The 115,343-nt window shown below is 72.0% G+C and carries 91 protein-coding genes and 1 pseudogene (2 of these 92 running past the window's edge); 52 read left to right on the forward strand and 40 right to left on the reverse strand.

Going from position 1 to position 115,343, the window contains the following annotated elements; genetic code table 11:
- From sucB to ACJX2R_RS16570, 4 genes are all read left to right on the forward strand, one after another.
- Positions 1–472, forward strand: the end of a protein-coding gene (sucB, locus tag ACJX2R_RS16555; protein ID WP_413100718.1) for a 2-oxoglutarate dehydrogenase, E2 component, dihydrolipoamide succinyltransferase. Its footprint begins 1,286 nt before the window's first position; only the last 472 of its 1,758 coding nucleotides appear in the window; the start codon falls outside the window, past its left edge; it ends in the stop codon at positions 470–472.
- Between the two features lie 117 nt (positions 473–589).
- Positions 590–1,213 (forward strand): GntR family transcriptional regulator, encoded by a 624-nt coding sequence (locus ACJX2R_RS16560; RefSeq protein ID WP_413100719.1) that lies wholly within the window; start codon positions 590–592, stop codon positions 1,211–1,213.
- Between the two features lie 91 nt (positions 1,214–1,304).
- Positions 1,305–3,980 carry a pyruvate dehydrogenase (acetyl-transferring), homodimeric type gene (gene aceE / locus ACJX2R_RS16565; protein ID WP_413100720.1) on the forward strand — a complete coding sequence of 892 codons (2,676 nt, stop codon included), beginning with the start codon at positions 1,305–1,307 and terminating at the stop codon, positions 3,978–3,980.
- A 278-nt stretch (positions 3,981–4,258) separates the two neighbouring features.
- Positions 4,259–5,224, forward strand: a complete 966-nt coding sequence (locus ACJX2R_RS16570) for a helix-turn-helix transcriptional regulator (RefSeq protein WP_413100721.1) — start codon at positions 4,259–4,261, stop codon at positions 5,222–5,224.
- Positions 5,225–5,282: 58 nt separating this feature from the next.
- On the opposite strand, the gene ACJX2R_RS16575 is transcribed toward ACJX2R_RS16570, so the two are convergent.
- Positions 5,283–6,203 (reverse strand): SDR family oxidoreductase, encoded by a 921-nt coding sequence (locus tag ACJX2R_RS16575; protein ID WP_262701484.1) that lies wholly within the window; start codon positions 6,201–6,203, stop codon positions 5,283–5,285.
- A gap of 195 nt (positions 6,204–6,398) precedes the next feature.
- Between ACJX2R_RS16575 and ACJX2R_RS16580 the strand changes: the two genes are divergently transcribed.
- The 3 genes from ACJX2R_RS16580 (at position 6,399) to ACJX2R_RS16590 (ending at position 9,490) form a co-directional block, all read left to right on the forward strand.
- Positions 6,399–6,920 carry a DUF4240 domain-containing protein gene (locus ACJX2R_RS16580; protein WP_413105875.1) on the forward strand — a complete coding sequence of 174 codons (522 nt, stop codon included), beginning with the start codon at positions 6,399–6,401 and terminating at the stop codon, positions 6,918–6,920.
- Between the two features lie 75 nt (positions 6,921–6,995).
- Entirely contained in the window at positions 6,996–7,886 is an 891-nt protein-coding gene (locus ACJX2R_RS16585; RefSeq protein ID WP_413100722.1) for a TIGR01777 family oxidoreductase, read from the forward strand.
- A gap of 257 nt (positions 7,887–8,143) precedes the next feature.
- Complete coding sequence (locus tag ACJX2R_RS16590; RefSeq protein ID WP_413100723.1) at positions 8,144–9,490, forward strand: NAD(P)/FAD-dependent oxidoreductase; 1,347 nt, start codon at positions 8,144–8,146, stop codon at positions 9,488–9,490.
- Positions 9,491–9,562: 72 nt separating this feature from the next.
- On the opposite strand, the gene ACJX2R_RS16595 is transcribed toward ACJX2R_RS16590, so the two are convergent.
- Positions 9,563–10,447, reverse strand: a complete 885-nt coding sequence (locus ACJX2R_RS16595; protein WP_262701487.1) for an IclR family transcriptional regulator — start codon at positions 10,445–10,447, stop codon at positions 9,563–9,565.
- Between the two features lie 142 nt (positions 10,448–10,589).
- Between ACJX2R_RS16595 and ACJX2R_RS16600 the strand changes: the two genes are divergently transcribed.
- Both ACJX2R_RS16600 and ACJX2R_RS16605 read left to right on the forward strand, forming a co-directional pair.
- Positions 10,590–11,963, forward strand: coding sequence for a cytosine permease (locus tag ACJX2R_RS16600; protein WP_413100724.1), 1,374 nt, complete (start codon positions 10,590–10,592; stop codon positions 11,961–11,963).
- A complete protein-coding gene (locus tag ACJX2R_RS16605; protein ID WP_413100725.1) occupies positions 11,960–13,261 on the forward strand; it encodes a M20/M25/M40 family metallo-hydrolase in 1,302 nt (433 codons plus the stop codon). The genes ACJX2R_RS16600 and ACJX2R_RS16605 overlap by 4 nt, the downstream gene beginning before the upstream one ends.
- Here the strand turns inward: ACJX2R_RS16605 and ACJX2R_RS16610 are convergent.
- Positions 13,233–14,687, reverse strand: coding sequence for an MFS transporter (locus ACJX2R_RS16610; RefSeq protein ID WP_413100726.1), 1,455 nt, complete (start codon positions 14,685–14,687; stop codon positions 13,233–13,235). The genes ACJX2R_RS16605 and ACJX2R_RS16610 overlap by 29 nt on opposite strands.
- Positions 14,688–14,926: 239 nt before the next feature.
- Here ACJX2R_RS16610 and ACJX2R_RS16615 point away from each other — a divergent pair, with 239 nt between their 5' ends.
- Entirely contained in the window at positions 14,927–15,688 is a 762-nt protein-coding gene (locus ACJX2R_RS16615) for an ArsR/SmtB family transcription factor (protein ID WP_262706408.1), read from the forward strand.
- A gap of 47 nt (positions 15,689–15,735) precedes the next feature.
- Here the strand turns inward: ACJX2R_RS16615 and ACJX2R_RS16620 are convergent, their stop codons facing one another.
- Positions 15,736–17,418, reverse strand: coding sequence for a regulator (locus ACJX2R_RS16620; protein WP_413100727.1), 1,683 nt, complete (start codon positions 17,416–17,418; stop codon positions 15,736–15,738).
- A gap of 205 nt (positions 17,419–17,623) precedes the next feature.
- Here ACJX2R_RS16620 and lipB point away from each other — a divergent pair, with 205 nt between their 5' ends.
- The 4 genes from lipB to ACJX2R_RS16640 all read left to right on the forward strand — a co-directional run bounded on the left by lipB (position 17,624) and on the right by ACJX2R_RS16640 (position 20,767).
- Positions 17,624–18,448 (forward strand): lipoyl(octanoyl) transferase LipB, encoded by an 825-nt coding sequence (gene lipB / locus ACJX2R_RS16625; RefSeq protein WP_413100728.1) that lies wholly within the window; start codon positions 17,624–17,626, stop codon positions 18,446–18,448.
- Between the two features lie 225 nt (positions 18,449–18,673).
- The gene (lipA, locus tag ACJX2R_RS16630) at positions 18,674–19,624 is read left to right on the forward strand and encodes a lipoyl synthase (RefSeq protein WP_262706009.1); all 951 of its coding nucleotides are present in this window, start codon (positions 18,674–18,676) and stop codon (positions 19,622–19,624) included.
- Positions 19,625–19,878: 254 nt separating this feature from the next.
- Positions 19,879–20,076 (forward strand): hypothetical protein, encoded by a 198-nt coding sequence (locus tag ACJX2R_RS16635; RefSeq protein ID WP_020871972.1) that lies wholly within the window; start codon positions 19,879–19,881, stop codon positions 20,074–20,076.
- Positions 20,077–20,086: 10 nt separating this feature from the next.
- The gene (locus ACJX2R_RS16640) at positions 20,087–20,767 is read left to right on the forward strand and encodes a DUF4191 domain-containing protein (protein ID WP_138911032.1); all 681 of its coding nucleotides are present in this window, start codon (positions 20,087–20,089) and stop codon (positions 20,765–20,767) included.
- Positions 20,768–20,863: 96 nt separating this feature from the next.
- Here ACJX2R_RS16640 and ACJX2R_RS16645 read toward each other — a convergent pair whose 3' ends face one another.
- The gene (locus ACJX2R_RS16645; RefSeq protein WP_262706007.1) at positions 20,864–21,331 is read right to left on the reverse strand and encodes an RDD family protein; all 468 of its coding nucleotides are present in this window, start codon (positions 21,329–21,331) and stop codon (positions 20,864–20,866) included.
- 255 nt (positions 21,332–21,586) lie between these two features.
- On the opposite strand from ACJX2R_RS16645, the gene glnA reads away from it, so the two are divergent.
- Positions 21,587–22,996: a type I glutamate--ammonia ligase gene (glnA, locus tag ACJX2R_RS16650; RefSeq protein ID WP_262706006.1), complete on the forward strand. Its 1,410-nt coding sequence runs from the start codon at positions 21,587–21,589 to the stop codon at positions 22,994–22,996.
- Positions 22,997–23,076: 80 nt separating this feature from the next.
- Here the strand turns inward: glnA and ACJX2R_RS16655 are convergent, their stop codons facing one another.
- Entirely contained in the window at positions 23,077–23,934 is an 858-nt protein-coding gene (locus ACJX2R_RS16655; protein ID WP_413100729.1) for a hypothetical protein, read from the reverse strand.
- A gap of 296 nt (positions 23,935–24,230) precedes the next feature.
- Here ACJX2R_RS16655 and ACJX2R_RS16660 point away from each other — a divergent pair, with 296 nt between their 5' ends.
- Complete coding sequence (locus ACJX2R_RS16660; RefSeq protein ID WP_413100730.1) at positions 24,231–25,631, forward strand: hypothetical protein; 1,401 nt, start codon at positions 24,231–24,233, stop codon at positions 25,629–25,631.
- Between the two features lie 34 nt (positions 25,632–25,665).
- Positions 25,666–25,869: a hypothetical protein gene (locus tag ACJX2R_RS16665; protein ID WP_413100731.1), complete on the forward strand. Its 204-nt coding sequence runs from the start codon at positions 25,666–25,668 to the stop codon at positions 25,867–25,869.
- A 62-nt stretch (positions 25,870–25,931) separates the two neighbouring features.
- Here the strand turns inward: ACJX2R_RS16665 and ACJX2R_RS16670 are convergent, their stop codons facing one another.
- The 6 genes from ACJX2R_RS16670 to ACJX2R_RS16695 all read right to left on the reverse strand — a co-directional run bounded on the left by ACJX2R_RS16670 (position 25,932) and on the right by ACJX2R_RS16695 (position 32,139).
- On the reverse strand, positions 25,932–26,522 hold the full coding sequence (locus ACJX2R_RS16670) for an Ig-like domain-containing protein (protein ID WP_413100732.1): 591 nt from the start codon (positions 26,520–26,522) through the stop codon (positions 25,932–25,934).
- A 363-nt stretch (positions 26,523–26,885) separates the two neighbouring features.
- On the reverse strand, positions 26,886–28,247 hold the full coding sequence (locus ACJX2R_RS16675) for a hypothetical protein (RefSeq protein ID WP_413100733.1): 1,362 nt from the start codon (positions 28,245–28,247) through the stop codon (positions 26,886–26,888).
- Positions 28,248–28,370: 123 nt separating this feature from the next.
- A complete protein-coding gene (locus tag ACJX2R_RS16680) occupies positions 28,371–29,576 on the reverse strand; it encodes an Ig-like domain-containing protein (protein WP_413100734.1) in 1,206 nt (401 codons plus the stop codon).
- Between the two features lie 483 nt (positions 29,577–30,059).
- Positions 30,060–30,698, reverse strand: coding sequence for a LysE family translocator (locus tag ACJX2R_RS16685; protein WP_413100735.1), 639 nt, complete (start codon positions 30,696–30,698; stop codon positions 30,060–30,062).
- A gap of 131 nt (positions 30,699–30,829) precedes the next feature.
- Positions 30,830–31,339: an inorganic diphosphatase gene (locus tag ACJX2R_RS16690; protein ID WP_413100736.1), complete on the reverse strand. Its 510-nt coding sequence runs from the start codon at positions 31,337–31,339 to the stop codon at positions 30,830–30,832.
- A gap of 83 nt (positions 31,340–31,422) precedes the next feature.
- The gene (locus ACJX2R_RS16695) at positions 31,423–32,139 is read right to left on the reverse strand and encodes a TetR/AcrR family transcriptional regulator (protein WP_413100737.1); all 717 of its coding nucleotides are present in this window, start codon (positions 32,137–32,139) and stop codon (positions 31,423–31,425) included.
- Positions 32,140–32,258: 119 nt separating this feature from the next.
- Between ACJX2R_RS16695 and ACJX2R_RS16700 the strand changes: the two genes are divergently transcribed.
- A complete protein-coding gene (locus ACJX2R_RS16700; RefSeq protein ID WP_413100738.1) occupies positions 32,259–33,341 on the forward strand; it encodes a medium chain dehydrogenase/reductase family protein in 1,083 nt (360 codons plus the stop codon).
- A 44-nt stretch (positions 33,342–33,385) separates the two neighbouring features.
- Positions 33,386–34,018, forward strand: a complete 633-nt coding sequence (locus ACJX2R_RS16705) for a GntR family transcriptional regulator (protein ID WP_044576681.1) — start codon at positions 33,386–33,388, stop codon at positions 34,016–34,018.
- Positions 34,019–34,368: 350 nt separating this feature from the next.
- Here ACJX2R_RS16705 and ACJX2R_RS16710 read toward each other — a convergent pair whose 3' ends face one another.
- The 3 genes from ACJX2R_RS16710 to ACJX2R_RS16720 form a co-directional block, all read right to left on the reverse strand.
- Positions 34,369–34,764, reverse strand: coding sequence for a cupin domain-containing protein (locus tag ACJX2R_RS16710; RefSeq protein WP_413100739.1), 396 nt, complete (start codon positions 34,762–34,764; stop codon positions 34,369–34,371).
- The gene (locus tag ACJX2R_RS16715) at positions 34,761–35,570 is read right to left on the reverse strand and encodes a carbon-nitrogen hydrolase family protein (RefSeq protein WP_413100740.1); all 810 of its coding nucleotides are present in this window, start codon (positions 35,568–35,570) and stop codon (positions 34,761–34,763) included. Before ACJX2R_RS16715 ends, ACJX2R_RS16710 begins: the two co-directional genes overlap by 4 nt.
- A 238-nt stretch (positions 35,571–35,808) precedes the next feature.
- On the reverse strand, positions 35,809–37,164 hold the full coding sequence (locus ACJX2R_RS16720; RefSeq protein ID WP_413100741.1) for an MFS transporter: 1,356 nt from the start codon (positions 37,162–37,164) through the stop codon (positions 35,809–35,811).
- A gap of 284 nt (positions 37,165–37,448) precedes the next feature.
- On the opposite strand from ACJX2R_RS16720, the gene ACJX2R_RS16725 reads away from it, so the two are divergent.
- Positions 37,449–38,174, forward strand: a complete 726-nt coding sequence (locus tag ACJX2R_RS16725; protein ID WP_413100742.1) for a DUF2848 domain-containing protein — start codon at positions 37,449–37,451, stop codon at positions 38,172–38,174.
- 108 nt (positions 38,175–38,282) lie between these two features.
- Here ACJX2R_RS16725 and ACJX2R_RS16730 read toward each other — a convergent pair whose 3' ends face one another.
- Complete coding sequence (locus ACJX2R_RS16730; RefSeq protein ID WP_262705994.1) at positions 38,283–38,726, reverse strand: SPW repeat protein; 444 nt, start codon at positions 38,724–38,726, stop codon at positions 38,283–38,285.
- 146 nt (positions 38,727–38,872) lie between these two features.
- A complete protein-coding gene (locus tag ACJX2R_RS16735) occupies positions 38,873–39,244 on the reverse strand; it encodes a 5-carboxymethyl-2-hydroxymuconate Delta-isomerase (RefSeq protein ID WP_262705993.1) in 372 nt (123 codons plus the stop codon).
- A 133-nt stretch (positions 39,245–39,377) separates the two neighbouring features.
- Between ACJX2R_RS16735 and ACJX2R_RS16740 the strand changes: the two genes are divergently transcribed.
- Positions 39,378–39,509, forward strand: a complete 132-nt coding sequence (locus ACJX2R_RS16740) for a hypothetical protein (RefSeq protein ID WP_413100743.1) — start codon at positions 39,378–39,380, stop codon at positions 39,507–39,509.
- Positions 39,510–39,581: 72 nt separating this feature from the next.
- On the forward strand, positions 39,582–40,166 hold the full coding sequence (locus ACJX2R_RS16745; RefSeq protein ID WP_262705992.1) for a winged helix-turn-helix domain-containing protein: 585 nt from the start codon (positions 39,582–39,584) through the stop codon (positions 40,164–40,166).
- A 125-nt stretch (positions 40,167–40,291) separates the two neighbouring features.
- On the opposite strand, the gene ACJX2R_RS16750 is transcribed toward ACJX2R_RS16745, so the two are convergent.
- Complete coding sequence (locus ACJX2R_RS16750) at positions 40,292–42,499, reverse strand: MMPL family transporter (protein WP_413100744.1); 2,208 nt, start codon at positions 42,497–42,499, stop codon at positions 40,292–40,294.
- Positions 42,500–42,737: 238 nt separating this feature from the next.
- Between ACJX2R_RS16750 and ACJX2R_RS16755 the strand changes: the two genes are divergently transcribed.
- The 3 genes and pseudogenes from ACJX2R_RS16755 (at position 42,738) to ACJX2R_RS16765 (ending at position 46,816) form a co-directional block, all read left to right on the forward strand.
- Complete coding sequence (locus ACJX2R_RS16755; RefSeq protein WP_413100745.1) at positions 42,738–44,012, forward strand: sensor histidine kinase; 1,275 nt, start codon at positions 42,738–42,740, stop codon at positions 44,010–44,012.
- A gap of 187 nt (positions 44,013–44,199) precedes the next feature.
- Positions 44,200–45,627 (forward strand): hypothetical protein, encoded by a 1,428-nt coding sequence (locus ACJX2R_RS16760; RefSeq protein ID WP_413100746.1) that lies wholly within the window; start codon positions 44,200–44,202, stop codon positions 45,625–45,627.
- Positions 45,624–46,816, forward strand: a pseudogene (locus ACJX2R_RS16765) (ARPP-2 domain-containing protein). Before ACJX2R_RS16760 ends, ACJX2R_RS16765 begins: the two are co-directional and overlap by 4 nt.
- 28 nt (positions 46,817–46,844) lie before the next feature.
- Here ACJX2R_RS16765 and ACJX2R_RS16770 read toward each other — a convergent pair.
- Positions 46,845–48,242 carry a PT domain-containing protein gene (locus ACJX2R_RS16770; protein ID WP_413100747.1) on the reverse strand — a complete coding sequence of 466 codons (1,398 nt, stop codon included), beginning with the start codon at positions 48,240–48,242 and terminating at the stop codon, positions 46,845–46,847.
- A 181-nt stretch (positions 48,243–48,423) separates the two neighbouring features.
- Here ACJX2R_RS16770 and ACJX2R_RS16775 point away from each other — a divergent pair, with 181 nt between their 5' ends.
- The 3 genes from ACJX2R_RS16775 (at position 48,424) to ACJX2R_RS16785 (ending at position 55,112) form a co-directional block, all read left to right on the forward strand.
- The gene (locus ACJX2R_RS16775; protein ID WP_413100748.1) at positions 48,424–49,071 is read left to right on the forward strand and encodes a LuxR C-terminal-related transcriptional regulator; all 648 of its coding nucleotides are present in this window, start codon (positions 48,424–48,426) and stop codon (positions 49,069–49,071) included.
- Positions 49,072–49,230: 159 nt separating this feature from the next.
- The gene (locus ACJX2R_RS16780) at positions 49,231–52,365 is read left to right on the forward strand and encodes an alpha-N-acetylglucosaminidase TIM-barrel domain-containing protein (RefSeq protein ID WP_413100749.1); all 3,135 of its coding nucleotides are present in this window, start codon (positions 49,231–49,233) and stop codon (positions 52,363–52,365) included.
- Positions 52,366–53,171: 806 nt separating this feature from the next.
- Positions 53,172–55,112, forward strand: coding sequence for a hypothetical protein (locus ACJX2R_RS16785; protein ID WP_413100750.1), 1,941 nt, complete (start codon positions 53,172–53,174; stop codon positions 55,110–55,112).
- Between the two features lie 553 nt (positions 55,113–55,665).
- Here the strand turns inward: ACJX2R_RS16785 and pulA are convergent.
- The 6 genes from pulA to ACJX2R_RS16815 all read right to left on the reverse strand — a co-directional run bounded on the left by pulA (position 55,666) and on the right by ACJX2R_RS16815 (position 65,356).
- A complete protein-coding gene (gene pulA, locus ACJX2R_RS16790; protein ID WP_413100751.1) occupies positions 55,666–58,335 on the reverse strand; it encodes a pullulanase-type alpha-1,6-glucosidase in 2,670 nt (889 codons plus the stop codon).
- A gap of 291 nt (positions 58,336–58,626) precedes the next feature.
- A complete protein-coding gene (locus tag ACJX2R_RS16795; RefSeq protein ID WP_413100752.1) occupies positions 58,627–60,015 on the reverse strand; it encodes an alpha-amylase in 1,389 nt (462 codons plus the stop codon).
- A gap of 1,003 nt (positions 60,016–61,018) precedes the next feature.
- Complete coding sequence (locus tag ACJX2R_RS16800; RefSeq protein ID WP_413100753.1) at positions 61,019–62,077, reverse strand: LacI family DNA-binding transcriptional regulator; 1,059 nt, start codon at positions 62,075–62,077, stop codon at positions 61,019–61,021.
- A 134-nt stretch (positions 62,078–62,211) separates the two neighbouring features.
- A complete protein-coding gene (locus ACJX2R_RS16805; protein ID WP_262706176.1) occupies positions 62,212–63,042 on the reverse strand; it encodes a sugar ABC transporter permease in 831 nt (276 codons plus the stop codon).
- Positions 63,043–63,044: 2 nt separating this feature from the next.
- A complete protein-coding gene (locus ACJX2R_RS16810; RefSeq protein WP_413100754.1) occupies positions 63,045–64,067 on the reverse strand; it encodes a carbohydrate ABC transporter permease in 1,023 nt (340 codons plus the stop codon).
- Positions 64,068–64,078: 11 nt separating this feature from the next.
- Positions 64,079–65,356 (reverse strand): extracellular solute-binding protein, encoded by a 1,278-nt coding sequence (locus ACJX2R_RS16815; RefSeq protein WP_413100755.1) that lies wholly within the window; start codon positions 65,354–65,356, stop codon positions 64,079–64,081.
- Positions 65,357–65,662: 306 nt separating this feature from the next.
- Here ACJX2R_RS16815 and ACJX2R_RS16820 point away from each other — a divergent pair, with 306 nt between their 5' ends.
- The 11 genes from ACJX2R_RS16820 to ACJX2R_RS16870 all read left to right on the forward strand — a co-directional run bounded on the left by ACJX2R_RS16820 (position 65,663) and on the right by ACJX2R_RS16870 (position 77,790).
- Positions 65,663–67,333, forward strand: a complete 1,671-nt coding sequence (locus ACJX2R_RS16820; RefSeq protein ID WP_413100756.1) for a glycoside hydrolase family 13 protein — start codon at positions 65,663–65,665, stop codon at positions 67,331–67,333.
- Positions 67,334–67,358: 25 nt separating this feature from the next.
- On the forward strand, positions 67,359–68,411 hold the full coding sequence (locus ACJX2R_RS16825; RefSeq protein ID WP_413100757.1) for a LacI family DNA-binding transcriptional regulator: 1,053 nt from the start codon (positions 67,359–67,361) through the stop codon (positions 68,409–68,411).
- Positions 68,412–68,922: 511 nt separating this feature from the next.
- Positions 68,923–69,771, forward strand: coding sequence for a phosphatase PAP2 family protein (locus ACJX2R_RS16830; RefSeq protein WP_262706181.1), 849 nt, complete (start codon positions 68,923–68,925; stop codon positions 69,769–69,771).
- A gap of 142 nt (positions 69,772–69,913) precedes the next feature.
- Positions 69,914–70,816 (forward strand): HAD family hydrolase, encoded by a 903-nt coding sequence (locus ACJX2R_RS16835; protein WP_413100758.1) that lies wholly within the window; start codon positions 69,914–69,916, stop codon positions 70,814–70,816.
- 85 nt (positions 70,817–70,901) lie between these two features.
- Positions 70,902–72,062, forward strand: a complete 1,161-nt coding sequence (locus tag ACJX2R_RS16840) for a threonine synthase (protein WP_413100759.1) — start codon at positions 70,902–70,904, stop codon at positions 72,060–72,062.
- On the forward strand, positions 72,059–72,739 hold the full coding sequence (locus tag ACJX2R_RS16845; protein ID WP_413100760.1) for a transcriptional regulator: 681 nt from the start codon (positions 72,059–72,061) through the stop codon (positions 72,737–72,739). The genes ACJX2R_RS16840 and ACJX2R_RS16845 overlap by 4 nt, the downstream gene beginning before the upstream one ends.
- Positions 72,736–73,662 carry an aminoglycoside phosphotransferase family protein gene (locus tag ACJX2R_RS16850; RefSeq protein ID WP_413100761.1) on the forward strand — a complete coding sequence of 309 codons (927 nt, stop codon included), beginning with the start codon at positions 72,736–72,738 and terminating at the stop codon, positions 73,660–73,662. The genes ACJX2R_RS16845 and ACJX2R_RS16850 overlap by 4 nt, the downstream gene beginning before the upstream one ends.
- A 60-nt stretch (positions 73,663–73,722) precedes the next feature.
- Positions 73,723–74,427: an N-acyl homoserine lactonase family protein gene (locus ACJX2R_RS16855; protein ID WP_413100762.1), complete on the forward strand. Its 705-nt coding sequence runs from the start codon at positions 73,723–73,725 to the stop codon at positions 74,425–74,427.
- 602 nt (positions 74,428–75,029) lie between these two features.
- Positions 75,030–75,404 (forward strand): hypothetical protein, encoded by a 375-nt coding sequence (locus tag ACJX2R_RS16860; protein ID WP_413100763.1) that lies wholly within the window; start codon positions 75,030–75,032, stop codon positions 75,402–75,404.
- A gap of 83 nt (positions 75,405–75,487) precedes the next feature.
- Positions 75,488–76,597: a hypothetical protein gene (locus tag ACJX2R_RS16865; protein ID WP_413100764.1), complete on the forward strand. Its 1,110-nt coding sequence runs from the start codon at positions 75,488–75,490 to the stop codon at positions 76,595–76,597.
- Entirely contained in the window at positions 76,594–77,790 is a 1,197-nt protein-coding gene (locus ACJX2R_RS16870) for a hypothetical protein (protein WP_413100765.1), read from the forward strand. The genes ACJX2R_RS16865 and ACJX2R_RS16870 overlap by 4 nt, the downstream gene beginning before the upstream one ends.
- 233 nt (positions 77,791–78,023) lie before the next feature.
- Here ACJX2R_RS16870 and ACJX2R_RS16875 read toward each other — a convergent pair whose 3' ends face one another.
- Positions 78,024–81,245 (reverse strand): bifunctional [glutamine synthetase] adenylyltransferase/[glutamine synthetase]-adenylyl-L-tyrosine phosphorylase, encoded by a 3,222-nt coding sequence (locus tag ACJX2R_RS16875; protein ID WP_413100766.1) that lies wholly within the window; start codon positions 81,243–81,245, stop codon positions 78,024–78,026.
- A gap of 164 nt (positions 81,246–81,409) precedes the next feature.
- Positions 81,410–82,771 carry a glutamine synthetase family protein gene (locus ACJX2R_RS16880; protein ID WP_167501255.1) on the reverse strand — a complete coding sequence of 454 codons (1,362 nt, stop codon included), beginning with the start codon at positions 82,769–82,771 and terminating at the stop codon, positions 81,410–81,412.
- Positions 82,772–83,207: 436 nt separating this feature from the next.
- On the opposite strand from ACJX2R_RS16880, the gene ACJX2R_RS16885 reads away from it, so the two are divergent.
- Together ACJX2R_RS16885 and ACJX2R_RS16890 are read left to right on the forward strand one after the other, a co-directional pair.
- On the forward strand, positions 83,208–84,944 hold the full coding sequence (locus tag ACJX2R_RS16885) for a multicopper oxidase family protein (protein WP_413100767.1): 1,737 nt from the start codon (positions 83,208–83,210) through the stop codon (positions 84,942–84,944).
- 72 nt (positions 84,945–85,016) lie between these two features.
- Positions 85,017–86,771 (forward strand): NAD+ synthase, encoded by a 1,755-nt coding sequence (locus ACJX2R_RS16890; protein WP_413100768.1) that lies wholly within the window; start codon positions 85,017–85,019, stop codon positions 86,769–86,771.
- 81 nt (positions 86,772–86,852) lie between these two features.
- On the opposite strand, the gene ACJX2R_RS16895 is transcribed toward ACJX2R_RS16890, so the two are convergent.
- From ACJX2R_RS16895 to ACJX2R_RS16915, 5 genes are all read right to left on the reverse strand, one after another.
- Positions 86,853–87,641 carry an alpha/beta fold hydrolase gene (locus ACJX2R_RS16895; RefSeq protein WP_413100769.1) on the reverse strand — a complete coding sequence of 263 codons (789 nt, stop codon included), beginning with the start codon at positions 87,639–87,641 and terminating at the stop codon, positions 86,853–86,855.
- Between the two features lie 916 nt (positions 87,642–88,557).
- On the reverse strand, positions 88,558–89,763 hold the full coding sequence (locus ACJX2R_RS16900) for an MFS transporter (RefSeq protein WP_413100770.1): 1,206 nt from the start codon (positions 89,761–89,763) through the stop codon (positions 88,558–88,560).
- Positions 89,764–89,932: 169 nt separating this feature from the next.
- A complete protein-coding gene (locus ACJX2R_RS16905) occupies positions 89,933–90,958 on the reverse strand; it encodes an endonuclease/exonuclease/phosphatase family protein (RefSeq protein WP_262703327.1) in 1,026 nt (341 codons plus the stop codon).
- Positions 90,959–91,155: 197 nt separating this feature from the next.
- Complete coding sequence (locus ACJX2R_RS16910) at positions 91,156–91,764, reverse strand: TetR/AcrR family transcriptional regulator (RefSeq protein WP_413100771.1); 609 nt, start codon at positions 91,762–91,764, stop codon at positions 91,156–91,158.
- A complete protein-coding gene (locus tag ACJX2R_RS16915) occupies positions 91,761–93,386 on the reverse strand; it encodes an MFS transporter (protein ID WP_413100772.1) in 1,626 nt (541 codons plus the stop codon). The genes ACJX2R_RS16910 and ACJX2R_RS16915 overlap by 4 nt, the downstream gene beginning before the upstream one ends.
- 198 nt (positions 93,387–93,584) lie before the next feature.
- Here ACJX2R_RS16915 and panB point away from each other — a divergent pair, with 198 nt between their 5' ends.
- From panB to ACJX2R_RS16930, 3 genes are all read left to right on the forward strand, one after another.
- The gene (panB, locus tag ACJX2R_RS16920) at positions 93,585–94,445 is read left to right on the forward strand and encodes a 3-methyl-2-oxobutanoate hydroxymethyltransferase (protein ID WP_413100773.1); all 861 of its coding nucleotides are present in this window, start codon (positions 93,585–93,587) and stop codon (positions 94,443–94,445) included.
- A 146-nt stretch (positions 94,446–94,591) separates the two neighbouring features.
- Positions 94,592–95,605 (forward strand): ATP-binding cassette domain-containing protein, encoded by a 1,014-nt coding sequence (locus tag ACJX2R_RS16925; RefSeq protein WP_413100774.1) that lies wholly within the window; start codon positions 94,592–94,594, stop codon positions 95,603–95,605.
- Complete coding sequence (locus tag ACJX2R_RS16930) at positions 95,602–96,426, forward strand: ABC transporter permease (protein WP_262703322.1); 825 nt, start codon at positions 95,602–95,604, stop codon at positions 96,424–96,426. The genes ACJX2R_RS16925 and ACJX2R_RS16930 overlap by 4 nt, the downstream gene beginning before the upstream one ends.
- A 68-nt stretch (positions 96,427–96,494) precedes the next feature.
- On the opposite strand, the gene ACJX2R_RS16935 is transcribed toward ACJX2R_RS16930, so the two are convergent.
- A complete protein-coding gene (locus ACJX2R_RS16935; RefSeq protein ID WP_413100775.1) occupies positions 96,495–99,923 on the reverse strand; it encodes a BTAD domain-containing putative transcriptional regulator in 3,429 nt (1,142 codons plus the stop codon).
- Positions 99,924–100,171: 248 nt separating this feature from the next.
- On the opposite strand from ACJX2R_RS16935, the gene ACJX2R_RS16940 reads away from it, so the two are divergent.
- The gene (locus ACJX2R_RS16940) at positions 100,172–100,969 is read left to right on the forward strand and encodes a site-2 protease family protein (RefSeq protein WP_262703320.1); all 798 of its coding nucleotides are present in this window, start codon (positions 100,172–100,174) and stop codon (positions 100,967–100,969) included.
- 635 nt (positions 100,970–101,604) lie between these two features.
- Here ACJX2R_RS16940 and ACJX2R_RS16945 read toward each other — a convergent pair.
- The 6 genes from ACJX2R_RS16945 to ACJX2R_RS16970 all read right to left on the reverse strand — a co-directional run bounded on the left by ACJX2R_RS16945 (position 101,605) and on the right by ACJX2R_RS16970 (position 107,151).
- Complete coding sequence (locus ACJX2R_RS16945) at positions 101,605–101,814, reverse strand: hypothetical protein (protein WP_413100776.1); 210 nt, start codon at positions 101,812–101,814, stop codon at positions 101,605–101,607.
- A 130-nt stretch (positions 101,815–101,944) separates the two neighbouring features.
- Complete coding sequence (gene npdG / locus ACJX2R_RS16950; RefSeq protein ID WP_413100777.1) at positions 101,945–102,682, reverse strand: NADPH-dependent F420 reductase; 738 nt, start codon at positions 102,680–102,682, stop codon at positions 101,945–101,947.
- Positions 102,683–102,729: 47 nt separating this feature from the next.
- Positions 102,730–103,734: a carbohydrate ABC transporter permease gene (locus tag ACJX2R_RS16955; protein WP_413100778.1), complete on the reverse strand. Its 1,005-nt coding sequence runs from the start codon at positions 103,732–103,734 to the stop codon at positions 102,730–102,732.
- Entirely contained in the window at positions 103,731–104,663 is a 933-nt protein-coding gene (locus ACJX2R_RS16960; RefSeq protein WP_413100779.1) for a carbohydrate ABC transporter permease, read from the reverse strand. The genes ACJX2R_RS16955 and ACJX2R_RS16960 overlap by 4 nt, the downstream gene beginning before the upstream one ends.
- A gap of 5 nt (positions 104,664–104,668) precedes the next feature.
- Positions 104,669–106,027: an ABC transporter substrate-binding protein gene (locus ACJX2R_RS16965; RefSeq protein WP_413100780.1), complete on the reverse strand. Its 1,359-nt coding sequence runs from the start codon at positions 106,025–106,027 to the stop codon at positions 104,669–104,671.
- Positions 106,024–107,151 carry a sialidase family protein gene (locus ACJX2R_RS16970; RefSeq protein WP_413100781.1) on the reverse strand — a complete coding sequence of 376 codons (1,128 nt, stop codon included), beginning with the start codon at positions 107,149–107,151 and terminating at the stop codon, positions 106,024–106,026. The genes ACJX2R_RS16965 and ACJX2R_RS16970 overlap by 4 nt, the downstream gene beginning before the upstream one ends.
- 261 nt (positions 107,152–107,412) lie before the next feature.
- Here ACJX2R_RS16970 and ACJX2R_RS16975 point away from each other — a divergent pair, with 261 nt between their 5' ends.
- Both ACJX2R_RS16975 and ACJX2R_RS16980 read left to right on the forward strand, forming a co-directional pair.
- Positions 107,413–108,018, forward strand: coding sequence for a hypothetical protein (locus ACJX2R_RS16975; RefSeq protein WP_413100782.1), 606 nt, complete (start codon positions 107,413–107,415; stop codon positions 108,016–108,018).
- A gap of 255 nt (positions 108,019–108,273) precedes the next feature.
- Positions 108,274–109,602 (forward strand): MFS transporter, encoded by a 1,329-nt coding sequence (locus ACJX2R_RS16980; protein WP_413105876.1) that lies wholly within the window; start codon positions 108,274–108,276, stop codon positions 109,600–109,602.
- Positions 109,603–109,899: 297 nt separating this feature from the next.
- Here ACJX2R_RS16980 and ACJX2R_RS16985 read toward each other — a convergent pair whose 3' ends face one another.
- On the reverse strand, positions 109,900–110,124 hold the full coding sequence (locus tag ACJX2R_RS16985) for a hypothetical protein (RefSeq protein WP_413105877.1): 225 nt from the start codon (positions 110,122–110,124) through the stop codon (positions 109,900–109,902).
- A 72-nt stretch (positions 110,125–110,196) separates the two neighbouring features.
- On the opposite strand from ACJX2R_RS16985, the gene map reads away from it, so the two are divergent.
- The 5 genes from map to efeU form a co-directional block, all read left to right on the forward strand.
- Complete coding sequence (gene map, locus ACJX2R_RS16990) at positions 110,197–111,054, forward strand: type I methionyl aminopeptidase (RefSeq protein ID WP_413100783.1); 858 nt, start codon at positions 110,197–110,199, stop codon at positions 111,052–111,054.
- A 147-nt stretch (positions 111,055–111,201) separates the two neighbouring features.
- The gene (locus ACJX2R_RS16995) at positions 111,202–111,846 is read left to right on the forward strand and encodes a heme oxygenase (biliverdin-producing) (protein WP_413100784.1); all 645 of its coding nucleotides are present in this window, start codon (positions 111,202–111,204) and stop codon (positions 111,844–111,846) included.
- Positions 111,847–112,220: 374 nt separating this feature from the next.
- Entirely contained in the window at positions 112,221–113,354 is a 1,134-nt protein-coding gene (efeO, locus tag ACJX2R_RS17000; protein WP_413100785.1) for an iron uptake system protein EfeO, read from the forward strand.
- Positions 113,355–113,364: 10 nt separating this feature from the next.
- Positions 113,365–114,672, forward strand: coding sequence for an iron uptake transporter deferrochelatase/peroxidase subunit (gene efeB / locus ACJX2R_RS17005; RefSeq protein ID WP_413100786.1), 1,308 nt, complete (start codon positions 113,365–113,367; stop codon positions 114,670–114,672).
- A 48-nt stretch (positions 114,673–114,720) separates the two neighbouring features.
- A protein-coding gene (efeU, locus tag ACJX2R_RS17010) for an iron uptake transporter permease EfeU (protein WP_413100787.1) crosses the window boundary here: on the forward strand, positions 114,721–115,343 show its 5' portion. The gene runs 355 nt beyond the window's last position; the window shows 623 of its 978 coding nt (coding positions 1–623); it begins with the start codon at positions 114,721–114,723; the stop codon falls past the right edge of the window.

Below are 115,343 nucleotides of genomic sequence, written 5' to 3' on the forward strand. Positions count from 1 at the left end.
CGAGGACGACAACACCATCACGTACTTCGACGTGGAGAACGTCGGGATCGCGGTGGACGCCGAGAAGGGCCTGATGACCCCGGTCATCAAGAACGCCGGCGACCTCAACATCGCCGGTCTGTCCAAGAAGACGGCGGAGCTGGCGGGCAAGGTCCGCTCCAACAAGATCACCCCGGACGAGGTGTCCGGCGCCACCTTCACGATCAGCAACACCGGCTCGCGCGGTGCGCTGTTCGACACGATCATCGTGCCCCCGAACCAGGTCGCCATCCTGGGCATCGGGGCGACCGTCAAGCGCCCGGTGGTCATCGACCACCCGGAGCTGGGCGAGACCATCGCGGTGCGCGACATGACGTACGTGGCGCTCTCCTACGACCACCGCCTGGTGGACGGTGCCGACGCGGCCCGCTACCTGACGGCCGTCAAGGAGATCCTGGAGGCCGGCGAGTTCGAGGTGGACCTCGGGCTCTGATCCTCACCTCGGTTTCCCTGCCGCGCCCCGCACGGGCTTCCCGTGCGGGGCGCGGTTTTCATTACCGCACAGCCGGGATAATGGCAGCTGTTCACCGCTGGTTCTAAGGAGTCCCCCATGGCCGCGCCCGTCGTCCACTCGCTGCGCGAGCAGATCCGCGAGCACATCGTGGAGGGCATCGTCAGCGGTCGCTGGAAGCCGGGCGAGCGGATCGTGGAACGGCGGATCGCCACCGAGCTGGAGGTCAGCCAGACGCCCGTACGGGAGGCGCTGCGGGAGCTTGAGTCGCTGCGGCTGATCGAGTCGGCGCCGAACAAGGGCGTCCGGGTGCGGAATCTGACCGCCGCCGACCTGGAGGAGATCTATCCGGTGCGGGCCGGGCTCGAGCAGATGGCGGCGGAGCTGGCCGCGCCCGCGCTGGCCGAGGACAGCTCAGCGCTGGAGCCCGAGGTGCGGGCGCTGTACGAGGCGGACCGCATGGCCGACGGGGAGGCGCAGGTCCGGCACACCGTGGCGTTCCACCGGGAGCTGGTGCGGGCGTCGGGCAACAGCGTGCTGCTGCACACCTGGGAGTCGCTGGGCATCGAGATCTGGACGACGCTGTCGATCCGCTGGCTGGGCACCGTCCAGCAGTCGTACGCCGAGGAGCACCAGGCGGTGGTGGACGCCTTCAGACGGCGGGATCCGCGGGTCGGCGAACTGGTCAAGGAGCATGTCCTCGGCTGTGCACCGCGTGCCTAGTTTCGCGGCACGGAATGCCAATTTCGGCCTGCGGAGCACTTTTTCTTTGGCAGGGCTTTGATCGATCATCGATCAGTCTTACCGTTATTTCATGACCGATCTCGCACGCACGCAGCCGAGTGCGCTCGACCAGCTTCCCGACCGTGACCCCGAGGAGACCGCCGAATGGGGCGCCTCCCTGGACGCCGTCACCCGGGCCGCCGGGTCGCACCGCGCCTCGTACCTCATGCGCCGCACCCTGGAGCGCGCCGAGAGCGCCGGGCTCGCGCTGCCGCCCCTGCTGGAGTCGGACTACCTCAACACCATCCCGACCGCCGCCGAGCCCGCGTTCCCGGGCGACGAGGCCATGGAGCGCCGCATCACCGCCTGGAACCGGTGGAACGCGGCGGCGATGGTCACCCGCGGCAGCCGTGACGGCCTCGGCGGTCACATCGCCACCTTCGCCTCCGCCGCCTGGCTCTACGAGACGGGCTTCCAGCACTTCTTCCGCGGCAAGGAGGCGGACGGGTCCGGCGACCAGCTCTACATCCAGGGCCACGCCTCCCCCGGCATCTACGCCCGCGCCTTCCTCGACGGGCGGCTGACCGAGCACCACCTGGACCACTTCCGCCGCGAGGCGGGCGGCGACGGTCTGCCGTCCTATCCGCATCCGCGGCGGCTGCCGTGGCTGTGGGAGTTCCCCACCGTCTCGATGGGGCTCGGCCCGATCTCCGCGATCTACCAGGCCCGCTTCAACCGCTATCTGGCGGCGCGCGGCATCAAGGACACCGCGAACTCCCACGTATGGGCGTTCCTCGGCGACGGCGAGATGGACGAGCCGGAGTCGACGGCCGCGCTCGCCCTGGCCGGGCGCGAGGGCCTGGACAACCTCACCTTCGTCATCAACTGCAACCTCCAGCGCCTCGACGGCCCGGTGCGGGCCAACTTCAAGATCGTGCAGGAGCTGGAGGCCCAGTTCCGCGCGGCGGGCTGGAACGTGATCAAGTCGCTGTGGGGCTCCGCCTGGGACGAGCTGTTCGCGCTGGACACCTCGGGCGCGCTGGTCCGCCGGCTGCGCGAGGTCCCGGACGGCCAGTTCCAGACGTACGCGACCCGCGACGCGGCCTACATCCGCGAGCACTTCTTCGGTGCCGACCCGGAGCTGGCCCGGCTGGCCCAGGGGCTCACCGACGCCAAGCTCACCGAGTGCTTCCACACCTCGCGCGCGGGCCATGAGCCCCGCAAGGTGTACGCGGCGTACCGCGCGGCCGTGGAGCACAAGGGCGCCCCGACCGTCGTCCTCGCCCAGACCGTCAAGGGCTGGACGCTGGGCCCCGGCTTCGAGTCGCGCAACGCCAACCACCAGATGAAGAAGCTGACGGGCAAGGAGTTCCGCGCCATGCGGGACCTCCTCGAACTCCCCATCCCGGACAGCAAGCTGGACGACGCCCTCGTGCCGTACGTCCACCCCGGCCCCGACTCCCCCGAGGTGCGCTACCTCCAGGAGCGCCGCGCGGCCCTCGGCGGCCCGGCCCCGGCCCGCCGGGTCCACGCGGTGGCCCTGCCCGAGCCGTCCGCGAAGCCGTTCCAGGCGCTCGCCAAGGGCTCCGGCAGCCAGGAGATCGCCACCACCATGGCCTTCGTCCGGCTGGTCAAGGACCTGATGCGGGAGAAGGAGACCGGGAGGCGCTGGGTGCCGATCGTGCCGGACGAGGCACGGACCTTCGGCATGGAGTCGCTCTTCCCCACCGCCGGGATCTACTCCCCGCTCGGCCAGACCTACGACCCGGTCGACCGCGATCAGCTCCTGTACTACAAGGAGGCCGCGAACGGTCAGATCCTCAACGAGGGGATCACCGAGGCCGGTTCGATGGCCGACTTCACCGCCGCCGCGACGTCGTACGCGACCCACGGCGAGCCGATGATCCCCTTCTACATCTTCTACTCGATGTTCGGCTGGCAGCGCACCGCCGACCAGATGTGGGCGCTGGCCGACCAGCTCGGCCGCGGCTTCCTCATCGGCGCCACGGCGGGCCGTACGACGATGACCGGCGAGGGCCTCCAGCACGCCGACGGCCACTCCCCGCTGATCGCCTCCACCAACCCGGCGGCGCTCGCCTACGACCCGGCGTTCGCCTACGAGGTGGGCGCGATCGTGCGGGAGGGTCTGCGGCGGATGTACGGCCCCGAGGCCGAGGACGTCTTCTACTACCTGACGGTCTACAACGAGCCCAAGGTCCAGCCGGCGATGCCCGCGGGCGAAGGCGTCGAGGAGGGCATCCTCAAGGGCCTCTACCGCTACCAGGAGGCCACGGCCCCGGCCGAGGACTCCCCCCGCATCCAGCTCCTCGCCTCCGGCACCGCCGTCCACTGGACGCTGGAGGCCCAGAAACTCCTCGCCGACGACTGGGGCGTGGCCGCCGACGTGTGGTCCGCCACCTCCTGGAGCGAGCTGCGCCGCGACGCCCTGTCCTGTGACGCGGCGCAGCTCAAGGGCGAAGACCGGGTCCCGTACGTCACCCGTGCCCTGGCAGGCGCACCGGGCCCGGTCCTCGCCGTCAGCGACTGGATGCGCGCCGTCCCCGACCAGATCAGCCAGTGGGTCGAGCAGGACTGGTACTCGCTGGGCACGGACGGCTTCGGCCTCTCCGACACCCGCGAGGCCGCCCGCCGCCACTTCGGCGTGGACGCCCCGGCCATCGTGGTGGCCGCCCTGTCCCGCCTCGCCCGCCAGGGCGCGGTCCGCGCCACGGCCCCCAAGGAGGCCGCGGAGCGGTACGGCATCTGACGGCATCGGCTGCCAAGGGGCTGGGCCGCGCCCCAGCCCCTTGCCACACACCCGGCCGCCGCCCCGGCCACACACCCGGCCGCCGCCCCGGCCGCGGGCCCGGTGACGCCCGCGGCGGGATCCTCCCCTCCCCGCCCCTTCCCACAACTGGGGCTCCGCCCCAGCCCCCGGGACGCCCGCCACGCGGCGGAGTCCCCGTGACCCGACACGCAACGGCCCCGCCGCCGGGCCACCCCCCATGGTCCGCCGCTCGCCCGAGAGCACGGCATCATGGGGGCGTGCGTGCCGCCCGGCTCATCAAGATGGTGCTTCTGCTCCAGGCCCGGCCCTCGATCACGGGGGCCGAGCTGGCGCGGGAGCTGGAGGTTTCCGAGCGCACCGTGACGCGGGACGCGGCCGCGCTGTCCGAGGCGGGCATCCCGGTCTACGCGGACCGGGGCCGGGCCGGGGGCTATCGGCTCATCGGCGGCTACCGCACCCGGCTGACCGGGCTCGGGCGGACCGAGGCCGAGGCGCTGTTCCTCTCCGGTGTGCCCTCCGCGCTGCGCGAGATGGGCCTCGCGGACGCCGCCTCCGCCGCCCGGCTGAAGGTGTCCGCCGCGCTGCTCCCCGAGCTCCGGGACGCCTCCCACACGGTGGCCCAGCGGTTCCACCTCGACGCCCCGGGCTGGTGGCGCGAGCCGGAGGCGCCGGAGCTGCTGCCGGGCATCGCCGACGCGGTCTGGGACGATCTGCGGATCGCCGTCCGCTACCGGCGCCGGGACGCGGAGGTCCGGCGGGAGCTGGAACCGTACGGGCTCGTGCTCAAGGCGGGCGTCTGGTATCTCGCGGCCCGTACGGAGGGCGGCTTCCGGGTGTACCGGGTGGATCGTTTCGCCGCCGTCGAACCGACCGGCGCCCGCTTCACCCGGGACGAGGAGTTCGACCTGCCCGCCTTCTGGGAGGAGCGGGCCGAACAGTTCGCCCGCTCCATCCTGCGGGAGCGGGCCGTCGTACGGCTGACCCCGGCCGGGGCCCGGCGGCTGCCGCATGTCACGGACCGGGTGGCGGCCGAGGAGGCCGTACGCGAGGCCGGGGAGCCCGACGGACAGGGGCGGCTCACGGTCGCCCTGCCCGTCGAGTCGTACGAGGTCGCCCTCGCCCAGCTGCTCGGGCTCGGCCCGGACGCGGAGGTGCTGGGGCCGCCGGAGCTGCGGGCGCTCTTCACGGAGGCGGCGCGCCGTACGGCGGAGCTGTACCAGTGACGGCGCGGTTCGGTGACCGCGCGGTTCAGCGAGCGCGCGGTTCAGCGAGCGCGCGGTCTCACCGGTAGTCGGCCGCCGTGCCCTCCTTACCGCCGAAGACGACGTCCCGGAAGTAGCCGAAGGCGTCCGGCCGCGAGCCGTCCAGATCGGTGAAACCGTAGACCTTGGCCAGCTCCCCGCTGAAGACGGACTTGCCGTTCCACCGCGCCCGGTCCGGGTCGGCGGCGAGGGCGGCGACCGCGCGCCCGACGAAGTGCGGCGACTCCGCGATGGCGAAGTGCGGCTCCTTCTCCACCGCGTCCCGCCAGTTCCCCTCCGTCACCCCGAAGTGGTCCAGCATCTGCTCGGAGCGCAGAAAGCCCGGCGAGACGCTGACCGCCGTGCCGTCGAACTCCTTCAGCTCCTCCGCGAGCCCGAAGGCGGTGCGGATCGGGGCGTTCTTGGCGAGGTCGTAGAAGAGGTTCAGCCGGTACGTCCTGTTGAACTCCTCGCTTCCGTCGGTCACCTCGACCACCAGCCCGCCCGGGTTCCGGATCAGCAGCGGCAGCGCGTAGTAGCTGGTGATGAGGTGGGTCTCGACGCCGAGCCGGAGCATCCGCAGCCCGCCCGCCAGATTGGTCTCCCATGTCTTCTTGCCGAACTCGATCAGCGCCTCACCACCCCATACGTCATTGACCAGGACGTCCAGCCGGCCCTGTTCCCGGTCGATCCGCTCCACCAGCGCCCGGACCTGCTCGGGCTCGAGGTGGTCGGTCGGCACCGCGATGCCCGTGCCGCCGGCGGCCGTGATCAGCTCCGCCGTCTCCTCGATGGTCTCGGTGGCCCGCCCCACCTCGCTGATCCGGTCCCGGGTGGTGCGCCCCGTCGCGTAGACGGTGGCCCCGGCCGCCCCCAGCTCGACGGCCATCGCCCGGCCCGCGCCGCGCGTCGCCCCCGCGACGAGCGCGACCCGGCCCGCCAGTGCACCCTGTGTGCTCACGTTCGATACGTCCTCTCGGTGGAATGCCGTGTCGGGTGACGTGGTCGACCCGGGTCGGCCACCCGTCGGCCACCCGTCGGCCACGGGTCGACCTTCGCAGGGAAACCCGACATCCACTGTCCGGTATTGCGGGGCGGCCGCATCCGGCCCGTTCCGCGTGCGGGGGTGCGCGGCAGGGCCGATCCTGGTCCCGTGATGATGGACGAGACGGAGTTCTGGGGGCTGGTCGACAGCGCTCGGGAGGCCGCGGACGGCGACCCCGAGGACCAGTCCGACCTGCTCGTCGAGCAGCTGTCACGGCTCGACCCCGACGCGGTGCTGGACTTCGCCCGGCACTTCGAGGCCCGCTCCAACCGGGCGTACCGCTGGGATGTGTGGGGCGCCGCCTGGGTGCTGCTCGGCGGGGTCAGCGACGACGCCTTCGAGGCGTTCCGCTACTGGCTGATCGGCCAGGGCCGGGAGATCTTCGAGGGCGCGCTGCACGATCCGGACGCCCTCGCCGATCTGCTCGAGGACTTCGACGAGCAGGTGGACGGCGACTGCGAGGACCTGGGGTACGCGGCGGACGAGGCGTATGAGCGGCTGACCGGCGCGCCCCTGCCGGAGCTGGGGCTCCCGCCCACCCCCCGGGAACCGATCGGGGAGCCCCTCGACTTCGAGAGCGAGGCGGTGCTGGCGGAGCGGTTTCCGCGGCTGTGGGAGCGCTTCAGGCTCTGAGGTGACCACCCCGCGGTCGTGCCACGCCCGCCCGTTGTCCGGCATCCCTCCCTTGATCGAGGGCAGGATGGGGCCATGCGTATCGCGGTCACCGGTTCCTCCGGGCTCATCGGCACGGCACTCGTCCGCTCGCTGCGCGGGGACGGCCACCAGGTGGTGCGTCTGGTGCGGCGTCCGCCGCGTGCGGAGGACGAGGTGGGGTGGGACCCGCGGCGGGAGTGGGTGGACGCCTCCGGGCTGATGGGCTGTGAGGCCGTGGTCCACCTCGCGGGCGCGGGCGTCGGCGACCGGCGCTGGACCGACGCGTACAAGAAGGAGATCCGGGACAGCCGGGTGCTGGGCACCGCCGCCATCGCCGAGGCGATCGCCTCGCTGGACACCCCGCCGCGGGTGCTGGTGAGCGGGAGCGCGGTGGGGTTCTACGGTGACACCGGGGAGCGCGCGGTCGACGAGAGTGCGCCCCCCGGCCACGGTTTCCTTCCGGATCTCTGCCAGGACTGGGAGGAGGCGGCGACCGCGGCGCAGGAGGCGGGCGTCCGTACGGTCTTCGCCCGGACCGGTCTGGTGGTCTCCGCCGAGGGCGGGGCGTGGGGGAAGCTCTTCCCCCTGTTCAAGCTGGGGCTCGGCGGGCGGATGGGCAGCGGCCGGCAGTACTGGAGCTTCATCGCGCTGCGGGACCACATCGCCGCGCTGCGCCACATCCTCGACACGCCCGAGCTCAGCGGGCCGGTCAACCTCACCGCGCCGACGCCGGTGACCAACCGCGAGATCACGGCCGCCATGGGCCGGGTGCTGGGCCGCCCCACGCTCTTCTCGGTCCCCGCGCCCGCGCTGCGGATCGCCCTCGGCGAGATGTCCGGGGACGTCCTCGGGAGCGTCCGGGCCGTCCCTCGCCGCCTTCTGGACTCCGGCTTCACGTTCGCCTGCCCGCATGTGGAAGAGGCGATCAAGGCGGCGCTCGGATAAGGGAGTTGGGCGCTCCGCGCCCCCTCCCGCTCTCCCCCGCTCCCTCTCCTCCCCCGGCCGTGGACCGTTCGATGGCGGTGTGCGACTGGTGTGCGACCGGTGTGCGCCCGTGCCCGGTCGATGCGCGTCTGGCATCGACCGTTTTTGTCCGTACTGTCAAGACCGTCTCGCCGAGCCGACTCGCGGGACCCACGCATCCGGGCCGCCGGTCGGGGCAGCAGCCCCCGTGACGGACGCACCGACCTCGGGGAGGACACGTGCTCAAGCGCGCGCACCGCACGGACGTCGTCATCGTCGGCGCCGGGCTCGCGGGACTGGCCGCGGCCCATCGGCTGACCGGCGCGGGAGTCGCGGTCACGGTGCTCGAGGCCGCGCCCCACGTGGGCGGACGGATGACCACCGAGACCGTGGACGGCTTCCGGCTGGACCGCACCGGCCATCTGATGAACACCTCGTTCCCGGAGTTGCGGCGCACTCCGGGGCTCGGCGCCCTCGCCCTGCGCCCCTTCGCCCAGGGGGTGCTGGTCCACAGCGAGGGCCGTACGCACCGGGTGGACACGCCCCGGAGCATGAGGGGCGCATTCACCACGGCACGCGCCCTCGCGAACGCCGCCCGCGCGCCGCTCGGCAGCGGGCTCGATCAGGCCCGACTCGGTGCCGCGCTCGGCAGGCTCGCCGCCCTGCCCGCGGACCGCCTGCTCGCCCGCCCCGACCGGCCGGTCTCCGAGACCCTGGGGGGGCGGGGCCTACCTGCTCGTACGGTCGAGGGGGTACTGCGTCCGCTGCTCGTCTCACTGCTGAGCGACCCGGACCTCACCACCTCGAGCCGCTGCGCCGACCTCGCGCTGCGCGGTTACGCACGCGGCCGCCTCTGCCTCCCGGCGGGCGGCGCGTCCACCGTCCCCGAACTGCTCGCGGCCGCGCTGCCGCCGGGGACGGTCCGTACGGGCGTCCGGGCCGTATCGGCCTCCACCACGGCCGTGGCCACCGCCGAACACGGCGAGTTCGGCTGCCGTGCGGTGCTGGTGGCCACCGGGGCGCACGACGCGGCCGGGCTGCTGCCCGGGCTGCGGGTACCGGCCTTCCACCCGGTCACGGTGGTGCACCACACCGCCGACCGGCCGCCGCTGCGCGAGCCCGCGCTGATACTCGCCGCGGGCGGGCAGGGGCCGGTGGCCCACACCATGGTGACCAGCGAGGTGGACCCCTCGCGCACCGCGCCCGGCCGGGTGCTGATCACCTCCACGGTGCTGGGCGCCTCCGCCGCGCTGCCGACCGCCGAGCTCGACCGGGCCGTCCGGGCCCAACTGGCGTCGGTGTACGGAACGTCGACGGCGGCCTGGGACCTGCTGGCCGTCCACCACGACCCGTACGCCGTCCCGGCCATGCCCGCACCCCACGACCCACGCCGCCCGGTGCGACTGCTGTCCGGCCTGTACGTCTGCGGCGACCACCGCGACTCCAGCACGGTCCAGGGCGCCCTGGCCTCCGGCCGCCGAGCCGCCCACGCGATCCTCAGCGACTTCGGCGCCCCTCCGGGCTCCGGTTCCGGGGCGAGCTCGGGCACCGACTCCTCCGGATCCCTTCCGGCCGCAGCGGCCTGAGCTGGCGTCACCTCCCGTCCTGGCGGCCTGAGACAGCGTCGCCTCCGGCCGCGGTGGTGGCCTGAGGCGGCGTCACCTTCGCGGTGCCCGGCCCGCCCTCCTGGACGGCGTGGTGAGCCGGGCCTCCAGCAGCTGGGCGGCCTGCCGCAGCGCCTCCAGACGGTCCTGGGGACCGTCCGGGAAGCGCTCCCGCGCGCCGCCGAGGCTCAGGCTTCCGTACGGCTCACGGCCCAGGAAGACCGGTACCGCCACGGTCGCGATCCCCGTGTCGTACTCGCCGACCGTCCACGCGTAGCCCTGCGCCCGCACCTGGCGGAACTCCTCCTCCAGCCGGTCGGGATCGGTCACCGTGCGCTCGGTGAAGCGGGCCATGGGGCGGCCCCGGAACAGCAGGTGGCGCCGCTCGTCGGGGAGGAAGGCGTAGTACGACTTGGAGGTGGCGCCCGCGTGAGCCGGGTACAGCTCCCCGACCAGCGGGTAGTAGCGCAGCGGTCCCGACCGGCCCTCGACGGCCGCGATGCAGCGCATATGGAAGTTGTCCGGCACGCACAGCAGGACGTGGTCCCCCGTGCGGCGGCACAGCTCCTCAAGCACCGGCCGGGCCAGCAGCTCCAGGGTCCCCGAGCGGTCCCACAGCCGTCCGAGCCGCAGCGCCGCGGGGCCGATGTGATAGCGACGGGTGGCCGGGTCGGAAACGAGGAAGCCCCGTCCGGCCAGGGTCGCCAGCAGCCGCTGGGCGACCGAGGTGTCCCAGCCGAACTCCTCGGCGATCTCGGTCACGCCCCAGTCGGGGCGGGTCCGCTCGAAGGCGAGCAGCACCAGGAGCGCACGGTCCACCGTTTGCAGCAGTCCCGGCGGGGTGCGACGGTCCGCGTCCAGGTTTCGGGCCGCGCCCCGGGCACCACCTGGCCCGCTCTCCGGGGGCCCGACGCCCGCGTCCATCGGCCATCTCACCATTCAGACACCTCTTGCTAATAACGGGAAACCATTGCGCCGAACGGTACCCCAGTCGGACTCTGCTGGGACCTGCGGCGAGCGCCGCCCGGACTTCCACGACGAGGTGGAGTTCACCCTCGATTCCACCGCTTACGGAGTCCCGATGGCATCCGCCTCCTCCTCTCCCCCGAAGAGCCTCGGCAACGACGACCACTCGCTCTCCAGGGTCCCCCGCGACCAGCGGCTCGGCTTCTGGACCATGCTGCTCCAGTGGCTCGGGCAGTCGGGGTCGCTGTCGCAGTTCACCCTCGGCGCCACCATCGGTGTCGGCATGACCTTCGGCCAGGCGTTCCTCGCCTTCACCCTCGGCGCGGTCATCCTGGAGGTGGTCATCTTCGCGATCGGACTGGCCGGGATGCGCGAGGGTCTGGCGACCCCGCTGCTCACCCGCTGGATCGGTTTCGGCCGCAATGGCTCGGCGCTGGTCAGCTTTGTCATCGCGCTCAGTCTCATCGGCTGGTTCGGGGTCCAGAACACGATCTTCGCGACCAATGTCACCGCTCTGGCCGGCGGCTCCCCCAGGCTGTGGTCCGCGGTCGGGGGCCTGGCCATCACCGCTCTGGTGATCTTCGGCTTCCGGTCCATGGCCCTGCTCGCCAAGATCGCCACACCGCTCTTCTTCGGCCTGGTCGCCTGGTCCATCGTCGGCACCCTCAGCGACCATTCGCTGTCCCAACTGATCAGTTCCCCGGCGCCGGGGCCGCATATGCCGCTCGCGGTCGCCGCCACCGCCATCGCGGGGGGCTATATGACCGGTGCGATCGTCGCCCCCGAGATGACCCGCTACAACGCCAAGGGCTCCCACGTCTTCGTCCAGAGCGCGTCGTCGATGATCCTCTCCGAGTACATCGTCGGCATGACCGGGGTGCTCCTGGGCCACCTGGTCAAGAGCAGCGATGTCTCCCACATCGTGCTCTCCACCTCCGGTGCGGTCGGCGCGGTGGTGGTCATCCTGGCCACCGCGAAGATCAACGACTGGAACCTCTACGGCTCCTCGCTCGGCGTGGTCAACTTCTTCCAGGTCGTCTTCGGCAGGCGGCTGCACCGCGGTGTCGTCACGGTGGCCCTCGGGCTCGCGGGGACGGCCCTGTCGGCGGCCGGCGTCATGGAGCACTTCACCGATTTCCTCTCGACGCTCGGCATCGCCATCCCGCCCATCGGCGGGATCATCGTCGCCGAGTACTGGGTGGTGCGGCGGATGCGCCGCCCGCTGGACGAGACCCGCGCCGCCCAGACGCTGCCCGCGACCTCGCCGACCTGGGTGCCGATGTCGCTGGTCATCTGGGCCGCCGCGTTCTGTGTCGGCAAGTACGTGACCGTCGGCATCCCGGCCCTCAACTCGCTGGGCACCGCGTTCGTCCTGTACTGCGGCCTCGGTCTGCTCGGCTGGATCAAGCCGTACGGCACCTCCGCCCGCGAGGACGCGGACCAGGACCTCCCCACCCCCCGTCGGACGACTCCCGCAGGAGCGGCATGACCACCCCAGCCGAAGCCGAGGTCGTGGACCTCTGCGCCGAACTGATCCGCTTCGACACCTCCAACCCCACCAGCGATGAACGGGCCTGTGCCGAATGGGTCCAGGCCCAACTGGCCGAGGTCGGTATCGACTCGGAGCTGATCGAGAGCGTACGGGGCCGGGCGAACGTCATCGCCCGCATCGCCGGTACGGACCCCTCGCGCGGCGCCCTGCTCGTCCACGGCCATCTCGATGTGGTCCCCGCCGATCCGCGGGAGTGGCGGGTGCATCCGTTCGCCGGGGAGATCCGCGACGGCTATCTGTGGGGCCGGGGCGCGATCGACATGAAGGACACGGTGGCCGTCGTGCTGGCGACCGTCCGCCACTTCGCCCGCACCGGTCTGCGTCCGTCCCGCGACCTGGTCCTGGCCTTCCTCGCCGACGAGGAGGCCGGGGGCAGGTTCGGCGCCCACTGGCTGGTCGAGCACCGACCCGAACTGTTCGACGGCGTCACCGAGGCGATCGGCGAGGGCGGCGGCTTCTCCTTCGCACTCGACGACACCCGCCGGCTGTATCCGATCGAGAACGCCCAGCGCGGCATGGCCTGGATGGAGCTGACCGCCACCGGCCGGGCCGGGCACGGCTCCTCGCCGAACGATGAGAACGCGGTCACCGACCTCGCCGAGTCCCTCACCCGGATCGGCCGGCACACCTTTCCGGTCCGCCTCATCGAACCGGTCCGCGCGCTGCTCGCGGAGACGGCGCGGCTGTACGGGACGGAGTTCGACGACACGGACCAGTCGAGCATCGAGGCGAGCCTGGACAAGCTGGGCCCGGTCAAGGACTTCATCCAGGTGGTGCTCCGCAACTCGGCCAACCCCACGATGCTCAACGGCGGTTACCAGACCAATGTGATCCCGGGGCGGGCCACCGCCCGGGTCGATGGCCGGTTCCTGCCCGGCCATGAGCGGGAACTGCTCGACACGATCGACGCGCTGCTGCTGCCGTCCGTCACCCGCGCGTGGGTCAACCACGACATCGCCCTGGAGACTCCCTTCGAGGGCCCGCTGGTCGACGCCATGTGCGCGGCGGTGCGCGCCGAGGACCCGGACGGCCACCCCGTGCCGTACTGCAACCCCGGTGGCACCGACGCCAAGGCGTTCACCAAGCTCGGCATCCGCGCCTACGGCTTCAAGGGGTTGCGGCTGCCGCACGACCTCGACTACGGCCGCCTCTTCCACGGCGTCGACGAGCGCGTACCGCTCGAAGGGCTGCGCTTCGGCGTACGCGTCATGACGCGTCTGTGGCGGAGCTGCTGACCGGCGCGGTGCCGGCGGCGGGCCCTGACACCGCCGCCAGCACCGCGCCCCCCACGAAGCATCCGGCCGCGATCACGGCGGACAGCCGCATCCCGGCGTAGAAGGCGGAGTTCGCGGACGCCGCCGCGAGGGTTCCGAACAGGGCCACGCCGATGGCGCTGCCCAGTTGCCGCGCCGCGTTGAACGCGCCGGACGCCGCGCCGCGCACCTCGTGCGGCGCGGCCTCCATCGCCGCGATCGTCGCCGACGGCATGGTGAACGAGGTGCCGAACCCGGTCAGCAGCAGCGGCACGACCAGCAGCGCATACGGCGTATGCGGTCCCACCGCCGCCCAGCCGAGCAGCCCCACGGCCCCGGTCAACAGCCCGGCCACGGCCGGCACATGGGTGCCGACGCGCGCCGCGACCCGCCCGGACAGCGGCGAGGCGAGCGCGACCAGCGCCCCCATCGGCAGCAGCGCCAGACCGGTGGCGAGCGGGTCCCAGCCCCGGTGGCGCTGGAAGTAGAGGGTGGTGAGGAAGAGCAGCCCGTAGAAGCCGAGGTTGAGCAGCACCCCCACGGCCAGGGCGGCCGGGAACCGGAAACCGGTCAGCAGTCGCGGTGGCAGCGCGGGCGCCGCCGCACGCCGCTCCAGCCACAGGAACAGCGCCCCCGCGAGCGGCGCCGCCGCCAGCGCGCCGAGTACCAGCGGATCGGTCCAGCCGCGCCCGCCCGCCTCGTTCAGCCCGGCCGTCAGGGCGGCCACCGCGCCGACGCCGGTGAGCTGGGCGGCGAGGTCCAGCGGCGGACGCTCCGCGCGCGGGCGCGTGCCGGGCACATGGCGGACCGTGAGCCAGATGGCGAGCGCGCCCAGCGGGATGTTGACGACGAACACGGTCCGCCAGCCCACGCCCCACACCAGCACCCCGCCGAGCACCGGCCCGGCCGCGGCGGCGACCCCCGCGATCCCGCCCCACACCCCGAACGCCCTTGCCCGTGCGCCGGGTTCGGGATGCAGCGCCCCGAGCAGCGCGAGCGAGGCGGGCACCATGGTCGCCGCCCCGGCCCCCTGCGCCAGCCGCGCGCCGACCAGGAAGCCGGCGCCCGGCGCGAGCGCGCATGCGGCGGAGGCCACCGTGAACAGCCCGAGCCCGGCGAGGAACACCCGCCGATGGCCCAGCCGGTCCCCCAGCCCACCGCAGAGCAGCAACAGCCCGGCGAAGACGAGCGTGTACCCGTCCACGATCCACTGCAACGCCCCCTGCCCGGCCCCCAGCCCGGCCCCGATGCGGGGCACGGCCACATTGACGACGGTGACGTCGAGGATGACCAGGAAGTAGCCGAGGCAGATGGCGAGCAGCGGCCCCTTCCGCACGGCACCCGCCACGGGCGAGTCCGAGGATCGCGGAGGCCGGTGTGTGGAGCGGGTGGAGCGGTACGTCCTCATGCCTCCAGCCTCACCCCTGGTCCCTTCGGTGACGGCCGAATCGTGGTGCGCCCATGACACGCCCCTGCACCGGCCCGCCCCGCCACACTCCGGCCCACCCCGCACTCCGGCCCGCCCCGCCACACTCCGGCCCACCCCGCACTCCGGCCCGCCCCGCCACACTCCGGCCCACCCCGCACTCCGGCCCGCCCCGCCACACTTCGGCCCGCGCCGAAGCGACCCCGTCCTACGCTGGAGCCATGGCCACCACCACGGATGCCCGTGACGCCGACATCGCCCGCGCGGCCGCGGCGATCGCCGACCCGTCCCGCGCCCGCGTCCTGCGGGCGCTGCTGGAGGGGCGTGCGCTGCCCGCCAGCGTGCTGGCCGGTGAGGCCGGGGTCAGTGCTTCCACGGTGAGTGGACATCTGGCCAGGTTGCTGGAGGCCGGGGTGGTGCGGGTCGAGCGGCATGGGCGGCACCGGTACTACCGGCTGACCGGCCCCGCCGTCGGCGAGGCGCTCGAGGCGCTGGCCAGGATCGCCCCGCCGCTGCCCGTCACCTCGCTGCGGCAGAGCACCCACGCACACGCCCTGCGCCGGGCGCGCACCTGCTACGACCATGTCGCGGGCACCCTCGGCGTGGCCCTGATGGCGGCGCTGCTGGAGCGTGGGGTCCTGGAGGGCGGCGACGGGCGCTTCCACCCCGAGACGGCGGAGCGCGACCGGCTCTCCGCCCCGGGCAAGGACACCACGTACCGGCTGACGGCCCCGGGGCGCGCGGAGCTGGCCGCGTTCGGCGTGGACGCGGACGAGCTCGCCGGACGCCGCCAGCTGATCCGCTACTGCGTGGACTGGACCGAGCAGCGCCACCACCTCGCCGGGGCGCTGGGCGCCGCCCTGACGGACCGGCTCTTCGCGCTGGACTGGATCCGCCGTGGCAGCCGCCGCCGCGTGATCGACCTGACCGATGCCGGTCGCACCGGTCTGGAGCGCACCTTCGGCGTCGTGCTGGAAGCCTGAGCGGCGGCAGGCCCCCTACCCCAGCCGCGCCTCCTCCAGCCGCTGCCCTACCCCAGCGCCGCCACCCGCTCCCGATAGCCCCGTACCGGTGCCGCGTCGCGGTACGGCTCCAGGCGGCGCTCGAAGTCGCGTACGTACTCCGCCGCCCGCACCGACCGCATCTCCGACGCCTGCTGCGCCGCCTCCGCGCCCAGCTGGCACGCCTGCTCCAGCTCGCCGAGGCCCAGCCGCGCCGTCGCCAGCACCACCCGGCAGAACAGCCGGCTGCGCGCGAAACCGGCGCCGTGGAGCTGGAGGGAGCGCTCCGCGTGCTGGGCGGCGGCGCGGTACTGCTGAAGATCGCGGTGGCAGTGGCCGAATTCGTCCGCCAGCTGTGCCTCGTCGAACAGCCGCGCCCAGTACGGCACCTCGTCCCCCGGCCGGGCCGCCTCCAGCGACCGCTCGGCGCGGGCGAGCGAGGCGGTGCACGCGCGTACTTCGCCCAGCACCCCGTGGCCGCGCGCCTCGATCGCGTGCAGCAGCGACTGGAGCACCGGCGGGGCGCCGCCGCCGACCCCCTGCTGGGCCACCCGGGCCAGCTGTACGGCCTCCCGCCCATGGCCGAGGTAGACGGCCTGGCGGCTCATCGTGACCAGCACATAACTGCCGTACGTGCGGTCCCCGGCCGCCTGCGCCAGCCGCAGCGCCTGCACGAAGTAGCGCTGCGCCAGGCCGTGGGCGGCGATGTCGAACGAGGTCCACCCGGCCAGCCGGGTCAGATCGGCGATCGCGCCGAACAGCCGCCGCCCGGTCGCCTCGTTGTACGAGCCGCGCAGCATCGGCTCGCCCTCGTGCTCGAGATAGCGCACCAGGGCCTGCCGGGCGTGGCCGCCGCCGTACGTCTGGTCCAGCGCCGCGAACAGCTCCCCGACCGAGCGCAGGGCCGCGATGTCGCCGGAGGTCACCCGGTAGCCCGGGCCGCGCCGGTCGCGGTCGTGGCGCCGCTGGCGGGGCAGCGGCGCCCGGCCCTGAGGACCATGGGCGCCGTGCGGGCCATGAACGCCATGGGTGCCATGGGTGCCATGGGTGCCGTGGGGTCCCTGGGCGCCATGAGCGCCATGGGCGCTCTGACCGACCGCGCGCCCCATCGCCGCCCCCACCGGGCCGCCCACCCGGCCGCCCTGCGCGGGCAGCCGCCCGACCCCGGCCCCGGCCGCCCCGACGGTACCGGCGCCACCGGCCCCCGGCCCGGCCCCGGCGCCCACCCCCGCCGGAGCGGCCCCCGCCGGTGGATCGCCGCGCGCCACCCGGTCGTCGGGCCGTCCGATCAGCCAGTCGCGGCTGGGGACGACAAGACCCGCCGGGGTGAACGCGATCTTCCGCAGCTCCGCATGGCTCCCGGAGTCCTTGCGCCACAGCCCGCTGACGATGTCCACCGCCTCCTGCGGGGTGGCGGCGAACTCCAGCCCCGCGTAGACGGGCGCACACGCGTCCAGGCCCAGGTCCTGGGCGGTCAGCCGGCGTCCCAGCCGCCGGGTGAACACCTCGGCGATCAGCGCCGGGGTGGTGCCGCGTGGCTGCTGTCCGCGCAGCCACCGTGTCACCGATGTCTTGTCGTACCGCAGGTCCAGCCCGTGCTCCAGTCCGAGCTGGTCCACCCGCCGGGCGAGCCCGGCGTTGGAGAAGCCCGCCTCGGCGATGAGCGCGGCGAGCTGACGATTGGGAATGCGCTGCGGGGGTCGTTCCGTCATCAGCCTGCCGGTCTCCCTGATCGCTCTGTGGAACGGCGCGAATGTAACCGCCGCTCGAGGGCCGATCGCGGCCGTCCGGCTCCATTCATCCGATCGTGTGAGAACGAGCCGGGTGCGGACGTAAGGGGACACGGTCGTACAGTGGCGGGGGCGCCGCCGCGAGGCTCCGCCACCCCATCCGACGCGGGTCGAGAAGGAGCTTGCCGTGACCGCCGTGACCACGTCTTCCCCGGGGGCGGCCCCCGGTTCATCGGCGCTTACCTACGTCCACCTGGGCTTCGGCGCGGACGCCGTGGACTACGAGGAGGCGTGGCAGGAGCAGCGCCGGGTGCACGCCGCCCGCTTCGCGGACGAGATCCCCGACACCTGCCTGCTGCTGGAGCACCCCCCGGTCTACACGGCGGGGCGGCGCACGGCCGACAGCGAGCGCCCGCTGGACGGCACCCCGGTGGTGGACGTGGACCGCGGCGGCAAGATCACCTGGCATGGCCCGGGCCAGCTGGTCGGCTATCCGATCCTCAAGCTGCCGCGCCCGGTGGACGTCATCGCGCATGTCCGCCGCCTGGAGGACGCGCTGCTGCGCACCTGTGCGGAGTTCGGTCTGGAGACCACCCGGGTGGAGGGCCGCAGCGGGGTGTGGGTGCTGGGCGACCCGGTGGACCAGCGCCCCGCGCTCGGCGGGCTGAAGCTGGACTTCGACCCGCGGCTGGAGGACGAGGAGTTCGACGCACGGCTGAACGGTCCGGAGTACGCCCCGTCCAACGCCGGGCAGCGCCGCGAGGACCGCAAGCTGGCCGCCATCGGGGTGCGGATCGCCAAGGGTGTGACGATGCACGGCTTCTCGCTCAACTGCAATCCGGACAACACCTGGTTCGACCGGATCGTGCCGTGCGGCATCCGGGACGCGGGTGTGACCTCGCTCTCGGAGGAGCTGGGCCGGGATGTGCCGATCGCCGAGGTGCTGCCGGTGGTCGAGCGGCATCTGCGGGACGTCCTGGAGGCCTCCGTCCCGCTGCCGCGAGCGGTCTGACCCTACCGGGCCGCTCCCCGGATCGCTCCGGCCGTTCCGGGACGGCCCCCGCGGGAATCCGGGACGGCCCCCGCGGGAATGCGTCCTCAAAGCGTTCGGTTGCCCTGGACGTAAATCCTTACGAACCACGGGCGTACCCTGGTGACCGCCGACGATTGACAAGCCCGCCGGCAAACTCGCCACGCCGAGCCGCCAAGCAGAGTCGAGCAAAGAGGAGTGCCGGACGTGTCCGCAGTCGCACCCGACGGACGCAAGATGCTGCGCCTGGAGGTCCGGAACAGCCAGACCCCCATCGAGCGCAAGCCCGAGTGGATCAAGACCCGGGCGAAGATGGGTCCCGAGTACACCGAGCTGCACGGCCTGGTGAAGCGGGAGGGCCTGCACACCGTGTGCCAGGAGGCGGGCTGTCCGAACATCTATGAGTGCTGGGAGGACCGCGAGGCGACCTTCCTCATCGGCGGCGACCAGTGCACCCGGCGCTGCGACTTCTGCCAGATCGACACCGGCAAGCCGCAGGCGCTGGACCGCGACGAGCCGCGCCGGGTGGCCGAATCCGTACGCACCATGGAGCTGAAGTACGCGACCATCACCGGCGTCGCCCGTGACGACCTGGAGGACGGCGGCGCCTGGCTCTACGCGGAGACCGTGCGCCAGATCCACTCCCTGATGCCGGACACCGGTGTGGAGCTGCTGATCCCGGACTTCAACGCGGTCCCCGAGCAGCTCGCCGAGGTCTTCTCGGCCCGTCCCGAGGTGCTCGCGCACAACGTCGAGACGGTGCCGCGGATCTTCAAGCGGATCCGCCCCGGCTTCCGTTACGAGCGCTCGCTCGAGGTGATCACCAAGGCGCGCGAGGCCGGTCTGGTCACCAAGTCCAACCTGATCCTGGGGATGGGCGAGGAGCGCGAGGAGATCAGCCAGGCGCTCCAGGACCTCCATGACGCGGGCTGCGAGCTGATCACCATCACCCAGTACCTGCGGCCGTCCCCGCGGCACCACCCCGTGGAGCGCTGGGTCAAGCCCCATGAGTTCGTGGAGCTCAAGGAGGAGGCGGAGGAGATCGGCTACGCCGGTGTCATGTCCGGCCCGCTGGTCCGCTCCTCGTACCGGGCCGGCCGTCTCTACCAGCAGGCCATCGAGCGGCGCAATGTCGCGGTGACGTCTCAGGCTGTCTGACTCTCCGTCCTCGCTCCGCCGTCACGTTCCGTCGGCGGTAGGCCGTGTGAGCAACACGCTGTGTGATTGCGAGCACACACGGGTTCGAGGGCTTTGAGAACGTCGCAGGTCAAGGGCGGAATACGGGCCACAGCAGGGCTTCATCGGTGTTTGACCGGCCAGTCACGCACTGGTAACACCATTGGGTAACGATTGAGCCACGCACTGCTTATACGTTGTGCGTAGCGATCATCCGCCGCTTCCGAAGGGTATCCATGCCGGCTGCGCCCGTACGCCCGTCCGTCACCGACGCGCTCCTCGTCCTGGAAGGTCTGCTGCTGCGCGGCGGGCAGCGCACCGCCCGCCGCAACGCCTGGACGGCCGTGCTCGAGGACCGGCGCCGGGCCAAGGACCGGGACGAGGCCGAACACGTGCTGGAGGCCGTGTCCACCGGGGCTTCCCAGGCCACGTAAACTTCGCTGTATGGCGAGGAAGGAAACATCCGAGAACCCCGGGCGGCTGAAGCAGATCGCCCTGACCTACAAGATGACCAAGCGGGTCGACCCGAAGGTCACACTTGTCGTCGCCGGCGTGGGGATTGTCACCTTCGGTGTCCTTCTCGCGATCGGCTTCTGGATCGGCCACCCGATCTTCCTGGGCATCCTGGGCTTCGTCCTGGCCTTCCTCGCGATGGCGATCATTTTCGGCCGCCGTGCCGAGCGGGCCGCCTTCGGACAGATGGAGGGCCAGCCGGGCGCGGCGGCGGCGGTGCTGGAGAACGTGGGCCGCGGCTGGTCGGTGACCCCCGCGGTGGCGATGAACCGCAACCAGGACGTCATCCACCGCGCGGTGGGCAAGGCGGGCGTCGTGCTGGTCGCCGAGGGCAACCCGAACCGGCTCAAGGGCATGCTGGCCGCCGAGAAGAAGAAGATGGCGCGCATCGTCTCCGACGTCCCGGTCCACGATGTGATCGTCGGCTCCGGCGAGGGCCAAGTCGAGATCAAGAAGCTCCGCACCACACTGCTGAAGCTCCCCCGGGTGCTGCCGGGCGCGCAGGTCACCGTGGTGAACGACCGGCTGCGCGCGCTGGGCGACCTGATGAGCAACATGCCGATTCCGAAGGGCCCGATGCCCAAGGGGATGCGGATGCCGAAGGGGCGCTGAGCGCCTCCCTCACCGAAACGGATGCGAGACGGCGGCCGGGACTCTCTGTCCAGGCCGCCGTTTCGTGTGTAACGCGGTTGTATTCAATCCGCGGGCTCAGACCCTGATCTGCACCGCGCGGGAGAGCCGGTCGTGCAGCCCGCGGGTGTCGCGGTCCCAGACCACCGCCGGGATGACCAGCACCAGCAGCACACTGCGCAGCACGGCCCGCGGCAGGCTCAGCCGCACCCCGCCCTCGCCGACGACCCGCAGCTTCAGCAGCAGCTTGCCGGGGGTGGCGCCGACGGTGCCCACGGTGACCAGGCTGAGCGCCAGAAAGACCAGCAGCGCCCAGTTCCCGGCGACCTGGGCGTCACGGCCGGACAGCAGCGCGTAGGAGACGAGCAGGCACAGGCCCCAGTCGATGAAGAGCGCCCCGAAACGGCGTCCCAGCGGCGCGATGGAGCCCGGTCCGCTCTCGGGAAGACCGAGGCCCTGGCCCCGGTAGCCGAAGTCGACGCCCATCTCCTCGGCGGCCGCGCGGGGCCCGGAAAGCCACGATCCGATTGCTTGCCTCTTGTCCACCCGTCTACGTTACTGCGACCGCATACGTTCCCCCGGCCGGACCCCTTCCCAGCGGTTCCCGCGACCCCATACGGCGCCTTTTCCGAGGCCACAAGGGCCCCGCGGCCACCCTTGAGCCGGTTAACCTGGGTGAAACAAATGGGTCATGCCCGGGAAATCCCGTCTGCCTATGGTCGGCGAGAGCGCGCCACCGCACATGGAATCGCGCCACCGGACATATCCCCGTCCCACCGCGGCCGGGCTAGGAGGAGTTGGATGTTCCAGAACGCCGACGACGCTCGGAAGTTCATCTCGGACGAGGACGTGAAGTTCGTCGACGTCCGTTTCTGTGACCTTCCCGGCGTCATGCAGCACTTCACCGTACCGGCGGAGGCGTTCGACCCGCACGAGGAGCTGGCCTTCGACGGCTCGTCGATCCGCGGCTTCCAGGCGATCCACGAGTCGGACATGGCGCTGCGTGCCGACCTCTCCACGGCGCGTGTCGACCCGTTCCGCCGGGACAAGACCCTCAACATCAACTTCTTCATCCACGACCCGATCACGGGCGAGCAGTACAGCCGTGACCCGCGGAACATCGCCCGTAAGGCCGAGGCGTACCTCGCCTCCACCGGCATCGCGGACACCGCGTACTTCGGTCCGGAGGCGGAGTTCTACGTCTTCGACAGCGTCCGCTTCGAGACCAAGGCGAACGAGGCCTTCTACCACATCGACTCCGAGGCGGGCGCCTGGAACACCGGCGCGCTTCAGGACAACCGTGGCTACAAGGTCCGCTACAAGGGCGGCTACTTCCCGACCCCGCCGGTCGACCACTTCGCCGACCTGCGCGCCGAGATCAGCCTGGAGCTGAACAAGGCCGGCCTCCAGGTCGAGCGCCAGCACCACGAGGTGGGCACCGCCGGCCAGGCCGAGATCAACTACAAGTTCAACACGCTGCTGGCCGCGGCCGACGACCTGATGCTGTTCAAGTACATCGTCAAGAACGTGGCGTGGCAGAACGGCAAGACCGCGACCTTCATGCCGAAGCCGATCTTCGGTGACAACGGCTCGGGCATGCATGTCCACCAGTCGCTGTGGCAGGGCGGCTCCCCGCTCTTCTACGACGAGCAGGGCTACGCGGGCCTGTCGGACACCGCCCGCTACTACATCGGCGGCATCCTCAAGCACGCCCCGTCGCTGCTGGCCTTCACCAACCCGACGGTGAACTCCTACCACCGCCTGGTCCCGGGCTTCGAGGCGCCGGTCAACCTGGTGTACTCGCAGCGTAACCGCTCCGCCGCGATGCGTATCCCGATCACCGGCTCCAACCCGAAGGCCAAGCGCGTCGAGTTCCGCGCCCCGGACTCCTCCGGCAACCCGTACCTGGCCTTCTCCGCCCTGCTCCTCGCGGGTCTGGACGGCATCAAGAACAAGATCGAGCCGGCCGAGCCGATCGACAAGGACCTCTACGAGCTCGCCCCCGAGGAGCACGCGGGCGTCCCGCAGGTCCCGACCTCCCTCCCGGCCGTCCTCGACTCCCTCGAGGCCGATCACGAGTTCCTCCTCCAGGGCGGTGTCTTCACCTCCGACCTGATCGAGACCTGGATCGACTACAAGCGCACCAACGAGATCGCCCCGCTCCAGCTGCGTCCGCACCCGCACGAGTTCGAGCTCTACTTCGACGTGTGATCGACGCGCCTCAGCCGCGCTTCGGGGCCGCCCCCCATGAGGGGCGGCCCTGCCGCGTTTCCGGGACCGCGCGGAAGGAGTCACTCGGTCCGCAGCTCCGGGATCCGCCAGGTGATCCGGAACCGCTCGGCCGGGGGCAGGTCGGCGCGACCGACGGTTTGGACGTTCTGGATGAGATACCCGAACACCATGTGGTGTGCCTCCTCGGACACGTCGTTCCAGGTGTCCGGTGTCACCGTCATGACCTCGCGCACCAGGCCCATGTCCGACTCTGCCCGAAGCATCTCCGCCCGGTCGTCGCGGCTCATCGTCTCGTCGGCGCGCATCGCACGGATCGAGTCCTGGAGAAGGTTGGGTTCGGATCGCAACCGACGCAAGATCTCCTGGCAGCCGTACCGGAACACCTCGAACGCCTCGACGGTCTCGAAGCCCGGGTTCTCATAGCCGTAGGGCGCACCGCTCTCGGCTCCCACGTAGTCGCCCTTCAGAATGCGCAGCAGGGCGCGCAGGGCGAACTCAGCGCCGGACTCCTCGATGAGCCGCACGCCCGCCCGCACCCAGTCGTCCTCCGACATCAAGGGCTCATGCGGCGTCGCGAGCGAGGGATGGATCTCAATGGCGTTGAATGGGTTGAGCAGGATGCCGACGACCTGTTCGGCGGTCCACCGGCCGTCGTCGCCTCCCCAGCCGTTGAGATCGAGTTCCCGCGCCGACTTCAGCGTGCCGGACTCGCCCTCGGCGATGGCACGCCACAGCGGCAAGAACCGAGCCTCTTCCTCCTGCGGGTCCCGGGGCGGGCTGCACCGCTCGGCCAGCACGGCGACGATGGTGCGCAGGTTCTCCCAGCGCGGCACGCGTAACCCCTGAAGGGCGGTCCGGACGCCCTCATGGCTGAGCTTCCCCGGGAGATCGTCCCGGTCCTTGATGAGCGCGCTCACCTTCCGCGGGCTCAGCCTGCCCGTCGCCCGATGCAGTTCCTGTAGAGCCTCGACCAAATCCCGGTGCGCGCCGCTCGGTTGAGGGGATGACGTAGCGATCACTGTCTGGGGACCACCTTCCGGAACACGATGTCAAGTTTTGCCAACACCTTAGGAGTCGCCAGGTCGGCGGCGTGTCAGCTTTCGCCAATTCCCCAGTTGCCCCGTCAGACGGTGACTTCCCCCAGGTGGCTGCGAGGAGCATGGAAGTCGGCGTCGATGGGGGTCGGCGCCTTCTTCCGAGGAGTTGTCCACCTATGCACATCCCTGCCTACGCCCATGCCACGATCCGCGCCGCGCTGCCGGCCATACCCACTTCACGTCACGTGGGCCGTCTTGACTGCTGTCTCTGCGACGAGCCCTTCGACGATCGTCTGCCGGTCCCGCTCGGCCCGACCGAGACGTCCGGTCTGTTCGCATGCCGCCCCTGCCTGAGACGCCTGGTGGCGCGGGCACGCCGGTCGCGCGACGCAGCGCTCGCCCAGGACGCCGAGCGCGCCCAGTCGGAATCGGCCGCGTGGACGCGGGTGCTCGCACGGCATCTGGCCGGTCTCAAGGGCGTGCGCACGGCCGCCGAGGCCGTGGCCCGGCTCGCCGAGGAGGAGAAGCTCGAACCGCGCCGGATCGCCTGGCTCCTCGTCTCACTGGAGTCGGCGTACGCCTGGGCCACGAACGACGCCCTCGAGCCGCCGCCTTCCGCGAACCCTGAAGATACGTCCCTCAAGGACGCCGACTTCCGGCTCGCCCTGGAGATGATCTCGGCGCGGGAGGCAGTGGCGGAAAGGCTCGCCTACGGCTTGATCAACGAGGGCATACCCGCCGAGCCGGAGCTGTGCAAAGAGTTCGAGTGTCCGGAGGGCTGCTCCGACCGTCACCACAGCTCGCATATCGACTGCGGACCGGACGCCATCTTCGAGGACCTAGCGGAGCACGGTGTCGTCATCGATCACCAGGATCCGCCAGTGGCACACGGTGCGGCGGGGGCGGCACAGGAGACGGCCGGACCCGATATAGCCGAGATGACCGACCAGCTCGTCGCCGTCCTGGAGTACTTCGGCGTGGATGCGAACGACACGGAGCTTCTCGTCAGCGCGGCAGCGGTGGGTCTCGTTGCCGACGCGTGGCGCGACGGGCCGCTCGACGCAATTCACGCGGTCGACCGGGGGCCGAGTGACGGAGAGATGTTCGCGCAGAGTGTCGATCTGTACCGCAGGGCTCGAGTGGCGCTCATCGCCGCCGAGGAGCACGACCCCGAGGCACTGCTCGCCTTTCAGGCCGTCGCGTCAGACGTGGATCTTCCGTGGGCGGGCGGCTCGTGCTTCACGCTGCGTAACAGCGGTGAGCCCACGGACGAGTTCGTCCAGCAGCTCGACGACCGGGTCTGGTACACCTCGGAGACCATACGGAAGCGGGGCTGGCGGGCCGGGGTCCTGCACAGAGCCGCCTCGGCCGCGGTCAAGGCTCCCGCAAGCTTCGGCATGCCAGGCTGGCCCGCTACCGTCGCCTCGGCCATAGAACGTCTCGCCGCGCTGGACCGGTCGGACGCGCCCGAAGCCCTGGCCGACCTCACGGCGGTGGAGGACGCGCTGCGCGAAGCACCCGACCGGATGGGGGTGGACGCCCTCGACTGGCTCTGCACCCGGGGCGTCCTCGGATGAGGGCTCGAAGACGGCCGGAGGGCGACACACGCTCATGAAGTGGGACGACGTGACGTTGATCGTCCTCGCGTCCTGTGGCCTCGTCACCCTGCTCCTCGCACAGATCAACGACGTGCTGGACAAGGTGCCGCAGACCATCCGGGCTTGGCGACGGATTCAGCAGGAGTTGCGTGACGGAACGGAACCCGAGAGCCACGGGACCCCGCCGGAGGCCGGGGATCAACCGATGGTCGGCTGAGCCCCGCCACGGCCCCTCGGGCGGTGGCGGGGCTCAGTGCAGGTCCACCGGTCGTGGGCGGCCTATGCGGCGGGGTTGACGGTCTGGGTGTCGGTGCCGGAGGACGGCAGGAAGCTGGTGTCGCCGTTGTAGAGGGCGGCCACGGGGACGGTGCCGACGCCCAGGGTGTTGAGGGACAGCGTCGCGACGCCCCCCGACAGCGGCTGGACGAAGGCGCCGCCACCGATGCCGCCGACGATGAAGGTGACCGTCCCGGTCGGGACGCCCGCGCCGGGGGCGATCGGGGTGACGTTGGCGGTGAACGTCACCGACTCCCCTTGCGTGGACGGATCCGGCGACGAGGACACCGAGGTGGTGGTGGCCGACTGGACGACGACGATGACGTTGGCGCCGGTGGAGGGTGCGAAGTTGGCGTCACCGTTGTAGTTGCCGAGGACGGCGTGGGCACCGACGCTCAGGGTGGAGACGGTGACCGAGGTCGTCCCGCCCGACAGGGTCCCGGTCAGGGTGGGGCCACCGGTGACGACGAAGGTGACGTCGCCGGTGGGGGTTCCGATGCCGAGCGGGATCACGGTGGCGGTGAGCGTGACCGACTGTCCGAAGGTGGCGGGGTTGGGTGAGACCGTGACCAGGGTGATCGTGGGCGTAGCCATGGGTGGCCCTCCGAGTGGTGTGGGGTGGTGGGCCGTTACTCGCCACGCATGCGGGAACGGGGCGCGGCGGCGCATCGACGGTCAGGGGTGCGCGCATACGGCGGTCCACGCGGGGGCATCCCGCGTCGCCGTCCCCCGGCAGATGTGGAACCCACCGGTCTGTAGCACCAGTAGGCGCGCGACTCGCCGCCGGCCGCCAGAGTTGTGCCGCCCAATTACCCCGGATGGCGCAGCGCTCGGCGGCCTTCCCCGCGCAGATCATCCGGCCCGTGCGGCGCGCGCCAGCCGGGGTCAGGGCCCCGCGTACGCACCGCGCACGGGGCGGGGGACGTGGTGCCTCCGCGTCGGGTGGCGGCGCGGGGGTCAGCCGTCGCCGAAGCCACCGCCGAAACCGCCGTCGAAGCCACCGCCGTCACCGAAACCGCCGCCGAAACCGCCGTCGTCGAAGCCACCGCCGGAGTCGCCGCCGTCCCCGCCGTCGCCGAAGCCACCGTCGAACGCGCCGGTCCCGTAGTCGGGGCCGAGGGATCCGCCCAGCAGGGTGCCGACCAGCAGCCCGGGCAGCAGCATCGAGCCGTAGCCGCCGAAGTAGCCGCTCGCCCAGGGCCCGTAGGCCGGACCGGCGTCCCAGTACGGGCGGCGCCGGTCGCCGCCGACCGGGACGGTGCGGGCGTCCGGGTAGCGGCCGTCGTCGATGCGGGTGGCGTCCGCGGCGCAGGCGGGTACGGAGCGCTGGGCGCCGCCCGGGGGTGCCCAGGGGACGTCCCGGACCGAGGGGCCGTGGCGCGGGTCGAAGAAGCACGGTGGGCGCCGCTGGGGCAGCGGGCCGCCCTCGCCGCGGGCTTCGAGCACCGCCAGCGCGAAGCGGCCCTCCTCCAGCGCCTCGGTCACCGGCCGTACGTCCTCGGGCCGCCGGGCTGCGGCGGACCTGGCCTTCGCCTCCTCGTAGGCGTCCAGGGCGCGGCCGTAGTCGTCCGCCATCTCGGGGGTGGACGCCGGGTCGGCGGGGTCGAAGCGGGTCCCGCTGAGCCTCTCGCCGTACGCGGTGATGTCCTCCTCGACCGCGCCGCGCACCTGCTCCAGCTCGGCCCGTTCGCGCTCGCGGCGCTGCTTGCGGGTGCGCCGCAGCATGTACAGGCCGCTTCCACCGACGGCGGCCAGGACGATCAGCACCGCCACCGCGTCCCCCACCGACAAGGTGGAGCCCCGCGCGCCCTGGCCGCCGTCGCTCCCCTGGCCGGTCCGGTCGTGGATCGCGGTGGCCGTGTCGGTCACGAAGCCGTTCAGGACCGCGGCGAGGTCGTGCGGGTGCTGCCGCAGGTTCCGCTCCGCCAGCGCCCGCGAGGTGCGTCCGGGCAGCACGGAGGTGTCGGAGGCCGCCCCGAAGGAGGAGCCGAGTGCCACCACGTAGACGCCGGGGCGGTCGACGGCGGCGCGCAGCCGCCCGAAGACGCGCTCTCCGCCGTACGCGGGGTTGTCCGGCAGAACGGCCACGTAGACCGGCACATCCGCCGTGCGGATGTGTGCCACCAGGGCACGGGCCTGTCCGGGGCTCAGGGCGCCGGAGGCCCCGGGATCGACGTACACGGGGCTGCCGCGCAGCGCCTTGCCGATCTTGTTCACATCCGTTTCGGCATGGGCGCCCCCGGCGGTGAGTACCACCGCCGTCAGGGCGACGAGGACGGCCAGCAGGAGCGTGCCCCATCGTGGCGTCTTGCCGGACACACTTCGTGTTTACCCCCATACAGGGCACGTATGCGCCGGGAACCGGGATGTGTCCCTCGGCACCGCATGGCTGGGCCCCGCCACCGCCCCTCTCGGGCAGTGGCGGGACTCAGTGCTGTGCGATCAGGTCGTGACCGTGGCCTGGGCGCCGGTGACGACCTGTGTGTACTCGGCGACGCCCGAGGCTCCGAAGTTGGCGTCGCCCGAGTAGACCGCGCTGACGCTCCAGTCGCCTTCCGACAGGCCCAAGGTGAGGAAGGCGAATCCGAAGGCGTCCACGGGCACGTCGGTCTCGATGATGGCCGCACCGGTCATGGTGAAGGTGACCGTGCCCGTCGGGGTGCCGTCGCCGGGTGGGACGGCTTCCACGAAGGCGACGAAGTCGATCTCCGTGCCCTCCGGGGCCGGGTTGGGGTTGGAGCTGATCGAGGTCCTCGACACCGCCGGGTCCACCACCTGCGTCAGCGTCGCCGACGACGACGCGGCGAAGTTCGTGTCACCGCTGTAGTTGGCCGTCACGGTGTGCGAACCCGTGCCCAGGCCACTGGTGATGAACGTCGCCGTGCCGCCCGAAAGGGGCTGGGTGAACGAACCGCCCCCGCTACCGCTGATCACGAAGGTGACCGTGCCGGTCGGGACCCCGGTGGCGGGCGTGTTCGGCGTGACCGTGGCGGTGAACGTCACCGGCTGCCCGAACGCGGACGGGTTCACCGAGGACGTCAGCGTCGTGGTCGTGGCCGCGGGCCCGGGGGTGACCGTGTGGGTGTCGGTGCCGGTGGACGACAGGAAGTTGGTGTCGCCGCTGTAGATGGCGACCACGGTGTGGGTACCGCCGCCGAGGGTGCTGAGGGTGAGCGTGGCCACGCCGCCCGACACTGGCTGGGTGAACGTACCGCCCCCGCTGCCGCTGATGACGAAGGCGACCGAGCCGGTCGGGACGCCGGTGGCGGGCGCGACCGGGGTGACCGTTGCGGTGAACGTCACGGACTGCCCCAGCGTCGAGGGATCCGGCGCCGACGTCACCGATGTCGTCGTCGACGCCTGGATCACGACGACGGCCGTGGTGCCGGTGGACGGGGTGAAGTTGGCGTCGCCGTTGTAGGTGGCGGTGACGATGTGGGTGCCGACGCTCAGACCGCTCGCGACGACCGAGGTGGTCCCGCCGGAGAGCGTCCCGGTCAGGGTGGGACCGCCGCTGACCACGAAGGTGACGGTGCCCGTGGGCGTTCCGGCGCCGACGGGTATCACGGTGGCGGTGAGCGTGACCGACTGCCCGGACACGGCGGGGTTCGGTGCCGCCGTGACCAGGGTGATCGTGGGTGAAGCCATGATGGCCCTCCAAGTGGGTGGAGTGGTGGGCCGTTGCTCGCCACGCGGGGCCGTGACCGCGACGCGTGGCGGCGCATCAGGGGTTGGGGGGTGCGCTTACGGCGTTCGGCGGGGGATGCGCGCCTCGCCGTCCCCCGGAAGATGTGAAACCCACCGGTCCGTAGCACCAGTAGGCGCGCGACATGCCGCCAACACCATAGATACGCCCCCGAATTACCCCATACGGTGCAGCGCTCATCCCCTCCTCCAGCGCACCTCCCACCCCATGCCCGGCGCGCGTGCACGGCCTTCAACTGCCCGCGCACGCGGGGCACGTGGCGGGGCGGGGCACGTGGCGTGGCGTGGCCCGGTCTGCCGTAGGCGCGGGAGACGACGAGCCGCAGGGTGCCCGCAGACGTGCTCCGGCGGCCGTCGGCATGGGCCAGGGCGGCGGCGGGGCGGGGCCGAGGTCGGGTTCGCCGACCCTCCTGCTGCGCGGAGCGCTCAGTCCGCGCGGCCGGTGGCGGCGACCGTGGCGCCGAGGCCGATCATGGAGAGTCCGCCGACCCCGCCGACCATGGCGAGCCGCCGCGGGGAGCGGGCGAACCAGGTGCGGGCGGTGGCCGCGGCCAGGCCCCAGACGCTGTCGGAGACCACGGCGATGGCGTTGAAGACCAGCCCGAGCAGCAGCATCTGCGGCACGACATGTCCCTGCTCGCGGTCGACGAACTGGGGCAGTACGGCGGCGAAGAACACGATCGTCTTCGGGTTGGCCACACCGACCGCGAACCCCTCCCACAGCGTCCGCAGGCCCCCGTGGGCGGGGCCGTCGCCGGTAAAGGCGGCCTGGAGCGAGCGGCGCTGCCGCACCGCCTTGACCCCCAGGTACACCAGATACGCGGCGCCCACCAGCTTCAGCGCGGTGAAGACGAGGACCGAGCGCTCCACCACCGATCCGACGCCCAGCGCCACGGCCACGACCAGCGCATACGCCCCGAGCGTATTGCCGACGACCGTGGTCAGCGCGGCGCGGCGGCCCTGGGCCAGTGCCCGGCCGACCACGAAGAGCACGCTCGGACCGGGGATCACGATCAGCAGGAAGGACATGGCCGCGAAGGCGAGCAGTCGGTCGATGGACACCATGAAGCGCATCGAAGCACGCGAACGGCGCCCGGCTCCAGCGCTTTTCCCGGTCGCGTGACGCACCGGACGCGCCCCACGATCCGCGGCGGATGGCGGCGGTCCGGCTCAAGGGCCGGCGCCGCAGATCCCGCTCAGGGGCTCTGGAACCGGCCGGTTTCGGCCGCGCGGGCGCGGGAGGAGGCTATCTCGGCATAGGCCCGGTCGCGGCCCTCCCAGTGGGAGCCCTCGACGGACTTGCCGGGCTCGAGGTCCTTGTAGACCTCGAAGAAGTGGGTGATCTCCTTGCGGTCGAATTCGGGGACGTCGTCGATGTCCTGCACGCCGACATAGCGCGGGTCATGGGCCGGAACGCAGAGGATCTTCTCGTCCGGGCCCTGCTCGTCGCGCATGCAGTACATGCCGATGGCACGGCAGAGGATCACACAGCCGGGGAAGGTCGGCTCGGCGACGGTGACGAGGGCGTCCAGCGGATCGCCGTCCCGGCCGAGGGTGTGGTCGACATAGCCGTAGTCGGCCGGGTACTTCGTCGAGGTGAACAGCATCCGGTCCAGCCGGATCCGGCCGGTCTCATGGTCCATCTCGTACTTGTTGCGGGACCCCTCCGGGATCTCCACGACCACATCGAACTCACCCTGCTCCATCGCGGCCTCCGCTCCCCGTCGCGCTCCGGTGTCCCTCCAGTGTGCGCCGGGCCCGCCGGGCGGGCAGCTCGGACCGGGACACCTCAGCCGCCCCGCACCAGGGCGTCGATCTCGGCCTCGAAGAGGACCGACGGATCGAAGCCCATGCCCGTGAACTGGCCTTGCACATCAAGGCTGATCACGCCGTGGAGCCGGGTCCAGGTGCGCAGCGCACGGCCCTTCAGCTCACCGCCGGGCTCCTCACCGGGCACCCAGGAGCCCACGCCCTCGAGATGGCGCGCCAACTCGGCCTCGAGCTCGGTGAGGGGCTGCTGCTCATGGCTCGTGGCGGCGCCGTGCGCGGTGCCACCGTGCGCGGTGGCGCCATCGGCATCGCCGACGGTGGAGCAGGCGTCGAAGATGGTCCGCATCATCCCGGCCGCGATCTCGGCGGTCTCCGGCGGCGCGTGGTAACCGGGCACCGGGGTGCCGTAGATGAGCAGATAGCGGTCGGGCTGGCGCTTCGCCCAGTCGCGCATGGCGCGGGCCATGGCGCGGAAGCGGTCGGCCGGGGCGGCGTCGGCGACGGCCTGGGCGAGGGTTTCGGCCAGATCGCGGTAGGTGTCGGTGATCAGCTCGGTCAGCAGCTCGTCCCGGCTCGCGAAATAGCGGTAGAGCGCGGGGCCGGTCATCCCCATCGCCTTCGCGATCGCGTTCACCGAGATGCCCGCCGTGCCCGACTCGGCCAGCTGGGCCAGGGCCACGGCCTTGGCCTCCTCCCGGGTCTGTTTCCGATAGCGCTCTCGCCGTGCCGTCGCCATGGACGCCCTCCCGTGCGGGTCTTCGAACTCGGACTTGACACCTTGAGAGTAACAGGTTCATTGTTTGGTTAGAAGTTCTCACAACAGCGAGGACTCCTCACTGCGAAACGAGGTCAGCCGTGATCACCGAAGTCGTTCTGCCGGGCCGGGTGGAGCCCGAAGGGCTCGAGCTCCGCACCCGCCCGCTGCCCGAGCCCGGCCGCGGGCAGGCGCTGGTGGCCGTCGAGGCGTCGGGGGTCTCCTTCGCGGAGCAGCAGATGCGCCGCGGGAAGTACTACGACCAGCCGCCGTTCCCCTTCGTGCCCGGCTATGACCTGGTGGGCAAGGTGGTCTCGACCGGCCCCGGGGTGGACCGGGCCCTGCGGGGGCGCCGGTTCGCGGCGCTCACGAAGATCGGCGGCTGGGCCAGTCACGCCCTCGTCGACGCGGGCGATCTGGTGGAGGTCCCCGAGGGGGTGGGCGCGGCGGAGGCGGAGACGGTGGTGGTCAACGGGATCACGGCCTGGCAGATGCTCCACCGCGTGGCCAAGGTGCGCCCCGGGATGACCGTGCTGGTCCACGGGGCCAACGGCGGGGTGGGCACCACCCTGGTCCAGCTCGCCCGCCACTCGGGCATCAAGGTCATCGGCACCGCCTCACCCCGCCACCACGACGCGGTGCACGCCCTCGGCGCCACCCCGCTCGACTACCGCGATCCTGATCTGCCCGCCCGGGTGCGGGCGTTGGCGCCGGGCGGGGTCGACGCGGTCTTCGACCACATCGGCGGCGAGGGCATCGTGGACTCCTTCCGGCTGCTCGCCCGCGGCGGCACACTGGTCTCCTACGGCACGGCGGCCACCCGGGACGTCCCCGGCTCGTCGCGGGCCCCGGTGCTCAAGCTGCTCGCCCGGCTGACCCTGTGGAATCTGCTGCCGAACGGACGGCGGGCACACTTCTACAACCTCTGGGCCGGGCGGCGGCGCCTGGCCGCCTTCCAGGGGCGGATCCGCGCCGACCTGGGGCAGGTGCTGGAGCTGATGGCGAAGGGCGAGTTCACCGCACTGGTGGCGGCGAGGATTCCGCTTTCCGCCGCCGCGAAGGCGATGCGGCTGGCCGAGTCCGGCACCGTCGCCGGAAAGGTGGTCCTGGTCGCGGAGGCCGCGGAGGGCTCCATGGAGGGCTCCTCGATACCCGACTCCCCCGACGCCGCCACCGGTCCGTGATAATTTTCGTATACGAGTTGTATGCGAAGCAGCATGGGGGCCCAGTGCCAGCGCAGTCCGGACGAGAAAAGGCGTACGCGTTCCTCAAGGAGACCGTACTGACCGATCCCGACATGCAGGGCAGGTTCCTCACCGAGCAGGAGATCGCCGACCGGATCGGCATCTCCCGGACCCCGATCCGCGAGGCCCTGCTCCTGCTGGCGGCCGAGGATCTGGTCCAGCTGGTCCCCAAGCGGGGTGCGCATATCGCCCCGCTCTCCGGCCGGGAGATCACCGAGCTGATGGAGCTGCGCGGGATCGTCGAGCGCCACGCCGCCGAGCGGACCATCGAGGCGGGCACGGTGCCGGTCGAGAAGCTGACGGAGCTGCTGGAGCGGCAGCGCGAGCTGATGGGGCCGGAGCAGGCCAAGGAGTTCATCGCCGTGGACCACCTCTTCCACGCGACCATGATCGCCGCGGTGGGCAATGAACTCCTCAACCGGCACTACGACGGGCTGCGCAGCCGCCAGATCCGGGCCGGGGTGGTGGCCCTCTACACCCAGACCGGCCGCCAGGAGGAGGTGCTCGGCGAGCACCGGGCGATCCTGGACGCGGTGGCCGCCGGGGACCCGGAGGCGGCCCGCGCGGCGATCAGCGCCCATCTGGGATCGACACTGAAGGTGCTGCTCGCCGGGTGAGCCACCGCCCTGGAGTCAGCCACCGCCCGGGAGCGAGCCGCCGCCCGGAGGACTCACCACCCGGGGTGAGGCACCGTCCAGAGGTGCGCCACCCGCCCATGGGCGCGCCACCCCACGAGCGCGTCACCGCCCATAGGTGCGCCACCCCAGGGGTACGTCACCGCCAGGGGCGCGTCACCACCCAAGAGCGCGTCACGCCCAGAGGTACGTCACCCCCCAGGGGCGCGCCACCCCAGCGGTGCGCCACCCCAGGGGTGCGCCACCGCCCAGGAGGGACTCACCGCTCAGGGGTGACTCACCGCTCAGGGGTGCGCCACCGCCCAGAGGGGGACTCACCGCCCAGGGGCGCGTCACCGACCGGTCGTTGTCTCCGGATAGGTGATCACCAGCATGGTGACGCCCTCCTCGGAGACCCAGGGGCCATGCTCCATCCCCGGCGGACGGCAGGCGTAGAAGCCGCGCGAGAAGGTCTCTCCCAGGGTCAGATCGCGCATGCTGCCCTCGAGGAGATAGACCTCCTCCCAGCCGTCGTGGCGGACCACCCCGGACGGGGAGGTGTCCGTCCCCGGCTCCCAGCGCACCAGGGCGGTGGTGTGGGCGCCGCTCCCGTCCGCGGCGAGGATCTGTTCGCTGACCCCCGCGGCCGCGCCCGGCGGCCGCCGCCAGGGCGCGGTGGGCAGATGGAACTCGTGCTCCGGTTTGGCCCCGGCGGTGCCGCTCATGGCCGTACGCCCGGCCTCGCTCATGACTGTCCGCCCAGCTTGCGGTTGGCCAGGACGGACACCGTGCGGCGCACGGCGGTGACCTCCTCGGTGTCCACCTCCCCCACCAGCAGTCCGGGCCCCGCGTCCAGCCGCTCCCGTACGGTGCCGTCGGGGCCGATCAGGGCGCTGTGGCCGATACCGGTGGGCGCGGAGGACGCGGCGGTCACACCGGACGCCGCCGGGTCGGCCTGGCCCACGGCCGCCAGCCATACGGTGGCGTCCAGCGCCCGCGCCCGGGTCAGCAGCTCCCACTGCTCGCGCTTACCGGGCCCCGCTCCCCAGGAGGCGGGCAGCAGGGAGAGCACCGCGCCCGCATCGGCGTGGGCCCGGAAGAGCTCGGGGAACCGTACGTCGTAGCAGGTGGCCAGGCCGATCCGGACGCCGTCGAGGTCGAAGGTCACCACCTCGGAGCCCGGGGCCACGGTCTTGGACTCGGCGAAGCCGAAGGCGTCATACAGATGGATCTTGTCGTAGGAGGTCTCCACCCCCGGGCCGGTGGCCAGCAGGGTGTTGGTCACCCGGCCGTCGGGCGCCGGGGTGAACATCCCGGCCACGACCACCAGCCCGGCGTCCTTCGCGATCTGCCGGACCTCGGTGGCCCAGGGGCCGTCCAGCGGTTCGGCGATGGGGCCGAGCCGGGTGCCGAAGCAGGCCATGGCCGCCTCCGGGAAGGCGACCAGACGCGCCCCGGCAGCCGCCGCCCGCCGGGTCTCCTCGCGCAGCAGGGCGAGGTTCGACGCCGGGTCCGGGCCCGTGGTGATCTGGCTCAGTGCGATGCGGAGGGGCATGGCGGGTGCTTGCCTCATTTCCTGGTCGGAGGGTCGGGGTGCGGCCCTCGTCGGAAGCGTGGGAGTGCGGTCGGGGTTCGTGATCCCGGCAGGGTACGCGGCCCCATCCCGCCCCTTCCCCGGTACGGCTCGCTTTACAGCTCCGCGAAGCGGGGCTGGGCGGGACGGGCAGCGCAGGACAGAAGGGGTGGGGCAGCGCAGGACGGACAGGACAGGACGGGACCGGGCAGGACGGCGGTCAGGACACGGCCGTGGAGGCGGTGTGGCCGACGGGCAGCGGCTCCGGCTCCTCCTCCTCGGCCGTCGACGGGTCCCGGCCCAGCCAGAGGCCCGCCACCGTGACCACGGCGGTGATCGCGATGTAGATGGCCAGCGGCACCCAGGCGTGATAGGCCCCGAGCAGCGTGGTGAAGAGCAGCGGCGCGATCGCGCCGCCGACGAGCCCGGCGAGGGTGTACGCGAGCGAGGACCCGGTGTAGCGCAGCCGCGGGGAGAACTGCTCGGCGATGAAGGCCGCCTGCGGCCCGTACATCAGCGAGTGGATCACCAGCGCGCCGACGACCCCGAGGGTGAGCAGCGCCCAACTGCCGTCCGCGACCAGCGGGAAGAACAGGAACGGCCAGACCCCGGCGGCCACGGCGGCGCCCACGTACAGCAGCCGCCGGTTGACCCGGTCCGAGAGCGCCCCGGCCAGCGGGATGAGCACGATCTGGAGCGAGGAGCCGATCAGCACGGCGGTGAGCGCCGAGCCGCGTGACATGCCGAGTTCCTCGGTGGCGTAAGTGAGCACGAAGACGGTGAACATCGCGTACAGCACATCGGGGGCGACCCGGCTGAGGATCGCGGCGGTCAGCGCCCTCGGCTGGGTGGTGAACACCTCGCGCAGCGGCGCCTCCGGGCGGTCCTGCGCGGCCTCCATCGCCTTGAAGACCGGGGTCTCCTCCAGCTTGGCGCGGATCCACAGACCGAACACCACCAGGAGCCCGGAGAGCAGGAACGCCACCCGCCAGCCCCAGTTGGTGAACTGGTCCTCCGTCAGCGCCGCGCCCAGCGCGGCCAGGACGCCGTTGGCCAGCAGATTGCCCGCCGGCGGGCCGACCTGCGCGGCGGAGGCGTAGAAGCCGCGCCGCCGCGGATCGCCGAACTCGCTGGACAGCAGCACCGCGCCGCCCCACTCGCCGCCGACGCCGACGCCCTGCGCGAAGCGCAGCAGCACCAGCGCGGCCGGGGCCGCGACGCCGACCGTGGCGTAGGTGGGCAGCAGCCCGATCAGCAGTGTGGCGCCGCCGATGAGCACGAGCGTCGCGATGAGCACCTTCTTGCGGCCGATGACATCGCCGAGCCGCCCGAAGACGAAGCCGCCCAGCGGCCGGGAGACATAGCCGACGGCGTAGGTGGAGAACGCCAGCAGGGTGCCGGTGGTGGGGTCCTTGGAGGGGAAGAAGAGATCGCCGAAGACCAGGGCCGCGGCGGCGGAGTAGACGGCGAAGTCGTACCACTCCAGGGCGGTGCCGGTGAGGCTGGCGACGAAGGCGCGACGGACCCCGGACCGGTCGGCCCGGGGTGGCGGTGCGCTCGATGCGGTGGGCTGCATATTCCGTCCTCGAGGTGGTGCATGAGGCTTACGGGATGGTACGTGGCGTTTTCGTAGTGATGCGAGGGGTGGGGGTTGCGCGGATCGGCCTTCCGGCATACTTCTTGTATACCAAGCGTATGCGCAACCCCTCCGGAGGAAGTTAACCGCTTCGAAACCGCGAAAAGCGCGGTCACCCGCGGCAGCGGGTGACCGCTCGGCAAGCGCAGAAATCACCGCTCGGCAAGCACAGAACCGCAGATCGCCCCCACAAGCCCCACCGCGCCCTGGAGAGCACAGCAGCCATGACAACGAAGCCCTCGCAGCCCGCAGCACAGTCCGCCCCGTCCTCGCTCACCTTCGAACTCCCCGATGGCTCCCTGCACCACGTGGAGGTCGTCCAGGTGCTCAACGCGGGCTACGCGGGACGCAGCCAGGAGGATGTGGCCGCCCATGTGGCCGAGCTCGCCGAGCTGGGCGTGCCCGCGCCCTCCGTGACGCCCGCCCTCTACCCGATCTCCCCCTACCTGGCCCAGCAGACCGGCCGCGTCAGCGTCCAGCACGCCCGCACCTCGGGCGAGGCCGAGTGGGCGCTGGTCGTGGCCGCGGACGGGGAACTGCTGCTGACCGCGGCCTGCGACCACACCGACCGGGAGCTGGAGGTCCACGGCGTGGCCTGGAGCAAGAACGCGGCCCCCGATGTGCTGGCCACCCGCGCCTGGCGGCTGTCCGATGTGGCGCCCCGCCTCGACGATCTGACGCTCCGCGCCTGGGTCACTCACGAGGGTGAGGAGACCGAGGTGCAGAACGGCACCCTGGCCGAGCTGCTGCCGCCCGCGTACTGGGTCGAGGTGCTGCGCGAACGCGGTGACCTGGTGCCCGGCACCGTACTGATCTCCGGCACCATCCCGATGACCGAGGGCGTGGACCAGTTCGCCGGGCACTGGCGGGTGGAGCTGGGCGACCCCGCCACCGGCCGGACCATCGAGTGCTCCTACGACGTGGTCCCGCTGCCCGAGCCGATCGGCTGAGACCGAGCGCACGGGCAACGCGCGAAGGCCGTCCGCCGCACGGCCCCGGAGGGTGTGCGGTGGACGGCCTCCGCCGTTGTCCAGACGGTCCGGTGATTCAGCGTCCGGTCAGGTTGATTCCCTGCCCTTCCGCATCACCATGCCGGCCGCGATCAGGCCGAACAGGCAGGTGATGGCACCCACGACGACATTGTTCACGATCATCCCGGCATCGGCGCCCCGGGCGACCACCCAGGGAGAAATGATCATCCATACACCGATCGCGGACATGGCCCAGCACAGGCTGTACATCCTCCTCGGCGCCGTGGTGAGGCCGAGCCCCAGCAGGGCGATGGTGATACCGAGGATGAGGTTGTTGACCATGAGGTTGGGGCTGGTGCCCGAGAAGTGCACCACCCAGGGAGAGATGGCGAAGTACAGACCGGCGAGAAGCACCGGCCCGTCGAGGAAGACAACGTCCCGCGCGTCCATCATGCGTGCGTAGCGCTCCCGCATCTCCGACACGTCGGGGTGGCCCGTTATATCGCCTCTCGCACGTGAGACGTCGGCCATTCGACTCGCCTCCTTCGATCCATGCAAGTCTGACCGCACAGTGCGGTAAAAACACCGCACCACCATTGTGCGCCTCGGCTTGGTATATAGGTAGATGCCGGATTCGCCCTCGAAGGTGTATCGTGCGACCCGCCGAGAAGCCCCCGTCAGGCGGGATGGACCGCCTCGTGCTTCTCGTAGCAGTCCCGGTCGAGATCCCGCACGTCGACGGTGGTCTGCACGGTCAACCCCGGCACCGGCGACACATGGGCGCGCGCCACCTCCACCACCGCGGCGGACAGCTCCCGCTTGGTCTCGGCGTCGCGCCCGGACAGGATCGACACCTCGATGTGGATCATGGCGAGGTCATCGGCGCCGTCCGCGAGATGGGCCTCCTCTATCCGCCGGAACCGGGTCTTGCAGCCCGCCACCGCCGTGTCGACGGTCTTGGCGACCACCGGGTGCAGGGCGGCACCGAAGCCGGGGCGGTCGAACGCGTCGGTCAGGGTGTCGGAGTATTCGACGACGATGTGCGGCATGGGCTTGCGCTCCTCAAGGGGTACGCGGCGGCCTGCGGAGCTTTCCGCGCGGGGCCTCTTACCGGGGCATCGTCGCACCTCTTCCCGGTCAACGGCCGAGCGCCCCGGGCCCGGTATCTGCTTCAATAGGGCCATGGCCAGCCTCCATGACATCGCGACGGGTCGTTACGACCTCGAGCCGTTCTGGCCGTCCCGGCAGGCGCACCACTTCGACCGCGAGTGTTGCCGCGCATCCGAAGCGCGGGCCCGCTCGCTCGGCCGCTGACCTCTCCGCCCGGCCGCCCAGCCCGCGCGCACGACGTCCACTGACGCCCTCTCGCGCGAAAGAGCTGACCTCATGACGAACCTCCGTGGCCTGTCGTCCGCCACCGCCCCCGCCTCCACTCCCGCGGCCCCGACCAGCCCGTCCGTCCCACCCGCACGCCAGCGGCTGCGAGCCGTCGCACCCGACGAGGTGCCACCGGTCGCCGATCTGCTGCACCCCGGCGCCACCTGGCTGCCCGCTCCCCCGCACACCGTGCCCGCACTCCCCGGCCATCCGCCGATGGTCGGCTATCTGGTGCTGGTCCCGGCCGACCGGCAGATACCCGAGGCGGCGGAGCCGCCCACGGAGGGGGTTCCGGCGGTGACGGGTGACGAGCTGATCCGGATCGACCCCGACCAGCGGACCGCCGAGATCGCCGGGCGGCCCCTGGACCTGACGTACCTCGAGTTCGAGCTGCTGAGCCATCTCGTCGCCCATCCGCACCGGGTGCACACCCGCGATCAGCTGGTGACCACGGTGTGGGGGTACGGCCATGTCGGCGACGGCCGGACCGTCGATGTCCATGTGGCCCGGCTGCGCCGCAAGATGGGCGCCGAGCACCGGGGGACGATCGTGACGGTGCGGCGGGTGGGGTACAAGTACGTGCCCACCGTCTGACCACTCTCGTCAACCCGTGAACGCCCGCCGTGCCGGGCAGGCCAGGAGCCTGTCCGCCACGGCGGGCGTCGTGCGGTGCGGATCCGAGACCCCAGCGGATCCGGGACCCCGGCGGATCCGGAATCTCAGCGGCCCGCACCCACCAGCGGCGGCCGCGGCCGCTCCACCGGCTCCTCGCCATGGCTTACGTTCGGCAGCCACCGCAGGGCGCGCGGCAGATACCAGTTGCGCTCCCCGAGCAGCGCCATCACCGAGGGCAGCAGCACCATCCGCACCAATGTGGCGTCCACCAGCACCGCGACCGCGAGCCCGACGCCCATCTGCTGCATGTCCTGCATCCGCAGCAGCGCGAAGACCGCGAAGGCGGCGACCATGATGGCGGCCGCCCCGGTGACCGAGCCCGCCGTCGTCCGGATGCCCTCGCGGATCGCGTCCCGGGTGGCGAGCCCCCGCTCATGGGCCTCCCGGATCCGCGAGACCACGAACACGTGGTAGTCCATCGACAGTCCGAAGAGGATGACGAGGACGAACAGCGGCATCCACCCCTCGATCGCCCCGGCCGGTTCCATCCCCAGCCACTCCGCGCCCCAGCCGTGCTGGAAGACGGCGGTCATCGTGCCGTACGCGGCGCCCACCGACAGCAGGTTGAGCAGGATGGAGACGATCGCGATCGGCAGCGACCGGAAGCAGAGCAGCATCAGTACGAAGGTCACGGCGGCGATGAAGAGGAAGACCGGTGCGATGTCGGTCTTCAGCTGGTCGTTGAAGTCGCGGCTGGAGGCGAGCTCACCGGTCACGTACGCCTGGTCGGAGACCGGTCCGAGGATCCTCGGCACCAGATCCTCCTTGAGGGTGTCCAGGGCGCGCCGGGAGGTGGCGTCCTGACCGTCCCCGGCCAGCGGCACCTCGATCCGAGCCACTCCCTCCGTACGGTGCGCCTCGACGTCGACCGTCTTCCCGAACCGCCCGGACGCGGCGAGCTCCTTCCTGAAGTCCGCCACCGCCGCGTCGAAGCGGGCGGAGCCGACCCCGTCGGAGCGCAGCACCACCTCGGCCGGGGCGGGGCCGCCGGGGAAGGAGCCGGTGATCTCCTGGTACGCCACGGTGATGGCGGCGTCGGAGCCGAACTGCTTCTCCAGGCCGAGCTGTTCGGTCTTCATCCCGAGGGCGGGCACGCACAGCACCAGCAGCAGCGCGCCCGATACGGCGGCGAACAGCTTCGGCTTGGCCAGGACCGGCCGCATCAGCCTGCCGGAGAGCCCACCGCCGGCGTGCACGCCCTTCCGGGCACCCTTCTTGGGGCGGCGGTTCAGCAGCGGCACCCGCCCGGCGTCGATCCGGTCGCCCAGCCAGGACAGCATCGCGGGCAGCACGGTCACCGAGCCGAGCATCGCCATCAGCACGACCAGGATGGTGGCGACCGCGAAGCCGTGGAACAGCATCAGCCCGGACAGGAACATCCCGGACATCGCCAGCATGACCGTGACCCCGGAGATCAGCACCGCCCGGCCGCTGGTGGCGGCCGCGATCCGCAGCGCGGTCCCGGCGTCCCGGCCCGCGGCCCGCTCATCGCGCTCCCGCCGCAGGTAGAACAGCGAGTAGTCGACGCCGACCGCCAGGCCCACCAGGAACATCACCGAGTTGGTGGAGTCGAACAGGGGCAGCTGATGGCTGACGAGGGCGAGCAGTCCGAAGGTGCCGACGCAGGCGGTCACCGCGAGCAGCACCGGCAGCAGCGCGGCCACCAGCGCCCCGAAGACCACCAGCAGAATGCCCAGCGCCAGCGGTACGGCGGTCAGTTCGGCCTTCTTGAAGTCGTCGGTCAGCATGTCGTCGAGCCGATGCTGGGCGGTGGCGTCGCCGAACTCGTAGGCCACGACGCCCCGGTGGTCCGATTCGGTCTTCTCCACCGCCTCGACGACGGGCCCGGCCCGCTTCCCGGCCGTGTCCGGGTCGCCCTTCATCTCAAAGCTGATCAGCGCCTCCCGCCCGTTCTCCGAGCGCACCGGGGGCTGCACGCGCACCGTCTCGCCCGTACGCTCCAGCCGCGCCGAGAGGTCGCGGGCAGCGTCCCGCCAGCCGTCCGGGCGGTCGCTGCGCAGCATCACCATCTCGCCGGCCGGGGTTTGGAGGCCCGCGTCCTCCAGGATCTTCTCGGCGCGTGCGGAATCGCCCGTACTGTTCTCGGAGTTGGTCATCTGCCGGGACCCCGACATTCCCCCGACCACGGCGACGACCACGACGAACAGCAGCCATCCGGTGATCGCGGTCTTGCGGTGGCGGGTGGACCACCCGCCCAGCCGCACGGCCAGGCCCTTCCTCGTTGCGCTCATGGCGTCTCTCCCCGTGAGGTACGGACGGAACAGGTCATGCCACGACGCTAGAAATCCGCAGGTCCGCGCCCCAGCCGGGCAGCCACCCTGTCGCCGAGCCATAGGGCGAGGCGGGGAGGTGGTGCCAGGTACACCCCGGGACGGTGTGCGGCCCCCGTGTCCGGGCGGCGGGCCGCTGACACACTGAGATGGCCCGCCGGTGCGGGCACGACATTCCGACCAGCGAGGGGGAAGCCGGATGAGGGCACGTGGAGCGCTGACGGCCTGCGCACGGGGGTTCGCCGTCTCCTGGCTCGCGCTGGTGTCGATCACCCTGTCCGTGCTGACGATCGTGTCGATCAGCTTCATCCCGCTGGGCATCGGGGTGTTCACCACCCCTCCGCTGATCCGCGCGGTGCGGGCGCACGCCAATCGGCGCCGGCTGCTGGCCGCCGCCTGGTCCGATGTGCGGATCCAGCTGCCGTACCGGCCGCTGCCGGCCGATCGGCGCTCCGGGGTCACCGGCCAGGTGGAGCTGTGCACCTTTCTGCTGAAGGACCCGGCCACCTGGCGCGATCTGCTGTGGCTCCAGGTCGACATGACCGCCGGGTACGCCATCGCGCTGCTGGCCTTCGTCTTCATGCCGTACGGGGTCGAGGGGTTCGTACTGGCCGCCGGGGTGTGGCAGCCGATCGTGGACGCGGGCGGCACCTACTGGTACGCGTTCCTGCCCATCGACTCGCTGGGCACCGCCCTGCTGGCCGTCCCGGTCGGCGTCGGCTTCATCGCCCTCGGCTCGGTCCTCTCCCCCGTCCTGCTGCGCGGCCACTTCCTGCTGGCGCGCTCCTTCCTGGACCCGACCCCGCACATGGCGCTCGAACAGCGGGTGCGGCGGCTCACCGAGACCCGGCACGACGCGGTGGACACCTCCGCCGCCGAACTGCGCCGCATCGAGCGCGATCTGCACGACGGCGCCCAGGCCCGGCTCGTGGCGATGGGCATGAGCCTGGGCACCGTGGAGGCGCTGATCGAGAAGGACCCGGCCAAGGCCAGGGAGCTGCTCGCCGCGGCCCGTACGAACTCCGCCGAGGCCCTGGCCGAGCTGCGCGACCTGGTCCGCGGCATCCATCCGCCGGTACTGGCCGAGCGGGGACTGGGGGACGCGGTGCGCGCGCTGGCGCTGCGGATGGCGGTGCCGGTGGAGGTGGACGTGGACCTCACGGGCCGCGCCGACGAACCGGTCGAGTCGGCGGCGTACTTCGCGGTCAGCGAGGTGCTGACCAACGCGGCCAAGCACGCGGGCGCCTCGCGGATGTGGCTGGACATCCACCACCAGGACGGCATGCTGCGCATCACCGTGACCGACGACGGCCGCGGTGGCGCGGAGATCACCCCGGACGGCGGGCTGAGCGGCGTCGAGCGGCGGCTGGGCACGTTCGACGGGGTCCTCGCGGTCAGCAGCCCTCCCGGCGGGCCCACCATGGTGACGATGGAGATCCCCTGCGCCCTCTCGGCGCAGGGCGCCGCCCGATGACCCACCGCCGGGGAAAGTCCGGCGGGCCGGGGGAAATCCGGCGGCGGGACGCGCCGCGCCGGTGTTAGCGTGCCGATGCCGGCCGCGGGACTCCGGTGCGACTTCCGGAACCCGCCTGCTAAGCGACGATTCGCAGTTCGTGCCCCCATTCCCCGGCCGGCTCCCGCACCCCGTCGCCGGAGGCCCCATGGAGACGCTGGCCGATCTGGTCGCGGCCGAGGACGTCCTGCTGTTCGTGAACGCGGCCATCACCTCCACGGGCCAGCGGGAGTTCCACTCCGACGCGGGCGAGCAGCGCATGTCGCTCGACTTCCTGCACTCCTACCTGCTCGGGAACTACCGGGATCTGTACGCGGCGACCCTCGCGCTGAACATCAATGACCACAACGCGGCACTGATCGTCCGGCGGCTGCTGGAGAGCGCCAAGGAGGCCACACCGGAACAGCGCCGGACCGAGGGCCGGCTGATCGCCCGGCGCCTTGCCGCCCTTCCGCCGCCCCGGGTCTACCGGCTGTTCCGCGAGCTGCGCCGGGCCGGGGTCAACAACCGCCGCACCCGCGCCATCGTGCGGGACTGGCTGGCGGCCCGCCCCGATCCGGCGTTCGACGCGGTGAAGTACCGGGGCGCGGTCAAGTCGGCCGTCCGCCACGCGCATCTGCGGCTCGACGGCGACCTCGGCCCGTTCCTCTTCGAGCCGGTCGGCCGCCGGAGCGAGGGGTTCGGCTCCCCGCTGCTGGAGGCGTGGCGCCGCGCGCACTACGAGCGGTCCGCGGTGTACGACCTCCCGTACACCGTCGCCGAGGGCTTCGCGGCCAGGCACGGCATCGACCGCGAGGTCTTCCTGGAGCGGATCGCCCCGCGGCTCACCCGGCTGGAGCGGCTGCGGCTCCAGGGTGCGGCCCGCGCGGCCGGGGCCGACTCCGTACGGGCGGACCTGGCCACCATGCCGCTGACCCGGCTGGCGACCCATGTGCTCTCGCTGCCGCTGGACGAACGGGCCGCCCGCCGCGCCGAGTTGACCGCCGCGCTGCGCGCCGCCGCACGGCGCGCGGCGGGCGCCCGGACCGGCACCTGGGGCCGGGTCGCGGCGGTCCTCGACGACAGCTTCTCCTCGTTCGGCTCCACGCGGAAGCGGCGCCGCCCGCTGGCGGTGGCGCTGGGCTGCCACTTTCTGCTGGAGGCGCTGGCGAGCGAGTTGATCCCGCTGTGGCTGTCCGGCCGCACCGACGCGCTGCTGATGTATCCGCTGGGCCCGACCCCGCTGGGCACCCGTGTCCTGGACGCGCTGGAGCACCTGCCGGACCGGCTCGTCATCGTCTCCGACGGCTGGGACAACGCGCCGCCCGGTCTGGCCGGCGAGGTGCTGCGGATATGGCGCACCCGCCTGGACCCCCGGGGCCGGACCAGTGTGGTCCACCTCAACCCGGTGTACGACGTGGAGGACTTCGACGTACGGCGGCTGGCGCGGGAGGTGCCGACCGTGGGGGTGCGGGACGCGGAGGACCTTCCGGCCCTGGTGGAGCTCGCCCAGTTCGCGGAGGGCCGCACCCGCGCGGCCGAGCTGTGGACTCATATGGACGCCCGCGTACGGCGGTTCCTGGAGGTGGAGGGATGAGGCAGGACAGGACGCTCGTGGCGCTCACGGGCCTGACCGCGCTGCCCTCCCAGGTGTGGGGCGCGATTCGCCTCGTACCGCTGGTGCGGGAGGAGCCGATCACCGATCTGCGCCTGGACGACCGGCTGTACGGCGATGACTTCGCGGCCGTGGCGGTCGACCGGCGCACCGCGTACTGCTCGTACATCCCGCACGGTTACGTGGCGAGCTGGACCGACGACGGCACCCCCGCGTCCTCCTACGGCACCCAGCTGCGGCAGGACGCCGACGGGCCGCGCCCCGCGTGCGTTCCGCTGCGCCTCCACCGCCGGATGGCCCGCCGCGTCGACAAGAACCGGGTGCGCTTCCTGCCTCTCCACCTGGCCCTGGAGGGTATTTGGCGCTGCACTTCGGCGGCCCCGCGGTGGTGTGGGAGGAGTGGTCCCACCGGGCGGTCAGCCGGGGTCTGTCCCCGAGGGTCGAGCAGGCGTACGTCGGGGCCGAGGTGGAGGGGTTGCGCGACGCGCTGCGGGTCTTCGAGATCCACCCCGGCCAGTGCGGGGTCCTGGTCTACGCGGCCGACGCCCTCACGGCCGCCTTCGTGGTGCCGCACCCCGACGACTACCGCGCCCTGCACCCCTCGCTGGTCCTGGACCTCTTCGGGGAGCTGATCCACCACTACACCACGCTGTACGGCCCGGTCCCGGAGTTCCGGGCCCGGATCCGCGACGGCGCGGTGGGCTCGCTGGCCGAGCTGCGGGCGGAGGCCGCCCGGCATCAGCGGGAGTGGGCGGAGTTCCACGACCACACCATGGCGGGCGGGCTGCTCGACGAGTCGTACTCCCTCCAGCGCGTCCGCACGATGGGGCCTTTCGCCCTGTCCCGCTTCCTGCCGCCCTTCCATCGCAACACCGAGCAGCACATCGGCGAGACCATCACCCACGAGGACGGCCGCCTGGCCTACCTCAAGACCTTCCGCCTCTCCGAGGCCCAGACCCGGCGCGGCCATCTGCTCACCCTCCTCGCCGCCCACGACTGGCATTTCGGCGCGACCGCCGACGCCCTGGGGGTGAGTCGCGACCAGCTCGCCTCCCGGGTGGAGCACGCGGGGTTCGGCGCGCTGCTGCGCCAGGACATACGCGACCACTACCGCGCGGCGGCGCGCGGGACGGCGACCGGGTCCACCGCGCCGCGCGCGCTCAGTCGGTGACGTACCAGTCGTTCAGTGACGTACCAGTTCAGTCGGTGATGTACCAGTCGTCCTTCATGTACTCCAGGGTGCTGGTCCCGATCTCGTTTTCGGAGAAGGTGACGGAGGCCTTGACCGCATCGGCCGAAATGTCGATCTTGGCGGGGCTTCGTACGACGACCTTCCGCGGATCGACCGTCGCGGTCGTCAGGGCCTTCTTCTGCGTAGGCGAGATCATCTGGAACGTGATGAGGAACGTGGACGTGCACGGACCGAACCCCTGGTCCTCCGCCTGCTTCGCGGCGGGCCCGGCCACCTCGCAGACCGTCTTGATGTCCTCCCGGCCCACGGCGTGCAGATACTCCTCGTACCGCCGGATCGCCCCTTCCTTCGTCCTGGGCGCGGCCTGGTCCGTGGGCTGTTCCGTGGCCTGGTCCGTGGCCTGGTCCGTGGCCTGGTCCGTGGGCTGGTCCTTGGGCGGATCCGTCGGCGGCTTGTCGGCGGGCCCGCAACTGTCGTCGGTGAAGATGCCCGACAGCAGACGCCCCGGGCGCGGGCCCATCGGCCCGTTGAATCCGCTCACATGCTGCTGCGACCCCCACCACCCGGCGTACCCCCACCAGGGCTCGCGGTTGACCGGGCGGGCGTGCTCCCAAGTGCGCCACTCGGCGCCGCCCTTCGAGGGCCGATCGAGCGTGCCGTTCACCCACTGGTTCTTATCGGTCGGATAGGAGCCGTGTGAACCACGCGCGGAGTACACCGTCGGATGCCCGTCCCGCGGATCCAGTTCCGACCACTTCACGCTGCACGTGTCCTTGCCGTGCTTCGCGAACGTCACCGCCTCCGGCTTGCCGTCGCGCAGCTGGACCGCGACGCGCTCCCAGTCGCCCTCGTGCCTGTTGCCCGGGATCAGGTTGTTGTAGGCGTAGAAGAACCAGTAGACGTACGCCCCGCGCTTCGGGTCGGTCTTGTGGTTGTGGTACTCCCAGTAGACCGGCGCGTCAGTGCCCTCGCCCTTCCGCACCTCCTTCGGCGGGTCGAGATAGAAACCGCCGTCGGCCTCGGTCGAGGTGCGCCACTTGTCCCCGTGTCCCGGGCAGGACACCGGCTTGGCCGACGACTTCCCCGGCTGCACCTCCGCGTGCTGGTAGGGATTGTCCTTACTCCCCAACCGCCGCGGGTCGATCGGATCGGCCACCGGCCCCTCGTCACGGCAGAAGCCGTCGTGGTCGAAGCGCAGCGCGGACCGCCCGATGAACCGCGTCGCGTCCATCGGCAACAGCGACTCCCCCTTGGCCAGCCGCACCAACGGCGCGAACCGCGCGGCCTCGGCCGCGGACCCCTTCGAAGGCTCCGCCCCCGTCCACTCCTTCTCCGGCCCGCACGCCACCAGCGCCACCGAAAGCGACACCGCCACGCCCACCGTCACCCGCACCCGACCCAGCACCGGCTCCCCCTTCGTTCGCCCGCCACCAGCCAGCAGCAGGTCAAGAGGAGATTACGCGGAATCCGGCAGAACGGTTCCCCGCGCGGGGCGCTGATCCCCTCCCGCTCACCGCACAGCGGTACATTCGTCGGATTCGGTCACGTCCCCCATCCCAGGGGCCCGACGAAGTCTTGGAGCCGCCGTGCGCGTTGTCCTCGCCGAAGACCTCTTCCTCCTGCGGGACGGGCTGGTGCGGATGCTGGAGGCGTACGACTTCGAGGTCGTGGCCGCCGTGGAGAGCGGGCCCGAGCTGAGCAAGGCGCTGGCCGAGCTGGAGCCGGACGTGGCGGTGGTGGATGTGCGGCTGCCGCCGTCGTTCAGCGACGAGGGGTTGCAGTGCGCGCTGGCGGCGCGGCGGGCGCGGCCGGGGCTGCCGGTGCTGGTGCTGTCGCAGCATGTGGAGCAGCTGTACGCGCGGGAGCTGCTGGCCGATGGGAGCGGTGGGGTGGGGTATCTGCTCAAGGACCGGGTGTTCGACGCCGACCAGTTCATCGACGCGGTGCGGCGGGTCGCGGCGGGCGGGACGGCGATGGATCCGCAGGTGATCTCGCAGCTGCTGACCCGGCGGTCGCAGGACAAGCCGCTGGGGAATCTGACGCCGCGCGAGCGGGAGGTGATGGAGCTGATGGCGCAGGGGCGGTCCAACACGGCCATCGCCGCACAGCTGTTCGTCACCGAGCGTGCGGTCGCCAAGCACACCTCCAACATCTTCGGCAAGCTCGGTCTGCCGCCGTCCGACGACAACAACCGGCGGGTGCTGGCGGTGCTGGCCTACCTCGACCGGGGCTGAGCCGCCGGAGCCGGTCGGCGACGGGGCCGGCCGTACCCCGGCCCGCCGGAGCCGGTCGGCCGTGCCCCCGCCTCCCGTGCGCCCCATTGCTCCCACCCCGCAACGCTGGTTAAGTGCCTTGTCCATATGACCCATTGGCCGTTGTCCGTTGGGGGGCGCATGAGCGACCTGAGCAGACGCACGCTGATCGGAACCGCCGGAGCACTGGGGGCCGGGGCCACACTGGGGAGCCGGATCCCCGCCGTGGCCGACGAACCGCACGACGCACAGGACACCGCCGTGACCGCATTCCACACCGCTCCCGCCCGCGCCGCGCTGCGGCGGCTGCTGCCCGCGCACGCCGATCAGTTCCGGCTGGTGGCGCTGGAGAAGCGGGGCGATGAGGAGCGGTTCGAGGTCGACGGGTCCGCGGGGCGGCTGACGGTCTCCGGGACCAGCCCCGCGGTGCTGCTCACCGGGGTGCACTGGTACCTCAAGTACACCTGCCACGCCCAGATCTCCTGGTCCGGCGATCAGCTGAACCTGCCGGGGAAGCTGCCCGCGCCCGCCCGGCGCGTCATCCGCTCGACCGCGCTCCCGCACCGCTTCGCGTTCAACGACACCCATGACGGCTACACCGCGCCGTTCGCCGACTGGGACCGCTGGGAGCACCTGATCGACATCGCGGCCCTGCACGGCTGCAACGAACTGCTGGTCACCGCCGGTCAGGAAGCCGTCTACCACCGGCTGCTCCAGGACTTCGGCTATACGGACGAGGAGGCGCGGGCCTGGCTCCCCGCCCCCTCCCACCAGCCGTGGTGGCTGCTCCAGAACATGAGCGGATACGGCGGCCCGGTGTCCACCGCGCTCCTGGCCAAGCGCACCGAGCTGGGGCGGCGGATCGCCGACCGGCTGCGGGAGCTGGGCATGCGGCCGGTGTTCCCCGGCTACTTCGGCACCGTCCCGGACGGCTTCGCGGACCGCAACCCGGGGGGCCGTACGGTTCCGCAGGGCGACTGGAACGGGCTCAGGCGGCCCGACTGGCTGGATCCGCGCACCGAGGTGTTCCGGAAGGTGGCCGCCGCCTTCTACCGCCATCAGGATGAACTGTTCGGCGAGGCCGAGCTGTTCAAGATGGATCTGCTGCACGAGGGCGGCGACCCCGGTGACGTCCCCGTGCCGGAGGCCGCCCGCGCCGTGGAGACCTCGCTCCAGACCGCCCGCCCCGGCGCCACCTGGGTGATCCTCGGCTGGCAGGAGAACCCGCGCCGCGATCTGCTGGACGCCGTCGACCACGACCGGATGCTCATCGTGGACGGCCTTTCGGACCTGGACACCGTCACCGACCGGGAGCGGGACTGGGGCGAGGTGCCGTACGCGTTCGGCACCATCCCCAACTTCGGCGGCCGCACCACGATCGGCGCCAAGACCCATATGTGGACCAAGCGGTTCACCGTTTGGCGCGACAAACCGGGCAGCAAGCTGGTCGGCACGGCCTATATGCCGGAGGCGGTCGAGCGGGATCCGGCCGCGCTCGAGCTGTTCAGCGAGCTGGCGTGGCGGGATGAGGCGGTGGACCGGGCCGAGTGGTTCCGCTCCTACGCCGATGTGCGCTATGGCGGGCGGGACACCAGGGCCCGGGAGGCGTTCGCCGCGCTGCGCGACACCGCGTACGAGATCAGCAGCAAGGACGGCCGCCCGCATGACTCGGTGTTCGCCGCCCGGCCCTCCCTGACCGCGCGTTCGGGCACCAACTACGCCACCCACACCCCCGCCTTCGACCCGGCCGGGTTCGACATGGCCTTCGCGGCGCTGCTGGGGGTGCGCGCCGGGCTGCGCGACAGCGACGCCTACCGCCACGACCTCACCGACATCGCCCGGCAGGCCCTCGCCAACCGCTCCTGGCAGCTGATCCCGCAGCTCCAGGACGCCTACGACCGCAAGGACCGCACGGCCTTCCGGACGCTGTCCCGGCTGTGGCTCAAGCTGATGCGGCTCAGCGACGACATGACCGGCGCCCACCGCGGGTTCCTGCTAGGCCCATGGCTCGAGGACGCCAAGCGGATGGCATTGGGCGAGGAGGAGTCGGCCCAGCTGGAGCGGGCCGCGCGCACCCTCATCACCACCTGGGCGGACCGCGCCACGGCCGACGGCGGCAAACTGGCCAACTACGCCAACCGCGACTGGAGCGGTCTCATCGCCGACTTCCACCTCCCCCAGTGGCAGTCCTATCTGGACGAGCTGGAGGACGCGCTGGCGGAGAACCGCACGCCGCGCGCCTTCGACTGGTTCGCCGTCGAGGAGCCGTGGACGCGCGAGCGCAAGAGCTACCCCGTGCGGCCGACGGCGGACGCCCACCGCACCGCCCAGCGGGTGTACGAGGCGCTGGCCAAGGCCCCGTACCAGGGCACGCTGACCGTCACCGCCGAGCCCGCCACCCTGCCGCCCGGCGGCTCCGCGTCCCTCACCGCCGCCCTCCGCAACGTCAACGGGCTGCGCCCCACCGGCCGCGTCGACTTCGACCTCACCGTGACCGGGCTCGACCCGTCCCCGGACGGGCCGACCCGGCTGCCGGGCGTCCCGGCGGGCGGCACCGGCGAGGTCCGCTGGCGGGCCACCGCGCCCGACGAGCCGCTGGAGCGCCCGCTCAAGCCGCTGCCGTACGAGCTGGGCGTGACGTACGGGCCACGGGGCGAGGAGCGGGTGCGGGCCGTGCGCACCGGGACGCTGTGGATCGCCGGACCGCTGGCGGACGGCTTGCGGACCGTCACCAACAACGGCGCGGCCTTCGGCCAGCTGGACGAGCGGTTCGCGATCGACGGCGCGGGCCAGGACCTGTGGAAGGGCACCGCCGAATTCGGCTCCGTCTACCGTGATGGCGTCCTTACGGTGGGCACGGCCATGACCGTGAAGGTGGACGCCCAGGCGGTCACCGGGCCCTGGGCGCGGGCCGGGATCATCGTCCGCGGCGACCTCGCCACGGCGGGCTCCCCCGGCTTTGTGAACCTCTCCGTCACCCCGGCCAACGGTGTCGTCCTGTCGTACGACTCGGGCGGCGACGGCACGCTGGACACCTACCAGCGGATCACCGGCGTCAAGGCCCCCGTACTGCTGCGGCTGACCCGCACCGCCGCCACCTCCTACACCGGAGAGCTGTCCACCGACGACGGCGCGAGCTGGCGGAAGGTGGCCACGGTGACGGCGCCGGGCGGGGCGGCCGCGCAGGACGCCGGGATCTTCATGACCGCGGCGAACGGTGGGACGGGGGCTCGGGGGACGGTCGAGTTCAGCGGCTGGAGGACGAGTACGCGGTAGCGGGTTGGCGTCAGTGGCTCAGTGGCGGGGCGGGGCTCGGTGGGTGTCCGGCGGTACGCGTACGCCTGCGGCGGGCTGCTTTCCCCTACCCGCCCCTTCCCACAACTGGGGCTCCGCCCCAGACCCCGGCCGGACGACCCCGCATGGGCGCGGGCACCAGCCCGATCGTCCACCGCGCCGACGCGTTCAGCCCGCCGTGCGAGTGTTCACAGCGCCGCCGATCGGCTCGCCGCCCCCGGGCGGCAGCGGCTCCGCCGGCTGGCAGAAGCTCCGCCACAGGGCAGGGCCTCCGCCCATGGCCCCCGGTGCCTGGGGCGGAGCCCCGGTCCGGGGGCTGGGGCGGAGTCCGGTCCGAGGTATGGGGGCAGAGCCCCGAACCGGGGCCCGGGGGCAGAGCCCGAACCGGGACCTGGGGACAGAACCCCGGTCCGGGACCCGGGGGCAGAGCCCGAACCGGCACCTGGGGACAGAGCCCGAACCGGCACCCGGGGACAGAACCCCGATCCGGGACCCGGAGGCAGACCCCGATCCGGGACCCGGAGGCAGACCCCGATCCGAGGCCCGGGGACAGAACCCCGATCCGGGACCCGAGGACAGAACCCCGGACCGGGACCCGGGGGCAGAGCCCGAACCGGGACCCGGAGGCAGAACCCCGAACCGGCACCCGGGGACAGAACCCCGGTCCGGGGCCCGGGGCGGAGCACCGGTTTCGGGAAGGGGCGGGGAGGGGGGCAGCCCGCCGCAGGCGCCAAGTGCCGCCGGACGCCCGTAGGTGACCAACCCGGCCCGCCACTCGTTCACGAACCGTGGACCAGCACCAGGCGACAGTCGCCACCGACGACGAAACCACCGGCCTGATCGACGTCGAGCAGGCCGAGGCCGCCATCGTCGAGCACTATCCGCGGCTGGTGCGGCTCGCGTATCTCATCCTGCCGCCGGGCATCGGGCGCACCCGCCGGGTGCTCGCGGCACACGCCCTCGCCCAGCGCGCGCTGCCCCGCAACCGGGGCTACGGCACCGGCCCGGACCCGCACCCCGACGTCGAACTGCCCTGGCAGCGCGGGACGAAGGGCCCGGGGGCCGACACGGGCTACGCCTATGTGCGGCTGCGGGTGCTCCGCCTGGCGCTGCGCGCCGCCCGGCAGCGGCCCTGGTGGCAGCGGCCCCCGGCGCTGCCGCAGGTGTTCGGGCTGCGGCTGTTCCCGCGCTCCGGCGGCGCCGATGAACTCGCCCTGGAGAAGGCGCTGTCGGAGCTGTCCGCCCCCGGCCGCGCCGCGTACGTCCTGCTGGAGCTGGAGCAGCTCGACGAGCACGAGACGCGCGCCCTGCTGCGCGCCGCGGGGGTCGCCGACGCGCGGGAGGCGGTGGACGAGGCGGAGTCGGTGCCGGATCCGGCGGGCAGCCGGGATGAATCGCTGCTGGAGTCCGCCGAGTTCGACCCGTGTTCGCTCCAGGCGCGGCCCACCGATCTGATGCGCCGCCGTCAGCACCTGCGGGCGGTGCTGGTGGCCGTGGTGGCGCTGGTGGTGTGCGGCACGCTGCTCGGGATGCCGGGGCGGGGCTGGGGGCCGAGCGGCGCCGCCGCGCCCTCGTACGCCCGCAATCCCGCCTCCGAACGGGCCCTGGACCCGGACAGGTTGACCCGCGCCGCGCCCGACACCTGGCGCACCGCGTCCCGCGCCGACTTCTCCTCCTGGCCCGCGCGCGGCGACCGGGTCCGGGACACCGCGCTGCTGCGCCGCGCGCTGGCCGTCTGGGCGCGGCCGGGCCGTTCGGTGCGGGTGTCCGCCACCATGGGCACGCAGTCCGGGCCGCCGTCGGGGCCGCCGCAGCTGCTGTTCGCGGGCGAGGTGGACCAGGCCACGGTGGTGCTGCTGTACGACGGGCTGCGGGTGGCGCGGTACGCGGAGGCGAGTGAGGGCGGCGCGGTCGCGCTGGACTTCGCCCGGCTGGACGCCGCGGACGCGGGCACCTCGACCGCGCTGGTCCTCAGCCGCACGGACGGCAACGTCCGCTATCTGACCGCCCCTTGGGTGCGCCACGCCTGGGTGCGTGACCTGCTGCACCCGGCCGGGGCGCCGCGCCCGCTGCACCGCACCGGGGACGGGGTGACCGACCCGGTGCGCACCGTTCCGCGGCTGCGCCCCTGCCGTGGCTGGCCCGTGCTCCAGTTCGGCTCGCGGCTCGTGGCCGACCTCGGCGAACTGGCTCCGGCCCGGCTCACCTACGGCACCCCGAGCGCCGGGGTGCGCGATGTGGCGGGGCGGGCGGCCCGAGGGAGCTGGGCCAGGACCGGGTGCCGGCTGGCGATGATGCGGGCGCGCGGAGTGCGCTCGGTCAACGCCTGGCGGTTCGCCGCCCAGGCCCTGCCGGAGGCGGGCGGCCACGCGGCCTGGCTGTGCACCCGCGCCGACACCTGGCGGGGCACGGGCAGCAAGGTCCTGGCCCAGTTCCAGCCGTGGGACACCCGCCGCGGCAAGGCGGGCGCGGTCGCGGCCGGCGCCGACGACTCCCCCGCCTGCGGCCCGCGCGAGCCGCGGGTGCTGGCGGGGGTGCTATGGAAGGCGCGGTCCGGCCACTGGTACCTGCTGGCCGCCGGAAGCCGCCAGGTGACCGGGATCGTCGCCACCGGCGGCGTCCGGGGCCGCACCTACGGCCGCGGCCTGACCCTCCCCGCCAAGGCAGGCGCCCGCGCCGACCTCAAGGCCCACCTGGCGAACGGCGACCGGCTGGGTCCCCTGCGCTAGGGAGTCTCCGGTGGGATTTTCCCCTCCCCGCCCCTTCCCACTACCAGGGGGTCCGCCCCTGGACCCCGAAGCCAGGGGCTCTCACCGCTCCCCGCTACCAGAGGCTTCGCCCCTGAACCCCGGCGGGGGTGCGACGAGCCAAGCGTCGGGCCGTACAGGCCTGCGACGGCGGGCTGATCGCGCTCGGCGCGGCGGCGCGGCGGCGCGGCGGATGACCAGGCGAACGCTCCCGGGTCGCCCGGCCCGGGGGCTGGGACCGGGCCCTGCCACGCGGCGGAGCCGCGTATCGAGGCTCAGTCCGCCGCAGACGTCACGATCCATCGGACGCCGCCTGCCCCGCAGCCAATGCCCAGGGGAGCTTTCCCCTCCCCGCCCCTCCCCGCTGCCTACAGGCCTGCGACGGCGGACTGATCGCGCTCGGCGCGGCGGACGCCCGCGTACCGGGTCGCACGGCCCGGGGGCTGGGGCGGAGCCCCAGATTCGGGAAGGGGAGCAGCAGCCCGCCGCAGGCGTCGCGCTCTGCCGGACGTGCCCCGACCTGCCGTCGATCTGCTCAGCGCCCCGCTGCCCCCGCCGCCGCGAAGACGGCGACCGTGCGGCCGGGGACGGTGAAGGTACCGGTCGCGCGCTCGTAGCCGGACGTCCTCACCGTGGCGTCGGCGCCGTGCGCCTGGACCGGATGGAGGCCGTACGGGGCCCCGGCCAGAGCGGGGACGGTCTGCGACTGCCGGGACGGGGTCGCGTTGAAGACCACGACGAGCCGGCCGAGCCGCATCGTGATGACACCCGGCGTCTCCCCGGTCCCGGACAGCGGGAAGGACAGCGCCCGCCGCACCCCCTCCGCCGTGGTCTGGCTGAACGCCTTCTCCGTGGTGCGGATCCGCAGCAGATCCCGGTAGGCCGCCGAGGCGCCCGTGATCTCGGAGCAGCCAGGACGTACCGCCGGATTGCTCAACAGGGGCTTGGCGTAAGACCACTTGGGCTCGTTGTCCGCCGCCGGGGGCAGCCCCCGGCCGAAGCCGTTGCCGGACGCGCAATCCCAGTGGATGGCGTTGAACCAGTCCCCGCTGTCGAAGGAGTTGCGGTCCAGCGACTTCGAGCGCAGCAGATCGGTGCCCGCCTGGCTGAGCGCCGGGCCCTGGGAGAGGGTGGCGGTGGCCAGGGCCACCACCTGGGCCCTGGCCCGGTCGGCGGCCGAGGTGGTGGCGGGGAGCTTGTAGGCGAGCGCGTCGTAAAGGGTCTCGTTGTCATGGGCGTCGGTGTAGGCGAGCGCGTCGCCGGGCGCGGCGGCGTAACCGGCCGGGGCGCCGTTGTAGTCGACCTCGGAGCCCTTGACCCGGCGTCCGCCGGTGTCGGTGAAGGTGTAGTCGGCGAGGTTGCCGGAGAGCCCGACCTTGATCAGGTCCTGGGCGTGCAGCAGCCGGGCCCGCTGCTCGTCCCGGCCGCCGTTGGCGGGTGAGCCGTTGGGGTCGGTGAAGAGCCCGGAGGCGAAGCCCTGCACGCGGGGGTCCTCGTCGAACGGCCCGCCGCCGCGCACCGCGTCCCGCGCCCGGTCGCTGAAGGTGGCGATTCCGGTACCGGCCATGTTGCGCTGGGTGGCCTGCACGAAGCGGGCGTCGTCGGCCGCCTCGCCGAAGTTCCAGCCCTCGCCGTAGAGGATGATCGACTTGCCGTCCACCCCGTCCTTGGCGGGGGTCAGGGCGTCGAGTGCCTTGCGCACGGCCAGGATGTTGGCCTTGGGGTGGTGGCCCATGAGGTCGAAGCGGAAGCCGTCGACCTTGTATTCACGGGCCCAGGTGACGATCGAGTCCACCACCAGCTTGCCCATCATCGCGTGCTCGGGCGCGGTGCCGGGGCAGCAGGTGGAGGTGGCCACGCTGCCGTCGTCCAGCAGCCGCTGGTAGTAGCCGGGCACGATGCGGTCGAGCACCGACTTGTCGTCCTGTCCCGCGGCCACGGTGTGGTTGTAGACCACGTCCATGACGGTGCGCAGCCCGGCGTGGGCCAGCCCCTGCACCATCCCCCGGAACTCGCGGGTGCGCGCCGGGCCGTCCGGGTCGCTCGCGTAGGACCCCTCCGGCACGGTGTAGTGCAGCGGGTCGTAGCCCCAGTTGTAGCCGTCCCTGCCGGCGGTCCGGGCCACGCACTTCTGCTGCTGGTCGGAGTCGGCGGGCAGGGCGGCCAGCTCGCAGCCGGGCCGGGCCTGGTCGGACCGCCGCTCCGGGACGGTGCCGAAGTCGAACGCGGGCAGGAGGTGGACGTACGAGGTGCCGGACCGGGCCAGCCGCGTGAGGTGCCGCATCCCGTCCGAGCCGCGGTCGGTGAAGGCGAGGTACTGGCCGGGGTGGGCGCTGCCGCGGTCCGCGATGGAGAAGTCGCGGATCTGGAGCTCCTGGATGCGGGCGTCGCGCAGCGGGACCGCCTTGGGCTTCTTCAGCGACGCCCAGCCGGCGGGGGCGAGCCGGGGATCGGCCAGATCGGTGACCAGGCTGCGGGCGGAGTCGGCGGTCAGGGCGGTGGAGTAGGGGTCGGTGACCTCGTTGGTGACGGTCTTCCCGACGGTCGGCGCCCAGACCCGGACCCGGTAGCGGTACGGCCTGTCCCGCCAGTCGGGGCTCCCGGTGACGCTCCACACCCCGCTGCCGGGGTCCCGCCGCATGGCGACGGTGCGCCCGTCGAGGTCGAGCGAGACGCTCCGGGCGGTTGGCGCCCATACGGAGAGGGTGGGGCGGCCGCCGTGGAAGACCGGGCCGAGGCGGGCCCGGCGCGCCCGGTCGGCGTAGAGGTCGTCCAGGACGCCGGGGATCTGCACGCCCGTGCGGTGCAGTACGTGGTCGCGGTCGCCGACCGCGCGCTGGACGGCGCTGAGCGGGCCGCGCAGCGCCGTGGCGGCCTTGTCGCGGTCGCGCGGGTCGAGGCGGTAGGCGGGGCGGTCGGCCAGGTGCGGGTAGGCGGCCTTCTGGGCGTCGGTCAGGGCGGCCGGGGCCAGCCGCAGCGTGCCGCCGCCCGCATAGCGCAGCTCCTCGGCGGTCGCGGCGGTGTGCTCGACCTTCCAGACGACGGTGGCGCGGTCGATCCACTGCGCCTCGGCGGTGGCGGCGGTGGCGGCGGTCGCCGCCGTGGCCCGGGCGGTCTGCGAGACGGCGGGCACGGCCGCCGCGCCCAGCGCCAGGGTGGCGAGCGCGACGGCCGTACGAAGCAGGGTTGATTTGACGGGTTTCACGGACGTGGTGGCTCCTTGAGGTGTGATGTGGGTGTGGGCCCCGCGGCCCCGCGGCCCCGTTCTCCGGGCGGGGCCGGGGGCCGCCCCCAGGGGGTATCCGACGGATCTTGAGGCCTGCGGCGGGCTGCTTTCCCCTCCCCGCCCCTTCCCTCAACTGGGGCTTCGCCCCAGACCCCGGGGTCCAGGGGCGAAGCCCCTGCCACGCGGCGGAGCCGCATATCGGTGTCCCGGGCCCGGGCCCGGGGCAGGGGCGGAGCCCCCTGTCCCGGGCCCGTCGGTGAAGGCCGCCGCCTACCCGCAGCTACGGGCGCCCGTGTGCAGGGCCACCGCCGTATTGGCGCCCAGCGTGGCCGTGAACCGGCCCGAGGAGTCGACCGTGACGGACTTGCCGCTCTGGACGTCGCAGTAGCCCCCCGCCGGGAGCGAGGTCTGGAAGGTCCGGGTGAGGGAGCCGCTCTCGTGGTTGATGGCCACGTACGCCTTGTCGCCGCGTCCGAACGCGATGGCGTTGTTGCCGTTGTCCCACCAGTTGGTCACCGAGGCGCCCCGGGCCGTGTTGCGGAAGGCGACCATGCTCTTGATCTCGGGCCATTTGTGCTGGCACTTCCAGCCGTCCTGGTAGCAGGCGCCCACCGCACCGCCGTTGGGCGGGCCCGCGTCGTTGTCGCTGAACTCGTAGCCGGAGTGGACGTCCGGGGAGCCGTACGGCCAGGCCAGCATGAAGACGTTGGCCAGGGTGTAGTCGGCGCCGTTCTTGTAGGTGAGGGTGGAGCCGTTGCGCTCGGTGTCCCAGTTGTCGACGAAGACACCGGACTGGCCGCTCGCCATATAGCCCCAGCCCTCGCCGAAGTTCTTCAGATACGCCAGCTTCTCGCCCTGGAAGACCCGCTTGAGGTCACGGCCGTAGCGGAACTCCTGTACGTCGCCGTTGCGCAGATACTCGGTCGGCGAGACCGCCTCGCCCTGGCCGTAGATGACCTCCTGCTTCCAGTAGACGCCCGGGTCGCTCAACTTGCTCTTGATGGCGGCCAGATCGTCCGCCGGGATGTGCTTGGCACCGTCGACGCGGAAGCCGTCCACGCCGAGCGAGAGCAGGTCGTTGAGGTACTGCGCGAGCCGGGTGCGGACGTGCTCCTCACCGGTGTCCAAGTCGGCGAGGCCCACCAGCTCGCAGTGCTGCACGTTCCAGCGGTCCTGGTAGTTGCTGATCTGCGCGGTGCAGTCGTCCATGTCCTGGGGCTGGTAGATCCCCGGGTAGTCGTACTTGGTGTACGAGGAACCGCCGGTGCCGGTGCCGGATCCGGCCGACATGTGGTTGATGACGGCGTCGGCCACGACCTTCACGCCCGCCGCGTGACAGGTGTCGACCATGTTCTTGAAGGCGGCGCGGTCGCCGAGCCGTCCGGCGATCTTGTAGCTGACGGGCTGGTAGGAGGTCCACCACTGGCCGCCCTGGATGTGCTCGGTGGCCGGGGACACCTCGACGAAGCCGTATCCGGCCGGGCCGAGAGTGCTGGTGCACTCCTTGGCGACGGAGCCGTACTTCCACTCGAAGAGTTCGGCGGTGACGTCCTTGGCGCCGGGCGGCGTCGCCCGCGCGGTCTGGGGCAGTGCGACGAGCGTCACCGCGCTCGCCGCGAGGGCGAGTGCGGTGGCGAGGGGTATGCGGCTGCTGGCCATCGTTCCTCCGTGGGGGGAGTTCGGGGGTGCCGATTGAGCCTCGTACGGCAACGCGCCATGCCCGTAAGGCCGGTTGAAGGTTCTTGCTGCAAGACGTCAGTGGTGGGGTGGTGACGGGAACGTACTCGCGAGTTTTCGTTGTTGCAAGGCCTTTCGCAAGTAATTGCGGCGGTGTTACGTTCAACCACGTTCTCCGATCCGGCCGGCCGGGGGCCCGGTCAACGGGCCCCACGCGCCCGGCCGGTCGGATCGGTTTTCCCAGGGGGTGCCGGCTACGGGGTGCCCGGCGTGCGGATCTTTCCCCAGCCTCAATACGCGGCTCCGCCGCGTGACACGGGCTCCGCCCCTGGACCCAGGGGCGTGGGCCTGGGCGAAGCCCCGGACACCCCCAAACGCGCTGGGGCGGCGGGTCCGGCGAGTCTCTCCCCTCCCCGCCCCTTCCCGTAACAGGGGCTCCGCCCGTGGCCCCCGGGGCCGACGAGCCGACCATCGCCGCCGCGGCCCCCCACACCGGCGAGCTGATCGCGATCGGCACGCCGACGCAACGGAAGACCGAGCGGACACCCGCACGCCCCCGGACCGTCCGGCCGGGCCCGGGGCGGAGCCCCTGGCTCGCTCCCCTGGTCCCCAGACGTCGGCGAGCCGACCCTCGCCGCGATCAGCTCCCCGGCCAGGGCGCCGACCGAGCCACCTGTGGCGCAGCGGTCGAGCGACCGACCGGTGAGCAGGAAACCAAAGCGTCCACGGGGCAGCCGCTCCCCGCGGCCAGCGACGAGACCCTGAACACCCCCACCAACGGGCTGACCCCGATCGGCACGGCGGACAACCGGACGGAGGCCCGCACACACCCGAGCCGCCCGCCCGGGGCCCGGGGCGGAGCCCCGGTTTCGCTTCGCCCCGAGCCACCTGTGGCGCGGTCGGGGGCTGGGGCGGAGCCCCAGTTGAGGGGAGGGGCGGGTAGGGGAATAGCCCGCCCACAGGCGGCGCTATCCGGCGGGCACTCCTAGCGCGGCCTCGCCGTCGAGCCGCGCACGACCAGGTCCGGCTGGAAGACGAACTCCGTGTGCTGGACCGGGTTTCCGGCCATCTCCTCCAGCAGCGCCCCCACCGCCGCCGTCGCCATCGACTGCACCGGCTGGCGGACGGTGGTCAGCGGGGGATCGGTGAAGGCGATCAGCGGGGAGTCGTCGAAACCGACCACCGACACATCGTGCGGCACCCGCAGCCCGCGCCGGGCCGCCTCCCGGATCACCCCGAGCGCCATCAGATCGCTGCCGCACACGATGCCCGTACAGCCCTGGTCCAGCAGCGTGGCCGCCGCCACCTGCCCGCCCTCCACGCTGAAGAGCGTATGCCGCACCAACTCCCGTGCCTCGTCCGCCGATCGGCCCAGCAGCTCCGCGCTCGCCGCGAGGAACCCCTCGACCTTGCGCAGCGCGGGGACATAGCGGGCAGGCCCCACCGCGAGGCCGATCCGGTGGTGGCCGAGCGCGGCCAGGTGGCGGACGGCCATCCGCGCGGCCGCCCGGTCGTCGGGCGAGACGAACGTCGCCTGGATGTGCTCGTGGTAGCCGTTGATCAGCACGAACGGCACCTTGCGCCCGGCCAGCCGGGCATAGCGGGCGGGGTCCGCCGTGGTGTCGGCGTGCAGTCCGGACATGAAGACGATGCCCGCCACATCGCGCTCCTCCAACTGCTCCACCAGCTCGTCCTCGGTGGCGCCGCCGGGCATCTGGGTGCACAGGATCGGGGTGTAGCCATGGCCCGCCAGCACCTGCTCGATGATCTGGGCGAAGGCGGGGAAGACCGGGTTGGTCAGCTCCGGGATGACCAGGCCGACCAGCCCGGCGCTGCGCCGCCGCAGCCGTACCGGCCGTTCGTAGCCGAGGACGTCGAGGGCGGCGAGCACCCGCTGCCGGGTGGTGGCCGCCACGCCCGCCTTGCCGTTGAGCACCCGGCTGACGGTGGCCTCGCTGACCTTGGCCTGGGCGGCGATATCGGCGAGCCGCGGCGGCGCCCCCGATGGGCCTGCCCCCGGTGGGCCCGCCTCCGGTGGACCCACCCCCGGTGAGCCAGCCCCCGGTGGGCCCGCCGCGGATGCCCCCGCCGCGGACACGCCCGCCTCCCGCGCGCTCGCCGTCGAAGGACCCGCAGTCGAAGGAACCGCAGTAGAAGGACCCGCCGCCAACGGACCCGTCACGACTTGGTCGCCCCGGCCGTGAGCCCCGCCACCAGATGGCGCTGGGCCCAGGAGAACACCAGCGCCGCCGGGATGGCGATCATGACGGCGGCGGCCGTCATGGAGCCCCAGTCGGAGGTGTACTGGTTGACGAAGGTCTGGAGCCCCGCCGCCAGCGTGAGGTTGTCCTCCCCCGTCATGAAGGCGGAGGCGTAGGCCACCTCGGCCCAGGCGGTGATGAAGGTGTAGAACGCGGTCACCGCGAGCCCCGGCTTGGCCAGCGGGACGACCAGCCGCCAGAAGGTCCCGAAGGGGTTGAGCCCGTCGACCCGGCCCGATTCGTCGATCTCCACGGGGATGGTGTCGAAAAAGCCCTTCATCATCCAGGCGCAGAACGGCACGGCCACGGTGAGGTAGGTGACGATGAGCGAGATCGGCTGGTTGAGCCAGCCCAGCGTCGACATGATGTTGTAGAGCGGCACGATGAGGATGGCCACCGGGAACATCTGGGTGATCAGCAGCAGCCACATCAGCGGGCGCATCCCGGGGAACCGGAAGCGGCTGACGGCGTAGCCGGTGGTGGCCGCGACGAAGACGCCCAGGAGCGTGGTGATGACCACGATGAACAGCGAGTTGCCGAACCAGGTCAGGAACTCGGTGTCGCCCAGGACGTGTTGGTAGTTCCGCAGCGTCGGGTCCTTGACCACATCGGTGCTGAACGCCTCGCTCTTGGGCTTGAACGAGGTCACCACCAGCCACAGCGGCGGGAAGACCGCGACCGCGGAGGCGATGACGAGCGTGGTGTGCAGCCCGACGGAGGCGAGCGGGCCGCGTCGTTGGTCGCGCATGGCTACCAGACCTCTCCCTGCTTGCGGAGCGAACGGCGGTAGATCACCGCGAAGAGCATGAGGATGAGCAGGATCAGCACACCCCAGGCCGAGGCGCCGGCGAAGTCGCGCGGGCTGTTGACGAAGGAGAGCCGGTAGGCGTACGTCACCAGGATCTCGGTGGAGTCGCCGGGTCCGCCGCGGGTCAGCAGGAAGATCACCGGGAACATGTTGAACGTCCAGATGGTCGACAGCAGAACCACGGTGGAGCTGACCGAGCGCAGCCCGGGCAGGGTGATGTGGCGGAACCGCTGCCAGGGGCTCGCCCCGTCCATCTCGGCGGCCTCGTACAGCTCACCGGGGATGGACTGGAGCCCGCCGAGCAGCGCGACCAGCATGAACGGCACCCCGAGCCAGATGTTCACGGCGATCACCGAGACCTTGGCCATGGTGGGGTCGTTCAGCCAGGGCACCGCGTCGATCCCGCCGCCGTGCAGCACCTTGTTGAGGATGCCGTTCTTCTCGTTGTAGAGCAGCCGCCAGGCGAAGACGGAGACGAAGGCGGGGACGGCCCAGGGCAGGATCAGCAGCGACCGGTAGAGGGTGCGCCCGGCGAACCGCCGGTTGAGCAGTACGGCCAGGCCCAGGCCGATCGCGAAGGTGAGCGCCACACAGCTGACGGTCCAGGTGACGGTCCAGCTCAGCCGGTCCCAGAAGACCTGGTCCTTGAGGATCGCCCGGAAGTTGTCGAGGCCGACCGTCTTGTAGGTGGCGGGGATGTGGTTGATCCCGATGGTGCGCTCGACATTGGCCTCGTTGGCGTCGGTGAGCGACAGATAGACGCCGCGGACCAGCGGATAGCCGATGATCAGCCCGATGACGAGCACGACGGGCGCGACCATGGCCCAGGCGTACCAGTGGCGGGCGAGCGCGTTGCGGATCCGGCGCGGCGGTGGGGTGCCGGCCTTGCGAACCCGGCCGCCCCGGCCGCGGGCGCCCTTCGCGCCCGCGGCCGGGTCCAGCGGCCGGCTGGTGTCGACAGCCATCGTCACCGGCCCTACTTCCAGTCGCCCTTGAGGAGCTTGCGGTACGCGTCACCGACCGCGTTGGCGGCCTTCTCCGGTGAGGTCTTGCCGGTGAGGACGCCCGGGAACTGCACCAGGATCGCCTGGAAGAGGCTGTTGCCCTCGGGGATCCAGGGGCGCTCTACCGCCTTGTCGACCGCGGCCTTGAAGAACTTCACGTTCGGGTTCGCGGCGACCGTCTTGTTGGAGTAGACGGAGGTGCGGGTGGGCAGCAGGGAGAGCTTCTCGGTGGTCTTGGCCTGCACCTCGGCCGAGCTCATGTACTGCGCGAAGGCGTAGGAGGCGTCGAGGTTCTTCGACCCGGCGTAGACGGTGAGGTTCTGACCGCCCTGCGGGGCGCCCTGGCCCTTGCTGCCCGCCGGGACCGGGACCACTCCGAGGTTGGACTTGTCCTTGAACGCCTTGCCCGCCAGGGTGTCCTCGATCGCCCACGGCCCGTTGATCGTCATCGCGACGTCGCCGTTCTTGATGGCGTTCTGCATGTTGTCCCAGCCGTCGGTGGCGTCGGTCTCCGCCGCCTTGGAGGTGACCAGATCGCGGGCGGCCGCGAACGCCTTGATGCCGGGCTCGTCGTCGACGGTGACCTTCTTGGCGCCGGTGTCGAGGAGGTCGCCGCCCTCGCCGTAGATGAAGGGCAGGTACCAGTAGGCGTCGTCGCCGCGCAGATAGAGGCCGGTCTTGCCGGTCTTCTCCTTGATCTTCTTGGCGGCGGCCTTGAGCTCGGTCCAGTCCTTGGGCGGCTGGACCCCGGCGTCCTTCAGCATCTTCTTGTTGTAGAAGAGGCCGAGGGTGTCGATGACCTGCGGTACGGCGTAGGTCTTGCCCTTGAACTTGGCGCCTGCGAGCGCCTTGGGCAGATAGTCGGACTGGTCGGCGAGGGCGGGGGTGCCGTCCAGCGGGGCGAGATAGCCGATGTTGGCCAGGTCCTGGGTCCAGGCCACCTCGGTGCGCAGCACATCGGGCGCGCCGGAGCCGCCGGAGCCCGCGGCGTTCTTGAACTTGGCCAGCGCCTCGCCGAAGGGCACATTGACGTAGTTGACCTTGACGTCGGGGTGCTTCTTCTCGAAGCCCAGGGCGAGCTCCTTGTACGCGCCCTTCTCCGCGTCGTTCGACGTGTCCCAGTACGTCACGGTGCCGGAGAGCCGGCCGCCGGACTTCTTGTCGCCGCTGTCGCCGTCGTCACCGCCGCACGCCGTCGCCGCGAGCGCCATGGCCGCGACGAGTGCGGTGGCCGCTATGCCACGTCGCATCTGAACTCCTCCAAAGCCGGCCGCTCCCTCGCGGCCCCAAGTTGCGGAGGAACGTAACAGGGCCGCAAGCTCACCGAAAGACCTTGCGGCAAATTTCTGCAAGGCGCCCGGCATCGTTACGTCCGCGTGTCCCCGCGGTAGCCGCTCCGCTCCGTTGCGGCGCTTGACAGGTCCCGGTAGGCGCTTGACGGGTCCCGTTATGGCGCTTGACGTACGCCCACAGCACGACCGGAGCACCCCCCGGAGGGCACCAGCGCGCCCTGCAAGCTCTTCCGCAAGGCATTGCAGAGCTGTTACGTTCGCGCCATGACCCAGGAGCTCACGACCTCCCTTGCCACCGAGCCGGCGCGCCCGTCCGAAGGCCACGGATGGTGGCGCGACGCCGTCATCTACCAGGTGTACGTACGCTCCTTCGCCGACAGCGACGGCGACGGGATCGGCGATCTGCGCGGGGCGCGGGAGCGGCTGCCGCACCTCGCCGGGCTGGGTGTGGACGCCGTCTGGCTGACCCCCTTCTACGCCTCCCCGCAGGCCGACGGCGGCTACGACGTGGCGGACTACCGCGCCGTGGACCCGCTCTTCGGCTCCCTCGGCGACGCCGACGACCTGGTGCGCACCGCCCATGAGCTGGGGCTGAAGGTGATCGTGGACGTCGTCCCGAACCACAGCTCGGACCAGCACCCATGGTTCCGCGAGGCGCTGGCCGAGCGGCCCGGCGGCGCGGCCCGCGCCCGCTACCACTTCCGCCCCGGCCGCGGTGCCCACGGCGAACTGCCGCCGAACGACTGGGAGTCGGTCTTCGGCGGCCCCGCCTGGACCCGTACCACCGCTCCGGACGGCACCCCCGGCGAGTGGTACCTGCACCTGTTCGCCCCCCAGCAGCCCGACCTCAACTGGGACTCCCCCGAGGTCCGCGCGGAGTTCGACTCGGTGCTGCGCTTCTGGCTGGATCTGGGCGTGGACGGCTTCCGTATCGATGTCGCACACGGCATGGTCAAGGCCGCCGGGCTGCCCGACATCGGCCACACCGAACAGGCCAAGCTGATCGGCTCCCAGGTGCTGCCGTTCTTCGACCAGGACGGGGTGCACGAGATCCACCGCTCCTGGCGGCGGCTGCTGGACTCCTACCCCGGTGACCGGATCGGCGTCGCCGAGGCATGGGCGCCCACCGCCGAGCGGCTGGCCCTCTACGTACGCCCCGACGAGCTGCACCAGGCGTTCAACTTCCAGTTCCTGAAGTGCCCGTGGGACGCGGCGGCGATGCGCGAGGTGATCGACGAGTCGCTGGCCGCCACCGGTTCCGTCGGCGCCCCCACCACCTGGGTGCTCTCCAACCACGACGTGGTCCGGCACCCCACCCGCTACGCCGACGGAGCCGGTGGCGGCCCGGAGCGGGGGCTCGCCCGCGCCCGTGCCGCGGCCCTGCTCATCCTGGCGCTGCCCGGCTCGGCCTACCTCTACCAGGGCGAGGAGCTGGGCCTGCCCGAGGTGACCGAGCTGCCGGACGAGCTGCGCCAGGACCCGGCCTTCTTCCGCACCTCCGCCGAGGGGCAGGAGGGCCAGGACGGTCAGGACGGCTTCCGCGACGGCTGCCGGGTGCCGCTGCCCTGGACCCGCTCCGGCGACTCCTACGGCTTCGGCCCCGGCGGCAGCTGGCTGCCCCAGCCGGAGGACTGGGCCGAGCTGTCCGTCGAGGCACAGACCGGCGACCCCGGCTCCACGCTGGAGCTGTACCGGGACGCGCTCGCGCTGCGCCGTGAGCTGCCGGGTCTCGGGGACGGCCCGATGAGCTGGCTGGACGCCCCGGCGGGGGTGCTCGCGCTGTCCCGGCCCGGCCTGGTGTGCACGCTCAACACGCTCGGAGAGGAGGTCGAACTGCCGGTTCCGGGGCGTGCGCTGCTCTCGTCGGCGCCGCTGGCGTACCAGGCCGGAACCGTGTGCATTCCGCCTGATTCGTGCGCGTGGTGGGCAATCTGACATGCGACCGGTACAGTCCCACTCCATGACCGCACGGCTTGCTGACATCGCAGCCCAGGCGGGGGTCAGCGAAGCCACCGTCAGCCGCGTCCTCAATGGCAGGCCGGGGGTGGCGGCGGCCACCCGCGAGTCCGTCCTCGCCGCTCTGGACGTCCTCGGCTATGAGCGGCCGGTGCGGCTGCGGCAGCGCAGCGCCGGACTGGTGGGACTGATCACGCCCGAGCTGGAGAACCCGATCTTCCCCGCGCTCGCCCAGGTCATCGGGCAGGCGCTCACCCGGCAGGGCTACACCCCGGTGCTGGCCACCCAGACCCCCGGCGGCTCGACGGAGGACGAGCTGACCGAGATGCTGGTGGACCGGGGGGTGGCCGGGATCATCTTCGTCTCCGGGCTGCACGCGGACACCTCGGCCGATATGCAGCGCTATGACCAGCTGCGCGGCCAGGGTGTGCCGTTCGTCCTGGTGGACGGCTTCTCGCCGAAGGTGCGGGCGCCGTTCATCTCGCCCGACGACCGGGCGGCGATGGGGCTGGCGGTCACCCATCTGGTCTCGCTCGGGCACACCCGGATCGGTCTCGCGCTCGGGCCGAAGCGATTCGTACCCGTACTGCGCAAGATCGAAGGCTTTCAGCAGGCGATGCGGGACCGGCTGGGGCTCTCCCCGGCCGAGTCCGAGGAGCTGATCCAGCATTCGCTGTACACCCTGGAGGGCGGTCAGGCGGCGGCGACCGCGCTGATCGAGCGGGGCTGTACGGCGGTGGTGTGCGCGAGCGACATGATGGCGCTGGGCGCCATCCGGGCGGCCCGGCGGCAGGGTCTCGCGGTCCCTCAGGACGTCTCGGTGGTCGGCTTCGACGACTCCCCGCTGATCGCCTTCACCGATCCACCGCTGACCACGATCCGTAAGCCGGTGCAGTCGATGGGGCAGGCGGCGGTGCGGGCGCTGCTGGAGGAGATCGGCGGCACCCCGGCGCCGCCCAGCGAGTTCGTCTTCCTGCCCGAGTTGGTGGTGCGCGGGTCCACGGCGTCGGCGCATGGGGTGGAGGCGCGGAGTCGGGCGGCCGGGGGCGCGGCCTAGGGGGCGTCCGGGGGCGGCTGAGGCCACGTCGCCTGCGGCGAGCTGCTCCCCTACCCGCCCCTTCCCGAAACCGGGGCTCCGCCCCAGACCCCGACTTGGGGCTCCGCCCCAGCCCCCCGGGGCCCAGGGGCGAAGCCCCACCTTCCAGCCCCTCCAACGCTCAAGGACCCGAGCCTGGGACGAAGCCCCACCTTCCAGCCCCTCCGACGCTCAAGGACCCGAGCCTGGAGCCCCACCTTCCAGCCCCTCCAACGCTTAAGAGCCTGGAGCGGAGCCCCGCCTTCCAGCCCCTCCGGCGCTTGAGGAGCGGGGTCTGGGGCGGAGCCCCAGTTGTGGGAAGGGGCGGGTAGGGGAAAGCCCCCGTCCCGGGGCCTCGTCCAGTGACCCGACAGCCGGTGGACGTATAGGGGCATACGCCCCTTGGAGGACCCCCCGGACCAGGACATAAGCAACCAAGACCCGATGCCGCGGATGATCTGCGGGTGGACGTCGTCTGGCAGACTGTTGCCCTATGGGTGGAGCGACGATCAGGACCACGGCAGGCCGTACAGCCACCCCGGCACCCATCGCGGACACCGACGCGGAGCGGGCACCGGGCCTCACCCTGATGGACCGGTTGCGTACCCCAAGAAGGCCCCGGCTCTGGTTCGAGATCGTCCTCATCGCCGTCAGTTACTGGACATATTCGCTGATCCGCAACGCCGTCCCGGAACAGCGCCCGGAGGCGCTGCGCAACGCGAGCTGGATCTGGGAGTGGGAGCACCGGTTCGGAATGGCCTTCGAGCGGGGCGTCAACCATGCGATCGACTCGGTCAGCTGGCTGATCGTGGGCATGAACTACTACTACGCCACGCTCCACTTCATCGTGACGCTCGGCGTGCTGGTGTGGCTCTACCACTGGCATCCGGGCCGTTACGCCGCCACCCGGCTGGCGCTCTTCGCGACCACCGGCGTGGCCCTGCTCGGCTACTACTTCTTTCCGCTGGCCCCGCCCCGGCTGATGAGCGGCGGCCACTTCATCGACACCGTGGTGGTGCACAACACCTGGGGCTCGATGGCCTCGGGGAACCTCGCCGATATGTCGAACCAGTACGCGGCGATGCCCTCGATGCACATCGGCTGGTCGCTGTGGTGCGGTCTGACCATCGCGACGCTGGCCCGCCCGGTGTGGGTGAAGGCGCTGGGGCTGCTCTACCCCTCGGCCACGCTGCTGGTGATCGTCGCCACCGCCAACCACTTCTGGATGGACGCGGTCGGCGGGGTCATCTGTCTCTCCTTCGGCTTCGCGCTGTCGTGCGCGTGGTACGGCTCGCTGCCGTACCGGCTGCCGAAGCAGGTGGCCGTGATCTGCACGGTTTGATCGTCCCCGGCGGAGCCGCCATTCTCTGTTCCGCAAGGTCGACATGAGTTCACATGTCGACATGGTTCAGGGGCTCCATGTGTCGCGCTGACTCGACGCGGAATGAGCACGATGAGCGTGACGAAAGGGACCACCGGCCACCGTGCACACCGCCGACGCCGCCACCGCTGCCGTTTCCTCCGTATCCGCGTCCGCCTCCGGGTCCCCGGGCGTACTGCTCCCCCGGCCCCGTACCGCCGGGCGGCCCCGCTTCCCGCTGGTGGCCACCGACCTCGACGGCACCCTGCTGCGCGGGGATCTGACGGTCTCACCGCGCAACCGTGCGGCGCTGGCCCTGGTCCGGGCCGCCGGGGCGCGGCATCTGGTGGTGACCGGGCGCCCGGCCGCGTCCTGCCGGGAGTTCCTGGTGGCGATCGGCTACCGGGGGCTCGCGGTGTGCGGACAGGGCGCGCAGCTGTACGACGCCTCCGCGGACCGGCTGCTGGTCTCCGCGTCGCTGGACCGGGAGCTGGCCCGGTCGGTGGTGGAGCGCACCGAGGAGGCGCTGGGCGCGGGGCCGCTGGAGCTCGCCGTGGTGACCGCGGCGCCCGAGAACCGCTTCGTCGTCACCTCCCGCTTCACCGACCGGATGCGTCCGGAGTGGGGGCTGGCCGAGCGGGATGAGCTGTGGGCGGCGCCGATCGAGAAGGTGCTGATGCGCCACCGCACGGTGGCGGACGGGCTGGTCGCGGCGGCCGCGGAGCGGGTGGGCGCGGGCGAGGTGGCGGTGACCCACTCGGAGAAGGGCATGATCGAGGTGCTCCCGGCCGGGACGGACAAGTCGGTGGGGCTCCAACTGGCCGCCGACCGCATGGGGTTCACCCCCGCCGAGACGATCGCGTTCGGCGACATGCCCAATGACATCCCGCTGCTGGGCTGGGCCGGATACGGGGTCGCGATGGGCAACGCCCATCCGGAACTGAAGGCGATGGCCGACGAGGTGGCGCCGGCGAACGAGGACGACGGGGTCGCGGTGGTGCTTGAACGGCTGTTCGCCCACCCTTGAGCGGCCCTCGCACCGCACTCGCCCTGGGCTCGAGCGGCCCGCCACGCCCTTGACTGGCTATACACAACTAAACAAAATATCCAAGGTGCGAGCTGAACCAGGATCCGAACCCCGCTACGTCGACGAGCGCTCCGGCGCCACTTACCCGATCGACGACCCTCGCTGGTGCGGCGATGACGGGGCTCCCCTCACCGTCTCCGCACTGCCCGGCATCACCCGCGAGCAGGTGGACACCGGGGCCCGGTCACTGTGGCGCTACCGAGCGGCCCTCCCGGTGCGCATCGACGCCCCGGTGTCACTGGGAGAAGGGTGCACCCCGCTGGTCGAGAAGAGCTGGGGAGAGGATCGGATTCTCTTCAAGCTGGAGTGGTTCAGCCCCACCGGCAGCTTCAAGGACCGCGGCACCAGCGTGATGATCTCGCTCCTCGCCCAGCGCGGCGTACGCGAGGTCATCGAGGACAGCTCCGGCAACGGCGGGGCCTCAGTCTCCGCGTACTGCGCCGCCGCCGGCATCCGGGCCCGGATCCTCGCCCCCGCCACCACCTCCCCCGCGAAGATCCTCCAGAGCCGGGCCTACGGCGCCGAGGTCCAGCTGGTGCCGGGCGATCGGGACGCCACCGCGGCGGAGGCGCTGCGCCAGTCGGCCCATACGTACTACGCCAGCCACAACTGGCACCCCTTCTTCCTCCAGGGCACCAAGACCCTGGCGTACGAGCTGTGGGAGGACCTGGGCTTCGCCGCACCGGACGCCGTGGTGACCGTGGCGGGCGCGGGCAGCACCGTACTCGGCTGCGACCTCGGCTTCTCCGAACTGCTCGCGGCGGGCCAGATCGCCCGCCGCCCCCGGCTGCTGGTGGCCCAGCCCGCCCACTGCGCCCCGCTGCACGCCGCGTTCCGCGCGGGCACCGAGACCCCCGTACCGTCTCTCCACGCCCCGACCATCGCCGAGGGCACGGCCATCCGCGAGCCCGTCCGCTTCCCCGAGGTGCTGCGCGCCATCCGCCGCTCGGACGGCGACATGGCGGCCATCCCGGAGGACGCGATCGCCGGGGCGGTCCGCCGGCTGGCCGCGATGGGGCTCTACGCGGAGCCGACCAGCGCGACGGCGGCCGCCGCGATCGAGGTCTTCCGCGCTCGGGGCGCGATCCGCCCCGGTGAGACCACGGTGGTGCTGCTGACCGGGTCGGGCCTGAAGGCGACGCCGACGATGACGGAGCTCTTCGCACCGGAGGGCGATGAGCGATGACCGAGGAGAGGCGTCAGGAGACGACGGGAACACCCGAGGACGAGCTGCTGCTCCGCGAGGCGGAGAAGATCGTGGTCGCCCTCGGCCGGATGTTCCCCGGGCTGTGCGAGGTGGTCCTCCACGATCTGCGCAACCCCGACCAGTCCATCCGCGCCATCGAGAGCAATCTCTCCGGCCGCGAGGTGGGCCAGCCCGCCACCGAGCTGGGCCTGGCCCGGATGCGGGACCCCGGCTTCCCCGACATCGTCCAGAACTACGCCAACCGCTTCCCGGACGGCCGCCCGGCGAAGAGCACCTCGATCGGCATCAAGAACGGCGCGGGCCAGTACGTCGCCGCCATCTGCCTCAACCTGGACGTCTCCCTCTTCGCGAGCGCCGCCCGCAGCCTCAACAACCTCGTACGGACCGATGAGCAGGAACAGCCGCTCACCGAAACCCTCCGCGCCCGCACCGCCGCGGAGCTGCGCACCGTCATCGAGGAATTCGCCGCCGCCCGCGGCCAGACCCCGCGCAGCCTGGGCACCCCCGCCAAGAAGGAACTCGTCCGCACTCTCAAGACCAGCGGCTACCTCCAGGTGAAGCACTCGGTCCAGGTGGTCACCGAACTCCTGGGGGTCTCCCGCGCCACGGTCTACAACTACCTGCGCTCATCCGACACCGGAGACCACTCCGGATGACCCCACCGATCCGACGCATCGACGTCCCCGAAGCCTTCGCCGCGTCGTTCGGCGAGCATGACACCGCCGGACGCGCCTGGCTCGCCGCGCTGCCCCGGCTGGCCGAGGACTTCCTCGACCGCTGGGACCTGCGCCCGGCCGGTCTCGCCGCCCATGGCATGGCCTCGCTCGTCCTCCCGGTGACCGGCGCGGACGGAACTCCCGCAGTCCTGAAACTCCAGCAGGTCGGGGAGGAGACCGAGGGGGCCCCACTGGGCCTGCGGACCTGGAACGGCAACGGCGTGGTGCTCCTGCTCGACCACGACCCGGACACGGGCACCATGCTGCTGGAGCGCCTGGACGCGTCCCGTCCGCTCTCCTCGCTGCCCGACGACACCGCCGCGATGCGCGTCCTGGCCGATCTGCTGGCCCGGCTGACCTCGGTACCCGCCCCCGGCGGCCTGCGCCGGCTGTCCGAGATCGCCGCCACCATGCTCGAGCAGACGCCCGACGCCGTACCGGCCCTGCGCGACCCGGCCGAACAGCGGCTGGTCCGCGCCTGCGCCTCCGCCGTGGCCGAACTGCTCGACGAGCCCGGAGACCGGCTGCTGCACTGGGACCTCCACTACGACAACATCCTCGCCGGTGAACGCGAGCCCTGGCTGGCCATCGACCCCGAACCGCTCACCGGCGACCCCGGCTTCGAACTCCTCCCGGCGCTGGACAACCGCTGGGACGAGGTCCTGGCCACCGGCGACCCCACCCGTGCGGTACTCCGCCGCTTCGACCTGCTGACCGAGGCCCTCGGCCTGGATCGGCGGCGGGCCACTGGCTGGACCCTCGGCCGCGTCCTACAGAACGCCCTCTGGGACATCGAAGACGGCAAGGCCACCCTGGAACCGGCCCAGGTCACCATCGCCACCGCCCTGTTGGCCCACCGTTAGCCGCTCTGCTCCCGGCAGAGCACCGAGCGGGCACGCTATGCGCCGCGCGACCATGGCGAGATGGCCAACGACACAGCGGTACGCCGCCTCGACCTCGGCTACTTCGTCCGCCCCGCCCCCGAAACCGGCGGACCGCGGCCACGGGTCGAACCCGTACTCGCCTACCTCGTACGGCACGACCGTGGGCTGATCCTCTTCGACACCGGCATCGGCGCCGCCGACCCCGAGACCGAGGCGCACTACCGCCCCCGTCGCCGCCCCCTGCCGGACGCGCTCTCGGCGGCCGGGGTCACCCTCGCGGACGTCTCCCTGGTCGTGAACTGCCACCTCCACTTCGACCACTGCGGCGGCAACCCCCTGCTGGGCGGCAGGCCAATCCTGGTCCAGGACGTGGAGCTGGCCACCGCTCGCGGGGGCGACTACACGTTCGCCGAGCTGCTGGACTTCCCCGGCGCCACGTATGAGGAACTCGCCGGGGAGACCGAGATCTGGCCGGGCGTCCACATCATCCCCACCCCCGGCCACACCGACGGCCATCAGTCATTGGCGGTCCGCCAGTCCGACGGCACGGTGATCCTCGCCGGTCAAGCCCACGACTTCGCCTCCGAGCTCACCTCGGACCACCTGGCCCGCAGGGCCGCCCTCGATGGCGTGGCCCAGCCCCTCCCCCCGTACCGCCCCTGGCTGGACCACCTCCTCGATTTCGACCCCCGCCGCGTTGTGTTCGCCCACGACTGCGCGGTCTGGGAGCCGCCGGGCGACTGACGGTCTCGTCTCGCGCCTTCGGCGCCTTTGAGCATGGGGGCGGGGGTGGGGGCCCGGGTGGCGTCGCCGGCCGCCGGGCCGTGAGTGGCGGGGCCGGTGGCGGCTCCCGTGCTCAGGGGCTTGTGCCGATGCCGGACCACCGAGGGGGTGGGGTACCCCCCTGAAAAACGTTTGACAAATTAGTTGCTTCAGATCAAGCGTTTTCGGAAGGGGTACCCGGAGGGGCCGTCAGTCGGCCGGGTCCCAGCCCAAGACCGCAGGAGCCGCCACCGGGACGCACCACCACCGGCCCGACGGCCGGCGGCGAGGCCCGCGCCCCCCACCCCCGTCCCCCATGCTCAATGGCGCCGAAGGCGCGAAACGAAACCCGCACCGCACCACCGGCCCCAGCACCGGACCGAACGGGACACGGTCCCGGGAAAGCAGTGTGGTTCCAGGTCAGCGGGGCCAGTTCATGAGCGGTCGAGTCGCTCAGTCGCCGACGTACACGAGAGAGCTCGGGGCTCGTCTCTCTCACTTCGGGGCCGCAAGGACCAGTGGGTGCCATCCGTGGAGCTACCGTGACGCCACAACTCCCTGTCCCTCGGCGCCTGGAGGATGGTGTGCGGTACAAAGGGCCGCTTCCGAAGCGGGTCACCGGCCGGTTCAATGCCTGGATGGTCGGGCTGCGCGCCTCTCCGCGGTGGGGGCGGTGGGTGAGCGGGCGGCTCACGGTGGTGACCTATACGGGGCGGCGGTCGGGGCGCAGCTTCAGTACGCCGGTCGCCTATCGGCGCGCCGCCAATGTCGTCACGATCTCCGTCGCCATGCCCGAACGCAAGCTGTGGTGGCGCAACTTCACCGGTGAGGGCTGGCCGATATCGCTGGACCTGGACGGGAGCGGCCGGACCGGGCATGCCGTCGCTGACGTGGATGGCAAGGGGCGCGTCACCCTCACCGTGCGGCTCGACCAGCCACCCGCCGCGAGCAGCCGCTGACGCCTACGGAATTGCCATGGCCTCTTCACGTCGTGCGCGGAGCCGCTGAGTAGGATCGGCGACCACACGGGGGAAGGTCATTGATGAAACAGTTGATGGGCGGCGCACGCCGCCGGGCCGTGTCGATCGGTGGCGCCGTCGCGGTGCTGGTGGCGGTGGCCGGGGTCGGGACGTGGGCCACGGACACCTGGCCGTTCGACGGGAAAGACACCTACTGCTGGGGTGCGTGGAAAGAGGACAGCGGGCCGGAGTTCCTGAGCGGCGACGCGCTGGACGGGGACAGCGCCAGCCGTACGTCCAAGGAGACCGCGCCGACACCACGGCGCCAGCGCGGTCGGTGCACCGTGGCGCTCCACTCCGAGCGCGCGGACAGCAGCGACGGCAGCAAGGTCGTGGAGGAGACCAAGATCACGGTCACCTACGGGCCCGCTCCCGAGGGCGCCGCCGAGCGCATGGAGTGGATCGGCGGCTACCTCGGCGACCGGGCGATGCCACTGCCCGACGGGCTGCCGGGCGCCACCGACGGTCGGCACGCGCTGCTGGTGCTGCCCAAGGGCTGCGACACCGAGGACGGGCGGCCGACCGCGGTGACGCTCGACTCGATGGCGCGGTCGGTCTACACCGACTCCACCATCTCGGGCGACGCGGGGCTCGGCGGCTCCCAGTCCGTGGCCCGGCTGCTCGTCGCGGCGGCCAACCGCGCGATGGAGAAGGCGGATTGCGCCCCGGCGAAGCCGCTCGAGGCCGTCTCGCCCATGCCCACACTGCCCGAGGAGGATGAGGACTTCTTCACCCGGGCCTGCCGGATCAGGGGCCTGGAGTTCGGCGAGGAGGCGGCCCGCGACCTGGAGTACCAGGTGGGCGCGGTCACCCGGGATCTCCAGTCCTGTTCGGTACGGACGCAGCACGGTGACGGCCGGTACTTCGACGCCCTGATGGTGGCCCAGCCGCGGCTCTCCGCGCTGTTCGACGGGGCCACGGGCAGCAAGGCACCGGCGCGCGGCTGGCGCGGTACGGGGGTCTTCGCCGACGACTACAAGGTCGTACGGGCCGACTGCGCGGGGCGCCCGCTCACCGTGCTGATGCTCGCCCCCTCGCTGCGCGAGACGACTCCGTACTTCGCCGCCTTCGCCGACGCCGTGGCGCGACGCGTCGGTTGCGCGCCCGTCGCACCTGGGGGTTCCAGCCGATGAACGACTCCGAGAACGACAACAGCAACGAGAGCAACGAGAGCGGCACCCGCGTGCCGCTGCACGAGCGGCGCCGCCCCTGGTGGCACTGGCGGCGCGTGGCCCGCTCCCGGCCGCGGCTGGCCGTGATCATGGCCGTGGTCGGAGCCATCGTGGGAGCGCTGCTCGGCGGCGCCGGGGTGGCCTGGCGGGCCGAGGCGGGTCCGTTCGCGGACGACCGGGCCTGCTGGGGGGCGTTCAGCCGGGACGATGCGGCGGCGCTGTTCGACGGCAAATCCGGCGGCGAAGAGGACGTCAAGAGCTCCGAGCTGCCCATCACCAGCGATCGCATCGGCGCCAAGGGCTCGTCCGGCCAGTGTCTGCTGACCTCCGACGGATCGCGGATCACCGTCCAGGCGCATCAGCTGGACACCCGGTTCGGCGGCGCGGGCGACCAGTGGGCCGATGAGTTCCTGTCCGCGCGGCTCACCCCGCTGGGCGACGGGCTGCTGGGGATGGCCTCGGACACCCGGGCCTGGCTCGCGGTGCCGGACGGCTGCATCGGCCGACCGAGTCGGCTGGGCGTCGCCGACGGCCCCACCGTGATCGACCTGGCGACCGGCTGGACGATTTACGACGACGAGGTCAACACCGAGGCCAGGGATGGACTCGCCCGTGCCGTGGTCACCTTGGTCAACCACTACATGGCCGACAAGGGGTGCACGGGCACCATCGCCGACCCGACGCGCCGGATGCCGGAGCCGCCGCGGTTCCTGGACGAGAAGAAGGACGCCATGTGCGGCGTCAAGGGCTTGCCGCTCCCCCGCGGCTACGCGCACGGCACGCTGGGCCGCACCCTGGTCACCCGGGGCGCGGGGCCGGTGCGCACCTGCGACCGCCGGGTGCTCTTCGACCATCCCGAACTGCGGCTGATGACGGTCGAGGATCCCCGGCTCGCGGTGCTCTACGAGCAGCTGTCCGGGGACGGCGCCAAGGAACGGGTCAAGGCCGGTGAGCAGGACGGACACGGCTTCGTCCGCGACGACATGGGGCTGTTCCAGGCCGAGTGCCAGACTGGCCCGGTCACCTTCCTGATCCGGGCGGACAGCGGCCGGCGCCCCGCCGACATCCGTACGATCCTCCCCCGCTATGTGGCCGCGGAGGCCGACCGGATCGGCTGCGGTCCGCTGCGCGTCACCCTGCCCTCGGACGGCTAGGGGTGTCCGGCGGATCTTGACGCCTGCGGCGGGCTGTTCCCCTACCCGCCCCTTCCCGAAACCGGGGCTCCGCCCCAGACCCCGAACCGGGGCTCCGCCCCAGACCCCGGCCCGGGGCTGTGCCCAAGACCCCGAACCGGGGCTCCGTCCCTTCCCGCGGCATCGATATGCGGCTCCGCCACGTGGCTGGGCTCCACCCGGCTCCGGGGTCCAGGGGTGGCGCCGATCCTCGTTCAGCTCTCGTAGTCGTAGAAGAGCCGCTCCACCACCGCCCGCGCCCGGCGGGTGGTGCGGCGGTAGTCCTCCAGCATCTCGCCGACGTGGCCGGGGCCGTAGCCCAAGTACCGGCCCACGGCAGCCAGTTCGCGCACGTCCGTCGGGAAGGTGTCACCGGGGCGGCCGCGGACGAGCATGACGGCGTTGCGGACCCGGCTGGCGAGGATCCATGCCTCGTCGAGGGTCTGGGCGTCCTCGGTGGAGATCAGCCCGGCGGCGTGGGCGGCGGCCAGGGCCTCGCGGGTGCGGGTGGTGCGCAACCCCGGCTCGGCCCAGCCGTGGCGCATCTGGAGCAGCTGGACGGTCCATTCGACGTCGCTGAGACCGCCGCGGCCCAGCTTGGCGTGGGTGGTGGGGTCGGCCCCGCGCGGCAGCCGCTCGGACTCCATCCGGGCCTTGAGCCGCCGGATCTCGCGGATCGCGTCCTCGCCCAGCCCCTCGGCCGGATACCGCAGCGGATCGATCAGCTCGATGAAGCGTTCGCCGAGCCCGGGGTCGCCCGCCACCGGCTCGGCGCGCAGCAGCGCCTGGCTCTCCCAGACCAGCGACCAGCGGCGGTAGTAGGCGGCGTACGAGGCCAGGGTGCGCACCAGCGGCCCGGACTTTCCCTCGGGGCGCAGATCGGCGTCGATGAGCAGGGGCGGGTCCACGGTGGGGAGCTGGAGCAGCCGTCGCATCTCGTTGGCCACGGCGAAGGCGGCGCGGGCGGCCTCCTGGTCGTCGGCGCCCTCGCGCGGCTCGTGGACGAAGAGCACATCGGCGTCCGAGCCGTAGCTGAGCTCATGGCCGCCGAAGCGGCCGACACCGATGACGGCGAAGCGGGTGGGCAGCTCATCACCCCAGGTGTCACGGACGGCGGCGCGCAGGGCCCCGGCGAGGGCCGCGGCGTTCAGATCGGAGAGGGCGTCGCCGACCATGTCGATCAGCATCGCGTCGTCCACTGGCGGTTCGGCGGCGGGCGCGGCGGGCCGGGCCGGCACATGGGGTTCGGAGTCCCGCAGGGCGCTGGGGACCTCGGGCGCCTTGGCCGGTGCGGGGGCGGCCGCCCCGGTGGCCCGGCCCGGTGTCTGATCGCCCGACGGCGGCCAGCTCACGGTCGGGCGCACCTCGCCGTTGGCCAGCCGGGCGCTTTCGATGATGTCCGCGGCCGCCGTACGGAACATCTCGCGCCGCCGCACCCCGCGCGCCGCCGCGACCGCCTGCTCGGCGCCGTCGGCGCGGCCGACCGCGGCCAGCACCTCCTGCTCCAGATGAGCCCGGCCGCGCGGGCGCAGCCCCTCCGGGTCGCCGAGCAGGGCGACCGCCTCGGGGGCGCGCAGCAGCAGGTCGGGGGCGAGCCGCCCCGCGGAGAGCACCCGGGCCAGGTTCTCGGCGGCGGCGCCCTCGTCGCGCAGCAGCCGCAGGTACCAGGGCGTCTTGCCCAGCGCGTCCGAGACCTTGCGGAAGCCCAGCAGCCCGGCGTCCGGGTCGGCGGAGTCGGCGAACCAGCCCAGCAGCACGGGCAGCAACGTCCGCTGGATCGCCGCCTTACGGGTCACCCCGGACGCCAGGGCCTCCAGGTGGCGCAGCGCACCGGCCGGGTCCGCGTACCCCAGCGCGGTGAGCCGCTGACCGGCCGCCTCGGAGCTGAGCCGGATCTCACCGGGCTGGAGCTGGGCGACGGCGTCCAGCAGCGGCCGGTAGAAGAGCTTCTCGTGCAGCCGCCGCACCTCGCGGGCGTGCCTCCGCCAAGCGGTGCCCAGCTCGGTCACCGGCTCGGTGCGGAACCCCAGCGACCGGCCGAGGCGGCGCTGGTCGGCCTCGCCCTCGGGCATCAGATGGGTGCGGCGCAGCCGGTAGAGCTGGAGCCGGTGCTCCATGGTGCGCAGAAAGCGGTACGCGGCGTCCAGCGCGGCGGCGTCGGTACGCCCCACATAGCCGCCGGCGGCCAGGGCGGCGAGCGCGTCCAGCGTCGTACCGCTGCGCAGCGACTCGTCGGACCGCCCGTGCACCAGCTGGAGCAGCTGGACGGCGAACTCGACGTCGCGCAGCCCGCCGGGGCCCAGCTTGAGTTCGCGGTCGACCTCGGACACGGGGATGTTCTCGACCACGCGGCGGCGCATCTGCTGGACGTCGGGGATGAAGTTCTCGCGCTCGACAGCCTGCCAGACCATGGGCGCGAGGGCGTCCACGTAGGCCTGGCCGAGCGCGGCGTCGCCCGCCATCGGACGTGCCTTCAGCAGCGCCTGGAACTCCCAGGTCTTGGCCCAGCGCTGGTAGTACGCCAGATGGCTGGAGAGGGTGCGTACCAGCGGGCCGTTGCGCCCCTCGGGGCGGAGGTTGGCGTCGACGGGCCAGATGGTGCCCTCGACGGTGACGTCGGAGCAGACGCGCATCAGCCGCGAGGCGAGCCGGGTGGCGGCCCGTACCGCCTCGCCCTCCTCGACGCCCTCGACGGCCTCCGCCACGAAGATCACGTCCACGTCGGAGACGTAATTGAGCTCGCGGCCGCCGCATTTGCCCATGCCGATCACGGCCAGCCGGCAGGCGGCGGCGTCCTGCGGCTGCTCCTCGGCCGCGATCTCCAGCGCGGCCCGCACCGTGGCGGTCGCCAGGTCGGCCAGTTCGGCGGCCGTCTGGGTGATGTCGGTGGTGCCGCACACATCGCGGGCGGCGATGGCCAGCAGCGCCCGGCGGTAGGCGACGCGCAGCGCGTCGGGCCGGGGCCTCCCCGCCCCGGGCGCGCCCCAGACCCCCTCGGCCAGGGCCCGCTCGAACTCGGGGGTGGTGGGGTGCAGATCGGCCGACTCATAGGTCACCAGGGCGTGCCAGTCGCCCGGGTGGCGGGCGAGGTGGTCGCCCAGCGCCTCGGAGGCGCCGAGCACCCCGAGCAGCCGGTCGCGCAGCGGTTTGGCGGTGACGAGGGTGTCCAGCAGCGCCTGCCGGGACCCGGCCCGCTGCCCGCCGTCCTCCTTCTCCTCCGCGTCCTCCTCGGGCAGCGCCTCGACGAGCCGTACGAGCCCGAGCAGCGCCAGATCGGGATCGGCGGTCGCGCCGAGCGCCTCCAGCAGCACCGAATCGCTCCGCACCGCGGCCAGCTCGGGCGCGTCCAGCAGCCGCTGCGCGGCCGAGGCGTCGGTGAAACCGTGCCGCAGCAGCCGGGTGATGTTGCTGCTCCTGCGTCCCTGCGGTACGGCCATCCCGCCGCCTCCCGTCCTGGTCGACTCCGCGCCGCTCGACCACGCGCACACCCGTGATCAAAGGCGCCGCTGACGAGCCTAAGCGACCCCGAGGGCGAAGCGGCAGGTCCGGGCGGTGACGACCGGCGGGGCGGGCCCGATCCGCGCCCGCCCAAGCCCCGTGGCTACAGCACCGGCAGGTTCTTCCGCAGCTCGAACGGCGTCACCTCGGAGCGGTACTCCTCCCACTCCTGCTTCTTGTTGCGCAGGAAGAAGTCGAAGACATGCTCCCCGAGCGTCTCGGCGACCAGTTCGCTGCGCTCCATGAGGTCGATCGCCTCGCCCAGGTTCTGCGGGAGGGGCTCGATGCCGAGGGAGCGGCGTTCGGCGTCGGAGAGGGCCCAGACGTCGTCGTCGGCGCCGGCCGGGAGTTCGTAGCCGCCCTCGATGCCCTTGAGGCCGGCGGCGAGGAGGACCGCGTAGGCCAGGTAGGGGTTGGCGCCGGTGTCCAGGGAGCGGACCTCGACGCGGGTGGAGCCGGTCTTGCCGGGCTTGTAGAGGGGGACGCGGACGAGGGCGGAGCGGTTGTTGTGGCCCCAGCAGATGTAGGAGGGGGCCTCGCCGCCCGCGCCGGCGGTGCGCTTGGAGCCGCCCCAGATGCGCTTGTAGGAGTTGACCCACTGGTTGGTGACGGCGGAGATCTCCCCGGCGTGGCGCAGCAGCCCCGCGATGAAGGAGCGGCCCACCTTGGAGAGCTGGAACTCGGCGCCGGACTCGTAGAAGGCGTTGCGGTCGCCCTCGAAGAGGGAGAGGTGGGTGTGCATGCCCGAGCCGGGGAACTCCGAGAACGGCTTGGGCATGAAGGTGGCCTGTACGCCCTGCTCCAGCGCGACCTGCTTCATGACCAGGCGGAACGTCATGATGTTGTCGGCGGTGGAGAGCGCGTCGGCGTAGCGCAGATCGATCTCCTGCTGGCCGGGGGCGCCCTCGTGGTGGGAGAACTCGACCGAGATGCCCATCGATTCGAGCATGGTGATCGCCTGGCGGCGGAAGTCCATGCCGATGTTCTGCGGGGTGTGGTCGAAGTAGCCCGAGGAGTCGGCGGGCACCGGGCGGGTGCCGTCCACCGGCTTCTGGTTGAGCAGGAAGAACTCGATCTCGGGGTGGGTGTAGAAGGTGAACCCGAGGTCGGAGGTCTTGGCGAGGATGCGCTTGAGGACGAAGCGGGGGTCGGCGAAGGACGGCGAGCCGTCCGGCATCAGGATGTCGCAGAACATCCGAGCGGTCCCGGGGGCCTCGGCGCGCCAGGGCAGGATCTGGAACGTCCCCGGGTCCGGCTTGGCGATCATGTCGGACTCGTAGACCCGGGCGAAGCCCTCGATCGCGGAGCCGTCGAATCCGATGCCCTCGTCGAAGGCGCCCTCGAGCTCGGCCGGCGCGACGGCCACGGACTTGAGGAAGCCGAGCACATCGGTGAACCAGAGCCGTACGAACCGGATGTCGCGCTCTTCGAGCGTGCGGAGCACGAACTCCTGCTGCTTATCCATGGTCCCCAATCCTTGCAGGTCAAACGGCTCTTTGCGCGGGCGCGGGGCACCTTCCGCATCCCCAGTATCACGCGGCGGGATTTCACGCAGGTTTCGTCCGGTCGCCCCGGTCTCCCCTCACCTCACCACGATGGGTGCATCGTACTTTCACCCGGCCGGTCCCGGACCCGACCGTTCCGTCCCCTCCGTGGCGCCTGCCGGGGCTCCATACCCCTTGGGGGTAGGGTGCCGATTATCACGATGATCAAACGGTCGGATGATGATCTGAAGGTCAGAACGGTCAGATGGAGGCGGCGATGCGGCGAAGCCCCTCACCCCGGAGCCGATCGCTGATGCGGCGCATAGAGCGGCGCGTCGGCCGCCCGCCCTCCCGGCGGGGCGGTGGACGCGCCGACCCTCACGCATCCGGCACATATCAGCATTGGGGTACTGACTCATGCACGAAAAGACTCGCCGTGCCGTGCTCGGCACGGGCATCGCCGCCGCGGGCAGCGGTCTGCTCGCCGCCTGCGGCTCCCCCGGCCCCCGCCCCCGCGCCGGAGGTCCCGAGGGCGTGGACGGCAACGCGATGGGCGCCCCCGCCAGGCCCGGCGCGGCCGCGGACGACACCCCGGCGCAGTACGTCTCCCCCCACGGCCCGGAGGTCGCCGCGGCCGAGCGGCGGCGGGGCCCCGGCCCGGTACGCACCTTCCGGCTCACCGCCACCGCGACCACCCTGGACATCGGCGCCCGCAAGGTGACGTCCTGGGCGTACGAGGACCAGGTGCCGGGCCGGGAGATCCGGGTGACGGCGGGCGACACGATCGCCCTCACCCTCGCCAACAACCTGCCGCAGCCCACCACGCTGCACTGGCACGGCATCCGGCTGCGCAACGACATGGACGGCGTCCCCGGGGTGACCCAGCGGCCGATCAAGACCGGCGCCGCCTTCGACTACCGCTTCACCGCGTTCTACCCGGGCACGTACTGGATCCATCCGCACTCGGGCGTCCAGCTGGACCGGGGGCTGTACGCACCGCTGATCGTGGAGGATCCGAAGGAGTCGCTGAAGTACGACAAGGAGTGGGTCGTCGTCCTGGACGACTGGCTCGACGGGGTGGGCGGCCGCACCCCGGACAAGGAGTTCGAGCGGCTGAACGCGGGCAAGGGCGGCACGGTCGGCCATGCGATGGACGACGGCTCGATGGGCGACGGCTCGATGGGCGATGCCTCCGCGGCAGGCGACGGCAAGCGCGGGGCCAAGGCCACGGCGACGGCCACCGCCAAGGCCACGGCGACTGCCGGGGCCACCGCCAAAGGCACCCCCAAGGGCACCTCCAAACGCGACCGGACCCGGCCCACGGCGCGGAAGAAGGCCCCGACCCCGCCCATGGAGAGCCGCCTGCTGGGCGGCCACGCGGGCAACGTCACCTACCCCTACTACCTGGTCAACGGCCGCAGCCCAGAGTCCCCGCAGGTCTTCCGCGCCAAGCGCGGCGACCGGATCCGTATCCGCATCATCAACGCGGGCGGCGACACCGCCTTCCGCGTCGCCCTCGGCGGCCACCGGATGACCGTCACCCACACCGACGGCTACCCCGTCGTACCGGCCAAGACGGACGCGCTGCTGCTGGGCATGGGCGAGCGCTACGACGTGCTGGTCACCGTCAAAGACGGGGTCTTCCCGCTCGCCGTGATCGCCGAGGGCAAGGGGCGGTCCGCGATGGCGGTACTGCGCACCCGTGGCAAGAACCCGGTGAAGTTCCCGCGCCCCAAGGAGCTGGACGGCGAGCTGCTCACCGCGGACCGGCTGAAGGCGGCGGAGGACGTCAGGCTGACGCCCAAGGAGCCCGACCGCATCATCCGGATGCGGCTCACCGGCTCGATGCGGCGCTGGGACTGGGCGATCAACGGCCGGCCGTACGACCCCTCGCAACGCTATCCGGTGCGGGAGGGTGAGCGGGTGCGGATCTCGTTCATCAACGGCACCGACATGTGGCATCCGGTCCATCTGCACGGCCACACCTTCGCGCTGCCGGACGGCGGCCCCCGTAAGGACACCACGGTCCTGCTGCCGCACCACAAGGTGAACGTGGACCTCGACGCCGACAACCCGGGGCTGTGGATGGTCCACTGCCACAACGTCTACCACTCGGAGTCCGGGATGATGACCATCCTCGGCTACCAGAAGTGAAGCCGGACGCGACCGGCGTGAGAAGGGAGACACCCCCGGCTATCGCGTCAGACAGACGATTACACTGGGCGCGTGCCTCAACTTCGCCTCGCTCTGAACCAGATCGACTCGACCGTCGGCGACCTCGACGGCAACACCGAATCGATACTCCACTGGACCCGGCACTCCGCCGAGCAGGGCGCCCATCTGGTGGCGTTCCCCGAGATGGTGCTGACCGGCTACCCCGTCGAGGACCTGGCGCTGCGCTCGTCCTTCGTCGAGGCGTCCCGGGCCGCGCTGCACTCGCTCGCCGAGCGGCTGAACGCCGAGGGGCTGGGCGAGGTGCCGGTGGTCGTCGGCTACCTCGACCGCAGCGAGCGCGCCCGGCGTTACGGCCAGCCCGCCGGGTCGCCGCAGAACGCGGGCGCCGTGCTGCACCGGGGCGCGGTCGCCCTGACCTTCGCCAAGCACCATCTGCCGAACTACGGCGTCTTCGACGAGTTCCGCTACTTCGTGCCCGGCGACACCCTGCCCATGGTCCGCGTCCACGGCGTCGACGTGGCGCTCGCCATCTGCGAGGACCTGTGGCAGGACGGCGGCCGGGTGCCGGCCAGCTGCTCGGCGGGGGCCGGGCTGCTGCTGTCGATCAACGCCTCGCCGTACGAGCGGGAGAAGGACGACACCCGGCTGGACCTGGTGCGCAAGCGGGCCCAGGAGGCGGGCTGCACGACCGCGTACCTGGCCATGATCGGCGGCCAGGACGAGCTGGTCTTCGACGGCGACTCGATCGTCGTGGACCGGGACGGCGAAGTCATCGCGCGGGCCCCGCAGTTCGCCGAGGGCTGTGTGCTGCTCGACCTCGATCTGCCCGCCGCCGACCCGGGCTCGGTCCCCGAGGGGGTCGTGGACGACGGGCTCCGCGTCGACCACGTCACCCTCTCCGCCGACCCGCTGCCCCGCTATGAGCCGGAGCTCGCGGGCGGCGAGGCCGAGCGGCTCGGGGACGACGAGGAGATCTACACGGCGCTGGTGGTAGGGCTGCGGGCGTACGTCGCGAAGAACGGATTCCGCAGTGTGCTGATCGGGCTCTCCGGCGGGATCGACTCCTCGCTCGTCGCCGCCATCGCCTGTGACGCGGTCGGCGCGCAGAACGTGTACGGCGTCGCGATGCCCTCGCGCTACTCCTCCGAGCACTCGATCGACGACGCGGCCGAGCTGGCGCGGCGCACCGGGCTGAACTTCCGCACGGTCCCGATCGCCCCGATGTTCGACGCCTATATGGGCTCCCTGGGCCTCACCGGGCTGGCCGAGGAGAACCTTCAGTCGCGGTTGCGCGGCACGATGCTGATGGCGATCTCCAACCAGGAGGGCCATATCGTCCTCGCCCCGGGCAACAAGTCCGAGCTGGCCTGCGGCTACTCCACGCTCTACGGGGACTCGGTCGGCGCGTACGGCCCGATCAAGGACGTCTACAAGACCTCCATCTTCCGCCTGTCGAAATGGCGTAACCGTGCGGCGGAGGAGCGCGGCCAGACCCCGCCCATCCCCGAGAACTCGATCACCAAGCCGCCGAGCGCCGAGCTGCGCCCCGGCCAGGTGGACACCGACTCGCTCCCCGACTACGACGTCCTCGACCGGATCCTGGAGCTGTATGTCGACCGTGACCAGGGGCGTACCGAGATCGTGGCGGCGGGTTACGACGACGAGCTGGTGACTCGGATCCTGCGGCTGGTGGACACGGCCGAGTACAAGCGGCGGCAGTACCCGCCGGGCACGAAGATCTCCGCGAAGGGCTTCGGCAAGGACCGCCGGCTGCCGATCACCAACCGCTGGCGGGAACAGGTCTGAGCGTCTTGGGCGGGCGTTACGGCGGCGCCGTATGACCGCGCCTTATGACCGCGCCCCATGACCACGCCCCATGACCACGCCCTATGACCGCGTTTTCTGGGCGTCCAGGAACGCCCTGATCAGCCCCAGCCACGCATCCGGCGCCTCCGCGAACGGCAGATGGCCGGACGCCAGCTCGGCGAGGCGCGCCCCGGGAATCGCGTCCGCCACCTGACGGTGGTGGTACGGCGTGGCCATCGCGTCCAGCGTCGTGGAGATCACCAGGGTGGGCACCCGGATCCGGCCCAGGTCCTCGCGGACATCGATCCGGCCGACCAGTTCGACCTGGTCGATCGCGCCGGGCGGCACCGAGGCGCGGGCGCCCTCGATCACCGTGGCGAGCTCCTCGGGCGTCATCCGGTCCAGATGGGGCGCGCCCGCCCCCATGAGCGCCGTCCAGCGGGCGGTCGCCTCCTGGTCGCCCGAACGGAGATGGCGCAGCCAGTCGTCCACCAGGAGCCGCATCCGGGCGCTGGGGTGGGCGAAGGTCGCGGTCAGCACCAGCGCGGTGACCCGCTGCGGATGGCGGGTGGCGGCACGGAGTGCGACCGGCCCGCCGAGGGAGTATCCGGCGATGGCGAAGGTGTCCAGGCCCTCCTCGACGGCCGTGGCCACCAGCTGATCGGCGAGGGTGTCGAGGTCCAGCGGCCCGCTCGCGCGCGGGGTGCGGCCGGAGCCGGGATAGTCGGGGCCGACCACGCGGTGACGCTCGGCGAGACCGTCCAGGATCGGGCCGTAGTTCCCCTCGATGGAGCCGGTCCCGCCGTGGGCGAGCAGCAGTCCGGGTCCGGTGCCCCGGACGATGCGGGCCAGGGGTGAGGTGCTGGTCATCAGGTGTGTCCTTACGTTTCACGGCTGATGACGGGGACGCTAAAGCCTCACATGGATGTCAAAGTCAAGCGAGACGGGGCGGGAGCGCCCTGAAGTGGCGCGGGCTGTGTCGATATGCGGCTCCGCCGCATGGGCGCGACCAGCTACGTACGACGGCGGCTCGGGTAGCGGCGCCTACGGGGTGTCCGGCGGATCTTTCCCCTCCCCGCCCCTTCCCGTAACCAGGGGCTCCGCCCCTGGTTACGGGAAGGGGCGAACCGCACATCGACACTGCGGGAAGGAGCAAACCCCGGCCCGGAGCCCGGGGCAGAGCCCGGCTCAGGGCCCGGGGCAGAGCCCGGCTCAGGGCCCGGGGCAGAGCCCGGCTCAGGGCCTGGGACACAAACCCCAGCTCAGAGCCCGGCTCAGGGACCCGGGCACAACCCCAACTCGGAGCCCGGGGCACAACCCCAACTCGGGGCCCGGCACACAGCCCGGCTCGGGACCCGGGGCACAACCCGGTTCGGGGCTCGGCGCACAACCCAGCTCGGGGCCCAGGGCAGAGCCCAGCTCGGGGTCCGGGGCAGAGCCCAGCTCGGGACCCGGCGCAGAGCCCCAACTCGGAGCCCGGCGCACAAACCCAACTCGGGGACCGGGGCAGAGCCCGACTCAGGGCCCGGCGCACAAACCCCAGCTCAGAGCCCGGCTCAGGGACCCGGGCACAACCCCAACTCGGAGCCTGGGGCACAACCCCAACTCGGGGCCCGGCGCACAACCCGGCTCGGGGCCCAGGGCGGAGCCCCAGCCCGGGGACCGGGGCGGAGCCCCAGCGGGGTCCGGGGCGGAGCCCCAGCGGGGTCCGGGGCGGAGCCATGGGTTCGGGGAGGGGTGGGGAGGGGGGCGGCTCGCCGCAGGCGTCACGGCCGCGCCCCCTGGCTCAGCTCACCTCAGACATCTGCGGCAGCGACTCGCTACTCGCGACAACCCGCGAGCCACCCACCGGACCCCGATCCGTCAGCCCCGCGATCAGCGCGATCGCGAGGCCGATCACCGCGAGCACCGCGCCGACCAGCGTCGGGGAGGTCCAGCCCCAGCCCGCCGCGATGGCGACGCCGCCGAGCCACGCACCGCCGGCGTTGGCCAGGTTGAACGCGGAGTGGTTGGAGGCGGAGGCCAGCGTCGGGGCGTGCTGGGCCTTGTTCATCACCAGCATCTGGAGCGGGGTCGTGGTCATGAAGCCGACCGCGCCCAGCACCACGACCGACAGCAGCGCCGCCCACTTCACATGCACCGTGAAGTCGAAGGCCACGAGCACGGCGGCCAGCGCCGCCAGCGAGCCGTAGAGGGTCGGCCGCAGCGCCCGGTCGGTGAGCGGACCTGCGACCAGGGCGCCCAGCGTCATGCCGATGCCGAACAGCGCCAGCACCAGGGTGACCGTCGACTCCCCGAACCCGGTGACCTCGGTCATCATCGAGGCGAGGTAGCTGTAGACGGCGAAGACACCGGCGAAGCCGAAGACGGCGGTGAGCAGCCCCAGCAGCACCTGGCGGTCGCGCAGCGCGCCGAGCTCCTGGCGCAGCCCGCCGTGCTGCTCATGGGAGATCCGCGGGACGAGCCGGGCGAGCGCGGCCATGGCGACCACGCCGATCGCGGCGACGACCAGGAAGGTCGCGCGCCAGCCGAGGTTCTGGCCGAGGAGGGTGGCCACGGGGACGCCGACGATGTTGGCGATGGTCAGCCCGAGGAACATGGTGGCGACCGCGCGGGCCCGCCGGTCCTCGGTCACCAGCCGCGCGGCGACCACCGCGCCGACGCCGAAGAACGCGCCGTGGGGCAGCCCGGCGAGCACCCGGCCCGCGATCAGCAGCCCGAAGTTGGGGGCGAGGGCGGAGGCGAGGTTGCCGACCGTGAAGAGCGCCATGAGCAACACGAGCATCCGCTTGCGCGGGATACGGGAACCGAGGGCGGTCAGCAGCGGAGCGCCCACCACGACTCCGATGGCGTAGGCGGAGACGAGGTATCCGGCCGTGGGCACCGAGGTGTCCAGATCATTCGCGACATTGGGCAGCAGGCCCATCATCACGAATTCGGTAGTACCAATGCCGAAGGCGCTCACAGCAAGGGCGAGCAGGGCCAGGGGCATGAGAGACCTTTCAAACGAAGGAGAAGCGTGCGGGGAAGCATATGTTCTCTAGCTGAACAAAGTCTCTCACGCAGAATGTTCCCGAGGAGATCCCCAAGATGAACGGCACGTAAGATCTCGCCGGGCGCCCCGTGAGCTGTGTCACCCGGCGGCCCCCGAACGGCCGGGCTCAGTAGTCGACCGACGCCGCCAGCGGAAGGTGATCGCTCCCGGTCCTGGGCAGCGCCCACGCCGAGACCGGATCCAGCCCCCGCACCATGATCTGGTCGATCCGCGCCATCGGGAACGAGGCGGGCCAGCTGAAGCCGAAGCCGTCGCCCGCCGCGCCCTGGGCGGACCGCATCTGCGCGGTGACGGGGGCGAGCGCGCGGTCGTTCATGGTGCCGTTCAGATCGCCGAGCAGGATCACCTTGTCCAGCGGCTCCCGGGCGATGGCCTGCCCCAGCGCCTCCGCGCTGTCGTCACGCTGCCCGGCGGTGAAGCCCGCGTTGAACTTCACGCGGACCGAGGGCAGATGGGCCACATAGACGCCGACCTCACCGCGCGGGGTGGCGACGGCGGTGCGCAGCGCCCGCGTCCAGCCCAGCTTGATGTCCACCGGCTTGGTGCCGGACAGCGGGTACTTGCTCCACAGCCCCACCGTGCCCTGCACGGTGTGGTAGCGGTAGGTGCCGGCCAGGGCCCGTTCGTACGTCGGCACGGCCGAGTCCGTCAGCTCCTCCAGGGCCACCACATCGGCGCCCGAGGCGGCCACGTCCTTCGCGGTGCCGGTCGGATCGGCGTTCTCCGCGTTGACGTTGTGGGTGACGACGGTCAGCTCACCGCCGCCGCCGGACTTGTCGGAGAACATCAGCCCGCCGAAGAGGTTCAGCCAGACGGCGACGGGCAGCACCAGCGCCAGCACGGCGCTCGCCGACCGCCGCACCAGACCGAGCACCAGCAGCACCGGAAGGAACAGGCCCAGCCACGGCAGGAAGGTCTCCAGCAGCGAGCCGAGGTTGCCCACCCGGTTGGGGATGTCGGCGTGGAAGATCATGACCAGGGCGAGCAGGACCGCGATCGCCGCCAGCACCAGTCCGCGCCGCCAGATGCCGCGATCGTTCCGGAGCCGGTCGAACAGGCGGCCGATCCGGGAGCCCGATCGCTGGGGCGCGTCCCCGAGCTGTCCCGTCTCCTGCGTGTGCGCCTGCGTCATTCGCTGTCCCTCACTGCCTCAACTGCCGCGCCTTGGACTACGACCCTAGGTGATGACCAGGCCTTTTCCCGACGCCCCCGGTTGGGGTGCTCCCCATCCGAGGACGATGGGACGACGGACCCGAGTTCCACGTCCCGCCCCGGGAGGGGGTGTTGTGACACAACAGGCACAAACCGCTCAGCGGAGCTCAACGGAGCTCAACGGCGTGGGAAGACCCCTTCGAGGACCGTGTCGACGATCCGTTCGGCCAGCCCCTCCGGCAGCTCCTTCCACTCGTGGAGCATGGCGCGGGTGAGCATCGGGCCGGTGAAGAGGTCGGCGAGCAGCTCCAGATCCACATCGGCGCGGATCTCACCGCTCTCCCGGCCCCGCCGCAGCACGGCGCGCAGGCTCGCGCGGCGGGCCGCTATGACGTTCTCGTCGTAGGCCCGCCACAGCTCCTTGTGCGCGTGCATCTGGGTGATGACGCTGCGCAGCAGGGCGGAGTTGCGCTTGGCGAGCCCGCGCCGGCGCATGAACTCCAGGATGGCGACGAGGTCGTCGCGCACCGAGACCCCGGCCGGTTCGGGGCTGGGCTCCTCCAGGGAGCGCAGCACATCGAGCATCAGCGCGTCCTTACCGGGCCAGCGGCGGTAGACGGTGGCCTTGCCGACCCCCGCCTCGCGGGCGATCCCCTCGATCGAAAGACCGCCCACCGAGGCGCCCTCCTCCAGCAGCCGCAGCGCGGCCTCGATGATCGCGGCGTCGGCGGCGGGGCTGCGGGGGCGGCCGCGAAGCCTGGGCGCGGAGCTCTCCGGTGCGGTCATCGGTCGGCCGACGCCTCCTCCCGCGAACGCGGCCGCCCGTCGTCGGGGGCCCGGCCGGAGCCTTCCTTGCCGGGCAGGAAGGCCAGCACGACCAGCGCGCCGAGGACGGCGACGCCCGCCGAGCCGAGGGCGGTGATGTGCATGGCGTGGACGAAGGCGTCCTGGGCCGGGCCCACCAGCGCCTGGCCCCTGGGCCCGAGCTTCTCGGCGACCCCCATGGTGGCCTCGACGGACTCGCCCGCCGAGCGCTGTACGGATTCGGGCAGACCGGGCACGGCGGCCAGGGTGTCCCGGATCCGGTCGCGGTAGGCGGCGGAGAGCACCGAGCCCAGCACCGCGACCCCGAGCGCGCCGCCGACCTGCCGGAAGGTGTTGTTGAGGGCCGAGCCGGAGCCGGCCTTGTGGCGCGGCAGCGCCTGCATGATCCCGGTGGTCACCGGCGGCATGATATGTGCCATTCCGGTGCCCTGGGCGAAGAACAGCACCTCGAGCACGACGATCGGGGTGTCCACGCCCAGCAGCAGGAATCCCGACATGGTGGCGGCCACCAGCAGCATCCCGCAGGTGCACACCGCGCGGGCGCCGAACCGCTCGACGACCAGCCGGGCGCGCGGGGCGAAGATCAGCTGCGCCACGGCCAGCGGCAGGATCAGCAGCCCGGATTCGAGGGCGCTGTAGCCGCGCACGCTCTGGGTGTAGAAGACCATGAAGAAGGTCACGCCCATGAGGGCGAAGAAGACCAGGGCGACGGCGGCGATGGCGGCGGAGAAGGCGGGGTTGCGGAAGTAGCCGATATCGATGGCCGGGTGGTCGCTGCGCTTCTCGTGCACCACGAACAGGGCCAGGACGGCGAGCCCGGCGGCGATCGAGCCCAGCACCTGGGCATCGGTGAAGTCGGCGAGCTGGCCGCCCTTGATGATGCCGTAGACCAGCAGGACGAGCCCGACGACGGACAGCAGCACGCCCAGCGGGTCCACCCGGCCGGGCGCGGGGTCCCTGGAGTCGGGGACGAGCACCACCATCGCGATCAGTCCGACGATCACGATCGGCACATTGACGAAGAAGACCGAACCCCACCAGAAGTGTTCGAGCAGCAGTCCACCGGTGATCGGGCCGATGGCGATGGCCAGCCCCACGGCGGCGACCCAGATGCCGATCGCCTTGGCCTGCTCCTCGCGTTCGAAGACATTGACCAGGATGGCGAGGGTCGCGGGCATCACGAACGCGGCCCCGAGGCCCATGAGCGCCCGGAAACCGATGAGTTCACCGGGCGATCCGGAGAAGGCGGCGAGCACCGAGCCCATGCCGAACACCGCCATCCCGCCGAGCAGGACCTTCTTACGGCCGATCCGGTCGCCGAGGATCCCCGCGGTGAACAGCAGCCCGGCGAAGACCAGCGTGTAGGAGTTGATCGCCCATTCGAGCTGGCTCTGGGTGGCGCCGAGCCCGGTGGGCTTCGGCGAGGCGATGGTCTTCATCGCGACGTTGAGTATCGAGTTGTCGAGGACGACGACCAGCACGCTGAACATCAGGACGACGAGGATCGCCCAGCGCCTGCGGTGGACCGCCTCGGGGACGCCGGACCCGGCCGGGACGCCCTGGGTGCTGGATGGGCTTGCCATGCCGCCCAGGCTAGGCGCTTTACGATACGAGACCGTCTCGTATTGGAAAATCTTTGCGAGACTTTGGGCCGACGGACCGTGGACGGTCGGGCCGTGGACGGCCGGGCCCACTTTCGCCCCGGCAGGAGCCGTGCCAGCATGGGGTTGGTCCGGGGACGCCGTCAGGGCGCCTCGAGATGATGAACAGGAGCCGTAGCGATGACGCACGTCAATCCTGCGCGAAAGCAGTCCGAGAAGGCGCTCTACGGGGGCACGGGCTCCCGCCGCATCACCGTCCGTGACATCGCGGCCGCCAAGGAGCGCGCCGAGAAGTGGCCGATGCTCACCGCCTACGACGCGATGACCGCGTCGGTCTTCGACCAGGCGGGCATCCCGGTGCTGCTGGTCGGCGACTCGATGGGCAACTGCCATCTGGGCTACGAGTCCACCGTGCCCGTCACCATGGACGAGATGGCCCTGCTGTCCGCCGCCGTGGTCCGCGGCACCCGGCGCGCCCTCGTCGTCGGCGACCTGCCCTTCGGCTCGTACCAGGAGGGCCCGGTCCAGGCGCTGCGCAACGCCACCCGACTGGTCAAGGAGGCGGGCGTGGGCGCGGTGAAGCTGGAGGGCGGGGAGCGCTCCGCCCATCAGATCGAGCTGCTGGTCCAGTCCGGCGTCCCGGTCATGGCGCATATCGGGCTGACCCCGCAGTCCGTCAACGCCTACGGCGGCTACCCGGTCCAGGGGCGCGGCGAGGAGGCGGCCCAGCAGCTGCTGCGGGACGCCAAGGCGGTCCAGGACGCGGGCGCGTTCGCGGTCGTCCTGGAGCTGGTCCCGGCCGAGCTGGCCGCCGAGGTGACGCGGTCGCTGCACATCGCCACCGTCGGCATCGGCGCCGGTCCGGACTGCGACGCCCAGGTGCTGGTGTGGACGGACATGGCGGGCATGACCGACGGCCGGGTGCCGCGCTTCGTCAAGCAGTACGCGCGGCTGCGCCAGGGCCTGGGCGACGCGGCGCGGGCCTTCGCGGAGGACGTCGTCGGCGGGGCCTACCCGGCCGAGGAGCACTCTTTCCACTAGGAGGGGAAGAACCACCGCTAGGAGGGGAAGAACCACCGCCCCCACGAGCCACTGCGGTACGACGACAGCCCGCCGATCTTCCCCCGTCGGCGGGCTGTCTGCCGCTTGTCGGTGGTCTGTCGGTGACGGCTGACATCGTGGACGGCATGACGCGACGGGAACACAGGATCAGGGACGGCAACGCCGTCGAAGTTCGGGGGCTGGTCAAGCACTTCGGTGACACCAAGGCCGTCGACGGAGTGGATCTGGACGTGCCGGAGGGCACCGTCCTGGGGGTGCTGGGCCCCAATGGCGCCGGTAAGACGACGGTCGTCCGGTGTCTGTCCACCTTGCTGGTGCCGGACGCCGGCACCGCGGTGGTGGCCGGGTACGACGTGATACGCCAGCCCCGGCAGCTGCGCCGCACCATCGGGCTGACCGGGCAGTACGCCTCGGTCGACGAGAAGCTTCCCGGCTGGGAGAACCTCTACATGATCGGGCGGCTGCTCGATCTCTCCCGCAAGGAGGCGCGGGCCCGCGCGGACGCCATGCTCGAGCGGTTCTCGCTCACCGAGGCGGGCAAGCGCCGGGTGCGCACCTACTCCGGCGGTATGCGCCGCCGGCTCGACCTGGCCGCGTCCATGATCGGCCGGCCCTCGGTGCTCTATCTGGACGAGCCCACGACCGGTCTGGACCCGCACTCCCGCAACGAGGTGTGGGACGAGGTCCGGCGGATGGTCGCCGACGGCGCCACCGTGCTGCTCACCACGCAGTACATGGAGGAGGCCGAGCAGCTCGCCGACAACCTGACGGTGATCGACCGGGGCAGGGTCATCGCCAACGGCCGGGTGCACGAGCTCAAGGCCAAGACCGGCGGCCGCACCCTCCAGATCCGCCCGTCCGACCCCGGTGAGCTGCACCGCATGGTCGGCGCCATCAGCCAGGCGGGGCTCGACGGCATCGGCGGCGCGATCGCCGACGTCGAGGAGGGCCAGGTCAGTGTGCCCATCGCCAGCGATGAGCAGCTGACCGCCCTGATCGGTCTGCTCGGTGAGCGCGGCTTCGCGATCTCCGGGATCCACACCCAACTCCCCAGCCTGGACGAGGTCTTCCTGGCCATCACCGGCCGGAAGGCGTCCACACCGCAGGACAACAAGACGCTGGAAGAGGTCGCCGCGTGAGTACGGCCACGATGACCGCGCCCGTGCGGGGGAAGAGCGACGGCCGGATCGGCCTCCGCGCCAATCTGCGCCACATCGGCGCGCTGGTGCGGCGCAACGCCATGCAGATCAGGTACGAACCGTTCGCGATGTTCGACGCCCTGGCCCAGCCGATCGTCTTCGCGCTGCTGTTCACCTATGTCTTCGGCGGCGCGATGACCGGCGGCAACCGCTCCGAGTACGTCAACTACTTCATCCCCGGTCTGATGGCGATGGGCGGGCTCAACATCGCGATGTCGATCGGCATCGGCGTCAATGACGACTTCAGCAAGGGCGTCATGGACCGCTTCCGCACCATGCCGATCGCCCGCTCCTCGGTGCTGATCGCCAAGCTGATCGTGGAGGCCGGCCGGATGCTGGTGTCCACCGTCATCCTGCTGATCATGGGCTTCATCATGGGCTTCGAGCTCGAGACCGGGCCCGTGGAGCTGCTGGCCGCGGTGGCGCTGTCCGTGGTCTTCGGATCGTCGCTGACCTGGATCTTCATGCTGCTGGGGATGTCGCTGAGCACTCCGCAGGCGGTCAGCGGTCTGGGCTTCATGGTGATGATGCCGCTCCAGTTCGGCTCCTCCATCTTCGCCCCGACCGCCACCATGCCGGGGTGGCTGCGGTCCTTCACCGAGTACAACCCGCTGTCCCGGCTCGCGGACGCCGCACGGGCGCTGACCAGCGGCCATGGCGCGGTGGCCGAACCGGTGATGGTGACCCTGGGCTGGGCGGTGGCCCTCACGGTGGTCGTGGCGCCGCTCGCGGTGCGCAGGTTCCGCATCAAGACGAGCTGACGGTCCGCGGCCCCGCACCCACCACCGGCCGGGCGCGTCCTATGGGGGGGGGACGCGCCCGGCCGGTGTCATGTCGCCGCCGGGCCCGGGCCGGGCCCGGTCAGAGCGGTGCCGGGCGGGCCCGTGCGGACCAGTGCGGTGGCCTCCTCCAGCGTGAGCCCGGTGCCCTCGGCGTAGGCCCGCTCGTACGCGGCGTCCCCGAGCTCGGCCCGCGCCGCGGCCACGGTGCGCTCCCGGCCCGTCCGCTCGACGGCGGACTTCCGGTAGTACTGCGCCCCGCGCAGCACGTCGTACGCCCCCACCAGCCGCGCCGCGGTCCCGGCCCGCTCGGCGCCGCCGAGGCCGCTCAGCGCCTCGGCCCCGGTGAGCAGCTGGGTCACCGGGATGTACGGCGCGACGAGGTCCGTCATCCGGCCGGGCGTCTTCGCCAGCGCACCGCGCACGTTCTCCAGGGCGTCGCCCGGCCGTCCCTCCAGCAGGTCGAGCCAGGCCAGCATCCCCTCCACCATGCCCGCGAACAGCCGCAGCTCCCGGCCCTCGAACTCCCCGTGCAACGTGGTCAGAAGGGCCCGTGCCTCCGCGAGGCGGCCCGTGGACCCGCAGCGCAGCGCCAGATGGATCCGGGCGTACGACAGCGCCTCGGCGCCCACGTGCTGCCGCTGCCCGACCACCTCGCGCAGGATCCGCTCGCCCTCCGCGGCCTCCTCCTCGTCGCCCAGTTCCACGAAGACCCCGGCCAGCCGGGAGCGGAGGAAAAGCACCTGCTCATGGGCGCCGAGCTCCTGGGCGCAGCGGATCGCCGCACGGTAGTCCTCCGCCGCGGCCGCGCCCTCGCCGCGCTGCCCCCGTGTCTCGCCGCGGCCGGCCAGCGCCTCCGCCGTGCCCCATACGTCACCGATCCGGCGGAAGATCTCCAGAGCCTCGTCGGCGTCGCGGATCGCGCCCTCGTGCTCGCCGCTGCGCTCGTTGTGGACCCTGGCCCGCAGCTGGAGGTTGAACGCCAGCTCCCATGCGTAGCCCAGCTCCCGGCAGGTGCGCACCGCCTCGTCGACCATCCCCCGCAACAGGGCGAAGTCGCCCTTGAGGAACACCGCGAAGAACCACAGCACGCCCGGTAGCCGGCAGGACTGGGGCAGCCCCGGCCGGTAGGCGGCGACGATGCCCTCCAACTCGCGCTGGGCGTCGCCGCCCGCCATGACCTGGAGATCCCCCTCGATGTTGGACAGCGCGAACAGCCGCGCCCCGCGCCGCGCCTCCGCCAGCAGCTCGGGCTCCATCGGCGGCGGGGCGGCGATACAGCTGACGTACAGCGGCGGCGCGGGCGTCACGGGCGGTGCGAAGGGGCTCGGCCCGAGCTCGGCCGCGGCCGTCGCCCAGTGGTGGGCCTCGACGCGATGGCCGCGCAGATGCCAGAACCAGCCGAGCGAGAGCACCAGGCACAGCGCCTCCTGCTCCTCGCGGGCGGCCACGGCCCGGCGCAGCGCGGTGCGCAGGTTCTCGTGCTCGGTCTCCAGCCGGAGGAGCCAGTGGCGCTGCGCCGGGCCGCGCAGCAGCGGGTCGGCGGTACGGGCCAGCTCCCGGTAGGCGATGAGATGGCGGCGTTCGACCGCGGCCCGTTCGCCGGACTCGTCCAGCCGCTCCGCCGCGTACTCGGCGACGGTCTCCAGCAGCCGGTAGCGCATCTCCCCGTCCGCCCCGGGATCCGCTCCGGGATCCGCTCCGGGCGCGGTGACGACCAGCGATTTATCGATAAGGGAACCGAGCAGGGCGGCCACATCGCGGGGGTCCACGGCCCCGGTCCGCCCGGTGTGCCCTTCGACGTCCCCGCACACCACCTCCGCCTCGGCCAGCCCGCAGCCGCCCGCGAAGACGGACAGCCGGGCGAGCACGGTGCGCTCCGGGGCGTCGAGCAGGCCCCAGGACCAGTCGACGACCGCGCGCAGGGTCTGCTGACGGGGCAGCGCCGTACGGCTGCCGCTGGTCAGGAGGCGGAAGCGGTCGTCCAGCCGGTCGGCGAGCTGTCGCGGGGTGAGCAGCCGCAGCCGCGCGGCGGCCAGCTCGATCGCCAGCGGCAGCCCGTCCAGGCGGCGGCAGATCTCGGCACACGCGGCCGGGTCGTCCTCGGTACGGAACCCGGGCCGGGCCGCCGCCCCCCGGTCCTGGAGCAGCCGCAGCGCGACGGGGTCGGGCAGCGGCTCCACGGGACGCACCAACTCGCCCGGGACGGCGAGGGGTTCGCGGCTGGTGGCCAGGATGGTGACCCCTGGGCACTGGGCGAGCAGGGACTCGGTGAGGTGGGCCGCGGCCGCCACGAGGTGTTCGCAGTTGTCGAGCACGATCAGCATCCGGCGCGGGGCGCAGTGCTCGATGAGCCGGGCGCGCGGATCGTGCAGGGTCGGGTCGGCGGCGGCGCGCAGCCCCTCGGCCGCCGTGCCGAGGATGACCGTCTCACGCGCCCCGAGCGCGCTGAGGACCGTCTCCGGAACGGTCTCGGGGTCGTCCACGGGTGCGAGCTCGGCCAGCCACACCCCGTCCGGCCAGCCGGGCGCGACCGCCTCGGCGGCCTCCTGCGACAGCCGCGTCTTCCCGGCCCCGCCGGGCCCGAGGAGCGTGATCAGCCGGTGCTCGGCCAGATCGCCGCGCAGCGCCGCCAGATCGGCCTCGCGCCCGACGAAGCTGGTCAGCCTGGCCCGCAGATTGCCACCACGGGCGCGGGCGGAGGCGGCCGGTACGGGCTCCGGCGAACCGGGGCCCGACGGCACGGCAGCCCCCTCGCCGGTCGCCGCCAGCAGCTCGGCGTGGAGCGCCCGCAGCTCCGGCCCCGGATCGGCGCCCAGCCGCTCGGCGATCTCCGTACGGATCGCCTCGTACGCGGCCAGCGCCTCCGCCATCCGCCCCACGTCCCGCAGGGCGCGGACGCGCAGCGCGTGCAGCGGTTCGTCCAGCGGATGGGCGTCGCAGAGCCCGGTGAGCGTGGGGAGGGCCTGGCCGGCGCGGCCGAGGGCGAGGTCGGCGGCGAGCCGGGCGCGCCGCGCGTCCAGCCGTCGCGCCTCGGCGCGGGCGGCGGGCGCGGTGGCGTCGGGCAGATCGCTGAGCGCGGGCCCGCGCCACAGTGCGAGGGCGGCGTCGAGCAGATCGACGGCCTTGGCCGGATCGCCGTCGGCGAGGGCGCGGGCGCCCTCCTCCGCGAGCCGTTCGAAGCGGTGCAGATCGACGTCGTCGGGGTCGGCGCTCAGCCGGTACCCGCCCGGAACGGACTCCACGGCGTCCTTGCCGAGCACCCGTCGCAACCGTCCGACCAGCGCCTGAAGCGCGCCGTGCTCATCGGCGGGCGGATCGGTGTCCCAGATCTCCCCGATGAGCGCCCCGGTGGTCCGCGCCCGCCCGGGCGTCAGCGCGAGCGCCGCCAGCAGCGCACGCAGCCGCGCCCCGCCGACGTCCACGGGGGTGCCGTCGTCGTGGCGGGCCTGGGTGGTGCCGAGGATGCCGTAGCGCACGGGCCCATTCTGGTGGATGGCCCGCCGGGCGGGGCATCGGCCTCGGACGCGCGGGAACGGTGACGGGGCGCGGGAACGGTGACGGGGTCACGGAAACGGTGCCGGGTGACGGGAACGGTGCCGAGTCGAGGACGGGCTCCACGGGCGCGTGGCGCTGCTCATATCTGGCCCTCCCGGCCCGGAACTCCACGCACACTGTCCGTCGTTTCCCCCTCAGCGCTCACCAGCCCGTATGGAGACCCCACCCGATGACCACCGCAGTCAGCCGCCGTGACCGGCGTATCAGCCCCGTCTTCCTCGGTCTGTTCGCGATCATGGTCGTATCCGCGTGGGCCGTGTGGACGGAGTACTCCGCGAGCCCCGGCTTCGCGGTGTTCCTGTTCGTCGTCTCGGGCTGGATCGTCTCCCTCTGTCTGCATGAGTACGCCCATGCGCGCACCGCGCTGCACGGCGGGGACCTGACGATCGGCGCGAAGGGCTATCTGACCCTCAACCCGCTGAAGTACACCCACCTGGCGCTGAGCATCGTGCTGCCCGTGATCTTCGTGATCATGGGCGGGATCGGGCTGCCGGGCGGGGCGGTGTTCATCGAGCGGCACCGGATCCGGGGGCGCTGGAAGCACAGCCTGATCTCGGCCGCCGGGCCGCTGACGAATGTGCTGTTCGCGGCCGCGCTGACCGCGCCGTTCTGGCTCGGCGCCACCGACCGGGTGCCGGAGCTCTTCCGCTACGCGCTCGCCTTCCTGGCGCTGCTCCAGGTCACGGCGGCGATCCTGAACTTCCTGCCGGTGCCGGGCCTGGACGGGTACGGGGTGATCGAGCCGTGGCTGTCCTACCGCATCCGGCGCCAGGTCGAGCCGTACGCGCCGTTCGGGCTGCTCGCGGTCTTCGGGATCCTGTGGATACCCGAGGTCAACCAGGCGTTCTTCGAGGCGATCGACGCGGTGATGCGGGCGCTGGGCGTATCGGAATGGGACACCTACTGGGGCCAGGAGTTCTTCCGCTTCTGGCAGGGCGAGCCCGATATCGCCGGGTTCCGCTCCTAGGGGACGCCTGCGGCGGGCCACGCGGCGGAGCCGCATTTCGGTGCTTCCCCCTCCCCGCCCCTTCCCACGGCATCGCTTTGCTGCTCCGCCGCGTGGCAGGGGGCTCCGCCCCAGCCCCCGCACGTGGTGGAGTTCCCGCAGGGGCTTCGCCCCTGGGCCCCGAGGTCTGGGGCGGAGCCCCGCCTCCCAGCCCCTCCGGCGTTTGAGGACCGGACTCTGGAGCGGCGCCCCACCTACCACCCCCTCCGGCGTTTGAGGACCGGACTCTGGAGCGGAGCCCCACCTCCCAGCCCCTCCGGCGTTTGAGGACCGGACTCTGGAGCGGAGCCCCACCTCCCAGCCCCTCCGGCGTTTGAGGACCGGACTCTGGAGCGGAGCCCCACCTACCACCCCCTCCGGCGTTTGAGGACCGGACTCTGGAGCGGCGCCCCACCTACCACCCCCTCCGGCGTTTGAGGACCGGACTCTGGAGCGGCGCCCCACCTACCACCCCCTCCGGCGTTTGAGGACCGGAGTCTGGGGCGGAGCCCCGCCTTCCAGCCTCTCCGGCGTTTGAGGAGCGGGGTCTGGGGCGGAGCCCCAGTTGTGGGAAGGGGCGGGGAGGGGGACAGCCCGCCGCAGGCGCCCCCGTGGCCTCAGCCCGCCGCGCCCGTGCTCTCGCGGTCGGCCGCGCGGTGCGCGCGGTCCGCGCGGGCCTTGCGGAGGTAGTACCAGGCCATGTTGGACGAGATACCGGCGATCAGGATCCAGACGACGCCGAGCCAGCTCCCCCGCGCGAAGGACACGACGGCCGCGGCGATCGCGAGCACGCAGACGGCCAGGGTGTAGAGGGCGAGGCGGGGCATGGGGTCGGCTCCTGTCGGGGGGTGTGTCACTCCCCGCCATTGTCCCCCATGCGCCGCCCGAGGAGCCGGGCGCCCCGGGGGGGTGGGCAACCCGGGCGCCCCGGGTGCGGGCAGGCCCGCGGGGCCGCCCTCAGACGTCCGTGACGCGCAGGCCCGCGTGAGCCTTGTAGCGGCGGTTGACCGAGATCAGATTGGCCACCAGGGACTCCACCTGGTGGGCGTTGCGCAGCCGGCCCGCGAAGACCCCGCGCATGCCCGGAATGCGCGCCGCGAGCGCCTGCACCAGGTCGGTGTCGGCGCGCGACTCGCCCAGGACCATCACATCGGTGTCGATCTGCTCGACCTCCGGGTCCTGGAGCAGCACGGCCGAGAGGTGGTGGAAGGCCGCGGTGACGCGGGAGTCCGGCAGCAGGGCGGCGGCCTGCTCGGCGGCACTGCCCTCCTCCGGCCGCAGCGCGTACGCGCCCTTCTTGTCGAAGCCCAGCGGGTTGACGCAGTCGATCACCAGCTTGCCGCCCAGCTCCTCGCGCAGCCCCTCAAGCGTCTTCGCGTGGCCGTCCCACGGGACCGCGACGATCACGATGTCGCTGCGGCGCGAGCACTCCGCGTTGTCCGCGCCCTCGATGCCGAGCTCCGCGCCGCCCAGCTCCCGTGCCGCGGTCTGCGCGCGCTCGGCGGCACGCGAGCCGATGATCACCTTCTGACCGGCCCTGGCCAGCCGGTAGGCGAGGCCACGGCCCTGGTCGCCGGTGCCGCCGAGGACACCGACGGTCAGGCCGGACACATCGGGGAGGTCCCAGGGGTCCTTGGCGGGGGCCTTCTTCGCGGGGGCGTCGGACGCGGAGTTCGTGGCATCAGGAGTTGTCATGACAGTGATCCTGTCACGCACCGCGGCCACCTTCATGGTGACGTCTCTTACGCTTTGACACTCCCCTCCGTCAGCCCTGTGCGCCAGTACCGCTGGAGTACGCCCATCAGCACCATCAGCGGCAGTACGGACAGGAACGCCCCGCCGACCGTGTACTGGTACAGCTCCGGCTGCCGGTCCGCGTACCCCTGCCAGGACGTCAGACCGAGCTGGATCGGGTAGAGGTCGGAGTCGGAGAGCATGACCAGCGGCAGAAAGAAGTTGTTCCAGATGTGCACGAACTGGAACAGGAAGACGGTCACCAGCGCCGGGGTCATCAGCCGCAGCCCCAGCGTGGAGAAGATCCGGGCCTCCCCCGCGCCGTCGATCCGCGCCGCCTCCAGGAGGGAGTCCGGCACGGCGGCGGCCGCGTAGATCCGGCACAGATAGACCCCGAACGGGCTGACCACGCTGGGGATCAGCACGGCCCAGTAGGTGTTGGCCAGGCCGATCTCGCTGAAGAGCAGATACAGCGGGAGCGCGAGCGCCGTGCCCGGGATCAGCACTCCGGCCAGGATGACGTTGAAGATGCCTTCCCGGCCGGGGAAGCGGTACTTGGCCAGCGCGTAGCCGGCCGCGGCCGACAGCAGGGTGGCGGCGAGCGCGCCGACGCCCGCGTACATCAGGCTGTTGACGAACCACCGGACGTAGATGCCGTCGTCGTAGGTGAGCACCCGGTGGAGGTAGTCCAGCGGGTGCGGGTCGTGGAACCAGAAGCCGAAGGTGCCGAAGAGGTCGCTGCTGGACTTGGTGGAGGAGACCACGAGCCAGTAGACGGGAGTCAGGAAGTAGAGGGCGGCGACCGTGAGCAGCGAGGCGGTGATGATGCGGTGCCGCAAGGGGGGTTCAAGACCCTTCCGGCGCTTCGCCGCGCGGCGGCGGCCCGCACCGGGCCGGTCGCCGGGCGGGACCTCCTCGGGCCCCCCGCGCGCGGCCCCGCCCGCGGCCCCGCCCGCGGCCCCGCCGGGCCCGCCGACGACCACGCCGCCGGTCGGGTCGTTCGCCTCGCTCATCCGCTCTCGCCGTCCTTCCCCCGCTGTCCCACGAGTCTCAGGAAGCCGAAGGACAGCACGCAGGCGACGAGGGCGAGCAGCACCGCCTCGGCCGCCGCGATGTGCTGGTTGTTGCTGGTGAACGCCTCGTTGTAGGCGGCCAGATTGGGGGTGTAGCCGGAGTCGATGGAGTTGCTCAGCGGTTTGAGCACCTTCGGCTCGGCGAAGAGCTGGAGGGTGCCGATGAGGCTGAAGACGGTGGTGAGCACGAGCGCGGGCCGGATCAGCGGGAGCTTGATGTGCCGGGCCACCTGCCAGGCGCTCGCCCCGTCGATCCGCGCCGCCTCGTACAGCTCGCCGGGGACGGCCTTGAGCTGGGCGATCAGCACCAGCATGTTGTAGCCGGTGAACTGCCAGGTGACGATGTTGGCGATGGACCACAGGACCGCCCCGCGGCCCAGGAAGTCCACGTTCCAGCCCACCGAATCGGCCATCTCCACCAGCGGGCTGATCCCGGGGACGTAGAGGAAGCCCCACAGGATCGAGGCGATCACACCGGGCACCCCGTACGGCAGGAAGAAGGCGGTACGGAAGAAGCCCACCCAGCGCGCGGACGCCGCGTCCAGCAGCAGCGCCAGCCCGGTGGCGAAGGCGATCATCACCGGGATCTGGACGGCGCCGAAGAGCAGCACCCGCCCGAAGCCCGCCGTGAACCGGTCGTCCTCCAGGGCGTGGGCGTAGTTGGACAGCCCCGCCCACACCTGCTTGGTCTCCCCGCCGAGGCCGAGCGGCCCGGTGCGCTCGACCTTCAGCAGACTCTCGTAGAGGGCGTAGCCGATCGGGGCGATGAAGCACAGCAGGAAGAGCGCGAGGAAGGGCAGCAGAAACCCGGACGCCGCCCGGGCGCCGCGTGCCTCGGTCCTGGTGAGACGGCGGGGGGCTCCTCTCATCCGCCTCACCCGGCCTTCACCTGGAGGCCCTTTTCCTTCAGATCGGTGATCGTCTGGCTCTGCACCTTCTTCAGCACGGAGCGGAAGTCGGACCCGTCGCCGATGGCCGCCGTGAAGGCGTCGCCGAGCCGCTGGTAGAGGGTGTCCGTGGCGGGGCCCCACTTCCAGCTGGTGTCCACGCCCTTGCTCGCCTCGTCGAAGACCTTGCTGTACTCCTGGCCGCCGAAGAAGTCCTTGTGCACATCGAGCTGGGAGGTGGTGTAGCCGCGCTTGGCGCCCGGGGTGCCATAGCCGTTCTCGATCAGGAGCTTGATCGACTCGGGGTCGGTGTTGAGCCAGATCGCGAAGGCCAGCGCGTCCTTGGGGTACTTGCTCTTGGCGAAGACCGCGGTGGTGGAGCCGCCCCAGTTGGCGTAGGCGGCGTCGCCCTTCTTCCACTGCGGCATGGGCACCACGCGCCATTTGCCCGCGGTCTTGGGGGCGTTGCCGACCAGCAGGGCGTCGCCCCAGCTGGCGCCGAGCCAGGAGGCCATGTCGCCGGTCTGGACATCCTTGTACCAGGCGTTCTGCCGGTCCGGGATGGTCTTGATGAGCTTCCGGCGGACCAGCCCGTACCAGTAGTCGGCGACCTTACGGGTGGGCTCGTCGTCGATGGATACGGTCCAGGTGTCGCCCTCGGTGCCGAACCAGCGCGCCCCTGCCTGCCAGGCGAGCCCCGCGAAGCGGTTGCCGTTGGTGGCCGAGAAGGTCTCGATCCAGGCGCCCTTCTTACGGATCGCGGTGGCCGCCGCCTCGTACTCGTCCCAGGTGGTGGGGGGCTCGATGCCCCACTTCTCGAAGAGGTCCCGACGGATGAACAGGCCCATCGGACCGGACGCCTGCGGTACGGCGTAGACGGCCTTGCCGAAGACGGACTGCTGCCACTGCCACCCGATGAACTTGTCCTTGTGGTCGGCGATCCCGTACTTGGTCAGGTCCAGCAGCCCGTTGTCGATGAGGAAGCTGGGCACGACCGGGTACTCGATCTGGCCGAGGTCCGGCGGGTTGCCCGCCTTGATGGCGGCGTGCATCTTGGCGTACTGGGCGCCGTCGACGGCCGAGACCTTCTCGACCTTGACCCGGACCTCCGGGTTCTTGCTGTTCCACAGGGCGACGGGCTTGTCGATGCCCGGCACCCAGGACCAGAAGGTCAGGGTGATCTTCTCGCCCTTCTTGCGGCCCTTGGGCTCATCACCCCCGTCGTCGTCCGAGCCGCAGCCCGCGAGGGCGAACCCGGCGGCCGCGGCGGCCGCGCCGCCGAGGACCGCGCGGCGCGGCGGCGTGCCGTGCGGCCAGGTGTTCCGGTTTCTTGCGGTGTCGCTCATACCAGCCCCTCCATCGGAATGCGCCGGAATGTGATGGTCGAGTAGGCGCTGAAGTCGCCGGTCTCGTAGAGCAGTCCGACCGTGGCGTCGTCGAGCCGGACCAGATCGGAGTAGGCGGCGGGCAGGCCGTTCACGGTGTGGCCGGTCCGCCAGGTGACGCCGCCGTCAAAGCTGGTGCGGACGGTCATCAGCGCCCGGTACGCGGGGTCGGCGGGGCCGGAGAAGAGCAGTGCGTCCGGCTCGCCGAGGTGCAGCACGCTGCACTCCACGACGGGGGCGACCAGACCGGCCTGCGGCCGGAAGGGGAGGTCCAGGGTGGCGCCGCCGTCGCCGGAGTGGGCGTCGGCGCGGGTGCCGGGCGCGGTGGCGTCGGTGCGGGTGTTGAAGTAGACCCGGCCGTCGGGGAGTTGGGCGGCGGTGGTCTCGTTGACGTTGACGTAGCCGTCGGGGTTGTCGTCCACGTACCCGATCCGCCAGGTGGCGCCGTCGTCGTCGCTGAGCAGGTCGTGCCCGCCGTTGTACCGGCCCTCGGTGCCGTCGTCGCCGGGGACGGTCGGCGGCAGGGAGTGATTGCCGGGGACGACGATCCGGCTCGCGTGGGGGCCGTAGCGCAGCTGGAGGGCGTGGCCCGGGGTGGTGGCGTACCAGCGCCATTCGGGCCGCTTGGTGCTCGCGGTGATCTCGCGCGCCCCGCTCCAGCTCGCACCGTCGTCGTCGCTGTACGTCAGCCACACCCGCCGCCCGTCGGCCGCGCTCACCTCGCCGCGCCGGATCCGGTCCTCGGTCGCGGAGGCGGCGCTGCGGACGTGCACCAGCAGGACGCGGCCGTCGTCCGGGCCGCCGTCGAGGACGACGGGGGCGGGGTTGCCCGCCGTCCCGTCGCCGTTGCGGGCCACGACCTGTAAGGCGCCCCAGGTCCGTCCGCCGTCGGCCGACCGCTTGAGCACGAGGTCGATATGGCCGTCGTCGGCGGAGGAGTCCACCCGGCCCTCGGCGAACGCGAGGACGGTGCCGTCGCGGGTCAGCACGACTGCCGGGATCCGGTAGCTCGCATAGCCCTCGGTCCCCGCCCGGAACGGAACGGACACCTCGTACGAGCGTGCCGCCCCCGTGTCGACTGTCACCAGACCTCCCGATGCCCCGTCGCAATCGAGTGCCGAGTCAGAAAAATAGGACGTAGGACGTCCCTTGTGTGCGGCGACCTTAGGGTTTGCCTTACGGAGCGTCAAGAGACGGCGCATGAACAGTTGGAGACGCGGACGTGGTGCGCGTGGGCACCGGACACGGAACGGGCTGACGGCATGCCCACCGCATATGCCCCGAACGGGTGAGCCGGGCCCGAATCGCGCCCGCCGGGGCGCGGGCCGGGGCAGGATCCGGATGCCATGGACGCCGTAAGGGTCGCGCTGCTGCGCGAAGTCCTCGCCGGAACGGAATGGCTCCAGGCCACCCGCCGCTTCGCGGGCTCGCTACGGGCCTCGGTCGGACCGCGCGCGGGCGGACTGCTGCTGGTCGGCAGCGAGGCCTACGAACCGTGGCACCTGGCCGCGCACCTCGACGACGAGGCGGCCTGGTCCGGGCTGCCCGAGCTGTCCCCCACCCTCGTCCGCCACCGGGTGCCGGAGGGCACCGCCGTCCCCGCGCACCTGGCGGTCGGGCTCGGGCGGCTGGAGCGGGCGGGCCGCGGGGAAACCCTGCTGGTGGTCGCGCCGGACGACCCCGGCTCCGGGCTGCTGGAACGGGTCAACGACGCCCGCCGGGGCGGGGCCACCGTGCTCGCCCTCGACGGCGGCGCCGCCGAACTGCACGCCTTGGCCCATGACGCCCTCTCCGCCCCCGAGAGCGGCGAACTCGACCTCGACACCCTCCAGCATCTGGTCAGCGCGGCCGCCGGCGAAAACAGCCTGCCGCGCCCGGGCCGCCGCCGCTTCCAGGACCGGCTCGCCCGGCTGGCCGAACACCTGACGGCGCCGCCGCCGGCGCATTGGTGAGGGGGCTTGGGGGTGCACACCCCAGGGGCTGGTGAGAGTGCCCAGCGGGCTGGTGACGGCGCCCTGCCGGGCCGTACGGCGGCGGGCGGGCCGTGAGGCGCGCACGGGCCGTACGGCGGCCACGGCTCATGGGGCCGCGGCGATCCATGAGGCGCCCGCGCGGGCCGTACGGCGGCCACCGCCAATCGGCGCCCCACGGGCCGTAATTCGGTTGCCCGGCGCGGCGGCGCGGCCGGACGATGTCGCCTCGTGACCCTGACCGACCAGGACGACCCTCCGGCGCCCCGCCCGCCGCGGCGCGCCCCGCGGCGGGCTCGCGCGCTGCTGCCCGATCTCGCCCCGTGGCACTCCTCCCGCGACTTCCGGCTGCTGTGGACCGCGGGGCTGGTGACCGCCTTCGGCAGCTTCCTGACGATGGTGGCGCTGCCGCTCCAGATCAAGGAGTTGACGGGCTCCGCCGCCGCGGTGGGCGCGATCGGGGCGGTCGAACTGGTGCCGCTGATCGTCTTCGGGCTGTACGGCGGCGCGCTGGCCGACGCCGTCGACCGGCGGCGGCTGATCCTGCTGACCGAGGTCGGGCTCGGGCTGCTCTCCGCGCTGCTGCTGGTCAACAGCCTGCTGCCGGATCCCATGCTGTGGCCGCTGTATGTGGTGGCCGCGCTGACCAGTGCGCTGACCGGGCTCCAGCGCCCCGCCATCGACGCGGTGGTGGCCCGGATCGTCCCGCACGCCCAGCTGACCGCGGCCGCCGCGCTCAACTCGCTGCGCTGGCAGCTGTCCGCGATCGCGGGGCCCTCGCTCGCCGGGGTCGTCGTGGCGTACGCCGGGCTGCCGCTCGCCTACGGCCTCGATCTGCTGACCTTCGCCGTCTCCGGACTGCTGGCCCTCCGACTGGCCTCCGCCCCGCCCGCGCACGACGCCGAGCCGCCGTCGCTGCGCGCGATTGGCGAGGGCGCGCGCTACGCCTGGCGGCGCAAGGAGTTGCTGGGCACCTACGCCGTGGACATGGCCGCCATGTTCTTCGCCTTCCCGAACGCGATCTTCCCCTTCCTCGCCGACGATCTGGACGCGCCCTGGGCGCTGGGCCTGATGTACGCGGCGGGTTCGATCGGCTCGGTGGTGGTCAGCGCGACCAGCGGCTGGACGTCCCGGGTGCACCGCCACGGCCGGTTGGTGGTCGCGGGCGCGGCCGTCTGGGGCCTGGCCATGGCGGCGGCCGGATGGCTGTCCAACGTCTGGCTGGTGCTGCTGTGCCTGGCGGTGGCGGGCGGCGGGGACATGGTCAGCGGGCTTTTCCGCGCCACGCTGTGGAACCAGACGATCCCGGAGAGGCTGCGCGGCCGACTGGCCGGTATCGAGCTGCTCTCCTACGCCACCGGCCCCCAACTGGGCCAGGTCCGGGCCGGTTCCATGGCCGGGTGGGTGGGCGTACGGGCCTCGGTGTGGTCCGGCGGGCTGGCCTGCGTGGCCTCGGTCGGCCTCCTGGCACTCGCACTGCCCCGGCTGATGGCCTACGACGCCCGAACGGACGAACACGCCCGCCGGGCGAGAGAGTCCCGCGAGCTCCGCCCCGCCACTGGCTGATCGCCGGGCGCTGGGCCGATTCCCAGCGCGCCGCCACTCTCATTGCCCTCGCGTGCCGTCTCCATCGCGCGGGCGGCCTCCTCCGGGGAGCCGTACAGGCCGAGACGGTGGGGCGGCGCGGCACTCCGGACCGGGCCGGTCCCTCGGCGCCCCGCACCGGGGAAGCTCTCCGTGCCCGGGGAAGCTCCGCGCGTCAGGGCGAGGCCGGCGTCCGCTCACGGCGCCCGGCAAGGCTCCCGGCAGCCGGGAAAGCCCCGCTCCCGGCAGCCGGGGAAGCCCCCGCCCCGAGGGGGCGTCTCAGTCCGTCGCCGGGGGCTCGTCGTCGCGCCAGCGCGGGTCGTTTCGCCATTCCTCGTTGCGTTCGTGCGAGGTCTCGATCGCGCGGGCGGCCTCCTCCGGGGAGGCGTACGGGCCGAGGCGGTCGGCGGCGCGGCACTCCGGGCCCTCCTCGACCTTCTGGTGCTTGATGCAGTAGTACCACTCGCCGGGTTTGCCGGCGGTCCCTCTCCTGAACAGCGCCATCCCGGCCCCGACCTTCCGCTCGTACTCCCTTGCGGCCATGCTGCCCCATGCGCCGCCGATACACTCGCTGATATGTCTGGCCAGTCGCTTCTAGTCCCGGGGAAGCTCTCCCCCACCCGCACCGTCCCCGCCTCGATCCCGCGTCCGGAGTACGTCGGGAAGCAGGGCCCGACTCCTTATGACGGGCCCGAGGTCCAGGACGCCGAGACGATCGAGCGCATGCGGATCGCCGGGCGGATCGCCGCGCGGGCGATGGAGGAGGCCGCCAAGCTGATCGCGCCCGGGGTCACCACGGACGAGCTGGACCGGGTGGCCCACGAGTACATGTGCGACCACGGCGCGTATCCCTCGACGCTGGGCTACCGCGGGTTCCCCAAGTCGCTGTGCAGCTCCGTCAACGAGGTCATCTGCCACGGCATCCCCGACACCACCGTCCTCAAGGACGGCGACATCGTGAACCTCGACGTCACCGCCTACATCGGCGGGGTGCACGGGGACAACAACGCCACCTATCTGTGCGGCGAGGTGGACGAGGAGTCGCGGCTGCTCGTCGAGCGCACCCGTGAGTCGCTCAACCGCGCGATCAAGGCCGTCAAGCCGGGCCGCCGGATCAACATCATCGGCCGGGTCATCGAGTCGTACGCCAAGCGCTTCGGCTACGGCGTGGTCCGCGACTTCACCGGCCACGGGATCAACACCTCGTTCCACTCCGGCCTGATCGTGCCGCACTACGACAGCCCGCACCACACCACCGAGATCAAGCCGGGGATGACCTTCACCATCGAGCCGATGCTGACGCTGGGCACCCATGAGTACGACATGTGGGAGGACGGCTGGACCGTGGTCACCAAGGACCGCAAGCGGACGGCGCAGTTCGAGCACACGCTGGTGGTGACCGAGACCGGGGCGGAGATCCTCACTCTGCCCTAGCGGCCGGGGCGGTCCGGAATGTCTTGTGCCGGGGGCTGATTCTTCGGCGGCCGTTTTACCGACAGCCTGTCGGGAAAGCATTGACGTAGGCGATGGTCTCTACTTAGGTAAGCCTAACCTACACACCTCGGCCCCCGGAGGTCCACCGTGGAGTTCTCCGCCCAGATCCGCACCGCCTCACGGGAAGCGCACTCGGACGTCGGGAGCTCGTCGTTCATGAGCGATCTGCTCGGTGGGCGGCTGGGGGTGGCGGCCTACCGCCGCTACTCCGAGCAGCTGTGGTTCGTCTACCGCGCCCTGGAGTCTCCGGCCGACGCGCTCGCGGCGGACCCCGTGGCGGGCCCGTTCCTCCGGCCGGAGCTGGCCCGGCTGGCCGAGCTGGAGCGCGATCTGGCCCACCTCGGCGGCCCGGACTGGCGCAGCGGCCTCACCGCGCTGCCCGCCACGGCGGCGTACGCGGCGCGGGTCGCGGAGTGTGCGCGTGACTGGCCGGCGGGCTATGTCGCCCACCACTACACCCGCTATATGGGCGACCTGTCCGGCGGCCAGATCGTCCGGGACACGGCGGAGAAGACCTGGGGCTTCGACCGTAAGGGCGACGGGGTGCGGTTCTACGTCTTCGAGTCGATAACCAACCCCGCCGCGTTCAAGCGGGAGTACCGCGCGCTGCTGGACGCGCTGCCGGTGGACGATCTGGAGAAGCAGCGCGTCGTGGAGGAGTGCAAGCGCGCCTACGCGCTGAACGCGGGGATCTTCCGGGAGCTGGCCGAGGAGTTCCGGCTCAGCGCCTGAACGGGGCGCGGGCGAGTCCACGCCGTCGGCGGCACTCGCCGCCGGCCTGCCCGCCACGCGACCGGGCGACGACATCTGACGAGCCGCGCCCGCGGGAAGACCCGGGCCCATTGAAGCGCCGCACCCACAGAAGCGCCGCACCCACAGAAGTGCCGCGCCCGTGAAAGCACCGCGCCCATAAGAGGCGTGCGTCACTCTTCCCGGACTGCGAACCGCATCAAATCAGCCACCTTGGCCAAACCTTTGCCATCCACAGAGCACTCCTTGACCTTACACAGGATCGACACAGGCAAGGCTCAGTTAAGTTAGGCCAGCCTTATCCGCCACCGTACGTCCGTCCTGCCCCGCCTGTCCCGATTCCGTCTGGAGCCCGTATGCGAGCCGCTCGCACCTCCGTTGTCGCCGCGATATCGGCACTGACGACGATCACCGCCGTCGCTGGATGCGCCCAGAAGTCCGACGCCAAGGACTCGGACGCCGTCCAGGTAACCGCCTCCGACAGCGCGTGCGAGGTCTCCAAGACCTCCTTCCCCGCCGGGCATGTGAAGCTCGCGGTGGAGAACAAGGGCTCCAAGGTCACCGAGGTCTATGTCTACGCCCCGGGCGACCGGATCGTCACCGAGCGGGAGAACATCGGCCCCGGCACCAGCGCCTCGATCAACGCCGAGGTCAAGGCCGGTTCGTACGAGATCGCCTGCAAGCCCGGGATGAAGGGCCACGGCATCCGCCAGAAGGTGTCCGCCACCGGCAAGGGCAAGCTGCCCCAGCGCGATCCGCGGCTGGACAAGGCAGTGGCCGCGTACCGGACGTACGTCCAGAAGCAGGCCGACGACACGCTGCCCGCGGTCCAGAAGTTCGCCGACGCGGTCAAGAAGGACGACCTCGAGGGCGCCAAGAAGCTCTACGCCCCCTCGCGCATCGGCTGGGAGCGCACCGAGCCGGTCGCCGAGTCCTTCGGCGATATCGACCCCAAGGTGGATGTGCGCGAGGACGGTCTGGAGAAGGGCCAGAAGTGGACCGGCTGGCACCGGCTGGAGAAGTCGCTGTGGCAGACCAAGAAGATCACCGCGGCCGACCATGACCTCGCCGACCGGCTCATCAAGGATCTGAAGGACTGGCAGAAGCGCGTCGGAACCGCCGACATCACCCCCACCGGCATGGCCAACGGCGCCAAGGAGCTGCTGGACGAGGTGCAGACCGGCAAGGTCACCGGTGAGGAGGAGCGCTACAGCCACACCGACCTGGTGGACTTCAAGGCCAACGTCGAGGGCGCCGAGACCTCGTACGAGCTGCTCAAGCCGGTGGCGGCCAAGAACGACCCGGAGCTGGCCAAGGATCTGGACAAGCAGTTCGCGGCCGTCGCCAAGCTGCTGGACAAGTACCGCGAGGGCGATGGCTTCGTGTCGTACGACACCGTCTCGGAGTCCCAGCGCAAGAAGCTGTCCGACGCGGTCAACGCGCTCGCCGAGCCGCTGTCCCGGCTCGCCGCGGCCGTCGTCACCAAGTGAGGGGCCGGGCATGACCGACGAGGCCAAAACGGCTCCCTCACATGAGACAGGTACGGCTCCCTCGCGCGAGACCGGTACGGCTGCTCCCTCGCGCCGGGCGCTGATCGGCTGGGGCGGCGCCGGGCTCGCGCTCGGCGCCGCGGCCGCCGGGGGCGCGGCGGCCGCGCTCGGCGACGCGGACGACACCCAGGCGGTCGCGGACAGCGGCGCCGCGGTGCCCTTCCACGGGGCGCACCAGGCGGGGATCGCCACCGCGGTGCAGGACCGGCTGCACTTCGCGGCGTTCGACGTCACCACCGACGACCGCGCCGAGCTGATCGCGCTGCTGAAGGAGTGGACGAAGGCGGCGGCCCGGATGACCCAGGGGCATGCGGTCGGCGGCGGCGCGGTGAGCGATCTGGCGGAGGCCCCGCCGGACGACACCGGCGAGGCGCTGGGCCTCAAGGCGTCCCGGCTCACCCTCACCATCGGCTTCGGGCCCACACTGTTCACGGACAAGAAGGGCAAGGACCGCTTCGGCATCGCCGACCGCCGCCCCGGGGCGCTGATCGACCTGCCCGCCTTCCCCGGCGACAACCTCGACCCGGCGCGCAGCGACGGCGATCTGTGTGTGCAGGCGTGTGCGGACGATCCGCAGGTGGCCGTGCACGCCATCCGCAACCTGGCCCGGATCGGCATGGGCAAGGTGGCCATCCGCTGGTCGCAGCTGGGCTTCGGCAAGACGTCCTCGACCACGCCGGACGCGCAGACCCCGCGCAACATGATGGGTTTCAAGGACGGCACCCGGAACATCGCGGGCACCGACACCGCCGCCCTGGACAAGCATGTGTGGGTGAGCGGGAAGGCGGGCCCGGCGTGGCTGGCCGGCGGCTCGTACCTGGTGGCGCGCCGCATCCGGATGCACATCGAGACCTGGGACCGCACCTCGCTCAAGGAGCAGGAGGACGTCTTCGGCCGGGACAAGGGCGAGGGCGCGCCGCAGGGCAGACAGCGCGAGCACGACGAGCCCAACCTGAAGGCGATGCTGCCCACCGCGCATGTCCGGCTGGCGCATCCGGACTCCAACGGCGGGGCCCGGATCCTGCGCCGCGGCTACTCCTTCACCGATGGCACGGACGGTCTGGGGCGGCTGGACGCGGGGCTGTTCTTCCTCGCCTACCAGCACGACGTACGGGACGGGTTCGTGCCCGTACAGCGGCGGCTGGCGCGGACCGACGCGCTCAACGAGTACATCCAGCACGTGGGTTCGGCGCTCTTCGCCATCCCGCCGGGCGTCCGGGACGCGGACGACTGGTGGGGCAGGGCGCTGTTCTCCTGACGGACTGACGGACTCATCCAGGAACCCTCGACAAGGAAGGCGAACCTCGTGTTCGGCAATTACCTGATCGGTCTGCGCGAAGGGCTCGAAGCCAGCCTGGTGGTCTGCATCCTGGTCGCCTATCTGGTCAAGACCGAGCGCCGGGAGGCGCTGCGCCCGGTGTGGCTCGGGATCGCCGTCGCGGTCGCCCTGAGCATGTCCTTCGGCGCGGCGCTGGAGTTCGGCTCGCAGGAGCTGACCTTCGAGGCGCAGGAGGCGCTGGGCGGTTCGCTGTCGATCGTGTCGGTGGGTCTGGTGACCTGGATGGTGTTCTGGATGCGGCGCACCGCCCGCCATCTGAGGTCCGAGCTGCACAGCAAGCTGGACGCGGCGCTCGCGATGGGCACCGGGGCACTGGTGGCCACGGCCTTCCTCGCGGTCGGCCGGGAGGGTCTGGAGACCGCGCTGTTCGTGTGGACGGCGGTGCGGGCGAGCAACGACGGTACGGCGGACCCGCTGATCGGCGTGGTCCTGGGCCTGGTCACCGCGGTGGTGCTGGGCTGGCTGTTCTACCGGGGCGCGCTGCGGATCAACCTGGCGAAGTTCTTCACCTGGACCGGTGCGATGCTGGTCGTGGTGGCGGCGGGGGTCCTCGCGTACGGCTTCCACGACCTCCAGGAGGCCGACTGGCT

The organism is Streptomyces sp. Inha503 (genome assembly GCF_047215865.1).
Lineage (GTDB): Bacteria > Actinomycetota > Actinomycetes > Streptomycetales > Streptomycetaceae > Streptomyces > Streptomyces lycopersici.

Excerpts from the sequence above, each read along its gene's own strand:
- ACJX2R_RS16560 (WP_413100719.1), top strand. The coding sequence starts at position 590 with ATGGCCGCGCCCGTCGTCCACTCGCTGCGCGAGCAGATCCGCGAGCAC.
- aceE (WP_413100720.1), top strand. The coding sequence starts at position 1,305 with ATGACCGATCTCGCACGCACGCAGCCGAGTGCGCTCGACCAGCTTCCC.
- ACJX2R_RS16580 (WP_413105875.1), top strand. The coding sequence starts at position 6,399 with ATGATGGACGAGACGGAGTTCTGGGGGCTGGTCGACAGCGCTCGGGAG.
- ACJX2R_RS16585 (WP_413100722.1), top strand. The coding sequence starts at position 6,996 with ATGCGTATCGCGGTCACCGGTTCCTCCGGGCTCATCGGCACGGCACTC.
- ACJX2R_RS16595 (WP_262701487.1), bottom strand. The coding sequence starts at position 10,447 with ATGGTGAGATGGCCGATGGACGCGGGCGTCGGGCCCCCGGAGAGCGGG.
- ACJX2R_RS16600 (WP_413100724.1), top strand. The coding sequence starts at position 10,590 with ATGGCATCCGCCTCCTCCTCTCCCCCGAAGAGCCTCGGCAACGACGAC.
- ACJX2R_RS16605 (WP_413100725.1), top strand. The coding sequence starts at position 11,960 with ATGACCACCCCAGCCGAAGCCGAGGTCGTGGACCTCTGCGCCGAACTG.
- ACJX2R_RS16610 (WP_413100726.1), bottom strand. The coding sequence starts at position 14,687 with ATGAGGACGTACCGCTCCACCCGCTCCACACACCGGCCTCCGCGATCC.
- ACJX2R_RS16615 (WP_262706408.1), top strand. The coding sequence starts at position 14,927 with ATGGCCACCACCACGGATGCCCGTGACGCCGACATCGCCCGCGCGGCC.
- ACJX2R_RS16620 (WP_413100727.1), bottom strand. The coding sequence starts at position 17,418 with ATGACGGAACGACCCCCGCAGCGCATTCCCAATCGTCAGCTCGCCGCG.
- ACJX2R_RS16635 (WP_020871972.1), top strand. The coding sequence starts at position 19,879 with ATGCCGGCTGCGCCCGTACGCCCGTCCGTCACCGACGCGCTCCTCGTC.
- ACJX2R_RS16640 (WP_138911032.1), top strand. The coding sequence starts at position 20,087 with ATGGCGAGGAAGGAAACATCCGAGAACCCCGGGCGGCTGAAGCAGATC.
- glnA (WP_262706006.1), top strand. The coding sequence starts at position 21,587 with ATGTTCCAGAACGCCGACGACGCTCGGAAGTTCATCTCGGACGAGGAC.
- ACJX2R_RS16660 (WP_413100730.1), top strand. The coding sequence starts at position 24,231 with ATGCACATCCCTGCCTACGCCCATGCCACGATCCGCGCCGCGCTGCCG.
- ACJX2R_RS16665 (WP_413100731.1), top strand. The coding sequence starts at position 25,666 with ATGAAGTGGGACGACGTGACGTTGATCGTCCTCGCGTCCTGTGGCCTC.
- ACJX2R_RS16670 (WP_413100732.1), bottom strand. The coding sequence starts at position 26,522 with ATGGCTACGCCCACGATCACCCTGGTCACGGTCTCACCCAACCCCGCC.
- ACJX2R_RS16680 (WP_413100734.1), bottom strand. The coding sequence starts at position 29,576 with ATGGCTTCACCCACGATCACCCTGGTCACGGCGGCACCGAACCCCGCC.
- ACJX2R_RS16685 (WP_413100735.1), bottom strand. The coding sequence starts at position 30,698 with ATGGTGTCCATCGACCGACTGCTCGCCTTCGCGGCCATGTCCTTCCTG.
- ACJX2R_RS16690 (WP_413100736.1), bottom strand. The coding sequence starts at position 31,339 with ATGGAGCAGGGTGAGTTCGATGTGGTCGTGGAGATCCCGGAGGGGTCC.
- ACJX2R_RS16695 (WP_413100737.1), bottom strand. The coding sequence starts at position 32,139 with ATGGCGACGGCACGGCGAGAGCGCTATCGGAAACAGACCCGGGAGGAG.
- ACJX2R_RS16710 (WP_413100739.1), bottom strand. The coding sequence starts at position 34,764 with ATGAGCGAGGCCGGGCGTACGGCCATGAGCGGCACCGCCGGGGCCAAA.
- ACJX2R_RS16715 (WP_413100740.1), bottom strand. The coding sequence starts at position 35,570 with ATGCCCCTCCGCATCGCACTGAGCCAGATCACCACGGGCCCGGACCCG.
- ACJX2R_RS16720 (WP_413100741.1), bottom strand. The coding sequence starts at position 37,164 with ATGCAGCCCACCGCATCGAGCGCACCGCCACCCCGGGCCGACCGGTCC.
- ACJX2R_RS16725 (WP_413100742.1), top strand. The coding sequence starts at position 37,449 with ATGACAACGAAGCCCTCGCAGCCCGCAGCACAGTCCGCCCCGTCCTCG.
- ACJX2R_RS16730 (WP_262705994.1), bottom strand. The coding sequence starts at position 38,726 with ATGGCCGACGTCTCACGTGCGAGAGGCGATATAACGGGCCACCCCGAC.
- ACJX2R_RS16735 (WP_262705993.1), bottom strand. The coding sequence starts at position 39,244 with ATGCCGCACATCGTCGTCGAATACTCCGACACCCTGACCGACGCGTTC.
- ACJX2R_RS16740 (WP_413100743.1), top strand. The coding sequence starts at position 39,378 with ATGGCCAGCCTCCATGACATCGCGACGGGTCGTTACGACCTCGAGCCG.
- ACJX2R_RS16745 (WP_262705992.1), top strand. The coding sequence starts at position 39,582 with ATGACGAACCTCCGTGGCCTGTCGTCCGCCACCGCCCCCGCCTCCACT.
- ACJX2R_RS16750 (WP_413100744.1), bottom strand. The coding sequence starts at position 42,499 with ATGAGCGCAACGAGGAAGGGCCTGGCCGTGCGGCTGGGCGGGTGGTCC.
- ACJX2R_RS16755 (WP_413100745.1), top strand. The coding sequence starts at position 42,738 with ATGAGGGCACGTGGAGCGCTGACGGCCTGCGCACGGGGGTTCGCCGTC.
- ACJX2R_RS16760 (WP_413100746.1), top strand. The coding sequence starts at position 44,200 with ATGGAGACGCTGGCCGATCTGGTCGCGGCCGAGGACGTCCTGCTGTTC.
- ACJX2R_RS16780 (WP_413100749.1), top strand. The coding sequence starts at position 49,231 with ATGAGCGACCTGAGCAGACGCACGCTGATCGGAACCGCCGGAGCACTG.
- ACJX2R_RS16795 (WP_413100752.1), bottom strand. The coding sequence starts at position 60,015 with ATGGCCAGCAGCCGCATACCCCTCGCCACCGCACTCGCCCTCGCGGCG.
- ACJX2R_RS16805 (WP_262706176.1), bottom strand. The coding sequence starts at position 63,042 with ATGCGCGACCAACGACGCGGCCCGCTCGCCTCCGTCGGGCTGCACACC.
- ACJX2R_RS16810 (WP_413100754.1), bottom strand. The coding sequence starts at position 64,067 with ATGGCTGTCGACACCAGCCGGCCGCTGGACCCGGCCGCGGGCGCGAAG.
- ACJX2R_RS16815 (WP_413100755.1), bottom strand. The coding sequence starts at position 65,356 with ATGCGACGTGGCATAGCGGCCACCGCACTCGTCGCGGCCATGGCGCTC.
- ACJX2R_RS16820 (WP_413100756.1), top strand. The coding sequence starts at position 65,663 with ATGACCCAGGAGCTCACGACCTCCCTTGCCACCGAGCCGGCGCGCCCG.
- ACJX2R_RS16825 (WP_413100757.1), top strand. The coding sequence starts at position 67,359 with ATGACCGCACGGCTTGCTGACATCGCAGCCCAGGCGGGGGTCAGCGAA.
- ACJX2R_RS16830 (WP_262706181.1), top strand. The coding sequence starts at position 68,923 with ATGGGTGGAGCGACGATCAGGACCACGGCAGGCCGTACAGCCACCCCG.
- ACJX2R_RS16845 (WP_413100760.1), top strand. The coding sequence starts at position 72,059 with ATGACCGAGGAGAGGCGTCAGGAGACGACGGGAACACCCGAGGACGAG.
- ACJX2R_RS16850 (WP_413100761.1), top strand. The coding sequence starts at position 72,736 with ATGACCCCACCGATCCGACGCATCGACGTCCCCGAAGCCTTCGCCGCG.
- ACJX2R_RS16855 (WP_413100762.1), top strand. The coding sequence starts at position 73,723 with ATGGCCAACGACACAGCGGTACGCCGCCTCGACCTCGGCTACTTCGTC.
- ACJX2R_RS16865 (WP_413100764.1), top strand. The coding sequence starts at position 75,488 with ATGAAACAGTTGATGGGCGGCGCACGCCGCCGGGCCGTGTCGATCGGT.
- ACJX2R_RS16870 (WP_413100765.1), top strand. The coding sequence starts at position 76,594 with ATGAACGACTCCGAGAACGACAACAGCAACGAGAGCAACGAGAGCGGC.
- ACJX2R_RS16875 (WP_413100766.1), bottom strand. The coding sequence starts at position 81,245 with ATGGCCGTACCGCAGGGACGCAGGAGCAGCAACATCACCCGGCTGCTG.
- ACJX2R_RS16880 (WP_167501255.1), bottom strand. The coding sequence starts at position 82,771 with ATGGATAAGCAGCAGGAGTTCGTGCTCCGCACGCTCGAAGAGCGCGAC.
- ACJX2R_RS16885 (WP_413100767.1), top strand. The coding sequence starts at position 83,208 with ATGCACGAAAAGACTCGCCGTGCCGTGCTCGGCACGGGCATCGCCGCC.
- ACJX2R_RS16895 (WP_413100769.1), bottom strand. The coding sequence starts at position 87,641 with ATGACCAGCACCTCACCCCTGGCCCGCATCGTCCGGGGCACCGGACCC.
- ACJX2R_RS16900 (WP_413100770.1), bottom strand. The coding sequence starts at position 89,763 with ATGCCCCTGGCCCTGCTCGCCCTTGCTGTGAGCGCCTTCGGCATTGGT.
- ACJX2R_RS16905 (WP_262703327.1), bottom strand. The coding sequence starts at position 90,958 with ATGACGCAGGCGCACACGCAGGAGACGGGACAGCTCGGGGACGCGCCC.
- ACJX2R_RS16910 (WP_413100771.1), bottom strand. The coding sequence starts at position 91,764 with ATGACCGCACCGGAGAGCTCCGCGCCCAGGCTTCGCGGCCGCCCCCGC.
- ACJX2R_RS16915 (WP_413100772.1), bottom strand. The coding sequence starts at position 93,386 with ATGGCAAGCCCATCCAGCACCCAGGGCGTCCCGGCCGGGTCCGGCGTC.
- panB (WP_413100773.1), top strand. The coding sequence starts at position 93,585 with ATGACGCACGTCAATCCTGCGCGAAAGCAGTCCGAGAAGGCGCTCTAC.
- ACJX2R_RS16925 (WP_413100774.1), top strand. The coding sequence starts at position 94,592 with ATGACGCGACGGGAACACAGGATCAGGGACGGCAACGCCGTCGAAGTT.
- ACJX2R_RS16940 (WP_262703320.1), top strand. The coding sequence starts at position 100,172 with ATGACCACCGCAGTCAGCCGCCGTGACCGGCGTATCAGCCCCGTCTTC.
- ACJX2R_RS16945 (WP_413100776.1), bottom strand. The coding sequence starts at position 101,814 with ATGCCCCGCCTCGCCCTCTACACCCTGGCCGTCTGCGTGCTCGCGATC.
- npdG (WP_413100777.1), bottom strand. The coding sequence starts at position 102,682 with ATGACAACTCCTGATGCCACGAACTCCGCGTCCGACGCCCCCGCGAAG.
- ACJX2R_RS16955 (WP_413100778.1), bottom strand. The coding sequence starts at position 103,734 with ATGAGCGAGGCGAACGACCCGACCGGCGGCGTGGTCGTCGGCGGGCCC.
- ACJX2R_RS16960 (WP_413100779.1), bottom strand. The coding sequence starts at position 104,663 with ATGAGAGGAGCCCCCCGCCGTCTCACCAGGACCGAGGCACGCGGCGCC.
- ACJX2R_RS16965 (WP_413100780.1), bottom strand. The coding sequence starts at position 106,027 with ATGAGCGACACCGCAAGAAACCGGAACACCTGGCCGCACGGCACGCCG.
- ACJX2R_RS16975 (WP_413100782.1), top strand. The coding sequence starts at position 107,413 with ATGGACGCCGTAAGGGTCGCGCTGCTGCGCGAAGTCCTCGCCGGAACG.
- ACJX2R_RS16985 (WP_413105877.1), bottom strand. The coding sequence starts at position 110,124 with ATGGCGCTGTTCAGGAGAGGGACCGCCGGCAAACCCGGCGAGTGGTAC.
- map (WP_413100783.1), top strand. The coding sequence starts at position 110,197 with ATGTCTGGCCAGTCGCTTCTAGTCCCGGGGAAGCTCTCCCCCACCCGC.
- efeO (WP_413100785.1), top strand. The coding sequence starts at position 112,221 with ATGCGAGCCGCTCGCACCTCCGTTGTCGCCGCGATATCGGCACTGACG.
- efeB (WP_413100786.1), top strand. The coding sequence starts at position 113,365 with ATGACCGACGAGGCCAAAACGGCTCCCTCACATGAGACAGGTACGGCT.